Origin of the sequence: Desulfosporosinus sp. FKA, assembly GCF_002196785.1 — a bacterium.
Taxonomy (GTDB): Bacteria; Bacillota; Desulfitobacteriia; order Desulfitobacteriales; family Desulfitobacteriaceae; genus Desulfosporosinus; species Desulfosporosinus acididurans.
In genome coordinates this window covers 1-115343 of the sequence record NZ_NAHZ01000030.1, presented here as the reverse complement: position 1 = coordinate 115343, position 115343 = coordinate 1, and the positions used below count along the sequence as shown (strand labels likewise).

At 42.5% G+C, this 115343-nt stretch carries 112 protein-coding genes and 4 riboswitches (1 of these 116 running past the window's edge); of the genes, 12 read left to right on the top strand and 100 right to left on the bottom strand.

Annotation, left to right across the window (positions count from 1 at the left end):
* The 16 genes from B5771_RS14435 to B5771_RS14370 all read right to left on the bottom strand — a co-directional run.
* Positions 1 to 39 carry the beginning of a hypothetical protein gene (locus tag B5771_RS14435; protein ID WP_088188153.1) on the bottom strand. It extends 249 nt beyond the left edge of the window, so 39 of the gene's 288 nt are visible here — the first part of the coding sequence; its start codon is at positions 37 to 39; its stop codon lies off the left edge, out of view.
* A 164-nt stretch (positions 40 to 203) separates the two neighbouring features.
* Complete coding sequence (gene hisIE, locus B5771_RS14430; RefSeq protein ID WP_088188152.1) at positions 204 to 875, bottom strand: bifunctional phosphoribosyl-AMP cyclohydrolase/phosphoribosyl-ATP diphosphatase HisIE; 672 nt, start codon at positions 873 to 875, stop codon at positions 204 to 206.
* A 169-nt stretch (positions 876 to 1044) separates the two neighbouring features.
* On the bottom strand, positions 1045 to 1299 hold the full coding sequence (locus B5771_RS23900) for a hypothetical protein (protein ID WP_140417739.1): 255 nt from the start codon (positions 1297 to 1299) through the stop codon (positions 1045 to 1047).
* Between the two features lie 9 nt (positions 1300 to 1308).
* Positions 1309 to 2073 (bottom strand): imidazole glycerol phosphate synthase subunit HisF, encoded by a 765-nt coding sequence (gene hisF / locus B5771_RS14425; RefSeq protein ID WP_088188151.1) that lies wholly within the window; start codon positions 2071 to 2073, stop codon positions 1309 to 1311.
* A gap of 1 nt (position 2074) precedes the next feature.
* A complete protein-coding gene (hisA, locus tag B5771_RS14420; protein WP_088188150.1) occupies positions 2075 to 2842 on the bottom strand; it encodes a 1-(5-phosphoribosyl)-5-[(5-phosphoribosylamino)methylideneamino]imidazole-4-carboxamide isomerase in 768 nt (255 codons plus the stop codon).
* Positions 2820 to 3449 (bottom strand): imidazole glycerol phosphate synthase subunit HisH, encoded by a 630-nt coding sequence (gene hisH, locus B5771_RS14415; RefSeq protein ID WP_088188149.1) that lies wholly within the window; start codon positions 3447 to 3449, stop codon positions 2820 to 2822. Before hisH ends, hisA begins: the two co-directional genes overlap by 23 nt.
* A 32-nt stretch (positions 3450 to 3481) precedes the next feature.
* Positions 3482 to 4066 carry an imidazoleglycerol-phosphate dehydratase HisB gene (gene hisB, locus B5771_RS14410; protein WP_088188148.1) on the bottom strand — a complete coding sequence of 195 codons (585 nt, stop codon included), beginning with the start codon at positions 4064 to 4066 and terminating at the stop codon, positions 3482 to 3484.
* Between the two features lie 90 nt (positions 4067 to 4156).
* On the bottom strand, positions 4157 to 5221 hold the full coding sequence (hisC, locus tag B5771_RS14405) for a histidinol-phosphate transaminase (protein WP_088188273.1): 1065 nt from the start codon (positions 5219 to 5221) through the stop codon (positions 4157 to 4159).
* Entirely contained in the window at positions 5211 to 6521 is a 1311-nt protein-coding gene (gene hisD / locus B5771_RS14400; RefSeq protein ID WP_088188147.1) for a histidinol dehydrogenase, read from the bottom strand. The genes hisC and hisD overlap by 11 nt, the downstream gene beginning before the upstream one ends.
* Before the next feature lie 77 nt (positions 6522 to 6598).
* The gene (hisG, locus tag B5771_RS14395; protein ID WP_047810395.1) at positions 6599 to 7288 is read right to left on the bottom strand and encodes an ATP phosphoribosyltransferase; all 690 of its coding nucleotides are present in this window, start codon (positions 7286 to 7288) and stop codon (positions 6599 to 6601) included.
* A gap of 241 nt (positions 7289 to 7529) precedes the next feature.
* The gene (locus tag B5771_RS14390) at positions 7530 to 8609 is read right to left on the bottom strand and encodes a 6-phosphofructokinase (protein ID WP_088188146.1); all 1080 of its coding nucleotides are present in this window, start codon (positions 8607 to 8609) and stop codon (positions 7530 to 7532) included.
* Entirely contained in the window at positions 8602 to 9774 is a 1173-nt protein-coding gene (gene hisZ / locus B5771_RS14385; protein ID WP_088188145.1) for an ATP phosphoribosyltransferase regulatory subunit, read from the bottom strand. The genes B5771_RS14390 and hisZ overlap by 8 nt, the downstream gene beginning before the upstream one ends.
* A 98-nt stretch (positions 9775 to 9872) precedes the next feature.
* On the bottom strand, positions 9873 to 10175 hold the full coding sequence (locus B5771_RS14380; RefSeq protein WP_047810392.1) for a YerC/YecD family TrpR-related protein: 303 nt from the start codon (positions 10173 to 10175) through the stop codon (positions 9873 to 9875).
* Positions 10176 to 10286: 111 nt separating this feature from the next.
* Positions 10287 to 10469 (bottom strand): ATP-binding protein, encoded by a 183-nt coding sequence (locus B5771_RS24835; protein WP_242966850.1) that lies wholly within the window; start codon positions 10467 to 10469, stop codon positions 10287 to 10289.
* Complete coding sequence (locus tag B5771_RS14375) at positions 10439 to 11788, bottom strand: histidine kinase dimerization/phospho-acceptor domain-containing protein (RefSeq protein WP_242966849.1); 1350 nt, start codon at positions 11786 to 11788, stop codon at positions 10439 to 10441. Before B5771_RS14375 ends, B5771_RS24835 begins: the two co-directional genes overlap by 31 nt.
* 360 nt (positions 11789 to 12148) lie before the next feature.
* Positions 12149 to 12916 (bottom strand): acyl-ACP thioesterase domain-containing protein, encoded by a 768-nt coding sequence (locus tag B5771_RS14370; RefSeq protein WP_242966848.1) that lies wholly within the window; start codon positions 12914 to 12916, stop codon positions 12149 to 12151.
* 270 nt (positions 12917 to 13186) lie between these two features.
* Here B5771_RS14370 and B5771_RS14365 point away from each other — a divergent pair, with 270 nt between their 5' ends.
* Positions 13187 to 13891 (top strand): hypothetical protein, encoded by a 705-nt coding sequence (locus tag B5771_RS14365; protein ID WP_088188144.1) that lies wholly within the window; start codon positions 13187 to 13189, stop codon positions 13889 to 13891.
* Here the strand turns inward: B5771_RS14365 and B5771_RS14360 are convergent, their stop codons facing one another.
* The 17 genes from B5771_RS14360 to B5771_RS14280 all read right to left on the bottom strand — a co-directional run bounded on the left by B5771_RS14360 (position 13892) and on the right by B5771_RS14280 (position 30258).
* The gene (locus tag B5771_RS14360) at positions 13892 to 14824 is read right to left on the bottom strand and encodes an HD domain-containing protein (protein WP_088188143.1); all 933 of its coding nucleotides are present in this window, start codon (positions 14822 to 14824) and stop codon (positions 13892 to 13894) included.
* Positions 14825 to 14895: 71 nt separating this feature from the next.
* Positions 14896 to 15861: a WYL domain-containing protein gene (locus B5771_RS14355; protein ID WP_088188142.1), complete on the bottom strand. Its 966-nt coding sequence runs from the start codon at positions 15859 to 15861 to the stop codon at positions 14896 to 14898.
* Positions 15848 to 17044 (bottom strand): WYL domain-containing protein, encoded by a 1197-nt coding sequence (locus B5771_RS14350; RefSeq protein WP_088188271.1) that lies wholly within the window; start codon positions 17042 to 17044, stop codon positions 15848 to 15850. The genes B5771_RS14355 and B5771_RS14350 overlap by 14 nt, the downstream gene beginning before the upstream one ends.
* 438 nt (positions 17045 to 17482) lie before the next feature.
* Positions 17483 to 18928 (bottom strand): NADH-quinone oxidoreductase subunit N, encoded by a 1446-nt coding sequence (locus B5771_RS14345; protein WP_088188141.1) that lies wholly within the window; start codon positions 18926 to 18928, stop codon positions 17483 to 17485.
* Positions 18928 to 20472: an NADH-quinone oxidoreductase subunit M gene (locus B5771_RS14340; RefSeq protein WP_047810385.1), complete on the bottom strand. Its 1545-nt coding sequence runs from the start codon at positions 20470 to 20472 to the stop codon at positions 18928 to 18930. Before B5771_RS14340 ends, B5771_RS14345 begins: the two co-directional genes overlap by 1 nt.
* A complete protein-coding gene (gene nuoL, locus B5771_RS14335; RefSeq protein ID WP_088188140.1) occupies positions 20472 to 22415 on the bottom strand; it encodes an NADH-quinone oxidoreductase subunit L in 1944 nt (647 codons plus the stop codon). The genes B5771_RS14340 and nuoL overlap by 1 nt, the downstream gene beginning before the upstream one ends.
* Positions 22416 to 22436: 21 nt before the next feature.
* Complete coding sequence (gene nuoK, locus B5771_RS14330; RefSeq protein ID WP_088188139.1) at positions 22437 to 22781, bottom strand: NADH-quinone oxidoreductase subunit NuoK; 345 nt, start codon at positions 22779 to 22781, stop codon at positions 22437 to 22439.
* Complete coding sequence (locus tag B5771_RS14325; protein ID WP_242847151.1) at positions 22778 to 23281, bottom strand: NADH-quinone oxidoreductase subunit J; 504 nt, start codon at positions 23279 to 23281, stop codon at positions 22778 to 22780. Before B5771_RS14325 ends, nuoK begins: the two co-directional genes overlap by 4 nt.
* Positions 23282 to 23283: 2 nt before the next feature.
* Positions 23284 to 23697 carry an NADH-quinone oxidoreductase subunit I gene (locus B5771_RS14320; RefSeq protein ID WP_088188270.1) on the bottom strand — a complete coding sequence of 138 codons (414 nt, stop codon included), beginning with the start codon at positions 23695 to 23697 and terminating at the stop codon, positions 23284 to 23286.
* Between the two features lie 4 nt (positions 23698 to 23701).
* Positions 23702 to 24757, bottom strand: coding sequence for an NADH-quinone oxidoreductase subunit NuoH (nuoH, locus tag B5771_RS14315; RefSeq protein WP_088188137.1), 1056 nt, complete (start codon positions 24755 to 24757; stop codon positions 23702 to 23704).
* Positions 24758 to 24782: 25 nt separating this feature from the next.
* Complete coding sequence (locus tag B5771_RS14310; RefSeq protein ID WP_088188136.1) at positions 24783 to 25886, bottom strand: NADH-quinone oxidoreductase subunit D; 1104 nt, start codon at positions 25884 to 25886, stop codon at positions 24783 to 24785.
* 11 nt (positions 25887 to 25897) lie between these two features.
* The gene (locus B5771_RS14305) at positions 25898 to 26386 is read right to left on the bottom strand and encodes an NADH-quinone oxidoreductase subunit C (protein WP_047810379.1); all 489 of its coding nucleotides are present in this window, start codon (positions 26384 to 26386) and stop codon (positions 25898 to 25900) included.
* Positions 26376 to 26897 carry an NADH-quinone oxidoreductase subunit B gene (locus B5771_RS14300; protein WP_088188135.1) on the bottom strand — a complete coding sequence of 174 codons (522 nt, stop codon included), beginning with the start codon at positions 26895 to 26897 and terminating at the stop codon, positions 26376 to 26378. Before B5771_RS14300 ends, B5771_RS14305 begins: the two co-directional genes overlap by 11 nt.
* Complete coding sequence (locus B5771_RS14295) at positions 26888 to 27244, bottom strand: NADH-quinone oxidoreductase subunit A (protein WP_088188134.1); 357 nt, start codon at positions 27242 to 27244, stop codon at positions 26888 to 26890. Before B5771_RS14295 ends, B5771_RS14300 begins: the two co-directional genes overlap by 10 nt.
* A 527-nt stretch (positions 27245 to 27771) precedes the next feature.
* Complete coding sequence (locus tag B5771_RS14290; protein WP_088188133.1) at positions 27772 to 28635, bottom strand: GGDEF domain-containing protein; 864 nt, start codon at positions 28633 to 28635, stop codon at positions 27772 to 27774.
* Entirely contained in the window at positions 28632 to 28979 is a 348-nt protein-coding gene (locus tag B5771_RS14285) for a hypothetical protein (protein WP_172408281.1), read from the bottom strand. Before B5771_RS14285 ends, B5771_RS14290 begins: the two co-directional genes overlap by 4 nt.
* Before the next feature lie 187 nt (positions 28980 to 29166).
* On the bottom strand, positions 29167 to 30258 hold the full coding sequence (locus B5771_RS14280) for an HD-GYP domain-containing protein (protein ID WP_088188131.1): 1092 nt from the start codon (positions 30256 to 30258) through the stop codon (positions 29167 to 29169).
* A 314-nt stretch (positions 30259 to 30572) separates the two neighbouring features.
* On the opposite strand from B5771_RS14280, the gene B5771_RS14275 reads away from it, so the two are divergent.
* The gene (locus B5771_RS14275; protein WP_088188130.1) at positions 30573 to 30914 is read left to right on the top strand and encodes a helix-turn-helix transcriptional regulator; all 342 of its coding nucleotides are present in this window, start codon (positions 30573 to 30575) and stop codon (positions 30912 to 30914) included.
* Between the two features lie 432 nt (positions 30915 to 31346).
* A complete protein-coding gene (locus B5771_RS14270) occupies positions 31347 to 32351 on the top strand; it encodes a cell wall-binding repeat-containing protein (RefSeq protein WP_088188129.1) in 1005 nt (334 codons plus the stop codon).
* Positions 32352 to 32649: 298 nt separating this feature from the next.
* On the opposite strand, the gene B5771_RS14265 is transcribed toward B5771_RS14270, so the two are convergent.
* The 14 genes from B5771_RS14265 to B5771_RS14200 form a co-directional block, all read right to left on the bottom strand.
* Positions 32650 to 33204: a manganese catalase family protein gene (locus B5771_RS14265; protein ID WP_088188128.1), complete on the bottom strand. Its 555-nt coding sequence runs from the start codon at positions 33202 to 33204 to the stop codon at positions 32650 to 32652.
* Between the two features lie 96 nt (positions 33205 to 33300).
* Complete coding sequence (locus B5771_RS14260) at positions 33301 to 34272, bottom strand: glycosyltransferase family 2 protein (RefSeq protein WP_088188127.1); 972 nt, start codon at positions 34270 to 34272, stop codon at positions 33301 to 33303.
* 134 nt (positions 34273 to 34406) lie between these two features.
* The gene (locus B5771_RS14255) at positions 34407 to 36398 is read right to left on the bottom strand and encodes a glycosyltransferase 87 family protein (RefSeq protein WP_088188126.1); all 1992 of its coding nucleotides are present in this window, start codon (positions 36396 to 36398) and stop codon (positions 34407 to 34409) included.
* 364 nt (positions 36399 to 36762) lie between these two features.
* A complete protein-coding gene (gene purD, locus B5771_RS14250) occupies positions 36763 to 38049 on the bottom strand; it encodes a phosphoribosylamine--glycine ligase (RefSeq protein ID WP_088188125.1) in 1287 nt (428 codons plus the stop codon).
* A gap of 38 nt (positions 38050 to 38087) precedes the next feature.
* A complete protein-coding gene (purH, locus tag B5771_RS14245) occupies positions 38088 to 39632 on the bottom strand; it encodes a bifunctional phosphoribosylaminoimidazolecarboxamide formyltransferase/IMP cyclohydrolase (RefSeq protein WP_088188124.1) in 1545 nt (514 codons plus the stop codon).
* Positions 39629 to 40246, bottom strand: coding sequence for a phosphoribosylglycinamide formyltransferase (purN, locus tag B5771_RS14240; protein ID WP_047810374.1), 618 nt, complete (start codon positions 40244 to 40246; stop codon positions 39629 to 39631). The genes purH and purN overlap by 4 nt, the downstream gene beginning before the upstream one ends.
* On the bottom strand, positions 40243 to 41256 hold the full coding sequence (purM, locus tag B5771_RS14235) for a phosphoribosylformylglycinamidine cyclo-ligase (RefSeq protein ID WP_088188123.1): 1014 nt from the start codon (positions 41254 to 41256) through the stop codon (positions 40243 to 40245). Before purM ends, purN begins: the two co-directional genes overlap by 4 nt.
* A 31-nt stretch (positions 41257 to 41287) precedes the next feature.
* Positions 41288 to 42688, bottom strand: a complete 1401-nt coding sequence (gene purF / locus B5771_RS14230; protein WP_083996138.1) for an amidophosphoribosyltransferase — start codon at positions 42686 to 42688, stop codon at positions 41288 to 41290.
* 143 nt (positions 42689 to 42831) lie between these two features.
* The gene (gene purC / locus B5771_RS14225) at positions 42832 to 43551 is read right to left on the bottom strand and encodes a phosphoribosylaminoimidazolesuccinocarboxamide synthase (protein WP_088188122.1); all 720 of its coding nucleotides are present in this window, start codon (positions 43549 to 43551) and stop codon (positions 42832 to 42834) included.
* 117 nt (positions 43552 to 43668) lie between these two features.
* The gene (gene purB / locus B5771_RS14220) at positions 43669 to 44964 is read right to left on the bottom strand and encodes an adenylosuccinate lyase (protein ID WP_088188121.1); all 1296 of its coding nucleotides are present in this window, start codon (positions 44962 to 44964) and stop codon (positions 43669 to 43671) included.
* A gap of 28 nt (positions 44965 to 44992) precedes the next feature.
* Positions 44993 to 45490: a 5-(carboxyamino)imidazole ribonucleotide mutase gene (gene purE, locus B5771_RS14215; protein WP_088188120.1), complete on the bottom strand. Its 498-nt coding sequence runs from the start codon at positions 45488 to 45490 to the stop codon at positions 44993 to 44995.
* 146 nt (positions 45491 to 45636) lie between these two features.
* Positions 45637 to 45738: riboswitch (purine riboswitch) on the bottom strand.
* 179 nt (positions 45739 to 45917) lie between these two features.
* Positions 45918 to 46736: a 3'-5' exonuclease gene (locus B5771_RS14210; protein ID WP_088188119.1), complete on the bottom strand. Its 819-nt coding sequence runs from the start codon at positions 46734 to 46736 to the stop codon at positions 45918 to 45920.
* Positions 46737 to 47022: 286 nt separating this feature from the next.
* Complete coding sequence (locus tag B5771_RS14205; RefSeq protein WP_047810367.1) at positions 47023 to 47193, bottom strand: aspartyl-phosphate phosphatase Spo0E family protein; 171 nt, start codon at positions 47191 to 47193, stop codon at positions 47023 to 47025.
* A gap of 225 nt (positions 47194 to 47418) precedes the next feature.
* Entirely contained in the window at positions 47419 to 48003 is a 585-nt protein-coding gene (locus tag B5771_RS14200) for a hypothetical protein (RefSeq protein ID WP_088188118.1), read from the bottom strand.
* Positions 48004 to 48561: 558 nt separating this feature from the next.
* Between B5771_RS14200 and B5771_RS14195 the strand changes: the two genes are divergently transcribed.
* Complete coding sequence (locus tag B5771_RS14195) at positions 48562 to 49077, top strand: CBO0543 family protein (RefSeq protein ID WP_088188117.1); 516 nt, start codon at positions 48562 to 48564, stop codon at positions 49075 to 49077.
* A 74-nt stretch (positions 49078 to 49151) separates the two neighbouring features.
* On the opposite strand, the gene guaA is transcribed toward B5771_RS14195, so the two are convergent.
* From guaA to nudC, 13 genes are all read right to left on the bottom strand, one after another.
* Positions 49152 to 50684, bottom strand: coding sequence for a glutamine-hydrolyzing GMP synthase (gene guaA, locus B5771_RS14190; protein ID WP_088188116.1), 1533 nt, complete (start codon positions 50682 to 50684; stop codon positions 49152 to 49154).
* Between the two features lie 23 nt (positions 50685 to 50707).
* Positions 50708 to 51250 carry a hypoxanthine phosphoribosyltransferase gene (gene hpt / locus B5771_RS14185; protein WP_047810363.1) on the bottom strand — a complete coding sequence of 181 codons (543 nt, stop codon included), beginning with the start codon at positions 51248 to 51250 and terminating at the stop codon, positions 50708 to 50710.
* Between the two features lie 154 nt (positions 51251 to 51404).
* Positions 51405 to 52067 carry a hypothetical protein gene (locus B5771_RS14180; RefSeq protein ID WP_088188115.1) on the bottom strand — a complete coding sequence of 221 codons (663 nt, stop codon included), beginning with the start codon at positions 52065 to 52067 and terminating at the stop codon, positions 51405 to 51407.
* Positions 52068 to 52144: 77 nt separating this feature from the next.
* Entirely contained in the window at positions 52145 to 53533 is a 1389-nt protein-coding gene (locus B5771_RS14175; protein WP_088188114.1) for an MFS transporter, read from the bottom strand.
* A gap of 361 nt (positions 53534 to 53894) precedes the next feature.
* Positions 53895 to 54674, bottom strand: coding sequence for a tryptophan synthase subunit alpha (gene trpA, locus B5771_RS14170; protein ID WP_088188113.1), 780 nt, complete (start codon positions 54672 to 54674; stop codon positions 53895 to 53897).
* The gene (trpB, locus tag B5771_RS14165; RefSeq protein WP_088188112.1) at positions 54667 to 55851 is read right to left on the bottom strand and encodes a tryptophan synthase subunit beta; all 1185 of its coding nucleotides are present in this window, start codon (positions 55849 to 55851) and stop codon (positions 54667 to 54669) included. The genes trpA and trpB overlap by 8 nt, the downstream gene beginning before the upstream one ends.
* The gene (locus tag B5771_RS14160) at positions 55844 to 56440 is read right to left on the bottom strand and encodes a phosphoribosylanthranilate isomerase (RefSeq protein WP_088188111.1); all 597 of its coding nucleotides are present in this window, start codon (positions 56438 to 56440) and stop codon (positions 55844 to 55846) included. The genes trpB and B5771_RS14160 overlap by 8 nt, the downstream gene beginning before the upstream one ends.
* 3 nt (positions 56441 to 56443) lie before the next feature.
* Positions 56444 to 57226: an indole-3-glycerol phosphate synthase TrpC gene (gene trpC / locus B5771_RS14155; protein ID WP_088188110.1), complete on the bottom strand. Its 783-nt coding sequence runs from the start codon at positions 57224 to 57226 to the stop codon at positions 56444 to 56446.
* Positions 57223 to 58245, bottom strand: a complete 1023-nt coding sequence (trpD, locus tag B5771_RS14150; RefSeq protein ID WP_088188109.1) for an anthranilate phosphoribosyltransferase — start codon at positions 58243 to 58245, stop codon at positions 57223 to 57225. Before trpD ends, trpC begins: the two co-directional genes overlap by 4 nt.
* Entirely contained in the window at positions 58214 to 58816 is a 603-nt protein-coding gene (locus tag B5771_RS14145; protein WP_088188108.1) for an aminodeoxychorismate/anthranilate synthase component II, read from the bottom strand. Before B5771_RS14145 ends, trpD begins: the two co-directional genes overlap by 32 nt.
* Complete coding sequence (gene trpE / locus B5771_RS14140; protein WP_088188107.1) at positions 58816 to 60285, bottom strand: anthranilate synthase component I; 1470 nt, start codon at positions 60283 to 60285, stop codon at positions 58816 to 58818. The genes B5771_RS14145 and trpE overlap by 1 nt, the downstream gene beginning before the upstream one ends.
* 737 nt (positions 60286 to 61022) lie before the next feature.
* Positions 61023 to 61346, bottom strand: coding sequence for a hypothetical protein (locus B5771_RS14135; RefSeq protein WP_088188106.1), 324 nt, complete (start codon positions 61344 to 61346; stop codon positions 61023 to 61025).
* A gap of 85 nt (positions 61347 to 61431) precedes the next feature.
* Positions 61432 to 62259, bottom strand: a complete 828-nt coding sequence (gene nudC, locus B5771_RS14130; RefSeq protein WP_088188105.1) for an NAD(+) diphosphatase — start codon at positions 62257 to 62259, stop codon at positions 61432 to 61434.
* Between the two features lie 279 nt (positions 62260 to 62538).
* Here nudC and B5771_RS14125 point away from each other — a divergent pair, with 279 nt between their 5' ends.
* Positions 62539 to 63129, top strand: coding sequence for a hypothetical protein (locus B5771_RS14125; protein WP_088188104.1), 591 nt, complete (start codon positions 62539 to 62541; stop codon positions 63127 to 63129).
* A 67-nt stretch (positions 63130 to 63196) separates the two neighbouring features.
* Here the strand turns inward: B5771_RS14125 and B5771_RS24350 are convergent, their stop codons facing one another.
* From B5771_RS24350 to B5771_RS14095, 7 genes are all read right to left on the bottom strand, one after another.
* Entirely contained in the window at positions 63197 to 63358 is a 162-nt protein-coding gene (locus B5771_RS24350) for a hypothetical protein (RefSeq protein WP_172408280.1), read from the bottom strand.
* Positions 63359 to 63719: 361 nt separating this feature from the next.
* On the bottom strand, positions 63720 to 64127 hold the full coding sequence (locus B5771_RS14120) for a response regulator (RefSeq protein ID WP_088188103.1): 408 nt from the start codon (positions 64125 to 64127) through the stop codon (positions 63720 to 63722).
* 205 nt (positions 64128 to 64332) lie between these two features.
* Positions 64333 to 66861 (bottom strand): methyl-accepting chemotaxis protein, encoded by a 2529-nt coding sequence (locus B5771_RS14115; protein ID WP_088188102.1) that lies wholly within the window; start codon positions 66859 to 66861, stop codon positions 64333 to 64335.
* Positions 66862 to 66881: 20 nt separating this feature from the next.
* Positions 66882 to 67370, bottom strand: a complete 489-nt coding sequence (locus B5771_RS14110; protein WP_047810349.1) for a chemotaxis protein CheW — start codon at positions 67368 to 67370, stop codon at positions 66882 to 66884.
* A 47-nt stretch (positions 67371 to 67417) separates the two neighbouring features.
* Positions 67418 to 69502 carry a chemotaxis protein CheA gene (locus B5771_RS14105; RefSeq protein WP_172408279.1) on the bottom strand — a complete coding sequence of 695 codons (2085 nt, stop codon included), beginning with the start codon at positions 69500 to 69502 and terminating at the stop codon, positions 67418 to 67420.
* 421 nt (positions 69503 to 69923) lie between these two features.
* Complete coding sequence (locus B5771_RS14100) at positions 69924 to 70115, bottom strand: ferredoxin (RefSeq protein ID WP_088188101.1); 192 nt, start codon at positions 70113 to 70115, stop codon at positions 69924 to 69926.
* An 86-nt stretch (positions 70116 to 70201) separates the two neighbouring features.
* Positions 70202 to 70558: a NifB/NifX family molybdenum-iron cluster-binding protein gene (locus tag B5771_RS14095; RefSeq protein WP_242966847.1), complete on the bottom strand. Its 357-nt coding sequence runs from the start codon at positions 70556 to 70558 to the stop codon at positions 70202 to 70204.
* A gap of 643 nt (positions 70559 to 71201) precedes the next feature.
* On the opposite strand from B5771_RS14095, the gene B5771_RS14090 reads away from it, so the two are divergent.
* Positions 71202 to 72128, top strand: coding sequence for a 1,4-dihydroxy-2-naphthoate polyprenyltransferase (locus tag B5771_RS14090; protein WP_088188267.1), 927 nt, complete (start codon positions 71202 to 71204; stop codon positions 72126 to 72128).
* On the opposite strand, the gene B5771_RS14085 is transcribed toward B5771_RS14090, so the two are convergent.
* From B5771_RS14085 to B5771_RS14075, 3 genes are all read right to left on the bottom strand, one after another.
* Positions 72121 to 73413: a PAS domain-containing sensor histidine kinase gene (locus B5771_RS14085; protein WP_242966846.1), complete on the bottom strand. Its 1293-nt coding sequence runs from the start codon at positions 73411 to 73413 to the stop codon at positions 72121 to 72123. The two genes, B5771_RS14090 and B5771_RS14085, sit on opposite strands and share 8 nt — an antisense overlap.
* Positions 73414 to 73529: 116 nt before the next feature.
* A riboswitch (cyclic di-GMP riboswitch) is annotated at positions 73530 to 73616 on the bottom strand.
* A gap of 134 nt (positions 73617 to 73750) precedes the next feature.
* Positions 73751 to 74956: a multidrug efflux MFS transporter gene (locus tag B5771_RS14080; RefSeq protein WP_088188100.1), complete on the bottom strand. Its 1206-nt coding sequence runs from the start codon at positions 74954 to 74956 to the stop codon at positions 73751 to 73753.
* 92 nt (positions 74957 to 75048) lie between these two features.
* Positions 75049 to 75942: a LysR family transcriptional regulator gene (locus B5771_RS14075; RefSeq protein WP_088188099.1), complete on the bottom strand. Its 894-nt coding sequence runs from the start codon at positions 75940 to 75942 to the stop codon at positions 75049 to 75051.
* Positions 75943 to 76175: 233 nt separating this feature from the next.
* Here B5771_RS14075 and B5771_RS14070 point away from each other — a divergent pair, with 233 nt between their 5' ends.
* Both B5771_RS14070 and B5771_RS14065 read left to right on the top strand, forming a co-directional pair.
* Complete coding sequence (locus tag B5771_RS14070; protein WP_088188098.1) at positions 76176 to 77192, top strand: putative sulfate exporter family transporter; 1017 nt, start codon at positions 76176 to 76178, stop codon at positions 77190 to 77192.
* Positions 77193 to 77624: 432 nt separating this feature from the next.
* A riboswitch (cyclic di-GMP riboswitch) is annotated at positions 77625 to 77709 on the top strand.
* 212 nt (positions 77710 to 77921) lie between these two features.
* The gene (locus B5771_RS14065; RefSeq protein WP_088188097.1) at positions 77922 to 78176 is read left to right on the top strand and encodes a hypothetical protein; all 255 of its coding nucleotides are present in this window, start codon (positions 77922 to 77924) and stop codon (positions 78174 to 78176) included.
* A 59-nt stretch (positions 78177 to 78235) separates the two neighbouring features.
* Here B5771_RS14065 and B5771_RS14060 read toward each other — a convergent pair whose 3' ends face one another.
* The 11 genes from B5771_RS14060 to moaA form a co-directional block, all read right to left on the bottom strand.
* Entirely contained in the window at positions 78236 to 78799 is a 564-nt protein-coding gene (locus B5771_RS14060; RefSeq protein WP_088188096.1) for an Imm70 family immunity protein, read from the bottom strand.
* Positions 78800 to 79002: 203 nt separating this feature from the next.
* The gene (locus B5771_RS14055; protein WP_088188095.1) at positions 79003 to 81393 is read right to left on the bottom strand and encodes a transglycosylase domain-containing protein; all 2391 of its coding nucleotides are present in this window, start codon (positions 81391 to 81393) and stop codon (positions 79003 to 79005) included.
* Between the two features lie 317 nt (positions 81394 to 81710).
* Complete coding sequence (locus B5771_RS14050) at positions 81711 to 81896, bottom strand: hypothetical protein (protein WP_088188094.1); 186 nt, start codon at positions 81894 to 81896, stop codon at positions 81711 to 81713.
* Between the two features lie 209 nt (positions 81897 to 82105).
* Complete coding sequence (locus tag B5771_RS14045; protein ID WP_172408278.1) at positions 82106 to 82792, bottom strand: metal-dependent hydrolase; 687 nt, start codon at positions 82790 to 82792, stop codon at positions 82106 to 82108.
* A gap of 263 nt (positions 82793 to 83055) precedes the next feature.
* Complete coding sequence (groL, locus tag B5771_RS14035; protein WP_088188092.1) at positions 83056 to 84699, bottom strand: chaperonin GroEL; 1644 nt, start codon at positions 84697 to 84699, stop codon at positions 83056 to 83058.
* Between the two features lie 31 nt (positions 84700 to 84730).
* The gene (gene groES, locus B5771_RS14030) at positions 84731 to 85015 is read right to left on the bottom strand and encodes a co-chaperone GroES (protein WP_047810912.1); all 285 of its coding nucleotides are present in this window, start codon (positions 85013 to 85015) and stop codon (positions 84731 to 84733) included.
* A 268-nt stretch (positions 85016 to 85283) separates the two neighbouring features.
* On the bottom strand, positions 85284 to 86123 hold the full coding sequence (locus B5771_RS14025) for an NYN domain-containing protein (RefSeq protein WP_242966855.1): 840 nt from the start codon (positions 86121 to 86123) through the stop codon (positions 85284 to 85286).
* Positions 86124 to 86303: 180 nt separating this feature from the next.
* On the bottom strand, positions 86304 to 86810 hold the full coding sequence (mog, locus tag B5771_RS14020; RefSeq protein WP_088188091.1) for a molybdopterin adenylyltransferase: 507 nt from the start codon (positions 86808 to 86810) through the stop codon (positions 86304 to 86306).
* A complete protein-coding gene (locus tag B5771_RS14015) occupies positions 86810 to 87244 on the bottom strand; it encodes an MOSC domain-containing protein (RefSeq protein ID WP_088188264.1) in 435 nt (144 codons plus the stop codon). Before B5771_RS14015 ends, mog begins: the two co-directional genes overlap by 1 nt.
* Positions 87245 to 87410: 166 nt before the next feature.
* A complete protein-coding gene (moaC, locus tag B5771_RS14010; protein ID WP_047810910.1) occupies positions 87411 to 87881 on the bottom strand; it encodes a cyclic pyranopterin monophosphate synthase MoaC in 471 nt (156 codons plus the stop codon).
* A gap of 3 nt (positions 87882 to 87884) precedes the next feature.
* Positions 87885 to 88856, bottom strand: a complete 972-nt coding sequence (moaA, locus tag B5771_RS14005; protein ID WP_088188090.1) for a GTP 3',8-cyclase MoaA — start codon at positions 88854 to 88856, stop codon at positions 87885 to 87887.
* Positions 88857 to 88920: 64 nt separating this feature from the next.
* Positions 88921 to 89051: riboswitch (molybdenum cofactor riboswitch) on the bottom strand.
* A 263-nt stretch (positions 89052 to 89314) separates the two neighbouring features.
* Between moaA and fdhD the strand changes: the two genes are divergently transcribed.
* The gene (gene fdhD / locus B5771_RS14000) at positions 89315 to 90100 is read left to right on the top strand and encodes a formate dehydrogenase accessory sulfurtransferase FdhD (protein WP_088188089.1); all 786 of its coding nucleotides are present in this window, start codon (positions 89315 to 89317) and stop codon (positions 90098 to 90100) included.
* Here fdhD and B5771_RS13995 read toward each other — a convergent pair.
* The 18 genes from B5771_RS13995 to B5771_RS13910 form a co-directional block, all read right to left on the bottom strand.
* On the bottom strand, positions 90090 to 90707 hold the full coding sequence (locus B5771_RS13995; RefSeq protein ID WP_242966845.1) for a molybdenum cofactor guanylyltransferase: 618 nt from the start codon (positions 90705 to 90707) through the stop codon (positions 90090 to 90092). The genes fdhD and B5771_RS13995 overlap by 11 nt on opposite strands.
* A gap of 75 nt (positions 90708 to 90782) precedes the next feature.
* Positions 90783 to 93461: a formate dehydrogenase subunit alpha gene (fdhF, locus tag B5771_RS13990; protein WP_088188088.1), complete on the bottom strand. Its 2679-nt coding sequence runs from the start codon at positions 93459 to 93461 to the stop codon at positions 90783 to 90785.
* A gap of 60 nt (positions 93462 to 93521) precedes the next feature.
* Complete coding sequence (gene nuoF / locus B5771_RS13985; RefSeq protein WP_047810905.1) at positions 93522 to 95312, bottom strand: NADH-quinone oxidoreductase subunit NuoF; 1791 nt, start codon at positions 95310 to 95312, stop codon at positions 93522 to 93524.
* 11 nt (positions 95313 to 95323) lie between these two features.
* On the bottom strand, positions 95324 to 95806 hold the full coding sequence (gene nuoE, locus B5771_RS13980; RefSeq protein WP_088188087.1) for an NADH-quinone oxidoreductase subunit NuoE: 483 nt from the start codon (positions 95804 to 95806) through the stop codon (positions 95324 to 95326).
* Positions 95807 to 95817: 11 nt separating this feature from the next.
* Positions 95818 to 96414: a 5-formyltetrahydrofolate cyclo-ligase gene (locus tag B5771_RS13975; RefSeq protein ID WP_088188086.1), complete on the bottom strand. Its 597-nt coding sequence runs from the start codon at positions 96412 to 96414 to the stop codon at positions 95818 to 95820.
* Between the two features lie 629 nt (positions 96415 to 97043).
* Positions 97044 to 98078 (bottom strand): tRNA (adenosine(37)-N6)-threonylcarbamoyltransferase complex transferase subunit TsaD, encoded by a 1035-nt coding sequence (gene tsaD / locus B5771_RS13970; RefSeq protein ID WP_088188085.1) that lies wholly within the window; start codon positions 98076 to 98078, stop codon positions 97044 to 97046.
* On the bottom strand, positions 98075 to 98539 hold the full coding sequence (gene rimI / locus B5771_RS13965; protein ID WP_088188084.1) for a ribosomal protein S18-alanine N-acetyltransferase: 465 nt from the start codon (positions 98537 to 98539) through the stop codon (positions 98075 to 98077). The genes tsaD and rimI overlap by 4 nt, the downstream gene beginning before the upstream one ends.
* Positions 98532 to 99257, bottom strand: coding sequence for a tRNA (adenosine(37)-N6)-threonylcarbamoyltransferase complex dimerization subunit type 1 TsaB (gene tsaB, locus B5771_RS13960; protein WP_088188083.1), 726 nt, complete (start codon positions 99255 to 99257; stop codon positions 98532 to 98534). The genes rimI and tsaB overlap by 8 nt, the downstream gene beginning before the upstream one ends.
* Entirely contained in the window at positions 99257 to 99757 is a 501-nt protein-coding gene (gene tsaE, locus B5771_RS13955; protein WP_088188082.1) for a tRNA (adenosine(37)-N6)-threonylcarbamoyltransferase complex ATPase subunit type 1 TsaE, read from the bottom strand. The genes tsaB and tsaE overlap by 1 nt, the downstream gene beginning before the upstream one ends.
* On the bottom strand, positions 99747 to 100931 hold the full coding sequence (locus B5771_RS13950) for an amidohydrolase (RefSeq protein WP_088188081.1): 1185 nt from the start codon (positions 100929 to 100931) through the stop codon (positions 99747 to 99749). Before B5771_RS13950 ends, tsaE begins: the two co-directional genes overlap by 11 nt.
* A complete protein-coding gene (locus B5771_RS13945; protein ID WP_088188080.1) occupies positions 100879 to 101820 on the bottom strand; it encodes a DMT family transporter in 942 nt (313 codons plus the stop codon). The genes B5771_RS13950 and B5771_RS13945 overlap by 53 nt, the downstream gene beginning before the upstream one ends.
* Before the next feature lie 82 nt (positions 101821 to 101902).
* Positions 101903 to 104077 (bottom strand): Tex family protein, encoded by a 2175-nt coding sequence (locus B5771_RS13940; RefSeq protein WP_088188079.1) that lies wholly within the window; start codon positions 104075 to 104077, stop codon positions 101903 to 101905.
* Positions 104078 to 104179: 102 nt separating this feature from the next.
* Positions 104180 to 105355, bottom strand: a complete 1176-nt coding sequence (locus tag B5771_RS13935; protein ID WP_088188078.1) for an aminotransferase class I/II-fold pyridoxal phosphate-dependent enzyme — start codon at positions 105353 to 105355, stop codon at positions 104180 to 104182.
* Positions 105356 to 105560: 205 nt separating this feature from the next.
* A complete protein-coding gene (locus tag B5771_RS13930; protein ID WP_088188077.1) occupies positions 105561 to 106256 on the bottom strand; it encodes a peptidylprolyl isomerase in 696 nt (231 codons plus the stop codon).
* Positions 106257 to 106443: 187 nt separating this feature from the next.
* Positions 106444 to 107583, bottom strand: a complete 1140-nt coding sequence (locus B5771_RS13925; protein ID WP_088188076.1) for an ABC transporter permease — start codon at positions 107581 to 107583, stop codon at positions 106444 to 106446.
* The gene (locus B5771_RS13920; protein ID WP_088188075.1) at positions 107583 to 108356 is read right to left on the bottom strand and encodes an ABC transporter ATP-binding protein; all 774 of its coding nucleotides are present in this window, start codon (positions 108354 to 108356) and stop codon (positions 107583 to 107585) included. The genes B5771_RS13925 and B5771_RS13920 overlap by 1 nt, the downstream gene beginning before the upstream one ends.
* 14 nt (positions 108357 to 108370) lie before the next feature.
* Positions 108371 to 109387, bottom strand: coding sequence for an HlyD family efflux transporter periplasmic adaptor subunit (locus B5771_RS13915; RefSeq protein ID WP_088188074.1), 1017 nt, complete (start codon positions 109385 to 109387; stop codon positions 108371 to 108373).
* A gap of 125 nt (positions 109388 to 109512) precedes the next feature.
* Complete coding sequence (locus B5771_RS13910; RefSeq protein ID WP_088188073.1) at positions 109513 to 110133, bottom strand: TetR/AcrR family transcriptional regulator; 621 nt, start codon at positions 110131 to 110133, stop codon at positions 109513 to 109515.
* A gap of 456 nt (positions 110134 to 110589) precedes the next feature.
* On the opposite strand from B5771_RS13910, the gene B5771_RS13905 reads away from it, so the two are divergent.
* From B5771_RS13905 to B5771_RS13895, 3 genes are read left to right on the top strand one after another with little or no spacing between them, the layout of a single operon-like run.
* Positions 110590 to 111519, top strand: a complete 930-nt coding sequence (locus B5771_RS13905) for an aliphatic sulfonate ABC transporter substrate-binding protein (RefSeq protein WP_242966844.1) — start codon at positions 110590 to 110592, stop codon at positions 111517 to 111519.
* A gap of 39 nt (positions 111520 to 111558) precedes the next feature.
* Complete coding sequence (locus tag B5771_RS13900; protein WP_088188071.1) at positions 111559 to 112353, top strand: ABC transporter permease; 795 nt, start codon at positions 111559 to 111561, stop codon at positions 112351 to 112353.
* A complete protein-coding gene (locus tag B5771_RS13895; RefSeq protein ID WP_088188070.1) occupies positions 112338 to 113093 on the top strand; it encodes an ABC transporter ATP-binding protein in 756 nt (251 codons plus the stop codon). Before B5771_RS13900 ends, B5771_RS13895 begins: the two co-directional genes overlap by 16 nt.
* Before the next feature lie 205 nt (positions 113094 to 113298).
* Here the strand turns inward: B5771_RS13895 and ilvD are convergent, their stop codons facing one another.
* Positions 113299 to 114960, bottom strand: coding sequence for a dihydroxy-acid dehydratase (gene ilvD, locus B5771_RS13890; protein ID WP_088188069.1), 1662 nt, complete (start codon positions 114958 to 114960; stop codon positions 113299 to 113301).
* Positions 114961 to 115343 lie beyond the last annotated feature (383 nt).

Here is a 115343-nt window from a genome sequence, read left to right as displayed (position 1 = left end):
TTTCTTATTTTCGACACAGTCTTCTGTAATCTTAAACACAACAGCCACCTACACTTTTTCTTCAAGTATTAGGTCAATTTTTTTTGCATGATTTGCGAGTTCTTTGGCGTTTTCATTTTACTATATAATACTACATTATTCTCTAAATCCCAATCCCTAAATAATCTTTCATTGTTGTACTCCGCTTTATCTTTAGAATGAGTTCACTTTCGTCTCTTGTAAAGCTCCTTGCTGATCTCTTCAACACTAACCCCGCGCTCTTCCAGCATTACCAAAACATGATAAAACAAATCTGAAACCTCATAACGAATCTCATCCGGGCTCGCATTCTTAGCCGCAATAATTACCTCAGCACATTCTTCCCCGACTTTTTTTAGAATTTTATCAATCCCTTTTTCGAAGAGGTATGTGGTATACGCACCTTCCGGCCGTTCAAGATTTCGCGCATGAATTACCTCTGTCAATAATTCCAAGGTTCTTCCCAAAGGCACATCGGGTTTTACTTCAGGTTCCCCAACCTTCTTAAAGCCACCCTTTTCCAAATCATAGTGAAAGCAGGAAAAATAATTCTCATGACACGCCATCCCTGTCTGTCTTACCGTCAAAAGCAGAGCATCTTGATCACAATCGAATTTAATATCCACGACTTCTTGAAAATGTCCCGAAGTTTCCCCTTTCAACCAGAGAGCTTGCCTGCTCCTGCTATAATAACAAGCCTTTCTCTCCTTCAACGTCCTTCTCAAGGATTCCTCATTCATATAGGCAAGCATAAGAACTTCTTTTGTCTCCACATCTTGAGCGATCGCAGGCACAAGCCCTTGAGCATCCCAACGAATTCCTGATAAATCGAGAAGTTCCGTTTGATTTTCTTCCATTTCACATCTCTACCTTCCAATTTTAGGTTGTGTCAGGGGTAGGTTGTGTCAGGGGGACGGTCCTTCTGACACGCTTGCACCCTTGTGACGTACCCTATGTGTAAAAAGTGTGTTAAAAGGACCGTCCCTGCGACACATGCCCGTTTGTGTAGATCCAGACGGCGCACATTTATGTGCCGTCTCCCAAGCAACCGTTCCCCCGTCCCCAGACCAGGGACGCAGTGTGACAACAACCCGGCGTCTTTACGTAAGCAGTCAGCAAACTCCGTGAAAGCGACCGACCCCAGATACGGGGCAGTGAACAGGGATGTTCACTGCCGCCATAGCGCCATGGACGGCGCTTATGGCGGGAACCCCGCTCCCCAAAGCCAGTCGCTTGAACGGCTAGTTTGCTCTGCGAGCGTAGGACAGAGGGCTGTGTCACACAAGTTCCCTACCCAAGTCCCCTCACTAAAATTCCCCGTTCCGCCAAATACCTTTTTGCCTCGTTGATGCTGTATTCTTTGTAATGAAAAATAGAAGCCGCTAAGACAGCATCAGCCTCTCCCAAAGTAAGCCCCTCAGCCAAATGTTCCAGAGTTCCCACACCGCCGCTGGCAATTACAGGAAGAGAAACTGCTCTGCTGACGGCTCTTGTCAAGTCTAACTCATAACCGGCCTTTGTTCCATCCCGGTCCATGGAAGTTAAAAGGATTTCCCCGGCGCCAAGTTTCTCGGCTTCCTCGGCCCACTCTAAAACGTCCTTGCCCGTTGGTGTTCTTCCCCCGTGAATGTATACTTCCCATTTTCCCGGAGCAGTGCTGCGGGCATCAATAGCAACAACAATACACTGGCTTCCAAAAGCATAGGCGCCCTCTTCGATTAATCTGGGATTCTGAACAGCAGAGGTATTCAAGGATACTTTATCCGCTCCGGCCCGCAGCATCTTGCGTATATCCTCAATAGTCCGCAGCCCGCCTCCGATGGTAAAAGGAATGAAAACTTCTTCAGCCGTTCGCCGGACAACGTCCACCATAGTCTCTCTTTTGTCAGAGGAAGCCGTAATATCCAGAAAAACCAGCTCATCTGCTCCTTCTTGATCATAGAGAGCGGCAAGCTCCACCGGATCACCGGCATCCCTTAATTGCACAAAATTAGTTCCTTTAACAACACGTCCGTCATGAACATCTAAACAGGGAATAATTCGTTTGCTTAACATTTTATTCCCCCCTGCTTTCCGTAATTTTTATCTGCGGCTTATAAGTTGCTGCCTCTAAAGCTTCTTTCAAAGAAAAAGCACCGCTATAGAGAGCCTTTCCCGTTATTGCCCCCTCAATAGTAACTCCTCTTAAGTGTTCGGCCTGTAGACGCCGTACATCCTCTAAGGTTGAAATCCCCCCTGAAGCAATAATGTTAATGCCTGTCTCTTGAGCCAAACGAACCGTGCTTTCAATGTTGGGCCCGCTAAGCATTCCATCCCGGGCAATATCTGTAAAAACAATATGTTTAACCCCTACATCCTTCATGGCTTGTGCCAACTCAACAGCGTACATCTCTGTGGCTTCGGCCCAACCCTGTACGGCAACTCGTCCCCCTAAGGCATCAATTCCTACAATGATGCGTTCACCATAGCGGCGGGCAGCCTCAGCAACCAGTTCCGGATCTTTAACAGCAATAGTCCCTAAAATTACCCGTTCAACTCCTAACTCTAAAAGTTCGGTAATTCGTTCCATCGTACGTATGCCGCCACCAACTTGTACCTTCAGGGAGACACTCCCGACAATCTTCCGAATCACTTCATCATTGACCGGTTTGCCGCTAAATGCCCCGTTTAAATCAACGACATGCAAGTGGGACGCGCTTTGACCTTCGAAATTCTTAGCCACCCCTACAGGGTCATCAGCGTAAACTGTGGAATCTTCCATACGTCCCTGCAATAAGCGCACAGCTTTTCCCTCTTTAAGATCAATCGCCGGAAAGAGCAGCATACTCGTTCACCAACTTTCCAAAATTAGTCAGTAACTGAAGCCCCCAAGGGCTAGACTTTTCCGGGTGGAACTGGGCTCCCCAAACATTATCTTTGCCTACAATAGCCGGAAAGACAACTCCGTAATCGCTTGTACCAAGAATATTCTTTGAATTCTCGGGCAGAGCATAATACGAATGGACAAAATAAAAGAACGATTCATTCGGAATTCCTTCTACTAAACGTGAAGGTTGAAGAAAACTCACACTGTTCCAGCCCATATGAGGGATTTTTCTTCCCGTCGGAAATTTTATCACCCGTCCAGACAAGAGCCCTAAACCAGCGTGTTCGCCATATTCTTCCCCAACCTCAAAAAGCACCTGCATCCCAAGACAAATTCCCAAGAACGGGCGGCCGGAACGGGCAAACTCGATGATCGGCTCGATCCACTCCCCGCGCTTCAATGCATTCATAGCATCGGCAAAGGCTCCTACTCCCGGCAGGATAACACCATCAACGTTCTGCAAATCTTGCGGGGCAGTCATGATCATGGCTTCAAAGCCTACTTTTTCCAACGCCTTTTCCACACTTCTCAAGTTTCCCCGTCCATAATCCACAATCCCTATCATTTCAAACCTCCTGGAACGCGATTTGGGTCTCTCTAGAGAACCCCTTTTGTTGAAAGGATCCCACTAAAGCGTGGATTTTCACGTAAAGCCAAACCTAGGGCTCTCCCTACACCTTTAAATACTGCTTCAAGGATATGATGAAGATTTTTTCCGGAAATTTGCCGGATATGCAGCGTTAAGCCACTATGTACAGCGAAAGCCCTAAAAAACTCCTCTGCCATTTCAAAGGGAAACTGGCCGACTGTTCCTTCAGAAGCCCTTATATCCCATACTAAGTAAGGCCTGTTGGAGAGATCAAGAGCAACCTGAACCAAAGCCTCGTCCATGGGAAGAAGTGTCTCACCAATCCGTTCAATCCCCGCCTTGCTGCCGCTGGCTTCTTTTAAAGCCTGCCCCAGTACGATTCCGCAATCTTCGATAGTGTGGTGGGCATCCACTTCCAAATCTCCAACGGCTTTCATTCCAAGATCAAAATAAGCAAATCTGGCGAAGGCTGTGAGCATATGATCAAAGAAACCTATCCCTGTCTCTATCTGAGACTCTCCCGCCCCATCCAGGTTCAAACGGACGCGAATCTCAGTTTCTTTTGTTTTTCGTTCAATATACGCTTCCCTCATAATGTTCTCCTCTCGAAGTTCCAGGTTAAACATGACCTATAATTTTATTAACAACTTTTATTTTATTTCTCAAGCCTCTTACCCTGCAACTTAGAAACGTTTAATTTCTGCAATGGCCTTTAACAATTCCACATTTTCTTCAGGCAAACCGGCACTGATGCGCAAACACCTGCCAAGGACCGGAAGTTCCCCCATATTGCGCACAAGAAAACCCCTCTGTAAAAGTTCCTGAGTCCAACGGTCAGCATCCTCTGGTTTAAAAAGGATAAAATTAGCCTTTGTCGGATATACCTTAACCCCGGGAACTGCCGACAATCCCTGATAGAGTTTTTGTGTTTCCGACTTAATGCTCTGAATCTGCTTTTGATATTCTGTAAGATATTGTAAAGCAAGAATCCCGGCTTTCTGGCTGAGAGAGTTGACGTTAAAGGGTGCCCGGACACGATTTACTAAGTCTATTGTTCCAGGTTGACCGAGCAAGTAACCTAAACGAAGGCCAGCCATGCCAAAAGCCTTGGAGAAGGTCCTCAAAATTACTAAGTTCTGGAAATTTGCCAGTTCCGGAATCAAAGTTTCCCCTGAAAACTCAGCGTAAGCTTCATCAACCACCACAATTTTGCCGCTTTCCTTGACAAGCCTCAGTATGTCCTGGCGTGGGAACAAAGAACCTGTCGGATTGTTCGGATTACAAATAATCAGCACATGAACATCGGGAGACTGAGCCGCTTGTAACATTTTCTCCACATCTAAATAGAGGCCCTCAAGCAGAGGAACTTCTAAAACCGCTGTACTTGTCAAACGAGCAGCGATTTGATACATGCTGAAGGTCGGCGGATGAATGACTAATGATTTTCCGCCCCCTCCGAAGGTCAGAAGGAGGAGCTGGATTAATTCGTCAGAACCATTGCCAACCAGGATTCCCTCGGGAGATAGCTGGACATACTCAGCGATAGCCTGTTTCAGATCTTGTGCCATTCCGTCGGGATAACGGTTAAAAGGTATGTTAGCCGCAAATAATTTTTCCCGCATCCCTTCCGGCCAGGGAAAAGGGTTCTCATTGGCATCAAGAGTAATACACTGGGGCATATGATTCGCTTTATAAGGAATAAGCTTCCTCACTTCCGGACGCAAAAGTTCCTCGATTTCATTTATCATCATTCCCATTGGATTGTTCTCCTTCCTTAACTCGAACTTCAACAGCTCTGGCATGGGCTTCCAAACCCTCACGGCGGGCAAGCAGAGCTATCTGTTGAGCATCTCGTTTAAGAGCTTCCTCCGAGTAGCCGATAACACTTACCTTTTTCATGAAGGTATCAACATTGAGGGGAGAATAAAATCTGGCCGTTCCGCCGGTGGGTAATACATGATTAGGCCCAGCAAAATAATCTCCTACCGGTTCCGGGGAATACCTGCCCAAAAAGACGGCCCCGACATTTTTGACCCGTCCTAACCAAGAGTAAGGATCTTTGACCACCAGTTCAAAATGCTCAGGAGCAATTTCGTTCGCTAAAACCATACCTTCACTCAGATCATTAACCAAGATGGCCGCACCATAGGTTTCCCAGGATGCACGGGCGATCTCTCTGCGCGGTAATTCATCCAGCTGTCTCTCTACCTCTTTCACAGTCTCTTCAAGAAGATTCCGTGAAGGCGATACTAAAATTGCGGAAGCAAGACGGTCATGCTCGGCCTGGGACAACAGGTCGGCAGCCAGCTCTTCTGCATTCCCGCTTTCATCAGCTAATATCAGTATTTCACTGGGTCCCGCCAGCATATCAATATCCACACAGCCAAAGACCTGTTTTTTAGCTAATGTTACATAAATATTACCCGGTCCGGTAATTTTATCAACCCGTAAAATGCTCTCTGTGCCGTAGGCCAGAGCAGCGATTCCTTGAGCCCCCCCGACTTTATAGATTTCAGTCACCCCGGCCTCAGCGGCTGCCACTAATACCTCGGGTAACAGCGAACCATCCGGACGAGGCGGACTGACCATTACAATTTCTTTAACACCCGCAACGACCGCCGGCAACGCATTCATCAAGACAGACGATGGATACGAGGCTGTGCCGCCGGGCACATAAATCCCAACTCGCTGGAGAGGAAGCAGGAGCTGTCCTAAAATACTCCCATCGGATTCCGGGTCCAGCCAGGAAACTCGCTTCTGTTTCTCATGGTAGCCCAGGATGTTCCCCTTTGCCCTGCGCAAAGCCTGGATAAAATCGTCACCGACTTCTTGATAAGCTCCTTGAAGTTCCTCTTCGGTAACCTTTAACCCCTTTTGACGCAAATTGACGCGATCAAATTTCTCCGTCATCTCATAGAGTGCCTCATCTCCCTTTTCATGAACGCGCTCTAAAATCTCGGCAACACGTTGTTCAAGGGCCTTATCATCTCCATAAGATTTTCGTGTGAGACGTTTTAAATCAATATCCTTTAAGTTCTCAACTTTCATGTCCTGCTCCCTCCTCATAATCATCGAACAATATTACAAATTCAAAAAATCCAATGTCTTATTGCCTCACCTTCACGTTATAGTGACTGAACGTCTAAAACTTCTTCATTCATATCATTGCGCAGTTTTCCTGTAATATCTTTAATCCTTTCGTATTTCATTCGATAAGCCACTCGATTAGCGATTAAACGAGAGGTTGCCTCAAGGATGGGAGCGACCTCAAGCAAATGGTTTTCACGCAATGTTTTCCCGGTCGATACAATATCGACAATCATTTCTGCCAAGCCTACACACGGTGCAAGTTCAATGTTGCCATGAAGTTTGATGGGATTAACCTGCATTCCTAACTCACTGAAAAACGTTTCCGCCACTCTCGGGAACTTCGTTGCCACTCGTTGATGATTCAGTCCGCTTAAATCGTATTCCCCATTGGAATGTTTCGGTGGAACACTCCCCTCCGGCATGGCAACAACAAAACGGCAATACCCAAATTTTAAATCCAGCAATTCTATGACATCTTTATTTTCTTCTAAGAGAGTATCTTTACCAACAATCCCCAAATCAGCAGCTCCATATTCAACATAAGTCGGTATATCTGTTGCTCGACAAATAATGATCTTCACTTTACTCTGCGGGAGATCATAGAAAAGCTTTCTTGAATCTTCATTAACATGTTGGCATTCTATCCCAATACGACTCAATCGTTGAATAGAGTCGATAAGCAACTTCCCTTTAGGCAAGGCAATGGTTAAAAAATCGTTGTCCACTGAGCTTCCCCTTTCTTCAGCCACATTTCTTTAACGCTTTAGTTTGTTAAAGTGCTAAAATATAATAGTATTATACCAACCATCCTCATCTCTGGCAACACTTTTTAGGAAATTTTGCATAATCTTTTAAGATGCCGACGGTCTGCTCCCGACGTAAGGTGTACAGGGTAATACTATGAAAATAAGTATGAGACAAGACAACCAAATGCCTCACCTCATACTTTTGTGAATTTTGGAGATCTTAGTCCCCCATTTCAATTCCCATAGCACGTGCTGTGATTAATAACGGATCATTTAGCGACACAAGTTTTAATTGGTCAACAGCTTGGTGAAGGGGAACTTGAACGATCTCTCTTCCCTGAAGGGCAACCATTATTCCAAATTTACCTTCAAGTACAGCATCTACAGCTGCCACACCATAGCGGGAAGCTAACACTCTATCGTAAGAGTTAGGTGAGCCTCCGCGCTGAAGATGCCCAAGCACCGTTACTCGGGTTTCCAAACCGAAATGTTTTTCCAAGTCGTCACCCAATTTGCTGCCAATCCCCCCCAATTTGACAGGATCTGACCGGTCCGAAAATAATCGTTCAACCACCATCTCACCGCCTGAAGGTTTTGCTCCCTCAGCCACAACAATAATGCTGAACTTTTTTCCTTGTTTTGCCCGTTGCTGTACAGAGTAGGCAATCCTGCTGAGATTATAGGGAATTTCGGGAATTAATATAACGTCGGCACCTCCTGCCACACCTGCATAAAGGGCAATCCAACCGGCATACCGTCCCATAACTTCCAAAATCATTACCCTATGATGGGATTCGGCGGTAGTATGCAAACGATCTAAGGCTTCCTGCGCCGTTTCCACGGCCGTTTGAAAGCCAAAGGTCTGATCTGTAGCCATGAGGTCATTGTCAATAGTTTTGGGAATCCCAATAACCGGAAAACCTTTATTCGCAAATTTTAAGGAGATGTTCAAGCTTCCATCCCCACCAATGGCTAATAAAGCATCAACTCCGGCTTCCTTTAAATTTTTCAAGACATCCTCGGAACGATCAAGTGGCTGGTTTACCCCATTAACTTTTGTTATGTATTGAAAGGGGTTATCCCGGTTAGTTGTCCCAAGAATCGTACCGCCCCGGGGCAGAATCCCAGAAACATCTGCCAGGGACAAAGGTATAAAGTCCCCTTCCACGGCTCCATGAAAGCCGTCCTTAATTCCCAGGACTTCAAGGCCATACTGGTTTGCGCTCCTCACAACAGCGCGGATTACCGCATTAAGCCCCGGGCAATCTCCTCCCCCTGTAAGAACTGCAATTTTATTCATTTTCTGGAACCTCCTCACCAGCTAACCTAACTTCCGAGATACTCTTTAGTCTGGCCATAGTCTCGGCGGCATCCCTGTCTATAGTTTCCAGGGCCATTTCAACCTTTTTGCCCTGAAGCCTCAAGGCTCGAGACAGCCGAATTATTTCTTGGGGATCAGAGCCGTAGACCAAAATATCTGCTCCTGCGATTGACGGCAAGGGGAAAAGTTCTAACATACTGCCTAAGTGAATAGCAAACCCTGTAGCAGGTTGAGGAACTCCAAAATCGGCATATAAGGAATCATACCGTCCTCCCTCAAGTACAGGGAAACCAATCCCGGCGACATAGCCTTCAAACACCGCCCCAGTATAGTAAGAAAAACCTCTTAATATGCCTAAATCGAGAGAGACATACTCTTGAACTCCAAAATAATTCAAATAACGATAAATGCGTCGTAAACTCTCGACAGCTTCACGAATAGTTGGCAGGGAACTCCAATCCAGAACTTCGTCCAGAATTTCTTCACCCCCATGAAAATGAGGTAAACGCAGCAGCAGTTCCTGAACTCGTTCAGGCAAACCGCTTTGTTGCACTAACCGTTCTACGCCAACCATATCTTTCCTGGCCAGAGCCTCTTCTAATTTTTGCCGAAATCCTTCCTCTACTCCAGCTTCCAGCAAAAGGCCCGAAAAAATCCCCATATGCCCAAGGTTAAATTGAAAATTTTTGAGGCCGAGGCAGGCTATGGCTTCAACAGCAAGGGCGATTACTTCCGCATCCGCTAATTCCTGGTCAGCACCTATTAGTTCAACCCCCACCTGGCGAAACTCACGATACCGAACAGAAGAATTGCGAAAAACATCAGCACCATAACACAAACGAAGCGGTAAATTTGCTCCTCGCATACGCGTACTGACAAGGCGGGCAATAGGAGTCGTCAATTCGGGACGTAACGCTAATATTCGTCCATCACGATCAAAGAACTTATAGAGTGAATCAACTTGTTCAACATCAGGTTGAACACAAGCCGTAAATTCCAACGTAGGGGATAAAACTTTTTGGTAAGACCACTGCTGAAAAAGAACAAGAACCTCACGTTCCAGGTTCTCTTGTAAAGCAATTTCCTCGGGCAGTAAATCACGCATACCTTCAGGGATTCGTTGTCCTAAATTTGTTCTAAGCATTCTTATAATTCTCCTTCGCTAAGCTGCTAGGTCTAAAACTATTTGACCCTTTTGATTTTTGTTTCGCTTTACTATAGTTCAAAAACAAAGTCTTAATTTTAGTCATTTTGTTCTTGTAGACGGCTTAGAATTAATTGATAGCCATCTGCACCGAAATTCAGGCAGCGCTTGACTCGACTGATTGTAGCAGTACTTACTCCAGTTACTTTTTCAATGGCAGTATACGTCTCATTTCGCTTTAACATCTTTGCCACTTCCAAACGCTGGGCCAGAGCCTTAATTTCAGCGATAGTTGCAATATCTTCAAAAAAACGATAACACTCTTCTTTAGTTCGCAGAAGCAAAATAGCCTCGAACAAGGCGTCCGTTAAAGGATTTTGCAAACGCTCATCGCTTGACATGATATGTCCTCCCCTAATTACTTTCTTCCTTTAATTTATTAAAGCATTGGAGCCTTGTCAAGCCTCTTTCTTAATTCTTATTAAAAACATGCTTAAATCTTTTTTAAATAGCTATTTAACAGAAGAAAACAAACCCTTGAGCGGAAATTTAACACTTACCCTTGTTCCCGAGGTATCTGTAGCAAATTCCATAACAGCATCATGTTTTAGCGCAATGTTTTGGCATATTGCCAAACCCAGTCCAGTTCCGCGTTCCTTTGTCGTTAGAAACGGGGTTCCGATTCTTTCAAGCACCAGTGGATAATACCTCCACCTTGATCAGCAACTTGAAGAACTACATAGTTACCGACTTCAAAGATCTTGACCGTAAGAACCCCGCCGCTTTGCATAGCTTCGAACCCATTTCTGACCAAGTTTAAAAGAAGTTGGCGAAGTTCATTTTCATCTCCTTTGATATCAGGGACTGATTCTAATTCCAAGTTAATATCTTTGTCTTGGTTAAGGGCATCTGCTCCTAAGAGAGGCATTAATGATTTCGCGATTTTCCCTAAATTCACGCTAGTAAAATCGACTGCTTTTTCTCTTGCCAGGCTTAAAAAGTCCGTAATAATTAGATTTGCTCGATCCAATTCTTCGATCATAATTTTAAAATAATCACTATATTGCTGGACACTGTCCTTGGAAGAAAGCAACTGCAAAAATCCTCTTACAGTAGTTAAAGGGTTCCTAACTTCATGAGCAATCCCAGCAGCCATTTCGCCTACTAGATTCAATCTTTCCAAACGGAAATATTCCCGATCAGCATTTTTACGATCCGTTATGTCAATGAGCACTTTAAAATATAACTTCGTTCCGTCAACATCCGTATATGGTTGGGTAAAAACATCATATAATCTGTGATTATATATACATCCATTTCCAGTCTGAGTAGTATCATTTTCTATTAATGGGATTTCACAGTTACTGCAGGGATAATTTAAACCCGCAACAACGCTATAACAGAGTTGTCCTTCACACTCACCAAATTGCTCTTTAAACTTGTAATTGGCAAAACGTATTTTATACCTTTCCTCAATAACATAAATCAAACCTGGAAAAGCGTTAAAAAGTGTGTAAAGGCGAAGATGTTCTTCCTCTACAACTTTTTGCAGTTTTTCTCGTTCATCAAGGCTGCGTTTTTCAAGCGCCCGTTCGAACCCCGAAATGTTACAAACAGAAACGGAGATCAAACGTCTCCCCTCGAATAAAAATTCAAAGCTGTCCGTATGGACAGGAAACCGACTCCCATCTTTTTTAAGATGAACAGTTTTATAAGCGCTATGTCCATTGTCATGGATTCTTGCCAAGATATCGGGCACATCTTTTCGACATTCCGGGGCGAGAAGATCATAGACCGTTCTGCCAAGCAGCTCCGCAGACTCATAACCATGCATTTGCCCATAACCAGGATTTATTTTGAGAAGTTCTAAGCTTACAGCATCGCATATCATCATGCCCCAATAGCTTTCGGTAAAAATCCTATCCCAGATTTTGTTGTCGTTCTGTACTTTCTCTAAAGCGGCCTCAAGATCGGCAACCTTTTGTTCGAGCTCAATAACTTTATCCCTTAGCATTATTTGATCACTCTTCTCAAAGGAAACTTGACGTCGATTACAATCAGTAATTCCTATTCTAACATCTCAGAACTCTATTCTATATTAAAGTGTATTATCCCTTTAAAAGAGTTCTTGGAAATCATACAATTATGCACAAAAAAATAACATTGCACCATTGTTCATATTGTTTAATCTCAATTCAATAAAAACTGGCATGTAACGACAGATTACTTAGTCAACTTTTAAAGATGCTAATCATAAATGTTTAAATTTAATTTTAAACTTTAATGTTAGATTTAACAGAGTTACACATTTTTATAAATTTATATGTTATTTATAACTAGAAGCAATTATATTAGATAATCTTTCGTTTCAATCTTATTTAGGCCTAGATTCCCAGACCGTTTTAGCCAAAGCAAGTTCCAGACCCGATTCCTCTCCAAGTATGATGTGATTTCCTAGATAGTTTAATGCTCCTGCAGGATCGCATTTACAATATGATCGTATCTTTGATCCATAGGTCGTTTCTTTCTTATACTGTATTTCTAATGAAGAAAGATAACAGTCTTGATAAATATGATCAGGAACAGCCTCCAGAATCCATTGGAGATAATTGGCGTTATTGACATGTCCATTCGTATCAATATCGCTCCTGCGAACAGAAAAAGCAACCTCTTCCCCATTGCCGTCGAGTGAGCTCTCAAGAGAAGTAAAAGGATTTTCAATAGCTCTGGCTATATTCAATCCGTAAGCTTCTTGAAATTCCGGACGCACTCTTAAGGGACGTTTCGTTAAGATATTGTAAAATATCCACAGGGAGGAGGCTCTGCCAATAACACTTTGTTTGGAATCTCTTATAAAAAACTCCCTTGTTGCATAAAATCGTTCGAACTTTGAAGGCCATGTCTCGATGGCAACCGTTTCACCTAACTTAGGGTAATGGTCCATTTGAAGATGCCAGCGGTTAAGAATCCAGGCCAAGCCTTCTTCTTTTAATTGTCTCACCCCAAAACCTACAGCTTGAGAATGGGCTATAGCTGTGTCCTCTAAAAAATGAAGTATTGTCAGAGGGGCAGCCTCTTCTTGAGGATTGACTTCATGAAAGTGAATTTCAAAGTCTGCCCTAAAATTTTGGTTTATCATCATTTTCACCTCTCGTTTTCTCAGTTTAAGTCCATCTCTATTCTGAACCTGTTCAGCTATAGCTGAACCCATAACAAATGCGATCGCGCTGAAGGATATATTCTACCCCCACCAAAGCAAAGTATGGGAACCACTCCCGCTTGTAGAAGTAGAGGGGCGGCACTAAATAGAATGATTGGTTAGAAAGGATAGAACCAGGTTAACTACATATACTACATTAACAGGTTATCTTTTTTCTTCTAAGGTATTTGATTATCAAGGGAGGCTCATTTAATGAATCGCCCAGAAAATAAACTTTCCTCTATTGCCGTCCACCCTGAATTCCGGCGAGTTCTGCTTGCAAATCCGACTTGTAAAACTCTGAGAACGATCATTGAATACCAACTCTTAAATCAAATCTTTGACTGCCCTGAGCAATCTCTGACAGATGAAGTTTGCAGGCTTTTACCCTATTGGGAACAACAAGCTTGTCAAGGCAACGAATTAATATCAACACTAATCCATTATCTGTCCATCTACTTTCCTTGTCTGTTTACCAGCAATACCTTCCTGAAATCCAATTTGCTGCGTATTCGCATTCTCGCTGAAACTCCAGGAATATTTTCTTTTCCGCCCAGTGAAATCCAAGAAAATCTAATTAATTTTTTGCAAGCTGCGGACGTCTTGGCAGATTTACCTCAATTTGAAGTCATATCCTTTTCCCTTGATGAAATCAGACCTTTAGCCGCCGATTTAGCAAGATTTAACCTGTCCAGACACAGCCGACGTTACATTCAAAATTTATATCATCCTGAGCGCTGTGAGGCCATCCTTTCCGTTCTGGCTTACATCGCCAAAGATTACCCTCTGCTCCGCATATGCCGTCAAGCCTATGCCTTAATGATTTCTCTTGATGACTTTGCTGCCTGGGGAAATCATCCGTTTTGCCTGCGTCTGGTAGCTAATCGTTTCTGGGAATATCAAGCAAGAAAATCTTGATTATTTTAAATAGAGGTAACGTTCCATACTAGGGATATACGGGGACCATTCATCCCCAGGATGGTCATTTCTGGCCTGTTCGAACTGGTAAAGTTCTGCATCCATAATATCGGCATAGTGGATAACTAAAGCTTCCATGATCTTGGGCCGCTTCGGCGACTGCCATTCGTATTTTCCATGATGACTGGACACTATATGAAGAATTTTAGAACGCAGTTCTTGAGGAAACTCCGGGATCTTGGAAATTTCCGTTGAAATAAGCTCCAAGCCCAGAATAATATGGCCTAGGAGCCTTCCTTCTGTCGTAAATTTAATGCCCCGCTCATAGGAATACTCCCCGATTTTTCCGACATCATGCAAAAGTGCGCCCGTAATAATTAGATCTTGATTAATACTTGGAAAATGTCCCCCAATCCCCTCCGCTAATTCCGCAACTCTCACACTATGCTCCCAAAGGCCCCGCAGATAAGCTTGATGGATTTTCACCGCTGCAGGGGCTTGCCGATAGGCTTGGCCCCATTGAGGATGTTCCAAAAAATGGTTTAGCAGCATCTGGAGAAATGGACTATGAATTTTAGTCTGGAGAGTTTGCAAACGGCTTTCTAACTCCTTCTCGGAAACAGGTGAACTTGGCAGCAAGGTGGTTAAATCAATCTCTTCCTTGGGAATCAGCTGAATCTCTTCGATGGATAAATCAAGAGTACCTCGATATTCAGAGGCTACCCCTCGGATATTAAAGATATCATGGCCTTCTTTTAGCCAACCAAGGACCTGAGGGGGATATTCCCACATCTTTCCCTGCAGAACACCCGAACGGTCTTGGCAAGTTAACGTGAGAAAAGCACCTGGCTTTTGGCGAAAAGGAACCTCTTTCCACTCATTTACTAGAACAGTTCCTGAAAACCGCTCCCCATTCTTGCATTCTTTCAGCATTAAATTCATCCTCTCTATTACAGTCCTTGTTATATCAATTGTACCAGAGGACTAGGACACGAGATTGTTGCTTAGTAATTCTCTAATGTCTCACAAATCTGGTCAAAAATTAATTTGCGCAGTTCATTGGGCTCCAAAATCTCGGCCGCTGATCCGAAGCCAAGGATCCAGTTAATAAATTCATTAGTGCCGATGATCATATCTTCGAAAATTAAAGAGCCATCGTCCTTAGGAATCAGCTTACACTTACGGTGGGCAACGTCTTTGCGCACTTTGGCCAAAGTTTGCGAACGATTCAGAAATCGCACTTTGACCCGAATCAACTCACCATATTCCACTCCCCAGCGGGGGCCAAACCAGGTCTTTAGGGAAAAGCCTTCCGGATAGGTATAGACTTGATCCGTTTCACTGACCTCTATGATATTATTTAGATTATAATTTTTGATGGTGTCTCCCTGCCGCGCAACAAAATACCATTTTCTTAGTCGAGAATAGTAAACAATCCCCAAAGGGTCCACGGTTATAGACCGGCCTTTAAAAATAATGTTTAATTTTCGGTTTGTCTGAACTGCGTTCTCGATAGAGGCGAAAATTTCACCCTTAATAGGTTCTAAAGGAGTATAATCCCCTTTAATATAGCGATAAGCCTCTTCATCAGTACCCAGATCGAAACCCGATAGAATTTTCTGTTTGAGACTTTCAATTAAGAAGTTTTCTTCCTGAAGAACTTCTAAAGCTTTCAAAACGCCTAAGGCTTCTCTAACGTTGAGGTGTACCGGAGTAAATCGTTTCTCTGCTGTTCTCATAAACCACTTAACATCTGGACTCAGCAAATCTTCTCCACTCTCATCATTGCTCTCATCATGATCCGTATACAGGGGAATTGAATGCTCTGGTGAAAAAAGCAAGGCCCTTAAATTTTGCTTCATAGTCCCCCAAGGAACGCCGCAGGCTTCCGATAGAGCTTTTCCCGTTAGTCCCTCCGGATGGGCCTCGATCAAAGCCATTATCTTCTCAAGACGTTCAATCATGTCCATCCGAATTACCTCCATACAAATGCAAGAGTTGAGTAAACTGATCCTTGAGCTTATCCCTAAGTTCGAGGGGCTCAAGTACTTCTGCAGCTGCACCGAACCCGCGCAGCCATACAGCCAATTCATCCAACCCTTCAACCTGATCAACCAGCAAGAGACTTCCCTCTTCCTCAATTAATTGACAGGTTTGGCGTTGAGCAACTTCCATTCTAACTCGATTTAACGTTGAATAATAATCATAGAATCGAATCTTCACAAATCTGGGATTCTGATCCCGATAAACTCCCCAAGCGTACTGAAACCATTTTTGCAAGCTAAATCCTTCCACCGGTGAAAAGTTATCTTCAAGCCTCTCCACATCCAAGATGCGGTTGATTTGATACGTTTTTATCCTTTGACTTTTTTCGTCTTGCGCTACGAGATACCAATTGTCCAATACCCAGTAATAGACAATTCCCAAAGGATTTAGTCTGATTTCACGAGCAGGCTCCTCTCCTTTGCGATAAAGGATCGTAACGCTGTTCCTGCATCGTGCAGCATCCTCAAGTTCCATACAGTACTTACTCCGGTGAATATCCTGGCTGGGAGTCCTGCCATGAACAAATAAAGTTTCCTGGGCCTTTGTTGTATCCCCTATGCGAAGTTTGAGTTTAGCTTCAAGAGACTCCATTTCTTCAGAGATAGGAGCTAAGGCACGTTCCAGTTGTAAAGCCTCAAAGAGAAGAATCTTTTCCTTCTCTGAAAGCTGAAGAGGGAGAAGCATAGACTCTGAATAGACCATGTAAGCTTCACTTTCACGCTTAACGAGGTTCCTCTTCTCCAAATCTTTTACAGCTCGTTCCAAGGTCTTGCTGCTCACCTCTTCTTCGTCTTGCCGATTAAATCTCTGATAAAGTTCGGTAAGCGTTAATCCTTTAGGGTTTGCCGTCAAAAGTCGTAAAATTTCCATTTGCCGGAGAGTCGCTTTATTAACCGGAGGCACCCCGTTCCATCCCCCCGTCTCCAAATAGTGAGCCCCTGCTTGGTTCTGCTTAAAGATATAGCCATTATCCCTTAAATCTTCCAGATCTCGATGAATGGTAATCAGGTTAACTCCAAGTTTCTTGGCCAAACTCGAACATGTAAAAAGCCATGGCTCCAGGGCAATATGTCTGATTATATCCTTTTGCCGTTTTAACTTATCCAAGAGCAAGATACCCCCAGTTCCTTGAAACATAAAATTTGACTAGTAAAATACAAGCTTCCCTACCATTGGAAGAGGCCACTTATGCAAGATAAAATTAAGTTTAAAATAAATTTATATAATTATACAAATGACATTGAAATTCCTTTAAAATTCAGTTCTAGAATGCTAAGCATGAGGCAGAAACCTGGATAATCCAGTTTTTATAGGTTCTCCATAAACCATCTAAATGAACCCCTCTGAGTTTTGAACTTGAGTTTTTTCTATTCTATAAATAAAGACTTAGGCACTTCAACTGCGAAGTGCCTGAGTCTTAAAAGCCGGGCCGCCTATTCCAGAACATACAAGCTCATCTTGTAATCTTGAACATACCAATTTGCATGTTCGAGCGATGATTTAAGTACTGAATCGACAATGATATTTCGCTATCTTTTACAATGATTATGGAACTAAACTTTGAGCCGCTGCAATTGCCATTTGAGCCAACGGAGTCGGATATAGTCCAATCGCTATCGTGATGATAAAAGAAAATAGCATAGTGAACTTTGTAGCCCCGTGAACAGGAACATCTGGCAATTCCTCTCCCTCGCCGAGGAACATAACTTTGACGACCAAAAGATAATAATACACAGACACCATGCTCATTACAAAACCGATGTAGGCAATGGCAGTATATCCTTTACCCATAACCGCTGAGAAAAGATAAAACTTCCCCACAAATCCCGCAAGAGGCGGAATCCCAGCTAAGGACAGCAAGGACGCTGTCATAACCACTGCTGCCAAAGGTGAGCGTCTCGCCAAAGCGGCAAAGTCCCTAATCTCATCACTGCCTTGTTTTTCAGAGACATGAGTTGCAACCGCAAACGCGCCCATATTTGCAAAGACATAAATCATAGCATAGAACAAAACACCTTTAACTCCTGCGGCACTCTCTGCGATGATGCCTACCATTAAATATCCCGCTTGAGCAACACTCGAATAGGCAAGAAGCCGCTTAATATTGGTTTGAGGAATTGCTATTAAGTTACCAAGAATCATCGTGAGCGAAGCTAATACAACTAACAAGGTTTGACCAGTTGCTGAAAAGGCTTGACTGTTCATCGTTAAGAGATAAACTCGAATCAGAGCCGCAAAGGCAGCGGCCTTAGAAGCAATCGCCAAAAAGGCTGTAACGGGTGTTGGTGCCCCTTCATAGATATCCGGAGCCCAGAGGTGAAAAGGCACAAGGGAAATCTTAAAGCCCAATCCCGCTAAAATAAAGACCGTCGCCAGAAATGAGGCAGGCGAAAGTGTTGCGCCGATTCCGCTGGCAACCTCGGAAAGCTGAGTCGATCCGGTCAGCCCGTAAATCAGGCTGATACCATATAGCAAGATTGCTGATGATGTCGCACCCAGCACGAGATACTTAATACCCGCTTCGGATGAGCGAGGATTATCAGACAAGTAGGCAACGAGGATATAGAACGATATCGTCATTAATTCCAGGCCGATATACATCGCGATGAATTCACCGGCACCAGCCATAAGCATCATACCCAATGTCGCCGTTAGAATCAGTGAGTAAAATTCCCCACGGTATTTGGGTATTTTCTGGATATACCCTCCAGACGAGAGTACAACCAACAACGCCGCTGCTAAGAAAAGAATTTTAAAATAAACCGCAAATTGATCATGCCAGTAAAGACCGTTTAAAAATGATGTTTTTGGGTTATAGAAAAAGTCGTAAAGAGTATAACTGAGGACGCCAATCAGCGAGAAAGCAGTGAGTGGCATCATGCCTTTTCGCGCACTGGGTGGAATCAGGAGGCCAATGGCCAAGAGAATCAAGGCCAGTGCGGCAAGCGCAACTTCGGGTGTGAGTACTGCAGCAATATTGAAATCTGCCATTAGAACAGCCCCCCCATCTTCGCCTGACTCACCGTCTCAAGAACCTTCTGAAGGCCTGAGGAGGTAACACCAGAATTAACTAAGCCAAATAAGATGTTCGGGAAAATTCCCGCGGCAAAAATGACCAATCCCAAGACAATTAACGGAACCAATTCAGGACCGCGGATGTCTTTAAGCTGATCCCACTCCGGGCGGCGTGGTCCGAACATAACATTGGCAATGATTCTCAACGTATAAACCGCCGTAAAGATAATCCCGGCAATACCCAGGATTGCTTGTACTGGAAGAACTCTTATACTTCCCATAAAAATGGTAAATTCCGAGATAAAATTGACTGTACTTGGTAGCCCCAGAGAAGCCATACCTCCAATAATAAACCCAATAGCAAGGCGCGGCATTTGATGGGCTAATCCGCCTAAATCAGGGATATTACGAGTATGAGTTTTCTCATAAATGAACCCGATCATTGAGAAGATTAAAGCAGACATCACACCATGGGCAAACATCATAGCGACTGCACCATTGATCGACGTCGGATTTAAGGCAGCAATTGCGATCAGTACGTACCCCATATGGCTTACTGAAGAATATCCAATAACATATTTGAGATCCTTCTGAGCCAAAGCGATAAAGGCAGCATAGAGGACGTTGGCAATTGCCAGAGCTGCTATTACAGGCGCCCAATATTTCGCGCCCAGAGGAAGGACATAGACACCAAGTCGGATTAACCCGTAACCACCGATTTTCTTTAAGACCCCTGCGTGAATCATGCTAACAGCGGTTGGAGCTCCGGCGTATCCATCGGGTGACCAGGAGTGGAAAGGAAACATTGAAATCAGTGATCCAAAACCAAAAAGCATTAGCCCAAACGCAGCCTTTTGGAATGGAGCGCTGTACAAATTTTGCCTCGCCGCCAACTGATCAAACATAAAGGTCGGATTGCCTTGTTTTGCAGCGGCTAAATAAAGAGCAACCATCCCTACGAGTAAAAATGCTGATCCGATGAGGAGGTAAATGGTCAGTTTCATCCCGGCGTATTCCTTGGAAACGCGTTTGGTACTTCCCCAAATGATGACCATGATATAGATCGGAATGACCACAATCTCGTAAAAGAGGAAGAAGATGAACAAGTCACGAGCAATAAACGTTCCCATGACACCGGTAATAAGAATAAGCAGCAGGACAAAGAATTCCTTGGCTCGATTCTCCATATTCCAAGAAGCATAGATTGATGAGAACCCAATTAAATTTGTTAAGAGAAGCATGGGTAAACTCAACCCATCGACGCCAAAGGCCAAATTAACGCCAAGGTCCGGAACCCAAGGGATCGTAAGGGTAAACTGCATTCCGCCTAACGACCGATCATAGGCGAAGAACGCAAAAAGTGAAAGTGCCATGGCCACGAAGGTACCCATCGCAGCAATAATTTTAATCATTTTTGTTTCGTCTTTAGGCATGAATACGATAACGAACATAGCTAATAATGGTGCACCTAAAATGAAAGGGAGTAAAAATGATCCCCCTGATGGCAGCGCAGATGACATTATTTCACACCTCCTAGCATCGCTAAGGGGTTAAGGGATGAAAGCTGACCTTCCCCAAATGCGAAGGCCATGAAAATGACAACAACTGCGAAAAAGAAAACCATAGCATACGTTTGAAGCTGCCCCGTGCCCGTCCTGCGCAATACCTTCGCACTCCCACGTGTCAATAAAGCGATCCCGTTGATAATTCCATCAACAATATAAATGTCGATAAAATAAAGAACTTTACCGAGCCCATCCATGATGTGATGAATCAACCAGAGATACACTTCATCAATATAGTATTTGTTGTTAAGAATTCTATAGACGATCGGGAAGCGGGCTGCAATACTCTCTGCCTTAATTGCTTCTTTGACATAGATATAGTAGGCAAACCCAATTCCCAGCAGACCGGCAACAACCGAAATTCCTGCCAATCCCCAGTTCATAGCTTCAGGCTCAAATTCACCAAAATGAATAAAGAAGGAAAAGTTATGTTCCGGCAATGCTGCCAAACCACCTATAGCACTGAAGCAAGCCAGAATAACGAGGGGGATGGTCATGCTTAAAGGAGATTCATGGGGATGATTTTGCGGTTTCTCCGGTCCCATAAAAGCCACAAAGAACAGCCGGCTCATATAAAAAGCGGTTAAAAACGCGGTAAACAGTCCAACCGCATAAATAATCGGATGCCCATTTTGAAAAGCTCCCGCCAAAATCTCGTCTTTTGACCAGAACCCAGCAAACGGCGGAACGCCTGAGATCGCTAAAACGCCAATAAAGAAGGTCGTACCGGTAATCGGCATTTTCCTCCACAATCCACCCATGTCCCAAATGTTCTGCTTTTCATGCAGAGCATGGATGACTGAACCGGCACCCAGGAACATTAAGGCTTTGAAGAAAGCATGGGTCATAAGATGAAACAACGACGCTGAATAAGCGCCTACTCCGAGAGCAAAGACCATATACCCTAATTGACTTAAGGTTGAATACGCCAAGATTCTCTTAATATCATCCTGGGCAATGGCAATTGAAGCCGCAAAGATCGCTGTAAAAGCACCAATTCCGGCTACAAATTGCAGCGCAACGGGTGAAGCCTCAAATAAGAAATACATCTTAGCAACCAGATAAACCCCGGCAACAACCATGGTTGCCGCATGGATCAGGGCACTGACCGGCGTCGGCCCCTCCATGGCATCAGGCAGCCAAACGTGCAAGGGAAACTGTCCTGATTTTCCCATAGGTCCCATAAAAATCAGGAAGGCCATAACGGTCACATAACCCACAGTCCCAACCACCGCAACGTTTTGCAGATTCGTGCTCAAAGCAGCGGACAAAGCTGTAAAATCAAGAGTTTCAAATTTGTTATATAAGAATAAAATTCCGAGAAGCAAGCCAAAGTCTCCAACGCGTGTTGTGATAAAGGCCTTCTTAGCAGCTTCACGGGCCGAAACTTTGAAATACCAGAATCCAATCAACAAATAGGAACAAAGACCAACAAGTTCCCAGAAAATGAAGAGCTGCAACAAGTTTGTCGCTAGTACCATGCCCAGCATCGAGAACGCGAACAGTGACTGATACGCATAGTAACGTGACCAACCCTTATCTCCTTGCATGTATCCTAAGGAATAGATCTGCACCATAGAAGCCACTAAGGCAACGACAAACAACATCATCCCACTCAAAGGATCAACAACCGTACCAATATCGATCTTCAACCCCCAAATATTTAGCCAGTTCGCGCTGACAATCACCGGATGTTCCACTAGTTCAGCCCCAGACTGAATAATGCCTAAGCCAATTGCGATAGCTAAACCCAATGCAGTTAGGATCGCAAGGATTGACACCGTGGAAGACAGTCCTTTGGATCGTTTCGTGACAAAGGCGATGAGTAGAAACGACAGGAAGGGCAAAGCGGGAATTAACCATGCCCACTGAAAGAGATCATGCATTTCCTTGAACACCTACCTTCTCCATAGTCTCTCTTACCACTTCAACCAATTAAATTCATCAACATTTGTTGAATGACGATTACGATAAATTGTAATCACGAGGGCCAGGCCCACTGCAATTTCTGCTGCAGCCACCACAATGACGAAAAGTGCAGCTACATTTCCTGTTAAGATGTAGTGAATATCAATTTTTTGATTCCATAGAAACCGGTTAAAGGCCACAAAATTGATGTTAACTGCATTGAGCATCAGCTCAAGGGACATGAGTATGGCGATAATGTTCCTCTTAGCAAAGACGCCGTAAAGTCCAAGGCAAAACAACATCGCTCCTACTAAAAGATAGGTTGAAAGTCCAACACTTAAATTACCTAAATTCATTGGTTTTCCTTCACTCCCTTCGCCAAAATTACAGCTCCGGCTAAAGCCACAGTCAGCAATACCGCAGCAGCCTCAAAGGGAATCATAAACTGTGAAAGCAGCAGGAGTGACATATCCTCGGCTGAACCGCCGCTGGTCCAAGCCGACGGTAATACACGCCAGTCCGAATTCGTAAGAACCACTAGGGCGATCACCGCGAAGAGCAGTACAGAAATAAAGGCTCCCCATCCCCATTTGCGGTTCTCCGGATTACTGTCACTGACCTCTCCGCGCAGAGTCAGCATCACTGCAAAAACGACCATAATCGATACGGCACCGGTATAAACGAGCAATTGAACAGCTGCGAGAAAATCTGCGTTCATCAGGACATAAAGCACGGCTACTCCCGAAAAGGAAAGTGCCAGATAGAATGCGCTATGAACGATATTCCTGGAAGTGACAACCCCCGAAGCTGCAGCTATTGCCAAGATAGCAAAGATAAAGAAAACGATAGTGCCCACGTTTACCCCTCCTTTCCACTTGGCTTGTTCGATCGCTTGGACCGCGCAATCATGTCCCATAGTAATTCTTCACGATGGTAGACCGCATTTTCAAACTCTTGGGAGAGTCTAAGAGCACCAGTCGGGCAGCTTTGCGTACATAACCCACAAAGAAGGCAGCGACCAATGTTCATATGGTAAGTCTTTAATACTCTCTTATTGTTTCCATCCTTTTCGCTCGTTAGATTGATGACTTGATTCGGACAAATATTTACACAAAGCCCACAAGAAATACACTTCTCAGGTTCTAGAGCCATGGAACTCCGTGTACGGGGAGGAAGGTTAGGCTTTACTTCAGGATAATACTCTGTAAGATTAGGTCCATAGAAGCGTTTAAGCGTAATGCGCAAGCCCTTTATTAAACCATTACCAAACACTTTTTCACCCTCCTATCTGCGGAATGAATAGCTGGTAAATATAAATACCCAGACCTGTTAAAAAGATGTTTGCCAGCGATAAAGGAAGCAAGATCTTCCATGCAAAATGCATAAGATGATCGACTCTCATCCGGACAAAGGTCCAACGGACCCACATCATTATGAAAATTACGAGCCAGATTTTAAGAATAAACCACAACCATCCAGGCAGAAATCCCGGGCCGTACCAGCCACCCAAAAACATCGAAACTGCAATGGCAGATGTTGCGACCACGTTGCCGTATTCAGCAAGCATAAACAGCCCCCACCTGAGTCCGGAATACTCCGTAAAAGGTCCGGCTACAATCTCCTGCTCCCCTTGAACTTGATCAAACGGAGCCCTGTTAGTTTCGGCTATACCGGCTATTAAATAAATTAAGAAGGCCAACGGCTGCAGGAATATGAAGGGAATGGTTTTCTGAGCCTCAACAATCGAAGAAAGGTTGAAGGTCTGAGTAATCATGATGACGCCTAGCAAAGAAAAGAGCAAAGGTATTTCATAACTTATCATTTGAGCTACAGCTCGGAATCCGCCGAGTAGAGAAAATTTATTATTTGATGCCCACCCGGCCATCAAAAGTGCCAACGTTGAAATTGAGGAAACTGCCAAAAAGTAGAATATACCTAAGTCAAGATTAATGGCCACCATTCCCTTACCGAAGGGAATAACACCGAATGCCATTAACGTAATGCCTACGAGCATCATTGGAGCAATCTTAAAAAGAAAAAGATCTACATTAGCTGGGTAAATATCTTCCTTACCCAACATTTTCACCGCATCGGCAATAAATTGAAACCATCCGTGTGGCCCGAGACGATTGGGACCTGATCTTTGTGATACCCAGTGGGCAAATTTGCGTTCAACAAGACTGAGAAATAAAGCAGCGACTACCATAATCAAAAAGAGCATGAGAAATACTATAATATTAATCGTTAAATCAGCACTTAAAGAATGGGAATCCGCAAATAGTCCACGGATGTAGGCCGCTATATTCACAAAAACATTGTTTAAAGCGTCCATCTTCTTCTCCCTTCATTGCAAATATCTATTTATCCACTTCTCCTAACACAAGATCCATGGAAGCGAAAATAGTCACAAGGTCTTGAATCTTCCAGCCGGTCACTATAGCTGGGAGCATTTGAACGTTAACAAATGCTCCGGTCCGTATACGTACCCGGGCTGGCTTCGTCGTCCCATTACTGACTATATACCAACCCATCTCTCCCTTTGGATTCTCAACTCGATGATAAACTTTGCCGACTTGTGGTTTAATCACCTTTGGTACCTTTGCCGCCACAGGCCCTTCCGGGATGTCTCTCAGGGCCTGTTGAAGAATTTTCCTGCTCTCTTGAATCTCGAGAAGGCGAATAAAGTGTCGATCATAGGTATCGCAGCCATACAACACTGGGACATTGAAATCAAACCTATTGTATATGCCATAAGGTTCGGCTTTCCGTACATCATACTGTACTCCGGAAGCTCGTAGATTCGCTCCCGTGATGAGTAGATTTTCTGCCAATTCTTTCGGGAGAATACCCACACTTTTCATGCGTGACTGCGCAATTTCATTACCGAAAAAGATACCATAATACTCCTCAATCATTTCAGGCATGTCATCGAGAAAACTCTTAAGTGCAGGCATAAATTCGTCCGGAACATCATGGCTGACTCCACCAATTCGGAAATAATTTAGAGTCATACGATTACCCGCAGTCATTTCAAATAAATCGAGAATACGCTCGCGATCACGGGTACAATAACTCCAAGGAGTCCAACCACAAATATCCAAAGACCCACTTGCAATCATAAACAAGTGACTGGCAACCCTCCCCAATTCCGCAAATATAACGCGGAGGTATTCTGCACGTTCGGGGACTTCTATACCCATCAATTTTTCAACGGCCTGGACGTAACCCAAACTATTATGCGGACCTGCCAGATAATCCAGACGGTCAGTGTAGGGAACAAACTGATTATAAGTACGACTTTCCGCCATTTTTTCCAAGCCACGATGGAGATATCCAATTTTAGGTTCTACATTAGTAACAACTTCTCCATCCAAATGGACCACCATTCGAAACACACCATGCGTACTTGGGTGTTGGGGGCCCATGTTCACAGAATACTCTTGAGTTCCATCAATCATCATTGTTCCCCCACCTATTCCCCTTCTTTTCTTACTCGCATCATCGCACGTCGTTCATGACTGTCTATAACATAATCTTTGCGCAATGGATATCCTTCAAAATCGTCCCACATATAGATACGTTTCAAATTAGGATGCCCTCTGAATTGAATGCCGAACATATCAAAGGCTTCACGCTCTAAAAAGTCTGCCCCCTTCCAAAGGGGAGTAGCCGAGTCAATCACGGGATTTTCCCGTTCAACTGTAGCTATAATACGTAAACGCTGTGGACCGCGCAGGCTGGATAATTGGTAGACAACCTCAAAGTGATCCTCCAGATCCATTCCGGCTAGATCATGCAAAAAATCACACGGGACATCCGGGAAATTCTTAACACACGTCAAAACTTCCAGCACATATGGATAATTAATAGTTAATTCGAGTACGCCAAGGCTCTCTTCAACTTGTCCAGTAACCTTATCTGCCAATTCGGATACTCGCACTCGCAAAATTTCATTTAACATGCTTAATTAACCTCGCCTTAGCAGGATTTTGTATTTTCTGTTTAAGATGCAGCATCCCAAACATCAAGGATTCCGGTCTTGGTGGGCAGCCAGGAATATAGACATCGATCGGAACAATACTATCCGCCCCCGGCACCACAGCGTAAGAATCTGCAAACGGCCCCCCTGAGCAGGCACAATTGCCCATGGCAATGACCCATTTGGGCTCCGGCATTTGATCATAGATACGACGAGCAATAGGGGCCATTTTCCGTGTCAAAGTTCCTGCCACAATCATTAAATCTGCTTGTCTCGGTGACGCCTGAAACACCTCATAGCCGAAACGTGATAAGTCATAACGAGGATCTCCCGATGATGCCATCTCAATAGCACAACAAGCCAGACCGAAAGAGCAAGGCCAGAAGGAATGAACTCGACCCCAATTCAAAAACTTCTCGACACTGGTAAGCAGAATATTCTTCTCAGCCGCAGCCTCAGCATCACGCAGTTCTTTCTCTCTCTTCACATCCACTCCAATGCACCTTCTTTCCAAGCGTACCAAAAACCGACTATGAGAATGGTCATAAAGATAAACATTTCAACAAAAGCAAAGGTTCCTAATTTACGGAACGTCAATGCCCAAGGATACAAAAAAATTGTTTCTACATCGAAGGCGGTAAAGACAATAGCATAAAGAAAGTAGTTGCTCTTGAATCCAATCCACGCCCTGCCAATTGGCTCATTGCCGCATTCATAGGTTGTTAACTTTTCCTTATGCGGCTTATGGGGTGCCAATAGATGGACAACAGCCATGACAACGATAGGCAAACCTATTGCAAACGCAAGCAACAATCCTACCGCAGCAAAATTATCTATCATTTCCTTCCCTCCTTATTTACCAACTGGTAATCTCACCATATTTCCCTTTTATTGTTAATATTTAGCAACAAATAGTTGAAATGCCCTATATCCCGAATCCCATTATCAAGAAACAATTCTAGAAATGTAAAAATTATCTCCTTTCCACTTTATTTTATTAGTTCTTGCATTAAGGGATTTTTCTTAAGAAATTAGTGAGATATTACTCTGGAATGCCCTGACATGGTCCTCCATGTCAGGAAATCCTTAATCTAATCATCTCATAACTTACCCGAAAAGTAAGGGGAAAGCTGTCTAATATAGGTTAGGGACTAGTATAGACCAAAAAATGGTCATAGAGACTTCATCCTCGAAGTCTCTATGACCATTTTCTAGGTATCTTGTTATTCTAAAACCTGCTAGCTCATCTTGTAACCATAAATCAATTTATTAGGTATTAATATTACCTCCAGGGTCTTTCCAGAATTTTTTGCCTTTTACTGCCTTTGTTGTAATATTCACTGATAATTCTTAGTTTTTATTCCTTGCTAGGCAATTTCATCGTCTTCAATGCTTGCCACTGAAAGCGTCGTTTTATTCTTTTTAGCTTCTGTTGACCTAAGGCTTGCAATATTCATCAATTGCTCCATAGTATTCCACGGGTCACTTGCTCGCTCTTCATGCCGCCGTCCCCCGATTACCCCTGCTGAAATACTTATCTCAATCCCGCGAACATAACGATGTCGGCCTATAATATCTGCTAAACGATAGGCTAGGGCAGTCCCTTCATCTAAGTGTGCAGACAGTAAAACTGCGAATTCATCTCCGCCAAAGCGACATAAAAAAGCATTAGAAGGTATATTGGCACGTAACAGTTTGCTCACCTCAGTTAATATGATGTCCCCTACTGTATGACCGTAGGTTTTATCAATAACTCCAAAGTTATTAACGTCAAAAAATACTATACAGATTTCTTGTTGATTTTTCAGGAGTCGTACGCCGTGATAATATATGTAATCACTTTTATAAAGGCCGGTTAGTAAATCAATATGCTGCCCTAAATTTTTTTCTAGTAATGTACGGGATAGGATGCCTGATAAATATCCCTTCTCCTCTACTAAGATAACATCCGATTTGGTTTCTTCAAAAAGTTCCTTGGCTTGCCAAAGCGACATTTCTGCGGAAACAATAACGGGCTCCTCACATGCGACATCTGCAATAATTCGATTAGGATGCGTTCTTAATAAATCTTTGTATGTTATTATACCGATTAAATTACCTTCATTCATCACAGGGCAACAGGAAATGTCCTTATCTAAAAATAAAGCCCGCACCTTAGTGACTCCATCCAAAACATCCACTACGTAAAATTCTTTAGAATAAATATTCGCAACACGCTCAATATTTATCATAAGTCGATAGATTTGCTGACATGCACAGTTATATCGACATGTGCCTTTATAATCGTGCTTTCATCAACAATCTTTTCCCCCTCTTCTAAGATAAACTTGCTTAATTTTTCTTCTGGGATCATATTCATGAGAGCATTTCGTACTACTATAGCCTCAATGACCGGATGATCAACTCTGATGATCTTATATTGGTCCGGACTGAGAACATCAACCATCCTTTTCAATGCCTCTGGACCTATAGGTGCATTACGTCCAACAATAACAACATCTTGCATAGGCGGCATTTCGAATTCAGTCAAGTGCATTTGAATTTCTGCTTTTTTGGCTTCTTTCATAACGCTCATGATTAGGCCTCCAATTCTTTTGATGAGTTGACCAATGTAATCTTTAATTGGTGCAAAAGCACCACCATCTTCTTGCGAAAGATCATAACAATAATCTACCTCTGAAATTATATTAAATTTCTACATTCATTAAAAGTAACTCTACAAGTTAAAATTGCCTCCACCATCATTATTCGGTGAGTCCTTTTTACACCGCCTCATCGAATTCTACGTGATTTATGAAATATGTTAGATTTTTCATCAAATCCACATATATCTCTTCATTAATATATCCACCATTTCTGTCAAATAATAAGCGAATAAGAGGACGGGTGGGAAAATGTAAAGGCACTGCTAAGACTACTCCTATTTCCCCTGTATTGAGAGTAACAACCGCATGTTCAGGATACAAAACAAGAGATTCCTTAAAGGCTTGTACTGCTTTAGGGGCAAAATCTCTGCCAGACCAAGCTAGTATCATTTCCAGTGCATGATAAGGAGGCAAACTTTTACGATATGGCCTATCTGCCGTTAATGCATCATAAACATCGTTTACGGCTACAATTTGAGCGTCAGGATGAATGTTGTCTCCTTGTAATCCATAAGGATAACCTTTTACATTCCATCGTTCATGATGCTCCCCAACGATCGCTGTTATACTTGGTGATAAACGAACATCTCTCAACATTTCTACGCCATACTGTGGGTGTCGTTTCATAATGATAAATTCATCATCTGTTAAACTTCCCGGCTTATTCAAGATTTCCTTCGGGACCCTAAGTTTTCCTATATCATGAAGCAAGGCACCTAATGTCAAATCCTTAAGTTTCTTATCAGCATACCCCAAGCGCTTACCCGTTATTGTTGATAATAACGCGACATTGACGCTATGAACAAATGTTCCATAATCATTTTGCTTAAACTTCTCCAAATCCATTCGTAAAACCTCTAAATCCATATAGATTTCGATTTGCTTTAGCTCATTAAAAATCATCTCTACAAGGGTAACTGTTTTTTCTATCTGCTTTGGTTGAATAAGTTTTGCTTCATGGTAAATCCCCCATAAAGAACCTACTAGTTTTGTATACTTATCTTTGGGAAATGCCTTTGGCCTGACAGTCGAATTTTTATCTATTTTTTTCCATACATAAACTTCACGTTTTTGCAGCAGTTTACTTATATCTTCTGTAATTTGTTTTCCTTTGCGCAATAATAAAACTCCAAAGCCATTAAAAAGATCAATGTTTGCGGTCGTTCCAATAGTTAAGTTTGGTTGCACTCGTTCTAACAACCAATTCATTGTTAACCTCTCCTTCGTTGCGTACATACTCTCTCAAATTGGTGACCATGTTGAAAAGTAAAAAAACGGGCTAATTTTAATTAAAAGTACAGTTTATGTGCGATTATGCGATATAGTTAAATTTCTTATTGTCGCAGATCATTTTGACAAATTAAATATATATTACTTTAAAAATTCCATATTCAAACAATTATCGACATCTATTTCTAATTTTAATACTCCTAGTAATACTTTTCAATATTTTACTATAACTTTTAGTTTATAAGTTTTATTCGAGAATACCCTTACAATTGTTGTAAGGAGCGTGATTAACAATGGAAAACATAATTAAAGATAGAATAAGCAAAAATTTAAAATATTTCAGAAAGCTAAAAGGTTTAACTCAGGAAAAATTAGCAGAAAAAATTAATGTAAGTCCAATGTATATTAGTTACCTGGAGCGTAGTTCAAAAATCCCTTCTTTAGTTATTTTGTTTAAAATTGCAGACGCTCTTAATATTGAGCCAGGCTTATTAATACAAGATAATAATTCCAAAAATCCAGAAATCAATAAGCTTCTGGGAATAATATCTGGTTTAGATAAATCAACCATTGCATTTCTTAGTGAGATAATGATTGCTTTTATTAACTTCAATAATTCAAAGCCTGTATCTTAAGTGGATAGTTTCATTCCCTCGGCTTGGGGAGTAAAACGTAAAACCAACAACATAGAGTTTTAAGTAAACAGCCCCAGAGAAACGCAGATATTCTTCTAGCGTTTAGGTCTAATATTCGCGGACAACTTCGCAGAATTTCAGGCTGGATAAAGGATTTTAGCTACTTGATGTAGAAACAGATTTATGATAGATTTTTTCCTTCGCTAATGCAAAAATTTCCCCGTTCTATCGGATTGGCGGGATAAAAGTTTAGAACCCAGATTACTTCGAGTTCACAGATGTAAGTATCTTGGACAACTTTGGGGATAACTTAATTAAAAACTACAAGAGATCTTATGTTTGTATCGCCTTTTTTTAGGCAGAACCACATAAGACCTCTTTTTTATGTCGATGGCGAGATTCAAACTCAAAAGATAAGAGGAGCGTTATTACATGAAAAAATTTTTAACCTCATTAGTTATTATAGGCATGATAATCACTATTGTATCTTCTAATGCATGTGCAACTGATACAGCCCCACCAACTCGCTTGGCTGGTACAACAGCTGCACAGACTGCAGTGGCAATCGCTGATCAATTAGGTTGGACTGGTACAGCAATAATTGCATCTTCAGCCCCTTATGGCACATCTGATGCCTTAGCTGCCGGCCCACTTGCTACGTTTTTGAAAGCACCCATCCTTTTGCAAGAACCTGGAAACGCTCTTAATGTAGACACCAAAGCCGAACTTATCAAACTAAAGGTTACGAAGGTTTATGTAACGAGTGGGAATACTGTTATTAGTCAAGCGGTACTCGATCAACTGGCAGGAATGGGTATTACTATTGAGTCCCTTGGTGGGGCTGACCGCATCGAAACATCTGTGAATATAGCTAATAAATTGATTTCCCTTGGCGCACCGGTGACAAAAATTGCAGTTGTTAATGGCTGGCAGAACCAAGATGCACTCTCCATCGCATCCATTGCCTCATTTTCTAATGAACCGATTATTCTAACACAAAAAACAGGACTTTCTACCGCTGCCAAAGGATTTCTAGACGCCAACACAGGCATTATTACTTCAGATGTTATTGGCGGTACAGGTGTAATTGATAATCAAGTATTAGCTCAGTTGCCAAATCCTACTCGTCATGCTGGAGTAACTGCCTATGACACAAATTATCAAATCATCCAAGACTTCGTATCTGCCATTGATTTTAATAATGTATTCCTTGCAAATGGTGAAACTGGGATTGATGCTCTTAGCGGAGCACCACTAGCAGCTCAAACAAAGTCTGCCATTATTCTCACTGATGGAACACCTCTTGATTCTGATAATCTCCTGATAAAAATTTCACTTAACAATTTGCGTAACACTAATCTTGTTATTGCTATCGGTGGCAACACTGTTGTACCTGAGGAAATACGGACAAGTATGTATTGGGGAAAAGCCAAATGAAGCTGAAGAATATTCAGGAAAAGCATTTCATGTTTAATTCAGCTAAACCTCCTACATAGTGTTGTCAGCTAATTGTGCAACTTCATTTGAATTGTGATATGCTTTGTTGTTGAGTAATAGGGCCAGACCTTTTACTGCTGATAAAGAGAGGCGTCCCCGTCGGAATTCCAGTGAGTTGGATTAGGTCTTCAACCCTCTTTCTCTAAGTAAAGTTCGAAAATACTGGTACTAGATATTGTAAAAGGGTCATAGAGACTTCATCCACGAAGTTTCTATGACTCTTTTTACCGGTATCTCATTATTCTAAAACCTGCAAGCTCATCTTGTAATCATAAATCAATTCGTTTAATTCTTCCGGAGACCCGTTTTCTCGAATTAACAGCAGTGCTTTTTGAAGCAAACGTTTATGTACTCCTTCTCGAGTAATTAAAAAGTTAATCATTTTTTTCATATTAGGATCTGTCGTTGATTCCAGATGTTGTTGATACAGTAGGGCTGCCCTCGTTTCTGACTGAATATCTACCTGCAGCATAGTAATATGGTCAGCATTTTGATCAATATAATTTAATACCCAGGGAGCACCTTGAGAATTCGCACAAGTAAGCGGCGGCCCCCCTAATTTGCCAATGGCTGCAGCAATCAATTCCATATGCCCTAATTCTTCCGCTGCTATTAATCCCAGTAAATCTCGAACATACCTATTTGGCATGTTCGAACGCTGATTTAAGTACTGAATCGATGATGTGAGTTCACTATTTCGTCCGGCATAATGTTCCAGCAAGAGTTTGGCAAACCCCGGATCTGGCCGTTCAACATGTACCGGATAAAACAAATGCTTTCGATAATGAAACACCTTCATCCCCCCTTTTTATCGAACCTTGCCATTATTATATGAGGGGAGACTCTTAGTGGTCACAACAATGGCCAATAAGGAACCTTGACTTCAAATCTATTGAACAGCCTTTGTTTCTTTCTGATTTAAACTCACAATACCGCATGATTCACTCACAATATATAAGGGGCGATTTTTCGCCTCATCATAGATACGACCAATGTATTCTCCAATAATTCCCAACATGACTAGAAGAATCCCAGTCAATAGCAATTGTAACGCAATAACCAAATTCCACCCGGCAATAACCGCAGAAGTACACGCAGCTGAGATAAACACACAAGCAAAGTCTATTAATCCAAGCAAAAATAACAAAACGCCTATATAATGCGACACTTTAATTGGTTTAAAGGAAAAGGAAATGATACCATCTAAACTTAGCTTGAACATTTTGCTTAGTGAATACTTGCTTTCACCAGCCAACCGCTCATCTCTTTCATATTCAACCGAAGTCTGTCGAAACCCTACCCAACTTACTAAGCCACGAACATAGCGATTTTTCTCCGGTAAATGCTTCAATTCTTCACACACTCTGCGATCAAGTAAGCGAAAATCTCCGGCATCCGTTGGAATATTAATTGTAGAAATAGCACTTAAAATTCTGTAAAATACATGAGCTGTTTGCTTTTTAAAAAACGTTTCTCCTTTGCGCTTAGATCGTTTGGCATAAACTACGGAATAACCTTCTTTCCATTTAGCAATCATTTCCAGAATAAGCTCTGGCGGGTCCTGCAAATCCGCATCAATAACAACAACAGCTGCTCCTTGAGCATAATCAATCCCGGCTGTTATAGCAATTTGATGTCCAAAGTTCCGAGAAAATGTTATGAGCTTTACCGTATCATCCTGGTTTCTAAAACCTTTGATTATCGTATTCGATTGATCGCAGCTGCCATCATTCACAAAGATTAATTCATAAGGCTCCTTGGCAGAATCCATCACCTTTTTTAAACGACAGTATGTTTGGTTAATAACAGCTTCTTCGTTATAAACTGGAATAACTATGGAATATTGAATACTTGCGTTCAAGCTCTTGTCTCCTCATAAACAATTGATTTCAGATAAAGTATGGGAAAGCATTCGTTCCCGCATCTTGCTTAAAAAATGCCTTTCGGCCTCAAGGACCAAAGGCATTTTTGAAATTGAAATACAAGACAATATTTTTAACTAATAATTTTACCGCTTGCACGAGTTTGATTTTGAAATGGTTTATCAAATCCCGCAAATATAATATTTCTTCGAATAACTATATCAATTACCACTTTTATAAGATAAGCAAATAACACTAAATTAATTAAAGACATTAGTTGCGAAGGCAAGATAATAACTTTAAAAATATCGACATCCATGCTTTCATACAAAGTAACACTGAAGCATCCATATAAGAATAATATTCTTTTATCATTACTAAAGATAAATAACATCAAGCCGATTGCTAATGCAGGAAATAGATACCTTTCATGCATCCTGCTTGACAGCATAAATACCCCGGTCATTAAAACGAATGAACTTAGAAAAGGGACAAAATCATTCTCTGATTTCAAGTATAAATATCCGACAAAACAGCTTATCAAAATAATAAAAATGAAACCCCAGGTATTATAACTCAAGATAAATAAAGCTGAAGAATCCGGCTTACCTTCACCGCCAAGCAATCCAAAAAGATTATAAGAACCTTGGGCTGCAGCAGTATATTCTGAAAGAGTGCCAGTATATAACTTTACGATCCAAAGAAAACCATTTCTCAGCAAAAAAGGAAAAGAAACCAACAAAATTGTTGCCAACATACTCAGAAATGAATAGATAAATGTTTTTACTTTTTTATTTTTCACCACTGCAAAAAAGAGAATCGGCAAAAAGATAATACCCTGCGGTTTCGTTAGTACTGCTGCCGCAAATAACGCTGATGAAAGGGCATACTTATTCTGATAGATTAAAACAAGTGCTCCGATAATGATGAGCGTGAAGAGTGAATCCATCTGTCCCCAAGCGCATGTTTCTAAAATTAAGGTTGCAGAAAATAAATATATACTAGTAATAAACAAACTGCCTTTAAAAGTAAATCGTGATTTAGAAGCTTTATAAATAATTATTCCGGTAATAATTTCGGCTAAAATAGAGGGAAGTTTTAATAAGACGTTGTATGCCCAAGGAACTGTATATAAATTGAGCAGACTTGCAATTTTTCCAATAATAAACAAAAAATAAAGATAAAAAGGTGGATAATCAAGAAACATCCCAGTTCTATAGATACTAAATAAATTTTCCGAAGCAGCTGAAGACCACGTTTTAAAACAATAGACATCTAAGATATGCCCATCTATTAATGCCGCCATAACTAAACGCAGAATAATAGCAAGACCGAATATTATGATTAGAGGAATATGTCTGTTGGCATCCTGATTAAGGGTTATCTCGCTTTCCTGTAAATAAACTGCGCCTAAAATAATTATTAATAGAGCAATAATTGCAATCTGCATCATAATCCCTGAGGACGAAAAAATACTAGGGTTAACTTTTTCCACAACTAAGTCCGTAAACCAAGCCTTTCCGGTGTTTAGGCTTTTATCCCTTCCCAATTCAAATGATAAGACAACATTTCCCGATGTTGGTCCTGTAGTTATGTGTAATCGTAAATTTTGCCATATGCTATTCGTACCCGTCAAGTCCGTCGAACAAAGGTAAAGTGGCCCTGGGTTTTGATGAGCTATATTAATATATCTCATTTGTCCGATTCCATTATTAGACAAGGGCTTTATGTAAGCTTCCGGATATGGTGCAATATCGTTGCCGGTAACACTAAGATCAGCACCCGTATTATTGATACCTATATCCTGCGTCTTGACCCAACAGGATATCTCGTATTCCGAATTTGTAGCAAGGGTTAAAGGCAAACTATATTTCGAAAAATTGGGCGAATTATTCGAAATGCTAAGACTTTGATTTTGTGAGTGTTTTGGCGAGTCAGCAAGTGAAATTTTAGTACCATTATTATTTTGTATTTGGGTTGTCCACTTTTGACTTCCAAAAGCCATACTACCGTCTATAATATTCTTTTTATTTGTTTTAACCCAGCTTCCCGCCCATAAAAATATTAAAACTAAAACTAAGATAACCGTTATTAATTTGGGTAAATTATGTCGCTTATCAGCCATTAATACATCTCCATTTCCTTTGAATTTAACTATTTAAGCACAATGTATTAGAAACAGCATAAAACTCCCACTTCTTTAACTCAAAGGAAAAGTCTTTGGGAGGAGTGCATATGAGTAGTCGTACTTTTAATGAAGTCTTGTGAAACACACATTAAATTAATTTCTACATATTCATTCTATCTCCTCCCTAAATTTCAAAAAAATAGTTCAGATTAAACTAAACTATTGACAATTATTTCGAAGTTGAATCTACCGTTAGTAAAACAAAAACCGTCTGAATTTTAATAGCTCCCTTTAGGCAATACAAGGAGGTATCAAAATTCAGACGGCTTATAAAGACAAAAATATTAACAAAACTTTTTGCTCAGTCGTTTAAGATAGAGAACATACTATTCAACCCTTTGACACCAATATCCCGCCGATAATGCGCCTTAGGAAAATCAACGTTTTTCACAAGGGCGTAAGCCTTATCGCGAGCCTCCTGCAGAGTTTCCCCTGAGGCAGTAACGCCTAACACCCGACCGCCGCTGCTTTCAAGCAGTCCATCTTTCATTTTGGTACCGGCATGAAAAATTACTGAATCCTCGTCCCTTGTCTCCGGCAAGTGAATCGGGATTCCTTTCGGATACTTTGCAGGATAACCGGGCGCAGCCATCACAACACAAACTGCAGCTTCGTTTTTCCACTCCAAATCGGCTTCCGGCAACCTGCCCTCAGTGCAAGCCCATAATATCGGTAAAAGATCGCTCTTCAAGCGCTTCATTACCACCTGGGTTTCCGGATCACCGAAACGAACATTGTATTCCAGAAGCTTTGGCCCTTGTTTCGTAAGCATTAGTCCCAGGAAAAGGACTCCTTGAAACGGAGTTCCTAATTCAGCCATAACCTTCAGCGTCGGATTGACGAGATCCCGCATTACCGATCCTTCAAGCTCGGGTGTCCAAATTGGAGGAGGACTGTATGTTCCCATACCTCCGGTATTAAGGCCTTCGTCACCATCTAAAGCACGCTTATGATCCTGTACGGGAACCATCAAGCGGGCTGTAGTTCCGTCCGTAAAACAGAGCAGGCTAACTTCTTGCCCTTCAAGAAACTCTTCAACTAAAAGTTTTTTCCCTGCTGCTCCAAAATTGCCATCCATGATTTCATCAACAGCCTGAAGCGCCGTATCTAAATCCAACGCCACGATGACACCTTTTCCTGCCGCTAAACCGTCCGCTTTGAGAACACAAGGGGCTCCAAGATCCTTAATGTAGGCTTTGGCCTGATCTGCATTTTCAAAGACTTCCCACTTAGCCGTTGGAATTTCAGCGCGTTCCATAATCATTTTCGCGAAAGATTTACTTCCCTCTAATCGAGCGGCGGCCTTGGCAGGCCCAAAAATTCGCAGTCCGGCCTCTTGGAAAGCATCTACGATTCCTAAGCTCAGCGGATCTTCAGGGCCAACCAGAGTCAGATCAATATCTTCTTTTAAAGCAAACTCCACCAGACCTGAAATATCTTGGGCCGAAATAGGGATATTCCAAGGTTCAGTTCCGGCATTACCGGGCGCAACATAAAGACGTTCCAACGCCGGGCTTTGCAGGAGCTTCCAGGCAAGGGCATGTTCACGCCCACCACTTCCTATAAGCAACACTCGAAGTTTATTCATATTTTCACCCGCTTATCCAAACGTTACCTTCCAGAAAATTAATGTTGAAAATGTCTGCGATGTGTAAAGACCATGATAATATTTAAACGATTTGCAGCCTCAATCACTTCGGGATCATGAATAGACCCCCCTGGCTGAATAATTGCTCGGATTCCAGCTTGGGCAGCAGATTCAATCGAATCCGGAAAGGGGAAGAAGGCATCGGAAGCTAAATATGCTCCTTTAGTTTTTTCACCGGCTTGTTCAACGGCAATCTTTACTGATCCTACTCGGTTCATTTGTCCCGCACCGACACCTAATGTTTGCCGGTGATCAGTTATGACGATGGCGTTTGATTTAACGTGTTTAACAACACGCCAAGCAAAATCAAGAGCCTTTAAATCGTTTTCTGTTGGTTTCTGCTGGGTAATAAATTCCCATTCATCAATAGGAGTTGTTCCTCGATCCACCTCTTGAACCAGATACCCGCCGTCAACGCTTTTCAGCATCAAGCGAGGAGTCACTCGGTCATTCTCGCCTCTGCCAACTGCAAAGAGCCGAAGATTTTTCTTGGAACTTAAAATGTCCTGAGACTCCGGACTAAAATCCGGCGCCACAACCACCTCATAGAAACACTCCTTAATTGCCTCAGCAGTAGGGCCGTCAACTACTCGGTTTAAAGCAATAATCCCGCCGTAGGCCGAAACGGGATCTGAAGCCAAAGCACTTTTGTAAGCTTCCAAGGGCGTATTTCCTAAAGCCGCTCCGCAGGGATTGGTGTGCTTAATGATGGCTGCAGCACACGAATCAAACTCACGTGCAAGTTTCCACGCAGCCTCCATATCTACCCAATTGTTATACGAAAGTTCTTTTCCCTGAAGTTGTTTTCCTCTTGCCAAACTGCCTAAGGCGGCCTCAGAATTAATATAAAAAGCGGCCTTTTGCTGAGGATTTTCACCATATCTTAATTCTTGAACCTTTTGGGCAGTTAGACGCAGCGTCCTGGGAAAACCGCCGACTGGTTCAAGCTGTCGTTCTAAATAACCCGCAATTAAACGATCATATTCTGCTGTATGGGCGAAAGCCTCCGCTGCTAATCGTTTGCGCATACCGGCGGAAACAGTCCCTGTTTCACGCAGGACATTTAAGACTTCTTCATAGGATTTAGGATTGACCAGTACTGTAACCCTGCCATGATTTTTAGCAGCGGCGCGAACCATGGTCGGTCCTCCCACATCAATGTTTTCGATAGCTTCCTCAAAGCTCACTCCCGGCTTGGAGATTGTCTCCCGAAACGGATATAAATTCACGACCACCAAATCAATAAACCCTATACCATTTTGCTCCATCTGCTGGCGGTGTTCCACAATATCCCGAGCCAGAATTCCACCATGAATCAGCGGATGGAGAGTTTTAACCCGTCCGCCTAATACTTCCGGAAATCCTGTGACCTCACTGACATATTTCACGGGAATATTGGCTTCATCAAGAACTTTGAAAGTTCCCCCTGTCGATATAAGTTCAAATCCCAGTTCAACAAGTCCTTGAGCAAAAGTGACAATTCCCGTCTTGTCTGAAACGCTGATAATGGCTCTTCGCTTCATCCTAAACCCTCCTGTTGCAATATTTGAACTCGACGTCCTACCCGTTTAACACTTCCAGAAACTAAGAGCCGTACGGCTTTAGGGTAAAGACGATGTTCTGCTTCTAAAATTCTCTGAGATAAACTATCCTCTGTATCTGCCGCTAAGACAGGCACGGCCTCCTGTAAAATAATTGGTCCGCTGTCTAAACCTTCATCGACAAAATGAACCGTACAGCCACTTACTTTGACGCCATATTCCACAGCTTGACGCTGGGCATGAAGTCCAGGGAACGACGGAAGGAGAGATGGATGAATATTCAGAATTGGAAAATTGGCCTGTTGAATAAACTCTGATCCCAAAACCCGCATATAGCCTGCTAAAAGAAGAAGTTCAACTCGATGTTTCCTCATCCAAATCAAGAGCTCCTCTTCTTGGGCTTGACGATGGGGGTAGTCCTTGATCGAAAAGACCTGAGTTGGAATTCCAAATTCCTTAGCCAAGCCAAGGACAGCAGCTCTCGGCTGATCGGAACCAACAGCAACTATTTCAATCGGTAAGCCTTCTTTTTTCGAGGCCTCAAGCAACGCTTTAAAGTTGCTTCCTCTTCCAGAAGCTAACACTGCAGTTCTCAATAGGTGACACCTACTCCATCGACAACACGTCCTATGACATGATTCAATTCACCCATCTCCTTGAGCTGCTGACGTATTGATTCTTCATCTTCCGCACTGACAATAATGACAAATCCTATACCCATGTTAAACGTCCGATACATCTCGGGCCAAGCAACATCCCCTAAACGTTGAAGTAAATCAAAAACAGCCGGCCGTTTCCAAGATGTCGGATCAATCTGAACCCCCAGTCCTGAAGGCAAGATACGGGGGATATTCTCCGTAAGTCCTCCCCCTGTAATATGAACCATACCCTTAATTTTCTGTTTTGCAAGGAGCGGCAGAATAGTCTTAACGTAAATTCGAGTGGGTTTCAGCAGAGTTTCTCCCAAAGGTTCTCCTAATTCCGGCAGAACCTCCTCTAAAGAATAGTTCTCAAACAATTTACGAGCTAAGGAATACCCATTGCTGTGCAATCCAGTGGAAGGCAGACCAATAAGAACATCCCCTGCTTCAATGCTCGACCCATCAATCAGTTGATCACGGTTGACTACCCCGACGGAAAATCCGGCAATATCATACTCATTCTCAGCATAGAAACCTGGCATTTCTGCCGTTTCCCCTCCGATTAAGGCACAACCGGCCATTTCGCAAGCCCGGGCAACACCACCGACAATTTCAGCGACTCTTTCCGGATTAACTTTGCCAACGGCAAGATAATCGAGAAAGAACAACGGCTCCGCACCTTGAACCAAAATATCATTAACACACATAGCCACAGCGTCTTGCCCAATAGTATCATGCCGGTTCATCTGGAAGGCAAGTCGGAGCTTTGTCCCAACGCCATCCGTTCCGGAAACCAGAACCGGATCCGGATACTTTTGTAAATTCAACTGAAAGAGTCCACCAAATCCGCCAAGCCCGCCTAATACTTCCGGACGGAGCGTTCGGGCTACTGCCGGTTTAATACGCTCAACTGCATCATTACCGGCTTGTATATCAACACCAGCATCACGGTAAGAGTATCCCACATTAATTCCTCCTAACTTTTCGCCCAAAATTTTAGCCGCAGGAATTCTTTCCGCGGTTCAAGTCTGAAACAGGAATAGGGTAAGAACCATTAAAACAGGCCAGGCAAACATTTTCTGTACCGAGGGCCCGCAACAAACCTTCTTCTGAAATATAATGCAGCGAATCAGCTCCAACAAACTTGCGAATTCCTTCCATATCCAGACGATTGGCGATCAGCTTTTCCCGTTCAGCTGTGTCTATTCCATAATAACACGGATAGGCCACAGGAGGCGAACTTATCAGAAAGTGAACTTCTTTAGCCCCTGCTTTTCTCACCATCGCCACTAATTTTGAACTTGTAGTACCACGGACAATGGAATCATCAATCATAACAATTCGTTTATCTTTAAGGACGCTCGCATTTGCGTTCAGCTTCAAGCGAACGCCCACTTCTCTCATTTCCTGAGTCGGTTGAATAAAAGTTCTTCCGACATAACGGTTTTTTATCAAGCCTTCACCAAAGGGTAAGCCTAAAGTTGTGGCATATCCCAGAGCTGAAGCTGTTCCTGAATCCGGGACAGCAATGACAAGGTCTGCATCTATTGGACATTCATGAGCTAATTCAATTCCCATTTTCAAGCGGCTTTCCGAGACATTAATCTGATCGATGGTACTGTCCGGACGTGCAAAATAGATATATTCAAAGGCACAAGAAGAACTTCTGTTTTTCCTTAATCCCGGGCGGGAGTGCAGCCCATTTTCATCAATAACAACAATTTCACCGGGTTCTAAATCCCGAACAAATTCGGCGCCGACGGTATCAAGAGCACAACTTTCTGACGCCAGGCAATATCTTTCACCTTTCTTCCCAATACAAAGAGGCCGGACTCCATGGGGATCTCTTAAACCAAAAAGTTTATCCTCTGCTAAAATGACTACCGCATAAGCCCCCCGCAAATCCATCATAGTTTTGACAAGAGCATCCTCCAGAGATTCCCGGCGATAGCGCGTAATCAGATTGATAATGACTTCACTATCTGTCGTTGTCTGAAAGACGGCTCCATTCAGGCCTAATTCTTCCCGCAATTCCGTGGCATTCGTTAAATTTCCATTGTGAGCTAAAGCCATCATGCCCTTTTGATAATGAACGACGAGGGGCTGGGCATTGGCCAGCAAACTAGAGCCTGTAGTTGAGTAGCGGACATGTCCAATGGCCATCTTTCCGTGCAAATTCTTAATAATATGGTTAGAAAACACTTCCGAGACAAGGCCCATTCCTTTATGAACTTCGATTGCACGCCCATCGGAGACGGCAATACCGGCGCTTTCCTGCCCGCGATGCTGCAAAGCATAAAGTCCATAATAAGTTAAACGAGCCACTTCTTGATTGGGCGCATAAATTCCAAAGACCCCGCATTCCTCATGCGGTTTGTCTAGGCTAAAGTCAAACAATTCTGTCCCCCCTTTATTAGTGAGACAAGACGAAAAGCCTCAAACTCGTTAACTATAGGTTAACTGGATTAACAGGCTCTTCGCCGCCCTCCTCAACAAGCAGAATACCTTTGTCGTAACTTTTTAGGTTTTGGAAATTTCCCTTAAACGGATGCCAGGACCTCTTTAACCCTGCGGAAGACTTCTTGGTAGGCCTCTTCAACTTGCCCAAGGTCGCGACGGAAACGATCCTTATCCAGCTTTTCCCGAGTTTTGATGTCCCAATATCGACAGGTATCCGGAGATATCTCATCACCTAAAAAAAGCTGCCCGTTGCTTATCCCAAATTCCAATTTAAAATCAATCAGATCAATGCCTGCTTTAACGAGAATATTACGCAATATTTCGTTGATCTTCAGCCCCCAAGTCTGAATCTCCTTGGCAACCTCCAGCTTTGCCCATCCCATAGCCGCAACATGAGATTCGTTGACCATCGGATCTCCCAAAGCGTCATCTTTATAATATAATTCCACAACAGGTTGAGAGAGGACAAATCCCTCTTCTACTCCGAGACGTTTTGACAAACTTCCCGCCACAATATTGCGGACAACAACTTCGAGGGGAACCATCTCCAAACGTCGTACGAGCATATCCCGCTGCCCAAGCAGGCGAACGAAGTGGGTGGGAATTCCTGCTTTTTCAATTTCCGCAAAGAAAAGAGCTGAGAGCTGGTTGTTAACCTCTCCTTTATCCGCAATCTGTCCCTTTTTTTCACCATTGAACGCTGTGGCATCATCTTTATAAGCCACCCAAAAATAATCCTTTTCATCCGTTTCATAGACTTTCTTAGCTTTTCCCTCATATTTCAGTGCTAACTTTTCCATTGTTGTTACCTCTTTTCAATTTTTTAGCTGACAATAAGTCAACTCTAACTGATACTATCTTGACTGGAATTTCTTCAACTGTACTTTCTTTAATCAAGATCCAATTTATTTCTCTTTCTAAACAAGCCCTAAGCGTGCAAAAATATCACTAACATGCTTAGTGTGATAATCATAGTCAAAGAGGTTGTTAATCTCTTCCTCTCGCAAATATTCCCTGATACTTATGTCTCGGCTGACTAAATTCTTAAATTGTTCCTTCGTGTTCCAAGCTTCAAGAGCATTGCGCTGAACCATTGCGTAGGCATTTTCACGACTTACTCCTTTTTCTACTAAGGCTAGCATCACCCTTTGAGAAAAAATCAATCCCAATCCTTTATCAATATTGATTTTCATCTGCTCAGGAAAGACTTGCAAACGATCGATTAACTGAACCATTTTATGAAGCATGTAATAAAGGGCTAGTGTACTGTCCGGCAAAATCATTCGTTCTGCCGAAGAATGGGAAATATCCCGTTCATGCCACAAGGCGACATTTTCCAGGGCCACTTGAGCATTTGCCCGCACAACTCTGGCCATCCCACAGATCCGTTCCGGAGTAATGGGGTTCTTTTTATGCGGCATGGCTGACGACCCTTTTTGGCCCTTGCCGAAGGCTTCCTCAACCTCATGAACGTCCGTTCTCTGTAAGTTACGAATCTCGGTAGCCATCTTGTCAAGGGAACTGGCAATCCCCGCCAGAGTCGTCATGTAGAAAGCATGGCGGTCACGCTGAAGAATCTGTGTGGAGATCAAGGCAGGTTTTAAATTGAGCGTTTCGCAGACATGGGCTTCAACTTGTGGATCCACATTGGCAAAGGTCCCAACAGCACCCGAGATTTTCCCAACGCGTACTTCTTCACGAGCGATATTCAAGCGGTTTTTTTGACGCCGGATTTCATCATACCAAAGTGCAAACTTCAAGCCTAAGGTAATGGGCTCAGCATGAATTCCATGTGTTCGTCCCATCATCAGAGTGTCCCGGTGTTCGATTGCTCTGCGGCGGAGAACTGTCTCCAAGGCCTCCATCTTAGATAGCAGCAAGTCCGTGGCTTCAACCATCTGCAGGGATAAAGCCGTATCGAGAATATCGGATGAGGTTAAACCCAGATGAATGTACTTGGCTTCATCGCCTACGTTCTCAGCCACATTGGTTAAAAACGCCAAAACATCATGTTGGGTCACTTCTTCCAACGCTTGAACCCGTTCCCATGAGAAGGATGCCTTTGCTCGAATTACCCCAACAGCTTCATTAGGGATCTTACCAAGCTTTGCCCAACCCTCACAGGCGGCAATTTCGATTTTTAACCACAGAGAAAGTCGGTGTTCGTCTGTCCAAATTTCTCCCATTTCAGGAAGTGTATATCGGTCAATCAAAGTGGAATCTCCTTTCTATTTCTCTACTTCAACCTTCGCTTAATTTCTTTTGCAAAGCCTCATCCTTGGCGGCAATATCCGCTGCCATCTTCGCCCGGTAGTCCTTAATCTTTGCTCGCAACACACTATTTTCTGTTGCTAATATTTGAACTGCGAGCAAAGCCGCGTTTCGGGCAGCACCAATTCCAACAGTGGCAACCGGTATTCCGGGAGGCATCTGAACAATGGCATAGAGGGCGTCGACACCATTCAAGGGTCCGCTGTTCATAGGGACTCCAATCACGGGTAAAGTGCTTGAACCGGCAATCACTCCAGGTAAATGAGCCGCCAACCCAGCCCCCGCAATAATGAGTTTCCCTCCTTGATTCTCAAAAGTTTTGACCCAATCAAGGGTTCGTTCTAAGGTTCTATGAGCCGAAGAAATCTTCACTTCAAAGCCCACCTCAAATTGCCTTAGGATTTTAAGCGCATCTTCCATGACCTTGTAGTCTGAATCACTTCCCATAATGACTCCGATCAGATTCAAAGAAATCCCTCACTTCCATAAAAATCAAAGCCCAGACGAGTAAATTTCCTCTTAAAAAGAAAGAGTGAAACCTACCCGCCTGGGCTTTTATCCCTTCGGTGTAATTTGATCCGGCAATCAAATCTGTACCACTCGGACAATCTTGCCCTAGGTACACTTTCGCTCATAGTCAGACCATTTACGGCAGTCTGGTAGAAACTCGCGGACCATATCTCCGCTATTATATGAACTCGTATGAATTTGTTACGTTCATTGTACAAGAAGGAAGTATAAAGGTCAATAACAATTTCGAACATTATTTAACTATTTGTTTATAACGTTCGAATTATAAGCATGAATCGCAAACTAGACTTCAATATGAAAGCAAAAAGGCTGTGACGACTTTAAAAGTCAGTTACAGCCGCATCTAATCTTAAGGTTTATGCCCTTATTGACTATCTCTGGTATAAACACTATCTTTACAACTTATTTTAAATTCTCCGTCATTATTTATAATCCTGGCAACATGTTTTATGGGAATTTTGCATTGATGACAAAAGCCATGAGCAAAATACTTTTTAGATTTACTGGATTCTTTAATTTTTTCCACGATATTTCCACATTCAGGACAGTAAATGACTGTTTGACTTAGTAAGCCTTTTAATTCATTAACCTTTGCTTCGTTTTCCTGCTGTACCTTTTCCCAATTAATAATAGCATCCTGAGAAAAATCATAAACCTTTCTGAAAATATCCACTGTGTAGGCAGCATCACTAAATGCATCATGAAAAGGCAATGTTTTTTCGATTTCTAAGTCGTCCACAGCGCTCTCCAGACTCGGCTGTTGGTGCAAACCTTCAAACTTCATATAGATTTTTTGTATGTCTATATACTTATTAAAAAATTTCGCATCGAAACCAAAAAAGGAGCAATTTTCTCGTAATCCCAAGATATCATCCTGCCCCCAAGAGCATAAGACGGCTTCAGTTCCGGCCCAAACTTCAAAACTTTCTATGGCTTCCATAAAGAGCTTTCTGGGAATAATTTTGCTTGTGTTTATGTTTGTTTTTCTCTTGACATAAGGATTTAATCGTTTATAAACAAAGGGCTTGATTAATAAGTTAAACTCATCAATTTTCTCTAATTGATCGTTCAATTTTAGGGCACCAATCTGTATAATTTCATTTTTCAAAGCAGGGTTTGCTAAATCTCCCTCTTTAAAGCGAAAAAACATATTAAATTCCAAATCAAAAACAATGTAATTCATACGCCCCTCCTGCACTATAACTCTATTATAATCCCTCCTTGCCCTAAACGCACTCATGTAATCTTTCCAAATCTGCAAAAGTTGAATCTTATTCTGACACCTAAATACCATAGATTGCAAGTGAACTCGTTCAGCTAATGCTGAACATCGGGGCTTAAAAACTGGAGCAATGGCCCTAAAAATAAGGCCAAAACAAAAAGCCATCAAAAAATGACAGCTCAACTTTAAACTTATAATACTATAGTTAGACTAATATACAACTATAATTATGACTATAATTATGTATTTACCAGAAACTAAGCTGTTCCACAGAAGTAATCCTTTGGTATTGGTTCAACAATCTATCTAATTGTTGACTAACCTCGACAACTTCGTTATCGATTAATTCCCGATTGAGACCAAATTTGTTGAGCCTTCTGCGTAAAACCTCAATTCTTTTCAAAAGTTTCTTTTCCACTTGGATTCCTCCCGAAAAGTCTTTTCAGTAAGAATTGTATTGTTAATTTGCTGAAATGGCAAGAATAAATTATCCAATATTAGGTAAATTTCTGTCGAACGAATAGCTTAATTTGTTCCTTGCCAACTAATCGTTACATGTTCAATACAAAACCAATGCTCCTTTGCAGTAGGAATGGTTACCTGCTATAAAGGAGCATATTTCAGCGAGAAGGTTATTAAATTACTACTTATTCAAAGAATCTAAAACTTGTTGATAAAATTGCTGTGGATTAAATGTACCTCGCTGCCCGCCGGCTCTGCGTTGGGAATTCGATCCATTAGTATTACCGCTTTGGTTATTTTGAGTTTGGCTTTGACTATTTGTGTTTTGATTGTTCCCTTTAGAAGGTCTTTGCGGAGCCGATTTTAGTTCGGTTTTTTGTTGATCTGTAAATACAGCATTGATAGCATCCGCTTGCTGCTGTAGAAAATCTTGGGTTGGATTTGTAGTCTTAATCAATTCTTGCAGAATGGGTTTAAGTTTAGTCTTCTGGTCACTCGTTAATGGGTTTTGTTGGCTATTTTCTAAACGGCGAATTTCCATAGCGGCCTGTTGAGCAGGATTAATCGTTCTCTTCGTTTGAGTAGCTTGACCTTGACTTGTTTGGCCTTGAGTTGACTGGGACTGTGTCGTTGACTGATCAGAATTTGACGAACTTGCAGTAGTTGAACCGCAGCCGCTCACTCCAATCAGAGTGGCCAAAAGTAAGGCCCCAATTAATAGTGATGGTTTTTTCCAAGCTTTTTGGACTAGGAATCGTTTCTGCATAAACTTAATATCCCCCTATTCAATCAAGTTTTTCTTTTCAGCGTGGTTTATGTTTTACAAAATTCTGTCCGGTCCTATCAACCTTGATATAGCATACATCGAACTTCTAAGGAGATTGTGACGAAGAGTTAAAGATTTTATGAAGATGAAAAAATGTTTAAGATTAGATTTTATGGATAGAGTAACGTTTAGCATTGTTCTATGTAGAGGGGGTTTTAAAATGACTCGCACAGTAGCTGCCTATTGCAGAAAGTGCAAGAAGTCAACAAATTTTAGTTTCAATGGCGGAGGTTGGGAATGTCCTTCTTGTGGTTCTCAAAATCCAGTAAGTGGACACGATAACTCCGAATTTCCCTATAATATTTTCAGAGATTACTAAATCTCTTTTTTTCATCAATCATTATACAAGCTAAAAGACGCCTTGACGGGCGTCTTTCTTTTTGTTCTTTCGAATCATTTCATAAATGACTTTAACCAAGTTCATTAAGCTATGGGAGAATAAATACGAAGCATTTGTAAATAATATTCGAAAAATAATTACTCTCTTTGGAGGTCTTAATGCTATTACGTTTATTTATAGGTATAATTTATATTATGGCGGCCTATAAATTTAATAATTTTAACGATTGGAAAACTTATTACTCCACAATTGAGTTTTGGTTGATAGGTAATTTAATTGCTTTATTTATAACCTATAATTATCCTCTTTGGGAATTAACGTCTCCAGGAGAAAAGATTACTTTTAATGAACTAATTTTTTGCCTTTTTGTCCTTCCTCTCTCAGGATTAATATATTTAGCCAATTATCCCGAAAGGGAAATCTATTTAAAACGAGTTTGTTACATTATCTTTTGGATTCTATATTTTTCTGTACTTGAATTAATTTTAGGCTTTTTCGGTTACTTTAAATATAGTCATGGCTGGAACATCGCCTGGTCTATTATTTTCAATTCTTGGATGTTCCCTTTATTGTGGGTTCATTATAAACATCCGCCTTGGGCATGGGGACTTGCAACAGTAATCGGAGTGAGCATTATCATTTATTTCAGAATCCCAGTCAGTGCCATGAAATAAATGAAAAAAATAAGCACCCAGCAATAAACGGCTGAGTGCCTATTTCTATAATTGCGACTGTAAATCCACGAGCATTATTCCCACTCAATCGTTCCGGGCGGCTTCGAGGTAATATCATAAACGACGCGGTTTACCCCGCGGACTTCATTGACAACCCGTGAGGAGATGTTGTGGAGAAGGTCATAGGGCAGTCTGGCCCAATCAGCGGTCATGGCGTCTTCACTCGTCACCGCTCTTAAGATAATTGGATATTCATAAGTTCGGCCATCTCCCATTACGCCAACGCTTTTGATGGAGGGAAGGACGGCGAAGCTTTGCCACAAATCCCGATATAAGCCTGAACGACGAATTTCCTCAATAATAATGGCATCCGCTTCTCGCAGAATATCCAATTTCTCGCGGGTTACCTCACCGAGAATACGGATTGCCAGACCAGGTCCCGGGAAAGGCTGACGCCAAACGATTTCTTCACTCATGCCCAACTCTGTCCCTAATTCGCGCACTTCGTCTTTAAATAGCATACGCAGCGGTTCAACCAGCTTAAACTGCATGTCCTCCGGCAGACCGCCGACATTATGATGACTCTTGATAGTTTCCGCTGTCTCTGTGCCGCTCTCGACAATGTCCGGATAGAGCGTCCCCTGAACCAAAAAGTCGACTTGACCGAGTTTCGCAGCTTCTGCTTCAAATACTCTTATGAACTCGTTGCCGATCGTCTTACGTTTAACCTCGGGCTCAGATACTCCTTCAAGCTTGGCCATAAATCGCTCGCGAGCATCCACAAATACTAAATTAAGCTGAAACTGCTCCGTAAAAACTTTTCGAACTTGTTCCGCTTCGTTCTTACGCATAAAACCATGATCGACAAAAACGCAGGTCAATTGGTCACCTACAGCTTTATGAACTAAAGCAGCCGCTACTGAAGAATCAACACCGCCGCTCAAGGCGCAAAGAACACGTCCCTTCCCGACTTTAGCCCTGATCTCAGCTACTTGCAGTTCAATGAATGACTCCATTGTCCAATCCCCGGCACAGTGACAGACATCAAACAAAAATTGCTCCAGCATTTTCTGACCATCAGGAGTGTGTTTAACTTCGGGATGAAATTGAACGCCATAAAAATGGCGTGCAGAATCCATCATTGCTGCGATCGGTGTATGGCCAGTATGGGCAGCAATCTCAAAACCTTCAGGCAATGACTTAATAGAATCGCCATGACTCATCCAGCAAGGACGCTCTCCGCCTAAACCGACCCATAACTCGTTTGCTTTGTCCACAGTAAGCATGGCTTTACCGTACTCACTGGCTACAGGACGTTCGACAATCCCCCCCAATTGCAGGGCCATAAGCTGCATCCCGTAGCAAATCCCCAGGATAGGAATTCCCAAGTTGTAAATTTCAGGGTCCACTTTTGGGGCATTCGGCTGATTAACACTGGCAGGCCCCCCGGAAAAGATAATACCTTTAGGCTGCCGCGCCTTTATGTCCTCAATAGACGTTTTATAAGAAATCATCTCAGAATATACATGAGCTTCACGTACTCGTCTCGCAATGAGCTGATTGTATTGTCCTCCAAAATCCAGAACTAAAACGACTTCCTTTGTCACGTTATTTCATCACCATTTCCTTGTTAATTAACTTCGTAAGCTTCTTGTTTCAGAACTCCAACGTAGGGCAAATTCCGATATTCTTCATTAAAATCCAAACCGTAGCCTACAACAAATTCATCTGGAATAGCAAACCCGTTATAATCAGGAACTACTTCCACCTGCCGGCGGGCAGCCTTATCAAGCAGGGTAACTACCTTAACACTCAAAGGGTTACGAGCTTTAAGATTTTCCTTCAAGTACTTCAGGGTTAATCCGGTATCGACAATATCTTCGACCACCAAAATATGAACGTCATCCACACTACGTTCCAAATCTTTAAGAATCCTGACGACTCCTGAAGATTTTGTTGACACACCGTAGCTCGACAAGGCCATAAAGTCATAAGCCAATGGCAGCTTGATCTCACGAATAAGATCCGCCATAAAAGGGACGGCTCCTTTCAAGATTCCTAACACTAAAAGATTTTTGCCTTCATAATCCCGAGTAATCTGTGCTCCCAATTCGGCAACGCGTTTTGCTAATCCCTCCTTGGAAATCAATACCTTTGCGATATATTCTTCCACAATGGACCCCTCCATACAAAAAATCAATTAAAACTTATTTAAAAACTATACCAGAGCCTTGTCATTTCTGCAAATAAAATAATAAGCCAGGAACAACCTTTAGGGTTCCTGGCTTATGTCGTCGACTCTTTCTAAACCTTATTTTTATCGTTCTTTATATAGTAGGGGCCTGTATCGTTATCTTCTTTCCAATATCCCAAAACTCAAGTGTCATTGTCATCGGGTCAGATTTGGCTTTATTTTTGGCTTCGATTGTCGCTTTTACCAACGTTTTATCCGACTTTCGAATATAAAGTGTGTACTGGAAATCGGTCCAAAATTCCTCCATCATTTTATTTTGCACACTGGGCTTTAACTGGCAAACCCAAACTTTTTGTTCGTTGACCTTCCCTTGACCGCTAAGCACCACCTCACCAAGTTCTTTCATTTGTAATGAAGATAGGGGGTCGAGCTCCGCCAGAAAGACTTCTTCTGCAGCCTGCCCATCAGCGAATTTAATCCACTTTTTGCTAATGGGATCTTTGCTGAACGTTGAGTTTCCGATTTTGATCAGCTCAACTTCGCTTCCCGTCAATTCTCCTAAAATCCTGGTGTTTCCTCCGGTTTTTTCCCCCTGTACTCGGGCAAGAATCCGATCTTTTCCTTCAACCCATTGATGCTGAGTCAAACTGAAGCGTAAAGAGGTCGCTGCATTTAACTTTTCCAAGCCGTGTGTTACCAGCTTAGTAGGGTCTGGCGGCCAATTAAGCCATCCTATGATCCCCCCCAAAAACACGATACTGATACCAATGAGAAACCATAATCCCCTTTTCTTCATAACATGCCCCCCTGGCGGAGTTCTTACCTACTAATATGTAACTTCAGCTTGCCTTATTCCTAGGCATTAAGAATTACTTAAGGGGAGTTTATCCTTTTTCCTCTGGCTAAGGAAGCAAAGGTTCCGATCAAACAAAGAAAGCTAAAGACAATGAAACTAGTTTTTGAGCTTTTCAGAAAGCTTGTCACGTAATATGGGGAATCAAGAGTCATATCCTTCATGTCTAAGGAAGTAATTAAGGCCACTATGGTCATACTTAATGTTTGGCCCAGCAATCTCATAGTTCCCAGAGTTGAGGAGGCCACTCCATAAAGAGGCCGTTCAACCGAACTCATGACCGCATTAGTATTAGGCGAGGAAAAGAAGGCAAATCCGAGTCCAATGAAGGCCAGATTAAGAACAATAAGCAAAACAGACGTATTCTTAAGCAAAAAAACGAATAAAAACAAGCCTAAGGTTGTTATACCCATACCTAAAGAAGCGAGGATCTGAGAATTGATTTTGTCCGATAAACGACCAGCCAAAGGAGAAAGAAGAGCCATAATAATAGGCTGAGACAAAAGAATTAAACCTGACTGTGAAATTTCAATATTTTGGACATTTTGCAGATATATTGACATTAAGTAAACCAAAGCAAACGTCGCGCTATAGTTAATAAGGGCAGCAAGGTTGGAAAAGGTAAAGGAACGATTGCTGAGAAACAAGCTCATAGGCAGAAGAGGATATGATAGTTTATTTTCATAGATTACAAAGGCAGCCAAAAGCAGAAGCCCGCAGGCAAAGGCAATCATATAATTGTATCCCGCGGTAATATCAGATAATCCGTAAAGGAAAAGCAAGATGCCAAGTATCCACAGAATACTCCCCCATTTATCCAAGTTTTCATGATCTGCTCCAATCCATTCCCCTGATAGTCTGGCCAAAGTCAAACTAAGAATTACTAAAGAAATCACGAAATTTAAAAGAAATATCCCGCGCCAGCTGATGGTGCTGCAGATAAATCCTCCCAGGACGGGACCTAAGGAGAGGCCGATATAGGTGGCTGCCGCACTTAACCCCATTGCCTTTCCCCGATCTTTTGCCGGGACGACAGATGTTAGGATGGCCATTGAAGTACCAAAAATCATAGCGCTGGCAATTCCTTGGAAAACCCTAAATATAATTAAAACAGGAAAGGAAAAAGCCAATCCACAGCCCAACGATGTTACAGCAAAAGCAATCATTCCCAGGATAAAAATCTTTTTGCGGCCGACAAGATCAGCTAAACGGCCAAAGGGTAATAAAAAGGCTGCCGTGGCCAACAAGTAGCTGGTTACTACCCAGTTCAGCCAAGATTGATCAACCCCATATTCCAAAGCAATCTGGGGAATACCAAGATTTATCGCATTACTCATAAATGGGGTGATAAAGGAGGTTATCATGACGATAACCATAGTCAGCTTTACAATTGATTGATTTTCTTCCATACATAATCCCCCCGAATATTTTTAACTATGAAGCATTATGCAGCTCCAGCGAAAAATATTAATGCAAACCAGCAACGAAATTATGCTCTGACAGATACGTAAAATCAGCTTCAAATTGGTGCCTACCAAATAGAGTTTCAACAAACTTCTGAAAACTCCTACCAATTTAAACAGGGGTTATTATATTTTATAAGAACAATTTGCTAGCCTCTGGCGAAGGCGTCAGGCTAGTTTGCACTGATGCCAGAGGAACGTATACAACCGAATGTAATACTTTCGTACATAACTAGAAAAAACAGCCCTTTCGAGCTGTTTTCATTTTTTTGCCGTTATTTTGGTTACCAGAACAAATATATCTCAATTAAACGATATCTCCCACAGCGTTTTTCATACTCTGAACATAGTCATAAATATAAGGGCCGGCCTCTTCCCCGTACTTCTCAACAATTTTGACAATCGCACTGCCCACAATCACGCCATCTGTAATTTCGGCAAGTTCTTCGGCCTGTTTCGGCGTATTGATGCCAAAACCAACCGCCGTGGGAACAGAGCTTGCTTCCCTGATGACCCCAATAATTGAGCGCAAGTCTGTTTTAATTTCACTTCTCATGCCCGTGACACCCATGGAAGAGACCACATAAATAAAACCTGTCGCCTCTGCGGCAATCTGTTTAATGCGTTGTTCCGACGTGGGGGCAATCAAGGAAATTACGTCGACTCCAAAACCGGCGGCAATTTCAGTCAGCTCACCTTTTTCTTCATAAGGCAGATCAGGGATAATGATGCCATCAACCCCGACTTCAGCACAGCGTTGAAAAAAGCGGGAGTACCCATAATTAAAGACGGGATTTAAATACGTTAGAAAAACGAGAGGCACCTCAGTCTTTTGACGGACAGAAACCACCAGGTCAAAAATTTTGTCCACGGTTGCTCCAGCTGCAAGAGCCCGGATGTTCGCTTCTTGAATAACCGGTCCCTCAGCAATGGGATCAGAAAAAGGAATACCGATTTCCACTAAATCAGCACCACCCTGAACCATTGCCAAAATAAACTCTTCACTCTTCTCTAAAGTAGGATCTCCGCCAGTGACAAATCCGATGAAGGCTTTCCCGTTTTTAAAGGCCTCTGCAATATTACTCATAGATACTTACCCCCTTGTAGCGCGCTATCGCGGCAACATCTTTATCTCCTCGCCCTGACAAACAGATGATAATGATTTGATCCTTACTCAGATTGCCGGCAATTTTCTTAGCCTGAGCCACGGCATGGGCACTTTCAATCGCGCAAATAATTCCTTCTGTTCTGGCCAGATACTCAAAAGCTTCTACGGCCTCGTCATCCGTAATAGGGACATATTCTGCCCTGCCTGAATCATGAAGATTGGCATGTTCCGGCCCTATCCCAGGATAATCGAGGCCGGCGGAAATCGAATAGACCGGGGCAATTTGCCCATATTTATCCTGACAGAAGTAAGACTTCATGCCGTGGAAAACCCCTAATTTTCCTTTGGCAATGGTAGCAGCATGCTTCTCAGTATCAATTCCGTGTCCCGCCGCTTCACAGCCGATCAATTTAACACCTGCGTCAGCGATGAAATTGTAGAACATCCCCATCGCATTACTGCCGCCGCCGACACAAGCAAGCACCACATCGGGAAGTTTGCCTTCAAGTTCCAGAATCTGCTCTCTGGCTTCCTCACTGATCACGCTTTGAAAATCACGAACGATCATGGGGAAGGGATGAGGACCCATCACAGACCCTAAAACATAATGAGTATCATAAACACGAGCGGTCCACTCACGCATTGTTTCGTTTACGGCGTCCTTTAGCGTCATAGTACCGCTGGTTACCGCATGAACCTTAGCTCCCAACAGCTCCATCCGGTAAACGTTAAGCGCTTGCCTGTCCGTATCTTCCTTACCCATAAAAATCTCACACTCTAAGCCAAGCAGGGCTGCCGCCGTAGCAGTGGCAACACCGTGCTGTCCGGCCCCTGTTTCGGCAATAACGCGTGTCTTGCCCATTTTCTGAGCCATCAAAGCCTGCCCTAAAACGTTGTTGATTTTATGAGAACCGGTATGATTTAAGTCTTCACGCTTTAAATAGATCTTGGCGCCCCCTAAGTCTTTGCTCATCTTCTCGGCATAATAGAGCAGCGAAGGTCTTCCCGCATACTCATTCAGCAGCTTTTTAAGCTCTGCTTTAAACTCGGGGTCATTCTTAAAGTGTTCGTAAGCTTTTTCCAGGTTGATGATTTCATTCATCAGAATTTCCGGGATATATTGCCCCCCGTGAATGCCGTATCTGCCTTTACTCATATCGCATTCTCCTAACTATTTCTAAAATTTTGGCCTTGTCTTTCTTCCCATCTGTCTCCACTCCGCTGCTGAGATCAACGGCAAAGGGCTTTGCTGCCCTAATTGCCTGCTCAATATTATCTGCCTTCAGGCCCCCGGCCAGAAAAAAGGGTTTTTTCACTTCTCCGACCAAACTCCAATCAAAGGTCTGACCGGTCCCGCCCGCTCCCTGATCAAGGAGTAAAAAGTCGGCCTCGCTGTCCTGCATCGCCTCAATATCGGCGTGTACTTTCACCTGAACCGCCTTAATTATCGGTTTAGCAGTCAAAGTTTTTAGTTCTCGGATATAGGTTTCACCTTCGTTCCCATGGAGCTGAGCCATTTCAATAATATGATCATTCAAAAGATCAGCGACCTTGGTTATCGATTCGTTAACAAAGACGCCCACTGGCGTGATTTCCGGACTTAAGTTCGACCGCATGGCCTTTGCCCATTCCACAGATACCTGGCGGCGGCTCTTGGCAAAAACAAAACCGATAAAATCAGGCTTAGCCTCATTGACAAAGTCAATGTCACAATTTTGAAAGAGTCCGCAGATTTTAATTTTCATAGCTTAATCGTCCCCCCGCAGCAAGGCAAGCTCTTCTCTTTTATGCCGGCTGCGCATCAAGGTTTCTCCGATCAGAACGGCGTCGGTCTTATTGGCCTTTAAGACAGCCACATCCTCCGGCGATTTAATGCCGCTTTCCGAGACAAAGAGGATGTTCTTGGGGACTAAGGCGCGCAGTCTGATGCTGGTAGTAAGATCAACTTCAAAGGTTTTCAGGTTACGGTTATTGACTCCGATCACTCTGGCCCCAGCCTTTAAAGCCGAGCTGACCTCCTCTGCGGTATGGGCTTCTACAAGGGCACTTAAACCCAAACTATGAGCAATTTCCAGATAGTTTTTGAGAGTATCCGTAGCCAATAAGGCGCAAATGAGCAGGATAGCAGAGGCCCCAATGATCTTCGCTTCGTATATTTGATAGCTGTCCACAATAAAATCCTTGCGCAGAAGGGGAAGCTTTACTTCTTGGCGGATCTCTGTGAGGTAGCGGTCTTGGCCTTGAAACCAATCGGGCTCAGTGAGTACAGAAATCGCTGCGGCGCCTGCCGACTCATAGTCCTTAGCTATTTGTAGATAAGGAAAATCTTGAGCAATAATCCCCTTAGACGGTGATGCCCTTTTTACCTCACAGATAAAGGATAGCCCCTCAGCTCTGAGAGCCTCTTCAAAGGGAAAGCCTGTATTGGGATCTAGAGCCTTAGCTTCAGAAACAACCTGTGCTGCCGCTTTTACTCGTTTCAGTTCAGCGACTCGCTCAACGGTTCGCTGCGCTATTTTTTCTAAAATCAATGTCCCAGCACCTCGTTGGAAAGTCTGGCAAATTCTTTAAGCTTACTGAGAGCTGCGCCGCTGTCGATAAGGTCTTGGGCAAGAGGAACAGCCTCCTGAATCGTCGCTGCCTTGTCAGCCAAGTACAAACAAAGAGCGGCATTGAGAACGACAACATCACGTTTGGCTCCCCGCTCGGAACCGTCTAAGATACTGAGGGTTATCTTAGCATTCTCTTCAGCATCCCCCCCAATAAGCTCCTCCAAATTACAATAATTAAATCCTAATTCCGTAGGGTCCAGATAATAACTTTTAAGATCCCCATCTTCTATTTCACAGACCTTTGTCCTCGTTGTAAGCGTTGCTTCATCCAAACCATCACAACCATGGACCACCATGCCGCGCTTAACCCCAAGGTTGGAAAGTACCCTTGCTAATGGTTCTATAAGTTTCTCGTCATAGACACCCATTAACTGCCGCTTTGCCCCGGCAGGGTTGGCAAGAGGGCCAAGGATATTGAAGATTGTGCGGACACCCATCTCACGCCGTACAGGAGCACAGTGTTTCATTGAGCTATGGTAGGTTTGAGCAAACATAAAACACAAATTAATAGTTTCTAAAATTTTGCGGCTCTGCTCGGCGGAAATAGCGATATTAATACCCAACTTTTCTAAGACATCGGCTGCTCCGCTTTTACTGGACACACTGCGGTTGCCATGTTTGGCTACAGGGACTCCCGCAGCAGCCACAACAAAGGATGTCGTTGTCGAAATATTAAAGGTCCCCACCTCATCGCCGCCTGTGCCTACAATATCCATAACATCGTGAACCTGATCAAGGTGCAGGGCTTTTTCACGCATGGCCTGGGCACTGGCAGTAATTTCATCAATACTTTCGCCCTTCATCCTCAGGGCGGCAAGGAAAGCGCCCATCTGGGCATGGGTAGCGCTCCCATCCATCATTTCCCCCATAACCGTCTTGGCCGTCTCAAAGTCCAGGTCTTGACCTTTAATGACCTTGTATATTGCTTCGGTTATCATGCTTACTCCCCCTCAAAAAATTTTCCATAATGGTTTTCCCCTGTGGTGTCAGGATCGATTCCGGATGAAACTGAACGCCATAGACCTTGTAATCCTTGTGTTTAACGGCCATTATTTCCCCGTCATCCGTTCGGGCAATAACCTTTAGTTCCTTGGGAATGGTTTCTTCCAGAGCGGCTAGCGAATGATAGCGCGCTCCTGCGATCGTTTCCGGCAAGCCTTGGAAAAGCGAACAATCTGTATCTATTTTTATTGTCGATTGTTTGCCGTGCATTAGCTCGCGCGCATAGGACACTGTGGCCCCGAAGGCTTCACAGATCGACTGATGGCCCAGGCAAACCCCAAAGACAGGGATTTTGCCTGCGAAATATCTGGAACTCTCAACACATACTCCGGCATCCGCCGGTTTACCCGGCCCAGGAGAGAGAATAATTGCTTCCGGTTCCAAAGCCTCGATTTCCGATACGCTTAGTTCATCGTTGCGAATGACTTTAATATCAGGATTGATGGAGCCAATAAGTTGATAGAGGTTATAGGAAAAACTATCATAATTATCGATTAAGAGAATCATCAGTCGATAACCTCCTCAGACATTTTCAGAGCTTTCATGACAGCTTGAGCTTTGTTGAGGCATTCTTGATATTCCTTTTCCGGCACACTGTCGGCAACAATACCTGCTCCAGAACGGACAAAGATCTTGCCGTTCTTTTTAAAGACAATACGAATGGCAATACAAGTATCTAAGTTGCCGGTAAAATCGATATAGCCAATGGCTCCCCCGTAAATGCCGCGCTTGTTATTTTCAAGTTCATTGATAATCTCACAAGCTCTTATTTTAGGGGCCCCGGAAAGCGTACCGGCCGGCAGTACGGCATCAACTGCGTCTAAAGCCTTTTTATCCGCTCTTATTTCCCCTTTTACCGTCGATCCGAGGTGCATAACATGTGAGAAGCGCTCAATCGACAGGTATTTTTCAACCCTAACGGTGCCAAATTTGCTGATTCTACCCAAGTCATTTCTGCCCAAATCTACCAGCATATTATGCTCGGCCAATTCTTTAGGATCGGAGAGCAAATCCCTTTCGTTCTGAAAGTCCTCCTCGCCGTTTTTCCCTCTTGGTTTAGTTCCTGCCAAAGGAAACGTGAAGAGTGTCCCATTTTGAAGTTTAACTAAGGTTTCCGGAGAAGCGCCGGCGATTTCCAGATCATTGCTGGAGATATAAAACATATAAGGAGATGGGTTTAAGGTTCTCAGCACACGATAGGCATTAAGAAGACTGCCTGCAAAATCTGCTTCAAAACGGTTTGAGAGCACGACTTGAAAGATATCCCCTTCATGGATATAATGCTTGCCTTTGTTTACCATTTGGCAATATTCGTTTTCCTTAAACAACGGGCGAAATTCGGAAGTGACTTTACCGGGTTGAGTTTCTCGATAAACCCCGTGTTTAATGAGGTCAGCCATAGTTTCAATTTCCTTGACTGCCTTACTATAATTGGAAGAAAGTTCATCAGTTCTTACATTGGCAATAAGAATAATTTTTTGTTTCAAGTTATCAAAAGCAATAACCTTGTCAAAGAGCATTAAATCTACGTCTTTAAAGCCTTCCTGATCTTCCGCATCCAGTTTGAGGGAAGGTTCATTGTATTTGATATAATCATAAGAAAAATACCCTACCAAGCCACCGGTAAAAGGCGGCAGGTACTCAAACCGAGGGCTTTTATTGTTGTCAAGGATCTGTTGAATATACTCCCGAGGGTGTTTCGTAGTCTGAGAACTAGTTTTCGATAATGATTTGGTAGTGATCGTTCCGTTCGTACAAGTTACTTCCAGTTTGGGATCAAAACCTAAAAAGGTGTAACGTCCCCACGTTTCGGCACTCTGAAGACTTTCCAGCAAAAAGCAGTGACTGCTGACGCCTTTCAGGATTTTCAGCACTTCGATGGGAGTCCTGAGATCCGAGTATATTTCACGGCTAATGGGAATCAGGTTGTAGTCTGCTGCAATTTCTCTGGCTTCATCTAAGCTTGGTCTGTACATAATTACCTCCTTTGAACATGCGCGCTTCGTTCATGGACGGGAGGACCTTGTTTTTAAACGTCAAAAAACCCGTCCAACGACTATATAGTCAAGGACGGGTTGAATTCAATACAATACCCGCGGTGCCACCTTGCTTCACGGAAAAAAATTCCGCACGCTTAACAGAATACCATCATATTCCTGGCAACTGACGTATGCCTCCACGTCGCGAAATACTCGGCAATGCCTTTCGTCGCGCCCTCCGTGGTCCATTTAACAATCTGCGTTCTGCCGGTTCACAGCAACTCCGGCTCTCTGGAAGTGCACGATTTGTTTTTATCTCCACTTCAACGGTTTAGGGTGAGTTATTTAATTACTATGTATCATACTCATTTTGTTAGTATTTGTCAACCGCAAATCATCAAGAATTTTACAGAATTTCTCGAGCTTTTTCATGCAAATTTTCAAAGTTATGAACATCTGCTGGACATGCTGAATAGCATGTATTAGGAATCCTCTCGCACTTAAGATTAGCACAAAATAAAGGAGTGAACTGTATGATTATAACGGCATTGATTATTATAATTGTCCTGTTGTCAATAATCATCTGGGAACTATGGGTGTTACGCAAACTATTAAGACCTCATGTTCCACCCCAACCTTTCCATTTTTAGGCGGTTCGGCCTAGGTGCAAAGCGCCTAGGCCTTTTCTTTTTTACCTATTCTTTCGGCAGATGCGAACGCTGAATAACTTCCAATCAATGAGCTATTTTAGCTAATGCTTGTTTACCATAATCTATGCTTTGAGTTAGAGCATTTTGGAAATTTGTTTGAGCTTGCTTATAATTAATGCTTTTAAGTTTCTGGGTCACATTACTGATCCCACTTTGTACTGCGGTTTGTACTTTGCCATTTGTAATGTTTTTCGATGGTGTTTCCTGAGTCAAGTTCAGAAGAAGGAATAGGGCCAAAGCTAACACTGCCAATAAAAATATTCCTTTAACTATAAATCGTATAAATTTTACAACTATAAGTACTCCAATAACGATAGCTGCGATAATCAGGATCATGTTTGTTGTCATCGTTAACCTCCAAAATATAGGTCTCCTTTAATATCGTTGTTTTTGCTCATACACTATATAAAAGGTAATACCACTATCAGTTTCCTTAAGATCCAGCCTGCTTATCTTGACTCTCAACAAACCAATCAATTAATCGCCGGGCTATGCTTCCCGTCTTTGGTATTAGAGGCAGTTTTTCCGAAGTAAACCAGCCGGCATCGATGATTTCTTTATTATCAATGTTTATATCCCCGCTCGCATATTCAGCAGTAAAACCCACCATTAATGAATCGGGGAAGGGCCAAGGCTGACTGCCAAAATACTTGATATTTTTGACCTTAATGCCGACTTCTTCTCCTACTTCCCGTTGCACACACTCCTCAAAGGTTTCCCCCGGCTCCACAAACCCTGCCAAAACACTATAGAAACCGCCTTGAAAACGGCTCCCCTTGGCCAATAAAATGTCATGCCCTTTGATAATCGCCACAATAATTGCCGGAGAAATTCGCGGATAATTGACAAAACCACATGCAGGACAGATTTTAGCTCTTTCATCGTGCTTATACTCTGTTTGACCTCCGCAGCGGCTGCAGAATTGATGGGTATGATCCCAGAACAATAGCTGGGAAGCTTTTCCCGCCAAAAAAAATAATTCATCCGGGACTTTACCCAGTAACTGCCTTAGATTTACACATGTCATTTCCCTCGGTACAATTGTCTCCTGACTCAGCTCCGCAACATTAAGCAAATGCCCATCTAATCCTTCGATTTGTTGGCAGCGAATTATATTTTCTTCAAATTTATAGGCCTTAATTTCTGACGGTGTAAATTGCAGCTTGTCATTAAGGGTAACAATTTTGTTCTCCCGAAATAATAACCAATGAGCTGCTAAGTCTTCATCCGATTTAGAAAAATATCTCGTTTCAAAGTACACTTGCCCATCCTCTTTTCTTTGCACGATTTCCTTAAATTAACTCACGTTGGCTATCTAACAATTTCGTATTATCATGTTAGTATTATCATTTTCCTGCTTTACAAGCCTTAATCATTTTGTTAAACTAGTCACACTTTTTAGACTTGATATTAGAAAATACTCCATTTTTATATAATCATAGTACCGTTATGATGCCTTGTCACGTAAAAGTATAATTGATCTGTTTTAATCAAGTTATTAAGAACTCAACGACAAAGGATTTGAGAGAGGGATTTACGAATGTTAGCAGAATTTAAAATTATTAATGATCCTTTACGCCCAAGTATCTGTACCAATCTCTGTTCAGTTTGCTGCCGAAATGCTGCCAATGATCCGAAAAAATTAGGTTGTTGTTCTTATGAACCAGAATTTTGTCTTTTCGATTTAGTGTTTTTATATCTAAATTATCCTGATATCTATACCTTAATCTTAAGTAAAGGACAAATCATCGAAGGTTATAACGGAATAATGGTCGAAATGAAATCCGGTTTTAATCATTGTCCCTTTGCAAGTAATATAGGCTGTATGTTACCCAAAGACGCCACAACACCACTATGCCGTTTATATGTTTGCCGAGAAGCAGCTAAATTTGGGCCGCCGCAAATCGAAGCGAGATTTGATGAATACTTTTCAAGCAAAGAATATACTTTGAACAATGATTTGAATAGCAAACTGAATTATGAAGATGGAATGAGCAGCTCAAGATTAAATAACTTTATTAAGGAATGCTCTCCAACCATTAAAGCTATGATATCGGGAGTTAATAGGATTGATCCACCAACAGAAACTTTTACGAAGGAAATACCAATTGAAGATTTTAGGTTATTTTAAAAGGGACTACCACTTTTGATAGTGGTAGTCCCTTTTGACTTAACTTTTATAAATTCCCCCAGGGTTCTTATCCATGACTAGGCTTTAATTGATGAGGTTTAATCAAATAATCGCGCTTACTGAAACGCTTGTGAATCAGTTTCGAAAGGTGATAACAAGAAGCAGCAATTACTACAGCGCAGGCCCCAAGAAAAATAGCTAACATTATCATCGAAATCCAAGCGAACATATACAACGCCTCCTTTATAGCTTTAATTCAAGATCTTGAAATACCAATTCTCTAAAAATAACTCTTAAATAGCTAGGGGATTAGTGCGGCCTATTGAATTATTACCTATGAGATAGTTATTACATTCACATTCCTAACTTTAATTAGCTAACTTATCCTCTATTACCTTTATCCTGTTTTTAAGCCCCCCCACTTCTATAAGTGGGGGTGAGTCCCCCATCTGAAGCCCAGATGTTCAGCTTTAGCTGAACGAGTTCACTAACACCTTACTTGCCCTTGATCTTATGTAAAGAATAACATTCTCAAAACCCAAAATCTATAGCCAATCGCTATCTTTACGATTAATATTATTAATAGACACTCATTGTGAAGGGAATTCAAGCAGGCCGAGCTTTTCAAGGACTTCCAAAAGTTTTTGAGTATCAATGGGCTTTGCTGCGTATGCCTCGCATCCGAGCTCAAAGGAATTTTTAACGAAATCAGTTCCTTCCAAGGCTGTTGTCATTATAACCTTAACCCTTTTATCTTGAGGGACACCCCGTTTGGCCTCATAATCTCTGATTGCCTTAAGTACCCTTACCCCATCGACTTTGGGCATCATGATATCCAGGCAGATAAGATCATAAGGATTATTCTCTTTAATTGAAATTAGGTAAGCATCTAACGCTTCTAAGCCATCCACAACCATATCAACGTCGCCGTACTGGGAAAGAAACTTTGACAGAAATTTACGACTAGGCATATCGTCCTCAGCGATAAGTATATTCATTAATTAATTTTCCCCCTTCAAGAAAATGACTTATTATAATAATACCTCATTCCGATCTCAAGATTAAATCATAATGGACTGTGAAACAACATTAATTTCTTCATTATCCACTTTCATGATCAAGCTTCGGCTAATGCAGCCCCCTGTCTGGTTTGGGCAAAAAACTTGAGAAGAGCCCGAAGGCTCTCTCATTTAAGTTAGTTGATTAATACTTGCCAAACTCACTATCGCTTAAAGTAATTTTAGGATTATGTCTCGCAGCGGCAGCTTCACCATAGCCTTGATCCATTGAATTCTCAGTTCCTCTTTTTCTTTGCTTCATGCTCTCGAGCATCTTAATTACTTCGGGATTGAGCTCATCAAAACTTTTGATCATAGAAGCATATCGAGTCTTTTTGAGCTTAAAGCGACTTACTTGTTCTCTCAAAAGCTCTGCTTGACTCGACAATTCCTCGCTGGCAGCCGCGCTTTCTTCAGAAGTAGCAGAGTTCGTTTGAACTACAGCTGAAACTTGTTGAATTCCCTGGTTAATCTGATTAATTCCTAAGGCTTGCTCGTTAGATGCATTTGCAATTTCCCCGACAAGCTCAGCAGCTTCAGCAACACCGTCTACAATCTTACTTAAGGCTGCAGCAGTGTCATTAGCAATCTTCGTTCCGCCTTCAACCTTCTTAATTGAACCTTCAATTAGAAGTGTCGTTTCTTTAGCGGCATTTGCGCTGCGAGTGGCAAGATTGCGAACTTCCTCTGCTACTACCGCGAAACCTTTGCCATGCTGTCCGGCCCGCGCAGCTTCAACTGCGGCATTAAGGGCTAAGGTATTGGTCTGGAAGGCAATTTCATCAATTACTTTAATTATCTTGGAAATATTGCCGGAAGCTTCATTGATAACATCCATTGCTTTAAGCATTTCCTTCATCTGATTATTGCCTTCAATTGCATCGTCTTTGGCAGCGAAGGCTAGTTCGTTAGCCTTATCGGCATTTGAAGCATTAAGTTTCGTCTGCGAGGCAATTTCTTCGAGAGAAGCAGTCAATTCTTCAATGGCACTGGCTTGCTCTGTTGAACCCTGAGAAAGAGATTGAGCAGAGTCGGAAACCTGGCTGGAACCTGCTGCAACTTGAGTTGAAGCATTATTAATATCACTAAAAACGTCGTTGAGGGATTGAATAATGTTATTTAAGGACTTTTTGATTTCAGAAAAGTCTCCCCTGTAGTCCTTACTGATTTCCACATCGAGATTACCATTAGCCATCTGTGTAAGAACATCTGATATCTCACTAACATAAGAGTCCAAGGTACTTAAAGTTTCATTCAGGGCCTGTTTGATTTTTGCATGATCTCCCTTGTAATTTCCTTTAACGTTGACCCGCAAATTTCCTTTGGCCATTTCCTCAAGCACAGCGGCAGCCTCTTGGATCGGTTCAAGAATAGCATCGATTAAGCCATTCAGACCTTGGACCAGATCAGCCCAATCCCCTTTGAACAACTTAGCATTTGCCCGTTCACCTAAGCGTCCTTCTTTAGAGGCCTCAATTAATATGCCAATTTCCGAACTAACTTCCTTTAAATTATGGCGAAGGGCTTCGATGTTTTCATTAATGATTGCTTTCTTTCCAGGAAACTTCTCAATCTCGGCGTTAAAGTTGCCTTTAGCAAACTCAGAAATACAGGCCATTGCTTTCCTTATGACGATAAGATGTCCCTTAACCATATCGTTAACGCCTTGTGCCATAGTTCTATAGGCACCTTGAAAGTTTTCCGCAGGAACAAAGATATCAATCTCGCCCAGATCATGTTCTTTGGACATATGACCCATCTCATCAAGAAAGTTTCGCAGAGTATGCACAACTTGCTCTAAACTTTTCGAGAGCACATCCTTATCAGAACGAACCGGAACCTGTACATTAAGATCACCCGCCGCGATTTTATCGGCCGTCTCGGCCTGGGTGCGGATACTATCGATCATTTTCCCAAAAGACTTTTCAAGTATCCCCAGTTCATCCCTAGTCATCGCTTCAAATTTCAGGTCTATCTCCCCAAGAGCAATCTTCTCAGCTCCTTCAGCAAGTCTTCTTATAGGCTTACTAATAATACGGGAAAGAACAATTCCAAGAACTACAGCCATGAACATACAGAAAACAATAATACCGATCATAAGATTGATTGTGCTTTCAGCGTTTTGTCCATATTGGTTAGATAATCGATTTCCGGTTGTAATATTTTGATTAATCACTTTGTTTATGGCATCATCAACCAATTGGGTAACTTGAGTCCCCTCACTGGTTGAAATAATATAAGCTTGTTGCTCTTGTTGAGATGAAGCTAAGGCTATTTCTTTATCAACAACCGGTAATAACTTATTCCAGGCCTCCTGAAGTTGACTGAAAAGAGCCCGGTCCTCTGAGGTACTAATGTTTTTTTCATAAATGTTCATATTATCTTGAACGTTTTTTTCTAAAGTTTTAATACTATTAATATAGTTTTGCTTATTGCCTTGATTTGTATCGACCATAAGATCTCGCAAATTGACTCTCATACGTTGAAAACCCTCTGCAATATTGGATAAATAGCTCAAAGATACACCATAATTCGTATAAAGACTGGAATATTGAGTATCCGATTGTTTCAAATTAATAATGCCGACAAGACCAACAACGCCGGATAGCAGGGCAACTATAATAAAAGAAACTAGAAGCTTGACACTTATCTTCATATTCAAGAACCACTTCATGGGACAGTCCCTCCTCAAGGTCACATATTTTCTAAACTCTCAAGATCTTTCTCATTGAGCAGTTTATCACAATCCAAGAGGAGCTTGACCTCACTGCCCACTTTACCAATACCTTTAATGTATCCGCTCCCGCCTTTGCCAAGATTAGGAGGATCAACTATTTCTCCTTTGGAGATTGATATCACTTCGGAAACACTATCGACAATAAGACCAACAGAAACTTCCAGAACATCCACCACAATAACACAGGTCCGATCATTATACTCACGAAAAGGTTTCCTAAAACGCAAGCGAACATCCATGACTGGAATAATCTTACCCCTTAAATTTATAATACCTTTGATATAATCCGGAAGGTCTGGGACTTCCGTGATCGGTTGAAAACCGATGATTTCAGTGACAAATTTGATTTCAATGCCGTAAAATTCGTTTCCCAACAAAAAGGTTAGGAATTTCCCCTTTTGGGTGTCTTCTTCCTCAAGAAACTCTTGATCTATTTCGGCCACCATAGACTCTCCTTTCTGTTTCTTTGATTTATGTAATTTCCCCCCTTTATTTAATAGGAAATAAGTCCTGGAATATCTAAAATTAAACTGATACTGCCATCGCCTAACAATGTACATCCCGCAAGCCCCGGAATCTCCTTCAAGGTCTTGATATAGGTTGGTAAAGCTTTAACAACAACTTGCTGTTGACCTACAAGTTCATCTACAAAAAGGCACAAGGTCTTTCCTTCCTGCTCCACCATAACGATCATGCCTTTTATTAGCTCTATTATCTCCGTCTTTACACGATAAAACTGATGGAGCCTGAGTACGGGGTAACAATGGCCGCGTACCATAATCATCTCTCGCTGGTCGGGGTCAACTATGATATCTGATAACTTAGGCTTGAAAGATTCTTTAACAGAAATAGTGGGTATGGTATAACGGGCATTACCTACTTTGACGGTCATCCCATCAATAATCGCTAAAGTAAGGGGAATTTTCAAAGTTATCGACGCGCCCTCTTCAGGGATACTGTCTGCGGTAACCGATCCTCCCACTGCGGAAATATTGCTGGAAACAACATCCATACCGACACCACGCCCGGAAAATTCTGTTACAGATTCATTGGTTGAGAAACCAGGCAGAAAGATCAATTGATAAATCTCTTTATTCGATAACTCCTCGAAATTTGGGGGCAACAAGTTATGTTCAAAAGCTTTGGCGAGAATTTTATCTTTATTAAATCCTTGTCCATCATCCCGTATTGACACGAGAACGTCACTGCCGGCATTTTTAGCTTCCAATACTATAGTTCCCGACCGCGATTTTCCTTTTGCCTCACGAATATGTGGTTCTTCAATACCATGGTCAATGGAATTCCTTATCAGGTGCATTAATGGATCAGCAATATGCTCAATAATATTTTTATCAACCTCGGTTTCTTCCCCAATCAATTTAAGAGAGACTTCCTTATTCAATTTCTTGCACATATCCCGAACAGTACGATTCATCTTTTGAAAAGTACCGGCTAGGGGAACCATGCGAACAGACATCACAATATCCTGAAGCTCAGTTGTAATTTTGTTCAATTGTCGCGCGGCCTTTTGGAAGTTTTGTAAATCAAGTCCCTTAAGATCCGGATTTTGGGTTACCATGGCCTCGGCAATAACCATCTCGCCAACAAGGTCCATGAGTTTATCCAATTTTGCTACACTTACATTAATGATGGATTGATGATTTTGAGCACTTGCTGCTGGTTTTCCGTTAGTAGGGTCTTTCTCCGCTTGGTCTAATGTCATCAGGGAGTTCAAAGAATCCCCCCCCAGAAGTTCAGTCGGTGTAAGCTCATTTCTGAAGGGGCAAAAAGCTGTCTCCAGATCATCAATTCCTTTGAGAGTTAGTTCTTTTAGGAACATAGTTTGCTGGAGTAAATCTCGGACTTCCTCATCAGAATGATTTGTTTTAATAAAAAGCCTGAAGCCCTCTGTTAGAATTTCCGAAATTGATTCATCATCTTCAATGTTTTGCGGTAAATGATAGAACTCTTCGAGTTGTCCCTCTAACTCATTAACAACACCAAAAGCTCTAAGATTCTCCATGCCACAGTTTTCTTCAAAATAAATCGTGGCTTGAAAAGCATTTTCAAACTGATCTTCAGTTCCAGATTGTTTACTTTTACTTATATAGAATTGTTGAGGTATAAAGGAATCAGATTCTGACTGGAGATTTTCTTGAACCAGCTGATCGCCTTTTAATAAAAGTAAGTATCCATGCAGTTGTTCGATAAGACGCGTGGCCTCACCATCCACCTTATCCCCATTCGTAAGCTTCAAAAGTTCTACATTAATAAAGTCTAAACCATTGAAAACCAGATCCATAATTTCTGAGAAATTTACCTCTCGAGGTTTTTCTTCTCTAAGGAAAAAAAACAGATCTTCCAGAGCATGTGCCAAGGCTGCGATGTTATTAAAAAGCATCATGGCGGACGATCCTTTAATCGTATGCATTATCCGGAAGATCTCATTGATTTGTTCAGTTGTAAAGCTTGCGTTTTTCTCTGTGGTTATTAATATTTGTTCAAGTTGTTCAACTAATTGTGTTGTCTCAAAAATAAACAATTCTAACATAAGTTCATTAATCCGCTCATTGGTCACTAAATTCACCTCCTTGTATCACTTGTTTTTTACATAAGAGAACTTATTATCGGCCCGCAATCCCGCTCATATACGTGCATAATCGAAGTAAAAATAACTCCTAAGAGTCAATTTTTGTTGGTAAGTAATCACTCTCTTACCTCTTTTATGATTTACATAATATTCTTCATTATTTCCCTTGTCAATACTATAAAACTATACAATATGACATTTCACAACAAATATCGCTATGGATCTCGCCAAATTTTTACTTGTCTCTGATTAAAAATCTATCCCCCCCTGAAACAAGGTATGGGGAATACTCCCACTTATAGAAGTCGGAGCCTTGAAAACTAAATAAAAAGGAAAGCTGTATTGATGGATGATTCACACCCTCTCTACAGCTTTCCTTTTTCCCTATATACTTAGATACTCGTATATACTACTCTTCAATGGAAATACAGTGGGCAGGACAACCCTGAACGGCTTCTCTAGCAGCTTCCTCACATTCGCTGGGGACTGGAGTTGTATAAACTTCTGCTAATCCGTCATTCGTCATCCTAAATACCTCTGGGCAAAAGGCAGGACAGGATTCACAGCCCATACAGTCCTCTTGATTTACTTCAACGATCATACTATAACCTCCCTAATTTTTCTCTTGAGTAGAAAAAGACATTTACTAATTAGTACTATATTAGAATTGGCGCTTTTTTTCAAATCTTAATGACCACATTCGTTATGATGCAGATGTTCATTACAAACAGCACCGTTAGTTTTGAGAGTACCTTGCAGATACTGTTCAGCAGCGACTTTGGCATGTCCCATGGCGCCTGTTATGACTCGAATTCCCTTTTGATTAAATATTTCTATTGCGCCCCCGCCCATACCGCCCGAAACAATAACTTCTACCCCTAGGTCATTTAAAAAGTTGGGTAAAAAGCTAGGCTTATGTCCAGGGCTTATTAATGATTCGATGTTAACAATTTGATTATTTTCCACAGAAAAAATACTGAAACTATGACAATGGCCAAAATGCTCAGCAACCATACCATTATCACTGGCAACTGCAATTTTCACTTCAGAATTCCCCCTTATTTGCCAAATACAAGACTAGATTCCAAATAAATGTAATGCTAATTGATCTTTTTGCAGCGAAAAGACTCACATTCTCTATAGGTGGTGAGATGAATCGCCGCCCTCAAATTATTAAACCTCTTCTAGTAATTACATTTGTACTTGTAGATATCGAGAACGCGTGATATTCACGGAGCAAAGAACATCTTGAGCAACTACAAATATGGGGAGTTCCAAGAAGTATATGTAGAAGAGCTAAAGTATCTACGGATTGCCTAAGGCAAGACGTAGTGGAAGCCATGAAGCTGACCTGTATGCAGCTAATGCATAGAATTGCCGGCCATACCAAACGATGGACTCACGCCTGTCAGGTGAGGCATTTTAACTGGTATCACCCTCCTTCCTGTTATTGACATATGCCTTTTTTGTCAATTATACTTCATTTTGAACATATGTCAATAAGGTTGCAACAACAAAAATTCAAAGCATGCTGCCCGTTAAATATCTCATAACTAGTTTTCCAGTGCTATAATTTTATTGAGTGAACTCGTGGAATCACCACTCCATCCGCTAAACTAAGATTATTTAGAAACGATCTCAGAAGTTTCACATGAAAGGAAAAAATATGAATACTCTGCCTAATACTATGCCATATTCAAACCCCGAAAAGCCGGGAAAACTAAAAGTTTTATGGAAAATTACTCGTCCTCACACTTTAACTGCATCCTTTATTCCCGTATTTATCGGTACGTCCTTATCCCTAGGTTATACCCCTTGGCATAAACTCCTTTTTGGGGCCATGCTCATAAGCTGCCTGCTCATCCAAATAGCCACAAACTTGTTTAATGAATATTATGATTTTAAACGCGGCCTGGATACGATAGATTCTATCGGCATCGGCGGAGCAATTGTCCGGGAAGGATTCCGCCCCCAGACTGTTCTGCGGCTCGCCTTGGGATGCTACGGCGTTTCAATATTATTTGGCATTTACATTTGTGTTCACAGCAGTTGGTGGTTAGCCTTAATCGGACTTGTGGGAATGCTGATTGGCTATTTATATACCGGAGGGCCGTTACCTATAGCCTATACTCCCCTAGGCGAAATTTTTGCCGGCCTACTAATGGGAACTTTCTTTATTCTTATATCGTTCTTCATCCAAACAGGATATGTCAACGAGAAAAGTATCCTCGTTTCCATACCGACCGGTATTTTAGTCGGTGCAATCAATATGGCCAACAATATTCGCGATCTTGATGGGGATAAGGATTCAGGACGAAAAACAATAGCTATTTTACTTGGGCATGAGCATGCCGCTTTCGTACTCGGAGCTATGTTCGCCACTGCTTATCTTTGGGTCATGGGATTAGTTATTAGAGGGTTGGTCAACCCCTGGCTTCTGATTGTCTTCTTAAGCATTCCCAAAGCCGTACAAGCAACGAAAGGTTTTATCGGCAAAAATCGGCCCTCCCAAATGATGCCCGCAGTTCGCTATACAGCTCAAACTAATACAATGTTTGGACTTTTGTTATGTATAAGTCTATACTTTACGCAAATTTTGCCTTATTTCAACTAGTCATTTTTGCACTATATATTGGGAAACGAACATAAAACGCTGTTCCTCCAGGATTACTCTTGAAGTTGATTGTCGCACTATGACGACTGGCAATATCGTAACAAGTACTCAATCCTAATCCCGTTCCATTCTGTTTGGTAGTAAAAAACGGCGTTCCAATATTGTCTAAGTATTCTATTGGAATGCCGCCCCCTTCATCCTCTATACATAATACCACCTGACTATTCTCGACATAGGTAGAAATACACAATGTTCCTCCCGCTTGCATAGCCTCTAACCCGTTACGACACAAATTAAGCACTAGCTGCGACATTTCATCCGGATTAAGCAAGATCTTAGGTGTATCCCCGACTAGGAACTTTATTTGTTTATCCTGAGTGAGAGAATCTGCTTCAAGTAAAGGATACAAGTGTCTTAAAATCTCATTAATATTTAGGTAATCTTGTTCTTTGGGAGAATTACGTGAAAGAGATAGGAAATCCGAAATAATTTTGTTCGCACGGTCCAGTTCATTAATCATGAGCATAAAGGTATCTCCTTGTAATTGAAACTCTGGCTTGGAGCCGAGCAGCTGGAGGAATCCCCGTACCGTAGTAATTGGATTTCTGATTTCATGGGTTATCCCTGCTGCCATTTGACCAACTAAATTAAAACGTTCCAGATTGATCATTTCTAAATGCAAGCGTGTCAATTCCTGCTCAGCTTTTTTTCGCTCCGTTATATCATAAAGAGTTTTAATAACAAGCCGTGTTCCGTTCACATCAACAAACGGTTGAATTTTAACTTCATAAATTTTATTATTATAAAAAATCTCTTCATCCTTTATGGGCCGCCCAGTACAGAACGCTTCGTTTATTCTGCAATTCTCACATGGGCTATTCCTTTTAAGCATGGCGTAGCAAAACTTGCCTTTTTTATCACCAAATTCCAAAAGATAATTGCGATTGACAAAGTGTACTTCATAATTTTCTCCCACAACAATTACTATTCCTGGGAGACTGTTTAACAAATCAAGCATACGTTGATGATCCTCTTTTATAGTCTCTTCTCTTTTCCTGCGCTCATTATGTATCCGTATAAAAAGGCTGCCGCTAATCCAGCCTAATATTATCCATAACCAAGAAATTCTCAAAGAGTGATTATGGGAATCCAGCCATCGATCAAACAAAAAAAGAATGAATCCAATACTTAATCCTATAAACACATATTTTCTTTCTTTCATCATTACTCCCTCAATATCAAAGGACTCGATTTTTATCCAATCGTAAGACTCCCACTTTTTCAAATGGGGGTGGTTCCCATACCGTGCTTTGGTGGGGATAGTTCAAAATAATATATCTATTAACCTGTATCTTGACTTTTTTCAAAATCATTCCTCCCCAAATAAAAAACCTGGTTTACTTAAAACCAGGCCGGTTGCGCTACTCGTTCCACATGTATAAAGCGCCCAAATTATACAATACATGCTTCAAAACTTCCCAATTATGTATTTAATTATTAAAAAGGTAATAATTGTATTAAAATATTCTTCACGTGTAGTATAACATAGATATACTGTATAATTTGTCACAATTTGTATTTGATGTTAGAAAAAGTTTTTTATATTTTATAACGAAATACCGTTAGCCCGAGCAATTCGGAGATGCTTCATATTGCCCTTTACTCGTTCTGTAAACCCAAAATGCATTGATGAGAAGTAATATACTTGTGGAAAAGAACACATAATGAAAACCCCAGAAAGCTGCCATCTGCCCCCCTAATACAGGGCCAACTACGTTACCTAAATTTTGGGCCGCATTATTATACCCAAATATTCTGCCTGAAATTGTCTCCGGAATGTTACTTTTCAGAAGTGAATTAATTGATGGCAAAAAACCAGCGGTTGCCACTCCCATCATGAAACGTAAAATAATAAGCTGCCAGGCATTTCGGACATATGCTTGAGGAATTATAATTACAGCTGCCCCAAGGAGGCAGACAAATAACACTGAATATGGCCCTACCCTGTCCGATAGCTTGCCCAGGAGGGGAGCAATCAGCACATTAGCCAATCCCACAGCAGAAACGACTGCTCCAGAAATAATTGCTATATGATTAGCGTTATTCATTAGAAGCTTGACGTAAATGGTAACAATAGGTTCAATTGACATACTGGCTAATTGAAGCATAAACGAGGTTATAAACATGGCTATCAGTACTTTAGGCTTGTCAATAGTCTTCCAAAATTCTTGACCGGATAACCGAGCCGAATTGTTCGGTACAAAGTCTTCTTGAATAAACAGCAAAGCGATTAGAAAGGCCAAAAACAAAAATCCCCCGGTGACATAAAAAACATGACGCAAACCGATGAGTTCAGATAATGTACCACCGACAAGAGGACCGATCAAGGAACCTCCGACCGAGCCGGAAGTAAGAGTACCCAAGGCCCAACCAGCATGTTCTTTGGGGGTTTGAGAAGAAACAAGGGTTATCGCTGCCGGTACATAACCAGATATGGCACCCATTAAAAGGCGAAGGCCCACAAGTTCATAAACATTATGAACAAATCCGATTAAAATCATAATTACAGCCATCCCCAGACTTGCTCTCAACAACATCATCTTACGGCCATGTATATCGGCCAGTTTTCCCCAAAGCGGTGAAACAATAGCGGCGGAGAGAGCCGTTGCCCCAAAAGCAACACCGGACCACTGTTCAACGCTGGCAATATTATGAACGCCCAATTGTTGGATATAAACAGGAAGAAAAGGAATTACAAGGTTCATGCCAGCCATCGTGGCGAAGGAGCCGAACCAACAGATAATTAAGTTACGTTTCCACATCGTCATAAGTTTTTAGTTGTTCCTTTCAGATGTTTAAGTTATTATACCTAAATATTTTAGCGCCATTTGTATAAAGAAACAAATTATATAAGGTATACCTACAATTCAAATAATCTTAATTTTTCCAGAAATTCCTCAACTGCTTTAGAACTTGCCGGTTCTTGGCTATGCAAAATGCTTAATTTGCGAGAAAACTGGAGTTTTTCTTTTGTCTTAATCGGTACCGTCTTAATTACCTTAGCCGCTATTTCTTTGTGAACAACAAGACGAGATACAATCGTGATCCCAAGACCATTAATCACCGCTTCTTTAACTCCCTCATTGCTGCTGAAGACAAAAGAACGGTTTATTTTTACTCCTAAGGACTTTAAAAGATCATCGGTGAAAGAACGTGTTCCTGAACCAGATTCTCTTAAAATCCAAACCTGATCTTGAAGATCTTCAGGGGTAACTTTGCTAAGCTTGCTTAAAGGATGTCCGTTCGGAACAATTAAAAGCATGTCATCATGCATAAATGGTTCCTCTTCAATGCCGGGAAGGCTCACTTGACCTTCGACAATCCCAATGTCCAGTTGGTTTTGGTGGAGCAATTGAGCAATTTCCTCTGTATTAGCAATTGTTACTGATACCTCAACGTTTGGGTAATTTTCCGAAACTTCAGCCAAAAAACGGGGCAAGACATATTCACCGATTGTAAAACTTGCGCCAATTTTCAAAGCTCCTGTGACGACATGGCGAAGATCATCAATTTCACTTTTGGCCTGATCATAATGACTGAGAATCTCTCGGGCATGCCGGAATAAAGCTTCTCCGGCCGGAGTAAGACTTAAACGCCTTGAAGAGCGATGCAGAAGTTTGGCACCGAACTCATTTTCCAAGTTGCGGATGTGGAGACTGACGCTTGGCTGGGATAAAAACAGCTCTTCAGCAGCGCGAGAAAAACTGTTTTGCTCGATAACTGTCACAAATACTTTTAGAGATTCCGTAATCAAGACTCATAACCTCCTTAACAATAGGCCTAAAAGTAATGCCCTCGCTTAAAAATGCATGTACGTATTAAATAACCATATGCTTAACATTAGACATCTAGATTGTAAGTCTAAATTACAGCCTTTATATTTAAGTGCAGAAACCTGAAATTAAGGTCTTTAACAATGAACCTGTTCCGGAACAATAGGTTAAAAAGCTTTCAGGAAATTTTGCATGGCATGGAAGGGTTGAAAAAATGTCTCACAACATCGAAATTCCAGCGGTCACTTTACAAAAATCTAATTTATTCAAATTGTACGGGGGTATTTTATTTACCTTTGTTATTGCAGGGATCGGCACAATCGCCTCGGATTTGCCAGTCCTTGACAGAATAGGCGCTATGCTCACCTCAATCTTGATTGCAGTTTTATATCGCAACGTTTTCGGTTATCCGGAAGATATCCGCACCGGAATACAATTTTCTGCCCATAAGATCCTTCGTTTTGCAATTATTCTTTATGGTTTTAAGCTCAACATTGATATTGTTTTAAACCAAGGAGGCCTGCTGCTAATTCATGACACCTTAAGCATCATTGTTGCAATCAGTGTGACATTGCTTTTTGCCAAACTTTTTAAAGGCGAAAAGATGCTCTCCCTTCTTTTAGGCATCGGTACAGGTGTTTGTGGTGCTGCTGCTATTGCTGCCGTTTCTCCGATTGTTAACGCCGATGATGAGGATACAGCCCTCGGAGCAGGTATTATCGCCTTAGTAGGCACTCTGTTCGCGATTGGCTACACTTTGATTCGCCCCATACTCCCAATTACAGCAGTTCAATTTGGCATTTGGAGCGGAATTAGTTTGCACGAGATTGGTCATGTTGCTGCGGCTGCGGCAACGGCAGGACCAACAGCCTTAACGATTGGCTTATTAGCCAAGCTGGGTCGAGTTTTCTTACTCATTCCTCTAAGTCTTATTCTTTCCCTTTGGACACGTAAAAATGGTCAGGAGACTGCCAAAAAAGCGCCATTTCCCTGGTTTTTACTTGGATTTCTCATTACAAGTATTATCGGTACCTATTTTCCTATTCCTAAACATATTTTATCAGTAATTTCAAACGACATTGGTCCGTTTTTATTAGCTGCCGCCATGGTAGGCCTGGGCCTCAATGTTCATTTATCCAATTTACGCAGCCGGGCCTTGCGGCCGGTTTTGGCCATGCTTATTGCCTCAATTGTCCTTTCAGCCTTCTCATATTTTACACTTTGGTTTTAGGCGATTCCAAATCAATCCTTTTTAGCTTAACAAATTCTGAGAAGCTCAAAAATATAAATATTATATGTAATGTATTAGAAATTACTATTCACAATTCATCATTGTCTTTGCCCGTACTTCACCATTAGAAAGGGCGTAGAAACCATTTTGGTCTACGCCCCTTTCCAATACCACCCCACCGTTTATGCTTTTCCCATTAAGGTGATCATGACTCAAAATTACATCCAAATTTCGAACAAAATTGAGCTAGAATCTGCAAATAGGACTATAGGCCCATTGGTTTGGCTAAATGACCTATACTGTCTATAATTGATCACAATTACCATTAGGACTTAACCCGTATATTGTCTATACTTATTGTAAAAGTATCGTCATTATTTTCTTTCAAATGCTGTATTTCGAGATTATTCGAAATCTATTCAGCCCCTTATATTGTGACAAAAGCAAACTTAGTGAAAATTAAGGGCGCAAAGCTATGGGCCTTCCAGGTAATGCTGATGGTCGCCAAGCTTCCGAACCGTCGTCTAACAAAAAGGCAATTATTCTAAGGATAAAGCAGCTTTTTGTTTTAAATGGCAGAAATTGGGGTGAGGTCTTATGAAGAGTATAGAAACCTGGTATTCTAAGCCCATAGGTATCCAGAAGATAGTTTTAATACTATTTATAATAGGCATTTTGCTTTTAGGCCTACTTTCTACGCACACCATTCTCACAAGAGGGTCATCTAGTATGATATCTTCTGCCACTGCCAAAGAAACTATTAAACATACATATTCCTCAGCTTCTTGGTATCCCTTAATTAAAGATATCCAAGTCGACGGAGAAACTGTTACAATTCTGACATATATCTACCCAGATCCAGAAGGCAAACAACTAGCTGAAAACATTTCTCGGAAAATGTTATCCGAAAACAATTTTTTATCTAAAGTGGAGATTTATGGGTTAAACGTTAACAAAATTCTCCTGTTTTCAATGAACAAATAAGAACCACCCCCACTTGAAGAAGTGGGGGTCTTACGTTTGGATAAAAAAAGAAGGGTTTCTTAAGCAATCTCTTTATCAGTTTCAATTAATGAGTTTTCCAAGGTTTTTAACAAAAGATCAAATAAATCCCGGCCATCATTTACAAGAAAACAATTCACTAAATTGGAGTAATTACTGCATTCTCTTTTCCTCAGCGATCCTCTTTCACTTAAATCTTCAATATCTAAAATAATATCTGTTGTTTCTATGTACTTCAATCTTTCACGTATATCTTTAAGCTCACCTATCAGCTTCGGTACGTCAACCCAATCAAGCTTTCCATTATAGAAGTGGATTAGTAAATATGGAAATTCTGTTCCCCAACCTCTAGGTTCAAGATAGTAGCTAATGGTAGAGCAAAATGAATGGAACAAATCGCGATGTTTGGCCTGATAGGACAAAAAATCAATTTTAAAACCGATTGCCATACTAATCACCTCATTAATTTTACTTAAGCTCAAATATTTCCGATTTTCCATAGTCTTTACTATCTTCTTCTCATAAGCAACGAATCTCCTTAACATCCGAATTTGAGCAAGAGGATTAGGTTGATTATAGTTCCGAAGAGCAGTTACAATTGGCATGGTCTGCTTACTTCTTAAATAAGTATATAATACTCGGATATAAAACCTTTAAATAGTGCCTTATGGCACAAAAATTAATGCCAAAAGCACAAATTACTCACTCTAATCATGTTAATATCTCTTGGAGAATAAGAAAGACGCTTATCCAGCGTCATACCAAAAAACTTTTTAAGACATTAAGCGGTAAATTATCAACTCTTTGGTTAATATGAACCCCCAATACCCAATACTCTCTGCACATCACTTATTCTATCTAGATAGGAAGAACGTCTATCCTTATCCTTTATTTTTCCTATCTTATTTTGAGCATCTAAAAAAACAGCTTCCCTATTCTCTGCTGAACTTTGAGGTGTTAATGATTCCAGGGCTGCTAGAGCAGCGTCGGCATCTTGTTCAGCTTTTGTCTCCTGGTCCGTTGGTTGGGGAATTTGATTCTCTTTGGGAATTATTACTCGATTGGTTATATTTGAACCGTCTTTTGCAGACTGCGACACGTTCACGCCGATCTGCCCTCCTAAACCCTTCTCTAAACAAGTTTTAGAAAACATATCTTGAGTTCCTGTGTCAAAGTCGGTAGGATTACCCCGCCAATCAATAGTTTTAAAAACAATTCCCTGTGGTTGGAGAAAATCTGCTTTTGGGAGACCTTCATGTATCTTGGTCATATAGTTCAACCAAATGTGTCCAGGATAGGTAGAGCCGAACAAATTGTCAACTTCCTTGGGGATATCATACCCGCACCATACAACGGTTGTATAATATGATGAATAACCGCAGAACCATCCATCTTTACTGTTTTCCGTAGTACCAGTTTTCCCGGCAACTATTTGGCCATCAATTTTTAAATTGTGCCCAGTGCCATAGTTCGAACTGATAACTCCTTTAAGAATATCGGTCATCATATAGGCAGATTCCGGTGAATAAATCGTTTTCACTTCTCGGCTGTTTTTATAAATCGTTTGCCCCAGATTGTCAATCTTTGTGACACAACTGGGCTGAGCATACCTTCCGCCGTTCGCTAAAGTATAGAAGCCCCCGGCTTGCTCAACAGGTGATACTCCTTCTGTGAACCCTCCAATACTCGCGATGGGGTTGTTATCTTCAGGATGAAGCCCCGCATACCTCATCGCCTCTAAATAGGCCAACCCCGTTTGGGGTTTTATTTTTGCCAATACCTGGTAAGCGACAGTATTAAGAGACATTTCCGTTGCCAATCGAATACTTACAGGCCCATAGTATCGGTTTTCTTCGTTGCGCGGACCATTAGGAATATATTGATCAGTTATCCGAGACAGAGGATGATAACCTAATTCGAAGGCAGGAGCATAATCCAGTAACGGTTTAATTGATGAACCCGGTTGCCGATAACTCAGAAAGGCCCGATTATACACATCCTGATCGCCTCTCCCTCCTACAATTGCTGCTACATAACCCGTTTTATTATCAATTGAAACCGCTGCCCCTTGCATACTAAATTTATTATTTGCAGGATTGATATCCGTAAAATCCTGCAAGCCATTATCCAGAGATGATTGCAATAGGGATTGTTTGGCAGGATCAAGCGAGGTGTAAATTGTGTACCCACCGCTGCGGACTCGTTTATCATATCGGGAGTAAATTTCTTTATATTCAGACTCATAATTATTTCTTTCATCGTCTGTCTTAAATGCATAATTAAATTGGAAGCCATCTTGTTCCATCAACGCCCTCACTGTACAATCAATAGCGTAGCTTGTCATATAATTTTCAGGTGTTGCTACAGGTTTGTGAATTGTGAGAGTTAACTTACTATCCTTTGCTTTATCATACTCAGCTTGTGATATTTTTCCTTGCTCCAGCATGGCATTGAGGACTATATTTCTTCGTTGTGTCGCCTTTTTCGGATTAGTAACAGGGTTAAACAGCGAAGGATTATTAGACATTCCACAAAGAGTTGCTGCTTCTGCCAAAGTTAACTTAGAAGCGGGTTTTGAGAAAAAGTACTGAGCAGCACTTTCTATTCCATAGCACCCTTCACCATAGTAACAATTGTTAATATAAAACTCCATAATTTGCTCTTTCGTATATCGCTTTGTCAAGTCGAACGCTATGAATATTTCAGTTAACTTGCGCGAAACCGTTCTTTCCTGTGTAAGCAATACATTTTTGGCAACTTGCTGAGTGATCGTCGAACCGCCAACTGTTGCTTTACCTCTGTTCAACAAGTACAATATACCGGCCTTTATCGTTTCTTTATAATCTAAAGCTCCTTCTGTAAAGAAGTTCTTATCTTCAACCGCGATATACCCTTGAGGTATATAATTAGATACATCGGTTAGGTCTACATAGTTATAACCGCTTAAACCTAACTTGGCAATTGACTTATTGTCCTTATCCAATATCATAGTGCTGCCAGCTCTCTTAAAGGTTAGTTGGTCTATATTTCTTACTTTAATAATTGCTTGTTCCTTGGCTGAATCTATAGCAGGTTTATATACCACATATAGAACTCCAAGAACACTTGATAAGATGATGGTCAAAGTTAACAGAGCAAATAAGCAATACTTAATAATTCGACCAATTCGACTGCCTTTGGGGTTTTCAATTATAACCATGATTTATGACTTCCTTAACAGATGTATTTTTGAAATTCTGTTTCGTTTGTGTTTGGCAAGTTAACGATTCCAGGGGAATACCAACACAATTTAATCTTTATGCGGCGTTCTTCTTATGTATTACTATATACCAAATCCATGGAAATATTTGGTATAATTTGTAGGACAAACCATTACTTTTATCCAGTTTTTTGAATAAAATTGTCTACTGAGAACAATAAAACAGCAGCCTCTAAGACGCGCTCCCCTTGACGGGAACAGTTCTTTAAGGCTGCTGTTTTATATTTATGCTCATCGCAAAAACTATTATTTAATAGTTATCTTATCTTCTGAAGAAAACTTATAATTGACATACTCGTACCTATCAAAAAGGAAGTTATAGCAATCCACGTCCATATCTTTTTTAACTTTCCAGACTCATTTACAGTGACAAAATAACTGTCGATAGCCAAACGATCGGAGACAGTTTTATCCGGTTCCCCAATGCCCTCAATGTCTTCCATTAAATCACCCACCTTCGGTCTATATCATCTCATATTTTTTCTCGGAAACAAAGGCTTTTTTAAGTGAACTCGTTTCAGCTAAAGCTGAACATCGGGGCTTCAGATACAATAATGTCCAGTGGACATTATTGCCGAGCCGCCTTTCCCAATAGGAATACTTAGCGGCGAAGGATGACTCTACCACCTGAAGTTAACGAAGGACCCACAGATCACCCCTTTCTAACAACGAAAGCCATAAGCTTATTGGACATATTCAACATCCTGACAATCGCCAGGAAAAGCGCCAGATATCGGATCAGCAACTTGTCTAAAATCCCACCGGTTTTAATGGAGACTGGGAACTTGATTCTTTTCTTAACGATAGGATACAAGGGTGCTATTCCGCCGGAAAAGAAATCTGCTCCAATATGGACGATGTATCCGACCATAAACGGCTTAACTAAAGGTATTCCTACATAGTGCTTGTAAATGGTTAGCCCTTGCAATGTGTTAAATGCATACCAAGCGACAATGATTCCAATCAGGGAATGAGTTATGCCACGATGTTTTATAAAAGCCATGATCAATAGAATAATCCCAATTACCATCATGGCTAGATGAAAATCATAGCCGTTGAACTTAAGATTAATTTTATCGCTGATATAGATTGCGGCCGCACCCCCCAGCATTGCGGCAATTCGACTCTTTCCAAAGGGGCCTGCAATTTCTTTGGTCGCAATACTTCCCGGCTGATCAAGGTCCGGCGCGAGACTTCCTAACACCACTGCTCCAGCAGATACAGCAAAAGTTAGTAAACCATTATCGAGCCCTGGCCATCTTAGCATAGGCGCTGTGAATGTTGCAGCTGCCAAACCAATGGCGACATGCGTTTTGCCCATCATAACCTGTCTAATCATCGCCTTTCTCATTATAGAATTTTTGTCCAAAAAGATATTTTTTCAGTCTCCAGAGGCGGATGTAAGTCTTCCTGAAATCATAGAGCGACTTGGTCACAAAGATGGCGAAACAACAAGAGTTGTCTATATGCACACGACAAAGGCCATGAAACACGAAAAAAGAGGCTTCTCAAAAGTTCAGAAAACTCATGAAAAGCCTCTAATTTTCTCAATGAGGACTCAAGCCTTTAAATCGGCTTGTAACAAGGGTTTCAGGCGTTGACTTACATCATGCCGCCCATTCCGCCCATGCCACCCATGCCGCCCATACCAGCCATAGCAGCAGCACCATTGTCTTTAGACGGCAGGTCAGAGACCAGGCACTCAGTGGTGAGCAGCATTGCAGCGATGGAACCGGCGTTTTGCAGAGCTGAACGTGTAACCTTAGCAGGATCCACGATACCGGCTGCGATCATATCTTCATAAACTTCGGTTACAGCGTTGAAACCGGTTCCTCTATTGGAGGAGCGAACTTTCTCAACAACAACCGAACCTTCTTGACCGGCATTGTTAGCGATTTGACGCAGAGGCTCTTCCAAAGCACGGCGAATAATCATAACTCCTGTTGCTTCATCGCCTGTCAGTTCGAGTTTATCTAAAGCGCTGATAGCATCAATCAAGGTTGTACCGCCTCCGGCAACAATACCTTCTTCAACGGCAGCACGCGTAGCAGCTAAAGCATCTTCGATTCGAAGTTTCTTTTCTTTCATTTCAGTTTCAGTAGCTGCACCGACTTGAATTACAGCAACGCCGCCGGATAATTTTGCTAAGCGTTCTTGGAGTTTTTCGCGGTCAAAGTCTGAAGTGGTCTCATCAATTTGTCTCTTGATTGCTTCAACACGTTTCTTAATATCCTCGACGTCACCGGCACCTTCCACGATAGTGGAGTTTTCTTTAGTAACGCGAACTTGACGTGTACGTCCAAGCATCTCGACAGTAGTATTTTCCAGTTTCAGGCCAAGATCTTCAGTAATAACTGTTCCGCCAGTAAGTACGGCGATATCTTCCAGCATAGCTTTGCGGCGGTCACCGAAGCCAGGGGCTTTAACACCAACACAAACGAAAGTGCCTTTTAATTTATTAACAATGAGGGTTGCCAAAGCTTCTCCGTCAATATCTTCTGCAATGATCAACAGTTGGCGGCCTGCTTGTACGACTTTTTCAAGTACAGGCAGAACATCTTGAATTGAGCTGATTTTCTTATCGGTAATCAGGATGTAAGGATCGTTGAGCACCGCTTCCATTTTTTCGGTATCAGTAACCATATAAGCCGAAATGTAGCCGCGGTCAAATTGCATACCCTCAACAACTTCTAACTCAGTCGTCATGCCCTTAGCTTCTTCAACGGTGATAACTCCGTCCTTGCCTACTTTTTCCATAGCTTCAGCAATTAAGCTGCCAATTGTTTTATCACTGGCAGAAATTGAGGCAACTTGGGCAATAGCTTCGCTTGTTTCTACAAGTTTAGCATTGGCTTTAATGTCTGCAACAACAAGCTCAATTGCTTGCTCAATACCACGCTTAATTCCCATAGGATTGGCGCCGGCTGCGACATTCTTTAAACCTTCTCTAATGATGGCTTGGGCTAAAACGGTTGCGGTCGTTGTTCCGTCACCGGCAACGTCGTTAGTTTTTGTAGCGACTTCTTTAACAAGTTGAGCACCCATATTTTCAAACGGATCCTCGAGTTCAATGTCACGGGCGATAGTAACTCCATCATTAGTGATTAAGGGAGATCCGAATTTTTTATCTAATACAACATTACGGCCTTTAGGTCCGAGAGTAACACGAACAGCTTCTGCGAGAGCATTTACACCACGCTCTAAAGCATGTCGAGCATCTTGATTAAAAACTATTTGCTTTGCCACGTTATTCACTCCTTAAGTAAATGTTAATTAATTAACCGAGAACAGCCAGGATATCTGCTTCTTTTAAAATTAGGTAGTCTTCACCATCATACTTAACTTCAGTACCTGCATACTTAGAATAAATGACTCTATCACCTGGTTTAACATCAAGTGCAATGCGAGTCCCTTTTTCCATTTTGCCAGGTCCTACAGCCACAACTTCGCCTTCTTGCGGTTTCTCTTTAGCCGTATCTGGCATAATGATTCCGCTCTTTGTTTTTTCTTCCATCGGGAGCGCTTTAATGACTACCCGATCTGCGAGAGGTTTAATGTTCATGAAGAAAAGACCCTCCTTAATGTTATTTGTTATTTTATAATTTGTTAGCACTCGGCTTTATTGAGTGCTAACAATATCACTATAATAATATGCAAGGGGACAGCGGAAAGCAACCCCCCCAATTAGCCAAATATACTCTTGTACCTAAAATATATCACATTTTCTCCATTTTACTATATAGGCCGTTTGATTATACAGCTTAGAACTTGCTCGAAGGCCTTTAAATCACTAGAAACTATAGTTTCCATATTATTACCATTTTATTCATCTACTCCTCCGAAATTAGTTTTAATTGGCGTTGGCTTACTTCATCAAGCATTGGCCCAAGGGCTTCCCTAACTTTCTTGTGTTTTTGGTTAAGAAGGTAAATCTTAGTTTTACCTATTTTCAAATTACTGTCCAGATGCTCCTTCTCAGAAAGCATATTTTCCTTCAACAAATACCGAATCAACTCTTTGACTTGAGGAATAGAGCGCCCTAAAAGTTCAGCTAAGGCTGCTCTTGCCTTTGTTGAAGCCACATAAGGTAATCGGATTTGCAGCGAGCCAATAATTTGAACCCCCCGCTCTAAATCCGTTTGCGGTTGATACTCTGCTTCCGGGTTCTCATGAAACACCCATTCTAAAAGGTCGTCCTCTTCGCAATATGGCTGCAAAGAATGATGGATACTGCCGCCTACCCCAATAACTTGTACATCTTTACCCCAAGCTCTGATTTTGCGTAAAAGGGAAAGGAAATCTCCATCACCTGTAATTAATAAAAACAAATCGAAGGTCGCTGTTCGTGTGAGCAAAATTTCTTGGGCTTCCAGCATCAGTTCCAAATCAGCAGCATTACGACGCAAGCCGGTACTGGCATAATTATTCTTACTAAATACATGTCTTGTAAAGACATTTGTCTTCTCAAAGGTTGTTTGCGTACGCCAAAATTCTTCACGATCAAAATTAGCGTACAAATAAATAGCTTGTAAATCCAAGGTGTTTTTTTGAGCGTAAGTTTGTAAATATTGAACTAACTGTTCCGGTGTCAATTCATAACCTCGTTCAAGCAAACTTGTCCAGATATTTTCGTAATCAACAAACGCAATGGCTTTTGTCATTGTTATCATCACCTTTCAAGCCACCTCTGTAATATCATACGCTAACCCCTGGACAAGAGTGACAAGCAAAGAGATAAAGATAAAGAGCTTTCACAAAAGTGTGCAAGCCCTTAACTATAAGTCATTATTTATCCAATCGTAAGACTCCCACTTCTTCAAGTGGGAGCGGGTCCCCCGTACTCTAGTTCACTAAGTTATCTTTTTATCGGGAGTGGCACATTCGCTTGCTTCTCCCTTGAGAATTTGAATACCGTGCGGCAAAGCAGAAGAAATCGCTGTAAAACATTCGCGAACAGCTTTAGGACTTCCAGGCATATTAATAATAAGAGTTCTCTTTCTGATTACAGAGACAGCCCTGCTTAACATCGCTTTTGGAGTCGCTTTTAAACTTTCATGGCGCATCACTTCCGCTATGCCCGGTACTAACCGATCAGCGACCGCCATTGTTGCTTCAGGCGTGACATCTCGCAGGGAAAACCCAGTTCCGCCGGTCGTCAATATCAAATCCAAGTTCATTTCATCAGCCCACAAACGCAGGGTTTTTTCAAGGAGCAATTGATCATCAGGAAGCACTGCATATTCAATAACTTCCCAGCCCATTTCTCGAACCAGCTCTTTTAGGACTGGACCTGAATGATCTTCTCGTTCTCCGCGTGATCCTTTATCACTTGCTGTAATTATCCCAACCCTTACCACTATTCTATCACCTCAATTGTATCTCCTACACGAACCGCTCCACCTTCCAGTAAACGAATAAAAATCCCTTCCTTGGGCATGACACAATCTCCCGCTTGATAGTAGATTGCGCATTTAGAGTGACATTCTTTGCCGATTTGGGTTACTTCTCCAACACTTGTTGCACCTATTTTTAACTTTGTGCCGATGGGAAGCGAATATAATTCCAACCCTTCCGTCGTTAAGTTCTCGGCAAAATCTCCTGGGCCAACGTCCAGCCCTTTGTCCTGCATGGTCTTGATACTTTCCATACCTAACAAACTGACCATTCGGTGCCAATTTCCGCCATGAGCATCGCCTTCTAGTCCAAAACCGACCTTTAAAATTCCCTTACCAATATTTTTTTTACGCATTCCTTTTCGCTCACTAACGCAGACTGCAACAATTTTACCCACCTTCATCACCATTCTTTCCCCGAGTTTACCTTTACTTGCTCTTAATAAATAGAAACTGAACCATATGACATTTATTGTTTAGCTTATTATCCAGTTTTCAAGATCCCCACTTCTATAAGTGGGGGTGGGTCCTATTGTTCACTGTATCTCTTATTCTTGCCTTTGATCAGCGCACATAATGACCGCTTTTGCCGCCCTGTTTTTCTACTAAATATATTTCTCCAATCGTCATGGATTTATCAATAGCTTTACACATATCATAAATGGTTAAGGCGGCAATACTCACTGCCGTCAGTGCCTCCATTTCAACTCCTGTTTTTCCTTGAACTTTTACAACCGCTTCAATCTCAACTTCCCCCGGGTCTTTCAAATTGAAACTCAGTTTGGCACCTGTAATTCCCAATGGATGACACATTGGAATCAGCAGAGACGTCTTTTTGGCAGCCATAATCCCTGCAACCTGAGCAACTGCCAAGACATCCCCTTTAGCAATTCCCCCACTGCGAATTCGAGCTAAAGTCTCTTGCTTCATCTGGACATTTCCATGAGCTACAGCAACGCGGAAGGTTTCACTTTTATCGCTGACATCGACCATTCGAGCGCGACCTTGTTCATCAAAATGGGTTAAATCTTCCATTCTCTAACCTCCGATTTGAGACATAATACGCTGACCTTGCAGAGCTTCCTCATTCATATGATGCTCCGCAGGCTTACACCATACTGCTTGGGCAAAGATATCTAACAATTCCTGATCTGTACTGCCATTTCGTAAGGCTTCTCTTAAATCAATTTCCAACTTATTATGCAAACACGGCCTGAGTTTGCCGTCAGGTGTTAAACGGATGCGATTACAGGTACTGCAAAAATGACGGCTCAAAGCGCTAATAAAGCCTACGTTTCCTTTATAGTCACGGAGTTGAAAATATTCTGCCGGCCCTCCGCCTAGAATCTCCTTTGCAGGAACATATTGCTTAAGTCCTAACAATTCTTTCATCTCTTGAATAGGAACAAAATCACTCCGTCTTTCAGAACTTGAGCCAATCGGCATGAGTTCTATGAAACGAATATGAATAGGATACTGTTTGGCTAATGTTAAAAAAGTCGGCAACTCTTGAGTATTAAAATCACGAACAACAACAACATTAACTTTGACCGGCTTCAGCCCGGCTTCAAGGGAGCGAAAAATTCCTTGAATCACCTTCGAAACATCTCCGCCGCGTGTAATCTCAGCAAACCGCTCAGGATTCATTGTATCCAAACTAATATTTACACGCCTTACACCTGCTGCTTTTAAATCGAAGGCTGCTTCAGAAAGTAATATCCCATTGGTGGTAAGCATCAAGTCATCAATCCCGGGAATTTGTGCCGCTTTACGAAGAAAATCTATAATTCCTCTGCGGACAAGCGGTTCTCCCCCGGTAATGCGAAAACGATGAAATCCCAGCTGCGTACTAAGCCTCATCAAGCGAAGAATTTCTTCAAAGCTCAAGATGTCCTCATGGGGCATCCACGGTACGCCTTGACTTGGCATGCAATACTTACAGCGGAGATTACAACGATCAGTTATGGAAATCCTTAGATAATCAATTTGTCTTTGAAATTGATCCTGCATAAAATCCCCCTCTTTTTAGTGCAAATAAAAAAAACCACGGTCTGTAAACAACCGGGGGATTATTTCCTCCTGTCAACAGACTCCTTTCCAATGGGAGATATTACAGTTTCCTGCAATACCCGAGTGTCTCACGACACTTGTCTGGTTACCATAGCATTTGCCTTAGGAAAGCCAGCTTCGGAGCGTTCATAATTTTTTTGAATCTTCATACATAAAAACACACAAGCTAACCGTTATATGATGTTGAACCGGAATAATTATCCAGTAGTGAGACTCCACCGAAGTCCCAATGTTCAACTTTAGCTAAACAAGTGCACTGTATTAAGTATACCTTATTCTTTTCGATATAAGAAAAAAAAATCCTTCATGTATTGCAGTATTAGATTTAAGAAAAAAATATATTTAGATCTGTCTTAAACTATTGTAAACTAAAGTTACCAGGGTACGAGGAGGTATACATGACAAAGGAAATAGTAACTCATACCATTTTAAAAGCCAACGGCCTTCGGCTTGAAGAGGTTGAAGACTGTGTAGTACAAGAAATTCCCTTGACCGTTCACTATAACCGAGAAGAAATCGCCACCCTTTTATGTTCTCCTTCACAGACTGAAGAACTCACCTTAGGCTTTTTACTCAATGAGGGCTTTATCCAAACTCCTAATGATGTCTATGAACTCCGCCAGGACCCCACTGATCATCTAGTTTGGGTAGAAGGTAAGCCTTGCCTTTTGCAAAAAGAACTTATGAGCAAACGATTTGTATCAGCTTGCTGTGGAAAAAGCCGAGCTTCATTTTGCTTCGCTAACGATGTGCTTATGGTTAAGCCACTCGCCTCAACGTATAGTATTTCTCTTGAAGAAGCATACAAATACGCTGGTTTTTTACAGAACCATCTTCCGCTTTTTCAAGCAACCGGAGGAGTCCACAGCGGCGGTGTAGGGTATCAAGGCGAAGTGGTCTTAACAAGTTACGACATCGGCCGCCATAATGTTTTTGACAAATTAAACGGTAGTGCCTTTCGCTCCGGATTACAGCTTGAAAACCATGTTATTTTCTTTAGCGGCCGAGTATCTTCTGAAATTCTTTTAAAAGTTGCTAAAATGAAAGTTCCCATTCTTATCGCTCGTGGCGCCCCAACTGATATGGCGTTATCCCAAGCCGCTGCCTTAAACATTACTGTCATTGGCTTTGCACGGGAACAGCGCTTGAATATATATACCTGTCCCGAACGAGTTATCGTTTAAAGATATTTGACCATTCCTCCGGAGTATTCACATTACAAAAAACATCGTCTAAACCCGAAAAATTCGTCAGTTCATTTTCCTCTACATATTTCACAGAACATGCCGAAAATAAATCGGTAATCTTGAGGCGACCGGCCTCAAGATTTTTTTTTATTGCCGGCAGGCTGTTCCGATGATAAAAAGCATGGAGGGGATGTATTACTGACCGAAATCGAGGAACTACGACCTCATATTCGGGTGCCCAACGAAACAGAAAACGAATGAGCTCTCCTTGCAGAAAAGGCATGTCACAAGCAACAAAAAAAACAGAGGGGTAGCCTGCAGCTTTCAAGCCCTGATAAAGTCCTGCTAATGGTCCTTGATTACGATACTCATCTTGAATAACCGAAAAATTATAGTTCTTATAAAGTTCCGGCTCATTACTGCTAATTAAGACCTCGGAAAAGGTCTTATTCAAAACTTCTAAAGTACGTTCCACAAGAGGCTTACCTTCTAATTCCAAGAAAGCTTTATTCTTCTTCATGCGCGAACTTTTTCCTCCGGCCAGCAAAACTCCGGTCGCCTCGAGCTTAGTAGGAAGCTGTTTTATAGTGTCATAAAGTATCAATTTCTCAAGCCTCCTTGTGCTAATAATAAATTGAAAAGGGGCCTTCGCCAAATACGAAAGCCCCTTTAGTATTTACTAGAGTTTTGAAACTTTTACACCACAGACCTTGTACTCATAGGTCTTAGTGACTTTGTCGTAAGCCCCGTTCGTTAAAACATTGGTCGGTGATCCGGCATAGTGAAGAGTCATAAAGAGCATGCCCGCAGGGACCCGATCAGTTACCTTAACCTTCGTATTAAGTTCTCCGCGGCGAGAGGCTACTTTTACAACGTCACCATCGTCGATTCCCATTTGCTTAGCATCTTCAGGGTTGAGCTCTGCCAATTCTTCCGGAGAGTTCTTAATTAACCCCTCTGAACTTTGCGTAAATACATTGTAATGGGAAAGTTTCCGTCCTGTGTTGAGGAGGAGTGGATATTCTCCGTCAGGTTGTTCATGAGGCAGCTGATTTTCACAAGGAACGAAAAGCCCTTTGCCTCTATTAAACTTTCCTTCATGCAAGAACTTAGTCCCAGGATGATCCGCAGTTGGGACCGGCCATTGCAGGCCTTGAGTTCCCAGACGCTGATGGGATATTCCGGCAAATTGAGGTGTCAACTGGGCAATCTCTTCCATAACTTCTGCGGACGATGCGTAGGGGAAAGGATAACCCATTCGATTTGCCAGTTCGCAGATAATTTCGCCATCAGTCTTAGCATTCCCTAAGGGTTTTATGGCCTGATTTACCATCTGAACCCGCCGCTCGGTGTTAGTAACGGTTCCTGTTTTTTCAGCAAAACTAGCGCCTGGCAGGACAACATCAGCCAGCAATGCTGTTTCCGAGAGGAAAATTTCCTGCACAACGAGGAAGTCCAGAGCTTTTAAGCCTTTACGGACATGATTGGCATCCGCATCTGTCATTACAGGATCTTCGCCCATGATATACAAAGCACGCAGTTGTTTATTCACCGCAGCATCAAACATATCAGGAATCATAAAGCCCGGATTCGGATCAAGGGGAACTCCCCAAGCAGCTTCAAACTTTGCTCTCACCTCTGGGTTGCTAACCTGTTGGTAACCGGAATAAACATTAGGCAGAGCTCCCATGTCGCAGGCACCCTGAACGTTATTTTGCCCGCGCAGCGGATTAACTCCTGTTGATTCCTTACCCATATGCCCGGTAAGCATGGCAAGGTTGGCCAGACTCAAAACATTATCTGTTCCGCAGGAGTGCTCAGTAATCCCTAAGGTATAGAAAATCTGTGCCCGTTCAGCGGTTGCATAAATCCTTGCTGCTTCCTCAAGTTGTTCTGCCGGTACACCGGTAATCTGACTGGTGAACTCGGGGGTATATTTTTCAACGGTTTCTTTGAGTTTTTCAAAACCTTCCGTACGTTCTGCAATGAACTTACGATCTTCCCATCCCTTGGCAAGAATAATGTGCATAATCCCGTTAACCAGCGCAATATCCGTCCCTGGACGAAGTCTTAACCAAACATCTGCCTGTTCAGCCAAGTCAATGCAGCGTGGGTCTATTACAATTAGTTTTGCGCCTTTAGCTAACGCTTGCCTCATCTTCGTCCCAATAACCGGATGAGCCTCCGTTGTATTGGAACCAATGACAAACATAACCTCAGCATTTGGAATTTCGTTGATAGAATTCGTCATAGCACCTGAGCCAAATGAGGTGGCCAGACCGGCCACTGTGGGAGCGTGTCAGGTCCTGGCGCAGTGATCAACATTATTGGTTCCGATCACCGCGCGCATAAATTTTTGCATTAAATAATTTTCTTCATTAGTACAGTGTGCTGAACTTAAAGCTGCAAGAGCATTAGCCCCATAAGCATCCTTAATTTCACGAAATTTCGAGGCCACTAAATCTAAAGCCTCATCCCATTCCGCTGGAACTAAAACACCATCCTTGCGAATAAGCGGGGTCGTTATGCGTCTGGAACTATAAATCATATCCATGCCAAAACGACCTTTTACACAAAGGGCCTTGCCATTTACAGGAGCTTGCGGATTCGATGTCACACCAATGACCTTACCATCTTTAACATTCAGGTCAAAGTTACATCCCACACCACAAAACGGACAAGTCGTTTGAACCTTAGTGACTTCCCAAGGACGTCCTTTCCCAGCCATTTGTTTTTCTGTCAGTGCACCCACAGGGCATACTGAAACACAAGAACCGCAAAAATCACAATCCGATTCGTTGAGGGGTATATTATAGGCGGGACCTACCTGAGTGTTAAAGCCGCGGAAGGAAAAGTCTAACCTGCTTTTTCCTTGGATTTCTGTACAAGCCTTGATACATTTCCCGCACAAGATACATTTATTAGGATCTCTAATTATGAAAGGATTTGCATCATCCACGGGAAGGTCGCGTTTTTCTCCTGCGAAAACGTCACCTTTTACTCCATACTCATAAGCATATTCTGCTAAAGAACAATTCCCCATTTTTTCACAGGTCATACAATCTAAAGGATGATTGGCAACTAATAATTCTAAAATGGTTTTACGTGCAGCGCGAACCTTCGGATTTTGCGTCTCAATTTTCATGCCTTGCGCCACTTGGGTGACACAAGAGGGAGGGAGATTTCTCATTCCTTCAATTTGAACCACACATAAACGGCAGGCACCAGAAGGGGTAAGTTCAGGATCATGACACAACGTAGGAATTGGGATATTGTTCATGCGGCAGGCTTCCAGCACAGTCGTTCCTTTGGGAACGCTTACTTCACGGCCGTCAATAGTTATTGTAAACCACTCCAAAGTGTTTCACTCCTCTCAGTATATCTATAACCATAGCAATATTGTCAACGCAAACTCAACCTACGAACGGGTGACTGCTCCGAACTTACATTTATCCAGACAAGTACCGCACTTAATACATTCATCTTGGTTAATAACATATGGAGTATTTTTATCGCCTTTGATGCAGTTAGCCGGACAGTTTTTAGCACAAAGGCCGCATTTTTTACACTTATCGGCATCAATAGCATAGCTCAGTAACGCTGAACAGACATGTGCGGGGCATTTATGCTCTAAAATATGGGCTTCAAACTCATGTCTGAAATATTTAAGGGTTGCCAAAACAGGATTTGGGGCATTCTGGCCTAAGCCGCAGAGGGATGTTTCTTTGATCGTCAAGGCTAGATTTTCTAAGGTGTCGAGATCTTCGATTTTCCCTTCGCCTTTCGTGATTTTGTCCAGAATATCGTACATCCGCTTATTGCCTTCGCGGCAGGGGGTACATTTACCACAAGATTCTTTCTGGGAAAAGTTTACGAAGAAACGGGCAATGTCGACCATACACGTCGTCTCATCCATAATCACGAGTCCGCCCGAACCGACCATCGCCCCGGCATTAGTCAAGGTTTCATAATCAACGGATAGATCGAGCATGTTCTCAGGCAAGCATCCGCCTGAGGGCCCACCAATCTGCACAGCCTTGAAGGCTTTGCCGTTCTGAATTCCGCCCCCAATATCAAAGATAATCTCCCGTAAGGTTGTTCCCATTGGAACTTCAACCAAACCTGTATTGTTTACTTTTCCGGTCAGAGCGAAAATTTTCGTCCCTTTACTCTTTTCCGTTCCAAATTGAGCATACCACTCTGCTCCATGGCGAATGATGTGCGGAATATTTGACCAGGTTTCAACGTTATTAATATTTGTCGGTTTCCCCCACAAACCACTCACAGCCGGAAAGGGCGGACGAACACGCGGCATTCCTCGCTTGCCCTCGATGGAAGCCATCAGCGCAGTCTCTTCACCGCAGACAAAGGCTCCTGCACCGGCGAATACTTTTAAGCGAAAATTGAAGCCGGAATTAAGAATATTGTCTCCCAAAAAACCTGCTTCTTCAGCCTGCTTAATGGCTATACTGAGATGTTTAATAGCTAAAGGGTATTCCGCACGGCAATAAACATATCCTTCATCAACACCCATTGCAAAAGCTCCGATGAGCATTCCTTCAATAACGGAATGCGGATCTCCTTCAAGAACGCTGCGATCCATGAAGGCCCCCGGATCTCCTTCATCGGCATTACAAATAATATATTTTTTGTCACTCGGCGTTTGTTGACAGAAACTCCATTTTAAACCTGTCGGGAATCCTGCACCGCCTCGTCCACGCAATCCCGATTTTTTAACTTCTTCAATGACTTCGTTCGGTTTCATCTCTTTAAGCACCTTTTCAAGGGCTTTATAACCGTCGCGAGCCGTATAATCTTGAATACGCTGGGGATCAATAACCCCGCAGTTTTTCAGGACAATTCGATGTTGTTTGGCGAAAAATCGGATGTCGGACATTTTAGTCACAGGTTTTTGAGTTTCTGTATCTAATAATAATAAACGTTCAACCCTTTCACCTTTCATAACATCCGAAGCAACGATTTCTGCAATATCTTCTCCTTGAACCCGAGTATAAAGGACATGTTGAGGTTCGATTACAATAGTTGGTCCTTTTTCACAGAATCCTTGGCATCCTGTCCCGACAATAGTTACGGTCTCTTCCAGTCCTTGACGCTTTATTTCCTCTTTTAAAATATCAATGATCGGAAGTGCTCCTGAAGAAGCACAACCTGTCCCTGCACACACTAGAATCTTTTGATTCTCAGCCATCCCTTAACCCCCTACTCGTATTTGGCCAATATCCCGGCTATCTTCTCCGGCAGCAATCGTCCATGAACCTCATTATTGATGGATATTACCGGGGCAAGTCCACAGGCTCCAATACAGGCTACAATTTCCAACGTAAAACGTCCGTCTTCCGTTGTAGCGCCATCTTTAATTTTTAATTCCTTTTCCAAAGTTTCTAATACTTTGGCTCCCCCGCGAACATGACAGGCCGTTCCCATACAAACATTAATCAAGTTGCGTCCTACGGGAGTTAAGCGGAACTGGGCATAAAATGTTACCACACCATAGATTCTGGATAACGGTATGTGGGTCGCTTTGCTAATGTGTTTAAGAACGTGAGCAGGCAAGTATCCATAGACCTCTTGGGCTTCTTGTAAAATCGGAATCAAAGGCCCCTTTTCGTTTTGATACTTGGCAATGATTTCATCCAATTTGATCTCTTTAGGATCGACGAGATCCTCACACGCAGTGCACAAATAAATACCCCCTATTGTTTCCTAGATTCAAAATGGTAAACATTCTTTTCAGTTATCAACATGGTCATTTTAACATCATGATCATCCACAGGGATTTGATCAATGATTTGACATTCAAAACCTATGGCAATTCTAGGTACGTCCGGCCTGATCCGCATAAAAAACCGATCATAATAGCCCCCTCCGTATCCCAGACGTTTCCCCTGCAGATCAAAACCTGCACCGGGCACAAGGATCAAATCAATCTCAGAAGGCTCTATTTCACCAAGGTTCAATTTAGGTTCACGAATTCCCCAAAGTCCCGGTTCAACATCCTCTCTAAGATTGCGTACTTCAATTGGCAGAAGTATCCCTTGAGGCGCACAGCGAGGCAAGATAAGTCGCTTTTTCATGGCCAGGGCAGCCTCGGCTAAACCTGTCGTCTCTACCTCATCGCGAAAGTTAAGAAACAGCATAACAGTCTGAGCTTGTTTATATTCTGGTAAGGCCATAACCTTCTCCTGAATCAAATAACTCTTGTTATCTCTTTCTTTCTCCCCCAAACTTGCGCGCTGAGCTAAACAGGATTTACGTGTTATACCCTTTTGCAACGATATCTCCTTACTCATCTCTTGCACTGCCTTTCGGTGAAATCACATGTTTATTAGAAATATTCGATCAATAGCGGCAAACTCCTTCTTCCAAATTTTAATTTTTATTGTGTATAGTTAGAATTTTCGAACACCTCTTGTGCCAAAAAATTGAGCTCTTGAATTCAGGGGACGTTTGGTGATATATAGCATAATGCGATAATTTTCTACATTAATTAGACAATTGCGCTAATTAATTCTAGAATTAAAGTTTTACTATAAATGTATTATTGAGTTTGCATTATTTCGAAGTTGTTCACATTTTTTCAATCTATACGGACATGTTTAGGAAAAGTCTTAACGTTTTTTAACACACATTTTTATCCACAGCCTAATACCCGATTTAACTGCCTTCCTGGAAAGTTATCAACATTATCCACAGGTCCTGTGGGTAACTTTATCCCAACTATCCACTCTTATCTTAAAACCCTCAACCCGCTGTCTATACTTATCTACAGACTTATCCACATTATCCACAGTTTTACCTTATCCACAGTGCCTTAATGTCAAAGAGATTTTTCTTTCAAGAGAATACGAAACAAAGCGAGGAAATCTAACGTCCTCGCTTTGTTTCGTCGAATTCATTTTCATTTAAACCACAATAATAACTATTGCGACTTTAAATTTAACCCTGGAACAGCATTCAATGTCCAAGGTGCCGAGTCTCCGGCGAGAAAATGATAGTATCCTGCCGCAGCAATCATTGCCCCATTGTCCGTGCAAAACACCGGTGAGGGATAAACTAAACGCACGTTTTGACGAGCTAACTCATACTCAAGAGTTTCCCTTAATAAACGATTTGCTGCAACTCCACCCGCTAAGAGAAGCGTTTTAACCCCAGTCTGTTGAAGAGCAAGAAGTGCTTTGTGAACTAGAACGTCAACAACTGCTTGCTGAAAAGAAGCAGCTAAATCAGGGACATTTAAGGTTTCACCCCGCATGCGGGCAGAATTCAAGGCATTCAAAACAGCTGACTTCATTCCGCTGAAACTAAAATCCAAACTTCCAGGCTCTAACATGGCGCGCGGAAATTTAAAAGCCTGCTCATTACCTTCTTGAGCAGCTTTTTGAATCTGGGGTCCTCCCGGATAACCCAAGCCCAAAGCTCTGGCCACTTTGTCCAGAGCCTCCCCAGCCGCATCATCCCGAGTATATCCCAAAACTTCGTATCTTCCATGATCTTTAAAGACGATAAGATGCGTATGTCCTCCAGAAACTAAAAGGGCCAAAAGAGGAAATTCCAGATCTTGATGTTCCAGAAAATTGGCATAAATATGCCCTTCCAAGTGATTTATCCCCAACAGCGGAATTCCGGCAGCATAAGCCATAGCTTTGGCACCGGAAACGCCCACCAGCAGTGACCCCACGAGTCCCGGTCCATAAGTTACCGCAATTGCTGAAAGGTCTTTAAACCCAACGTTGGCCTCGGCTAATGATTGTTCCACCACCGGACGAATATGAAGACTATGCTCGCGAGAAGCTATTTCCGGTACCACACCTCCATATTTCTGATGAGTCATAATTTGGGAAGAAATAATATGGCTGCGCAGGTTAACTCCATTAACTAAAACAGCGGCAGAGGTTTCATCACAGCTCGTTTCAATGCCTAAAATAGTAATCTGCTTCTCCTGACTCCCCGTCATCTGTCATCACCCCTCCCCAATTCCGCCCACATAATCAAAGCATCCTCCCCCGTATCTGCGTAATAGCCTTTGCGGACCCCGGCTGTACTGAAACCCATGCGCCTGTACAAATCTTGGGCTGGATAATTAGAGACACGTACTTCAAGGGTCATTCGATCCATGCCTAAATTAACCATCTCGTTCATCACAGAACGCATCAAAAATTCTCCCCAGCGCTGCCCCCGATAGTCAGGAGAAATAGCAATATTCGTGATATGTCCTTCGTCAAGAATAAACCACAGCCCCATATACCCGATCACTCGGCCATCCAGCTCCAGACAACGATATTGAGCATATTCGTTGTCTTTAAGTTCTGCCACAAAGGCTTGTAACGACCAGGGAGTTGAAAAGGAAGTATGCTCGATTTCCATAATGGCCTCAAGATCTTCCGTACGCATAGGACGCACCAATCCTTTATTCATGGTTCTCTCCTTTGCGTGCCCGCTCTTTTTTGGCCCAATTGACCTCGGCCTCCGAAAAACGTATATAATAGGGCTCAACCTTTTCAGCTGCACCAATCTCTTGCCAGCGTCTCCATACCTCTTGGGCCGCATAAGCCCCCCTTGGTAAGCTTAAATAATCCGGCAAAACAATAGCTCTGTCTCCAAGAGCAGCTTCAATTTCTTGTTTAGCTTTTCCGGCAGCATCTCCAACAAAACAAATCCGCTGCTCAAGTTCCTTTAGCTGCTCTAAACATTCGCTGATTGAAAGGGCTTGTGGAGTCATTAGGCACTCTGCAAAAGTACTTTCCGCTGTCCAACGATAGCGGGCTGTATACCATTCATTCTTGCGCGCATCCAATATAGGGACTATATCTTCGTTTCTCCCCCAACCGGCCCAGGCGAGAGCATCAAGGGAGAGTATCCCTGTCAACGGCAAATTCAAGACCTGTGCCAGCCCTTGAGCTGTGGCGATGCCAATCCTTATCCCGGTAAATGAACCCGGTCCTCTCACAACCCCTATTAACTCCAGTTCAGACAATGTCCAAGCAGCAGCAGCAAAAAGCTGGTCCAGCATTGGCATAATTCGTTCCGAATGTGTCTTTGAAGTATGCAAGAAACCTTCTGCAACGACCTTTCCATCTTCGGCTAAGGCAATAGCACTCACTTTTGTTGTTGTATCTATGGTTAAATATTTCATTAGGATCCCCCAAGCTTTTCTTCCTTAGAGTGAATCATGGCTGTAATCCGTTGTTCCCAATTCCCTTCATTGCCATGAAAGACAATTTCCCTAGGCTGTTCTCCGCTCCCAAGAATCTCAACGTCCAGACGATTTTCCGGCAAATAATCCTCTGCAATTTCCGGCCATTCAATTAAACAAATAGAATCCTCTGAAAACGATTCCTCAACACCGATGACTTCAACCTCGTGAGGATGCTGCAACCGGTACAAATCCATATGAACTAAGTGAATCTCAGTTCCTTGGCATTGCCCTTCGTATTCATGAATCAAGGTAAAGGTCGGACTGGCCATCGGTCTCGTAACCCCTAAACCTTCGCCGATACCTTGAGCAAAGGCAGTTTTTCCGGCGCCCAAATCCCCAATTAAAGCAAGGACGTCGCCGGGCTGCAAGTACGCCGCTAAATATTTTCCCCAGTTGCGAGTTTGTTCAGCCGTTACACTCGTTACTTTATAATCCATTACCAGCTTTCCTCACTTCCGGACAAACCATCTTCCCGTCGATAATGACATAAAGAGGACGCGCACCCAATTGAAAGGGATGTTCACGCCAAACAACAATATCAGCGTCTTTACCAGCCTCTAAAGAACCGATACGATCAGCAACACCGAGAATTTCCGCCGCATTGATGGTGATGGAACGGAGAGCATCTTCCTTATCCATTCCTGCTTTGTAAGCCAGAGCAGCACACAAAGGAAGCTGTTCTATGGGAGTAACCGAGTGATCAGTCATAATAGCTACTTTAACGCCTGCTTTAGCCAAGATACTCGGGGTTTGGAAAGATTTGTCCTTTAATTCTACTTTCGAGCGGTTTGTCAAAAGCGGGCCAACCACCGCGGGATATCCCAACTCAGCCAGTTCTTCAGCAATTTTGTGACCTTCCGTACAATGTTCAATAACTAAATCAACGTCAAATTCCCGGGCAATACGAATTGCCGTCATAATGTCATCTGCGCGATGGGCATGAGCGCGCAAGGGAATTTCCCGCTGAATGACCTTCACAAGCACTTCCAGGCCCAAATCTCTCTCAGGAAGTTTATCCGGATCGTTTTTTCCATCCTCAAGCTTACCTTTATAAACCTGAGCATCAACTAAAGCTTGACGCAGGAGTGCTGCCGTTCCCATTCGGGTCATCGGCATTTTCTTTTGTTCACCATAAACCATTTTGGGGTTCTCACCAAAAGCAATTTTTAAACCGGCAGGATCTCGTACGACCATTTTATCGACAATTTTTCCCGCTGTCTTCATGACAACTCCCGTTCCGCCAATGACATTACCACTGCCGGGGCCGGTAAAGACAGCCGTTATCCCTCCTAAGCGGGCATCGCGAAAACCTTCATCCTCAGGATTAATACCATCAATGGCCCGCATATCCGGTGTCACCGGATCAGTCATTTCATTAAAGTCTTCTCCCTCCCAACGGTAGATCTCCTCCCCAATACCTACATGACAATGAGCATCAATCATACCGGGTAAAACGAGACATCCGGAAGCATCGATCACCTCAGCATCCCCCGGAACTTCCAATGTTTCTCCAAGAGCCGCGATTTTCGATCCCTCGATTAAAAGATCTCCCACGAAATCACGCCCTGCCATCGTATAAATTTGACCGTTCTTTATTAGAAGTTTCCTCATTCTTTTTGCTCCTCCAATTTAATAATAAAATTCCTGCTAAAACAAATCCCCCGCCAATCCACTGGATCATGGTGGGAAATTCTTTTAAAAAAATTGCAGCTAAGACAAACGTCATAGGCAATTCAAAAGTGCTCAAAATAGCCGCTTGATCAGAGCCAAGACGTTCAATGCCCAACAAAGTCATATAAAAAGGAATAATTGAGGCAATAGTAGCCAGCAAAAGTCCTGTTTCCCAGATGTGTACATTCTGCCAAGGGATGCTCATAATTTCTCCCTTTGAGACAATGAGCAGAGAAACAGCACATACCCACTGGCTAAAACACATGGCCGCCAAGGGCGACACTTCAGCCAGCACAACTTCTCCCACAAGATTGAAAACCGCGTAACCTATTGCCGCCGCCAAACCCAAGAGAATACCGGCCCAAGCTACTCCACTGACACCTGAAAATATCCCGCTGGCCAACGTTGTCCCGCCTAAGGTCAAGAAGAGAGCTGCCAATTCCTTATGACCGATTCGCTTGTGCCACAAAAAGACTCTCGCCGCAAGAACTAAGGCCGGATATAGATAAAGAAGAAGTATAGCTACGGAAACGGGCAGGAATATAAGCGCGTAAGCATACAACAAGCTTGTTCCCATTGTTCCCACGACACCCTGGAGCAGCAGCCAGCCAAACATCCGTCCTGAAATTTTGAAAATCTCCCGTTTAAAGATAACTGTATAACTAAAGAGGAGAATAGATGCTACCCAAGACTGTAACGCAATAACTTGGATTGGGCCAAGTCCAAGGCTGTAAGCCCCTTTCAAGAGAATAGACATACAGGCATATCCAGTTCCCGCTGTTAGGACAGCACCTACTCCCTGCCAACGCTGCATTTGAACCTTTTGCACTGAAAACGGCCCTCATTTCTATCAAAAGTTAACCTGCTGCCACCTTAGCATAAGATACTTTGGTGGGATAAAGCTCAAGATGTTAGGCTAGGGACGCATTAGGCAAAAGTTCCTTCATGGAAAGGCTCACCCGTTCCCTCTCCTTATCAATCCCCAGGACACGAACTTTGACAATATCTCCTACAGCTACAACCTCCATCGGATGTTTAATATAGTTATCACTCAACTGAGAAATATGAACAAGTCCATCGTGTTTAACTCCTATATCCACAAAAGCGCCAAAATCCACCACATTGCGAACGGTTCCTTCTAAGATCATGCCTTCCTTGAGGTCCTCTAAGTGAGTGACATCCCGCCGCAGCAGCGGCCGGGGCAAATCTTCGCGGGGATCTCGTCCCGGCCTTTGCAGAGCGTCTAAAATATCACGAACTGTCGGTACCCCAGCGCCAAATTCTTCGGCCAATTCCTCAACTGTTAGTTCGGCGAGTTTCTGACGAACTTCTCTAAGCTGATCCTTTAAATCCTGCGGCGTATGACCAACCTTTTTTAAAATATTTTCCGCCAGCTGGTACGATTCCGGGTGAACCGGCGTATTTTCCAGAGGATTGTCCCCATCGGGCAGACGAATAAACCCGGCACATTGGATAAATGTTTGGGCACCAAGACGAGGTATTTTTTTCAATTGGGCTCGTGACTTAAATTTCCCGTTCTCATCACGCCAGGCAACAATGTTTTTCGCCACTGCCGGTTTCAGCCCGGCTACGTATTGAAGCAGGGAAGCCGAAGCAGTATTGAGATCAACACCAACGACATTCACACAGGTTTCCACAACTCCATGGAGGGATTCCTCCAACCGTTTGGGCTGAACATCATGCTGATACTGACCCACACCAACGGCTTTGGGTTCAATCTTAACCAGCTCAGCTAAAGGATCTTGAAGCCGTCTGGCAATGGAGACCGCACTCCGCAGAGAAAGATCAAAATCCGGAAATTCCTCGCCGGCCAATTTCGAAGCTGAATAGACAGAAGCCCCTGCCTCGCTGACTAAAATAAATTCGGCGGTTATTCCCTCTTCCTGAATCATTTCCGCTACAACTTCTTCAGTTTCCCTCGAAGCTGTGCCATTGCCTATAGCAATGATATCGACTGCAAATTCTGTGATTGCCTTTTTTAAAGCAACTTTTGATTCTTCACGCTGCTTTTTCCCGGTATGGGGGTAAATTACTCCCACCTTCATAAGTTTTCCCGTCTCATCAACAACAGCCCACTTACATCCGGTCCGGAATCCCGGATCAAGACCTAAAACTATTCTGCTGCGTACGGGAGGCTGAAGCAGCAACTGCCGCAGGTTGGCGGCAAACACTTTTATCGCTTGCTCTTCCGCCTGGGAGGAGAGCTCCGCGCGTATCTCCCTTTCAATAGAAGGTTCTATTAAGCGTTTATAAGAATCTGCGGCCGCCCTGCGAACATAGTCGGCGCAAGGCCCGGTTTTTACATAACGCATATCAATAAGCCGTTGGATCGTTTCCAAGGGAGCTTCAATTTTGACGGTTAAAAACTCTTCAATCTCGCCCCGATTGAGGGCTAAAATCCGATGGGGAGGAATCTTACGAACTGGTTCACGGTATTCATAGTACATTTCGTAGGCAGAGCGTTCCTTACCCTTTTTAGCCGACGCTGCAGCAACCACGTCAGCGATTCGCCAGGTCTCTTCACGTATCTGTTTACGCAAAGCAGCATCATCGGCAATAAGCTCGGCGATAATATCCATGGCACCATTCAAAGCATCTTCGGCCGTCGTGACATCTAATTCAGCATTCAGATACTTCGCAGCCTCTCCCTGAGGGTCAACGCGAACTCCCGGATATTGAAGAAGCAGCCATGAAGCTAAAGGTTCTAAACCCTTCTCTTTGGCCACAGTAGCCCGTGTCCGACGTTTCTGCTTGTAGGGCCGATAGAGATCTTCAACGTCCTGAAGTACTGTCGCGGCTGTAATTTGAGCCGACAGTTCATCGCTGAGTTTCCCTTGTTCATCAATAAGCCGCAGGACCTCAGCTTTCCGTTGTTCCAAGCGTCGTAAATAATCTAATCGTTCAACAATATCGCGCAATACATTTTCATCAAGTTCCCCGGTAACCTCTTTACGGTAACGGGCTATAAAGGGAATTGTATTTCCGCTATCCAATAAGTTGACTGCTTCCTGCACTTGTGCCTGCTTTAATCCAAGTTCTTTAGCAATAACTTGACTAAAATTCAAAATCCTACTTCCTCCCTAAATCTGCTAATCATCATTGATGTTAATGGTTTTAATTATATTATTATATCATTATAATCCATATAATGGAAAGAAGAGAGAGTCTTACGATTGGATCAACCTATCCTGTAAATAGTTTTGAATACGCCGAACTGCCTCTTTCAGAACGCCTTCGTCTTGAACCATGGCTATACGCACATACCCTTCGCCATAATCTCCGAAGGCCACTCCCGGAACCACGATGACCCCCGCTTCTCGGGCTAACTCCCTGGCAAAGGATCTTGAATCCTGCTTCGTCGGAACCTGAGCCCAAATAAACATGGAACCCCGAGGCAGCGGCATCTTCCAACCCGCGCGAGCGCAGCCCTCTACCAAAAGATCTCTTCGTCTCTGATAAGCCCGTCGATTTTCGTCTATAGAACTTTGAGGCAAACTGAGTGCGGCCGCCCCCATTCTCAAGATTGGGCCAAATACTCCGTAATCAATATTGGATTTCAGTTGTGAAAGAGTACCAATAACGTCTGCCTTTCCCACTGCAAAGCCCAAACGAACTCCCGCCAGATTATAAGTTTTAGAAACAGAATGAAATTCTATACCTACATCTTTAGCACCGCGCGCTTGTAAAAAGCTCACCGGTCGATAGCCTTCAAAGGCCAATTCAGAATAAGCGGCATCGTGACAAATAAGAAGATCATAGGTTTTGGCGAACTCTACTACATCTTCGAAGAAGGAAAGGGGAGCCACCGCGGCCGTGGGATTATTAGGGTAATTTAAAAACATAAGTTTAGCTCTTCGCGCCAATTCGGGATTGATTGCTTGGAGATCCGGCAGGTAGTTATTCTTCTCTTCCAGCGGCAGAGGAACCTTCTCTCCGCCCGCCAGCAACAAACCTGCTGAATAAATAGGATAACCGGGATCTGGTATGAACGCTAAATCACCGGGGTTAATATAGGCTAAAAAAATATGAGCCAAACCATCCTGAGAACCCATTAAGGGCAATACTTCAGAGTCTGGGTCTAAAGAAACCTCAAACCGTTCTTGATACCATCGGGCACAAGCTTGGCGAAATTCTCCGGTTCCGCGGGTTAAAGTATAACCATATTGAGTTTCCTCAAGAACCGCCTGACTGAGAATCTGGCGTAGTTCCGCCGCCGGAGCCCGATCCGGGCTTCCAATACTCAAATTGATTAATGATTTGCCCTCTTGCTCTAATGTCTTCTTTAAATTATCCATTTCCGTAAAAACTGAAGCACTAAGCCCTGCCAAACGTTTTGCAGGCATACTATCACTCCATTCTCGTTTATAAAACCATTGTTTTTTAATAAATCCCCCTAAGGCTGCTGCAAAACCGTTAAGTGGAGATAGATTTGGCCTCTAAATATTGTATCATGTTTATTTGTCATTAATTGACCAAATTTGTAACTAATTTGTCTAAAAAGCCCCTGCTGACAGACAGCGGGGGCTAAAAGTATAGTTGCCAGGAATTTTACTTCTTAATAACTTCAGGATCACCGTAGTTCACACCGAAGGTATCCACTGTTACACTTTTCATCACTTGCTTTTGCAGCGGTTTATCCGCTTGATCCCTCGGCGTATTAACGATTTTATCGACTTCATCCATCCCGCTCGTCACCTTCCCAAAAGCAGCGTAATCACCGTCTAAACTCGGCGCCGCAGCGACCATGATAAAGAATTGTGAACCGGCCGAATTAGGATCATCAGTCCTGGCCATGGACAGAACTCCCCGCGTATGTTTCAAGTCGTTTTTGAAGCCATTATTGGTAAACTCCCCTTTAATAGTATACCCCGGACCGCCGCTTCCATTACCGCTCGGATCCCCGCCTTGAATCATAAACCCTGGAATAACCCTATGAAAAGTCAGACCATTATAAAAACCTTTTTTGGCCAAAGAAATAAAGTTTTTCACCGTGTTGGGCGCAATGTCCGGATAGAGTTCAGCTTTAATCACTCCTCCGTCAGCCATTGTTATGGTCACGACAGGATTGTTCTTATTATTTGTTGTTGGCGCAGGTGCGGTAGAAGACGTTGAATTAGGGGCAGTTTGGTTGTTTTTTGTCGACCCTTGTGATGCAGAGTTGTTTGTCTGTATCCCGCATCCAAGGATTACAAAAATTACTGTGAGTAAACATAACAACATGCTTAGTTTTTGAACCTTTTTCATGCGAAATCGTCCTCCAATAATTATTAGGTATCTTTGCCCACCTTTTAAGCTGCCCAAGCTCGATGAGGCAACTCCCTCATAATCCTAGCATATCCTCGGTTGAAATACCAAATCAGGCTTCTAATGTCTGCATAAAGCAGCAGTAATGCACTGCTTTATAATAAGCAAGAAAAGGAACCATTGCTTCTTAGTCTAAATTCTTTTTAAACTTTTTCGAAGCCACTGCCAGCAAAATCACAGCGAATAAACATAAGGCCAAAGTATCTTGCCAAAGAAACTGGAGTCCCACTCCTTTGAGAAAGATCCCTCTGACAATCTCTAAAAAATACGTTAAAGGAAGTAATCCGCCCATTAATTGCAGCAATTTAGGCATTGTCTCCCTTGGAAAAACGAACCCTGACAGAAGAATAGACGGCAAGATTAAGATAAAGGTCATTTGCATAGCCTGAAGCTGTGTCTTGGCAATACTGGAGATAAGGAGTCCAATCGCTAAAATGGTGAATAAAAATATTGTCGACAATAGGACCAACAAAGGAATACTTCCCATAGGCATAACTCCGAACCAAAAAATACCGGTTACCAAAATTAAGGAAAGAGAAACGAATCCGATCAAGACGAAAGGCAAGAGTTTGCCCAAAAGAAGTTCCAGCGAACGTATCGGCGTTACAATTAATTGCTCCATAGTACCACGTTCTTTCTCACGGACAATAGAGAAGGAAGTTAACATTGCAATCACATTTTGCAGGATCAAACCAATCAAAGCTGGGATATTAAAATTCCTCGACTTCATATCAGGGTTATACCAGACTCTCGTTTCAATATCAAGGGGTAACGTCGTTCCTCCGGAAATCCCCATGGACGCCAAACGTTGACTTTGTAATTTCAGAGATTTATCGAAGCCTAACATTTGTACTGCCGAGGTAACTGCCCGAGCGATCGTAGGATCGGAACCATCGACCAAAACCTGAACCGATGCCTGCTGCTCTTGCAACTGTTTACCAAAATCCGGAGGAATAATCACGGCGGCCCGTGCTTTACCGCTGTCTAAATAACTTTCAATCTGCTTATATCCGGAAACATAATAATCGGGATCCATATATTGAGTATTGCGCACAGAAGACACGAAATCCCTGCTTTCCTGAGTTTGAGATTGGTCCCAAACCACTGTCGGAAGGTGCTCGACATCAGTATTGACAGCATACCCAAACAAAAGCAGCATTCCGAGGGGCATAGCAACAGCCATAATTAAACTGGCTCGATCACGCCGGATATGAATAAATTCTTTTTTTAAAACCGCTAAAAAGCGGGTCCATGAAAATCGCAGCATCAGCCTGCCCCTCCACTTCCAGCCTTTGTATTACGGGGATCCTCCGAAGCCTCACGTTCAACATAATAGATAAAGAGGTCATCCAAGGTCTCTTTTCCTTCTCGTTGTTTCATCTCCTCAGGTGTGCCAAAGGCAATTAATCGTCCATAAAATACAAAGCCCAAATAATCACAGGAAGCCGCTTCATCCATATAATGGGTGCTGACTAAAATTGTCATGCCTTCTTTGGCCAGCTGATGGATAATATCCCAAAAAATTCGACGTGAAACAGGATCTACACCGGCGGTCGGCTCATCCAAAACTAATAATTGGGGACTATGCAGCAACGCGCAGGCCAAAGCTACCCGCTGCTTCCAGCCGCCGGAGAGAGAGGAAACTAACTGAGAAGTTCGTTCACCCAGACCAATTCGTTCGATAACCCGATCTTTCTGAGCAGCGGCCTCTTTTCCCCGCAAATTGTACACTCCGGCATAAAAAGAAAGATTTTCAGCAACGGTTAAATCATCGTAGAGACTAAATTTCTGGGACATATAGCCGATGCGCTGCTTAATATCCTCAGGCTGGCTCTTGACATCAAAACCCAAGACCGTAGCCTTCCCGTCGGAAGGCACCAGAACTCCGCACAACATGCGGATCGTGGTCGTCTTACCCGCCCCATTAGGCCCCACGAAACCCATGATGGCTCCTTGAGGAATTTGAAACGTGACATCCTGAACAGCCGTATACGTGCCAAATCGTTTAATTAAACCTTGGCAATCTATTGCCAGACTCATTATCTCTCACTCCTCTAATCCAGGGTCACATCAGCAGGCATACCTGCTTTTAGCTGGTCTTGACCTTGGGTGATGCTGATTTTGACTGCATAGACCGTTGTCGTCCGTTCTTCCTTAGTCTGAACATCTTTGGGCGTAAACTCAGCCTGGGTACTGATATATTGAATCTGTCCTTTGAAGGTTTTATTAGGGTAGGAATCCACTGAAATACTAGCTGCGCTTCCTACTTTTACCTTGTTAAGTTTTGCTTCAGGAACATAGATTTTAATCCACAGGTCATTTGGATCGAGTATGGTAATTAACGTCGAGCCTGCATTGACCACTTGCCCAAGCTCAACCTGTTTATAGAGCACCTGCCCGTCGATCGGGCTCGTAATCATAAATTTGCTGAGATTCAATTCCGCCGCTGCAACGGATTGGGCTGCCATATCTACAGCCGCTTTTTGAGCCTGAATGGTCGGCTGAGTATACCCAGCCTGAGCTTGATCCAGGCTTGCTTGAGCTGCATTTACATTGGCTTGGGCAGCTTCATACTGAGCCTTGATAGTATCGTGTTTGTTTTGTTGAGTATCCAGGTCCTGTTTGCTTATAGCCCCGTTTTGATAAAGTTTTTGATCATTCGCCAGGTTATTTTCTTCCAATTGAAGACTCGGAGCCAAAGCCGCAGCATTATCCTTGGCTTGTGCCAGTACAGATTCCAATCGGCGCAGTTCTTCTGCCCTGGTCCCTCCCAGCAGGTCATTGAGTTTCGCCTGAGCCTGAGTTTGTTGACTCTTAGCGGTCTCCAAGGAAATCTTAGCCTGACTGTCATCAAGCTTGGCAATGACATCTCCCTTTTTAACCATTTGCCCTTCTTGTACCTTCAGCTCAACAATCTTGCCTCCCAGCTCCGGCTGAACCGGAATTTCCGTCCCTTCAATCGTTCCTGAAAAAGTATTTTGTTCCTGAGGATGATTAAAATAGGAACTCCCCCAGATTGAAACGGCTATTACGCCTAAGCCAACGATGACAGCCAGCAACTTTTTCTTCATAGCTTCTCCTCCTGACTCTAGTTAACTCTTCTCTTCCTAAAACGTTTAGTGAACTCGTTCAGCTAAAGCTGAACATCGGGGCTTCGCCACTTGTAGAAGTGGATGTCTTACGCTTGGATAAACGATTAGCTGTCTGATCGCACTAACCCATGCAGAAAAAGCTCTGCAATATTGTCGGCTGCCTCCTCAATAGTTTTTTCAGGAGATAGATTAGGAAACAAAAAACCAAAGAGCCCATAAAACATAGCCATCCCCATAAAACTTCGCATCGTAGGTATAAGGGGCAGGGGCTTAAACACCCCTTGAGCAATTCCTTTGTCAAACCAGGGCTTAATTCGACCTATCCCCGGACCCAAAATCCCATGAAACAGTGCTTCTCGAACTTCAGAATGGTACTGGGCCTCGGCAAACATCAAGCGAAACAGCCCGGCATTTTCTTGCATCAGCTCCAAGCGATTCTTAAGAAAGCAGCGAAAAAATTCTTCCGGACTGCTCTCCCGTTTCTCTTGGTCTAAAACGATTAAACCTTCAACAATTTTTGGTTCTAAAACCGCCGTCAGCAATTCCTTCTTCGTGGCAAAATGCCGAAAGATAGTTCCTTCAGCTACCCCTGCTTGACGGGCAATTTCGGCAGTGGTAGCCCCTTTATAACCATTTTCCGAAAACACTTTAAGAGCCGCTTCTAAAATATCTTGTCGCCTTTCTTCTACAGTTTTTTTAGTTCGAACTCTTTGATTTTTGCTCATATCCGCTGCTTACTCCTTCTATTAAAATCAAAAGTTAGTTAAATTTAAAAGTTACACTCGTTTCTTATATATTGTTTCGTATATTCAAATGAGTGATTACTCACTTATTTTTTATAATATCATAAGTTTTGGTTTTGTCAATCTCAAAGTTTCAAAAGTCAAACCACATCCCCGATGCGAACCGCTAGCCATGTCATTACACATAACCCTTGGCAAAGTGTCTCTGAAGCCATGGACGGTAAGAGTAAAATACCCCTAAATATAGATGTTTATCCAAATTTTATCTGGATTATCGACGAATAAATGCTATTATTGAATTAGTGCCTTTAAGAACAAGACACAAAAACAAACGAAGTCAGGATGGTGATTACCACGGTTCGGTCTAAATCTATAGTTATAATTCTCTTAAGCTTTCTCTTTCTTGTAAGCACAACAATTCTCAGCGGCTGTTCTGCTGTGAAACAAACGACAAGCAATACCCCCGCGAAAAAGCCCCAAGTAATCAATGCCTCTTATGTCAGTCGGCCTATTAATGTTCCATCTATTGTCGCCAAAAATAAACAGCTTTTTGAACAAGAGTTTTCTAAAGACGGCATTAAGTTTCAGTGGCATGATCTTTCAGACCCGAGCAATCAACTCGAAGCCCTGGCCTCCAAGTCTCTTGATTTTGCCAATAGCCTTAACTATGTCTCAGTAATTTTAGCAAAAGCTCACGGGAATGACCTTAAAATAATTTCTGCCTATTCCCGCTTTCCCAAAGGAATTAGTCTTGTCGTCAATCCTCAGGAAAACATTAAAACCATTCAAGACCTCAAAGGGAAAAAAATTGCACTGCAAAAAGGCACCATGCTGCATGAGATGTTAATTAGAGCCCTAGCACAGGCAAATTTAACAGCTCAAGATTTGGAAATCGTCGACATGGATTCCACTGCGGGAGCCGCTGCCTTAGCCTCAGGACAGGTCGATGCCACCATACTTCCGGAACCCCTGCTCTCCAAGGCTGTTGCCGCCGGCAAGGCAAAGAAATTAATATCTGCTGAAGGACTAATCCCCGGCTTATCCGTTATTGCCGTACGCAGTGATTTTGCAGCAGCCTATCCAGACATCGTTAAACGCTATTTAGCCGTCCATCAATCCTCGCTTAATTGGACCCAATCCCATCTTAACGAGGCCTTAACTCTTACCGCCAGCGAAAATAAAATGCCCCTTCCTGCTGTTAAGGCTCTATACCCCGAATTTTCCTTTTCTATGAGTCTTGATCAGGTAAAAGGTGACTTGTTAAAATCCGCAACGTTTTTGCAAAGCCAGGGTATGCTTCAGCCGAATGTTGATCTCAATAAACTTGTCAACGATTTAGTAGATCCAAACTTCCTGCCTGCCAAGTAATGAATCTTCATTCCTTCATCCAGAGGAGACCGATTTGCTATGACTAACGTCTTAAAAAAAACAATGATGGCTTTACTGCTCCCCTTTGCCCTTGTTCTTGTTTGGCAATTATTCAGTCAGATGGGCTGGCTCAATAATTACCTTCTTCCCCCTCCTTCGGGAATTATAGACCAGCTTTTTGCCCTTGCCCATCATGGGACTTTGTTAAAACATTTAAGCGCTAGCCTCTACCGCGTTGGCTGCGGTTTTGGTCTGGCGTTTTGTCTTGCCCTTCCCTTAGGCTTCTTGTTAGGTCTGGTACCTAGAGCCCAAGATTACTTATCTCCCTTCTTAAACTTCTTGCAGCAGATTCCAGCTATCGCCTGGATACCCATGTTCATTCTTTGGCTGGGAATTGATGAAACATCTAAAATCTCCATTATCACCTATTCTGGTTTTTTCCCCATATTTCTGAACACTATGCACGGTATATCCAACACAGACTCGAAGCTGAAAGAAGTAGCTTCAACCTTCGGTCTCTCACCCTGGCAAATTATTGTCAGAGTCTATCTTCCCTCTGCAGCTCCTTCTGTCTTTGTAGGAATGAGACTTGGGCTGAGCTTTTGTTGGCGTTCACTCGTTGCTGCTGAACTTCTTGGAGCCTCCAAGGGAATTGGTTACCTCATTCAGGAAGGACGAGAATTAGCTCAACCCGATCTAATGCTTGCGGGAGTCTTGATGATTGGACTCACCGGCTTATTTTTGGATTTTCTATTTCTACGGCTGGAAAAAACGCTCTTACCCTGGCGGGATACACAAGAGAGACTCGAGGTACCTAAATGGCAGCTTTTTTAGAACTCAAAGAAATCAGCAAGAATTATACAATAGGTTCCAAGCAGATCTGGGCCTTAAGGGACCTTAGCTTTGAAGTAGCCTCCGGTGAATTGATTTGCATTATTGGCAAAAGCGGCTGTGGAAAAACAACCCTTCTCAGAATTATTGCCGGACTGGAAAAACAAACTTCAGGAGAGATCATTCTTAATGGCCAGGCTCTTAAGGATACAGGAAGAGAACGAGGAATGGTGTTCCAAGAACCCCGCCTATTTCCATGGCTGACCTTAGAGGAGAATATTGCCTTCGGCATAAAAGGGCGTATGTCTAGAGAATTAAACTATAAAACCGTTGCAGACCTCATGGAAATGGTTGGTCTTACAGGTTTTGCCAGGGCTTGGCCCAGCCAATTATCAGGCGGCATGGCTCAAAGAGCCGCTATTGCCCGCGCCCTGGCTGTAGATCCCGCCATCTTGCTCTTAGATGAACCCTTCTCAGCCCTTGATGCCCTGACCCGTACTAAACTACAGACAGACTTCCTTCACTTGTGGCAAAGGACCCATAAGACCTGTATCCATGTTACCCATGATGTCGATGAGGCGTTAACTCTCGGCCAGAAAATCATTATTCTGCCTTCAAATCCAGGCAGAATCGGAGACGTCATTTCTTTGCCTTTTCCATATCCCCGCTCTCTGGAAAACCCGGAACTCAGAGCCATAAAAGAACGCGTATTATCCCAGTTTTTTGCTGATTTTACTGATTAACAAAAAAGTTTTCTGATCAACTCGGTAAAAGGATATTAAAAAGCAACCAACAAGTCGCTTAAAGCGATTTGTTGGTTGCTTTTTATCTAGTTTTTAAGACCTCCACTTCTTAGGGAGGGGGGTTCTTCGTTAACTTCAGGTGAGGAATAGTCCTCCTTCACCGCCAATCCGATCTTCAGCTTTTGCTGAACGAGTTCACTTGTGCTTATTGCTTAGGAAGTTCTAAAACTGCACCTCTGTTGCCGGACGTAACCATTCCGGCATAGCGGGCCAGGAATCCAGTCGTAATTTTTGGCTGTCTCGGCACCCATTTAGCTCTGCGCTTTGCCAGTTCATCCTCGCTGAGGTTAACGTTGATTTTATTGGCCATAATGTCAATTTGGATAATGTCTCCGTCCTCGATTAAAGCGATATTCCCTCCAACTGCTGCTTCAGGAGAAACGTGACCGATGGCTGCCCCTCGCGTTGCACCACTGAAACGTCCATCAGTAATCAGAGCAACACTTTCGCCGAGTCCGCTTCCCATAATAGCAGAGGTGGGATTTAACATTTCCCGCATTCCCGGACCGCCCTTCGGTCCTTCGTAACGAATGACAACCACATCACCGGCAACAATCTTACCCGTTGTAATGGCGAGCATTGCGTCCTCTTCGCAATCAAAGACTTTAGCCGGCCCTTCATGTTTCAACATATCAGGAGCCACTGCGGAACGTTTGACAACACAAGAATCCGGAGCCAGATTACCTTTTAAGACAGCAATCCCTCCCGTTTTGCTATAGGGATTTTCAGCAGGCCTAATGACCTCTGTATTCTTGTTAATGCAGCCATCAATATTCTCGCCAACAGTCTTGCCAGTACAGGTGATCAAATCTGTTTTGAGCAAACCGAGTTTGTTAACTTCATTCATTACCGCATAAATACCGCCTGCCTCATGAAGTTCTTCAATGTAGGTATGACCGGCAGGTGCAAGATGGCAGAGATTCGGAGTTCGATCACTAATTTCATTAGCGATATCTACGTTTAATTTAATGTCACATTCATGAGCAATGGCCGGAAGATGCAGCATACTATTCGTACTGCAGCCCAGAGCCATATCAAGAGTCAAGGCGTTTCTAAAAGCATCTTCGGTCATAATGTCTCTCGGCCGAATATTCTTTTTTAGGAGCTCCATAATCTGCATCCCGGCATATTTAGCAAGCTGAATCCTCTCAGAATAAACCGCCGGGATCGTCCCATTGCCTCGAAGTCCCATCCCTAATACTTCTGTTAAACAGTTCATGCTGTTAGCGGTATACATGCCAGAACAGGAACCACAAGTCGGACAAGCTTTATTTTCATATTCCAGTAATTTTTCCTTGGAAATTTTCCCAGCTTGAAATTCACTGACGGCTTCCGAAACACTGGAAAAACTTGTTTTCTGCCCATCAACAATTCCTGCCAGCATTGGCCCGCCGCTGACAAAGATGGTTGGTATATTCAGCCGCGCTGCAGCCATTAACAATCCGGGAACATTCTTATCACAGTTTGGAACCATAACCAAGGCATCAAAAGCATGAGCCAGGGTCATCGCTTCCGTAGAATCAGCGATTAATTCTCGAGTCACGAGGGAATACTTCATTCCTTGGTGTCCCATGGCGAGCCCGTCGCAGACAGCAATTGCCGGGAAAACAAGAGGAGTACCTCCGGCCATAGCGACACCCAGCTTGACCGCATCTACAATCTTGTCCAGATTCATATGCCCCGGAACGATATCATTCTTCGAACTGACAATACCAATTAACGGCCTTTCCATTTCCTCATTGGTTAAACCTAGGGCATGAAACAAGGCACGATGAGGCACAGTCTTTGTTACTGCATCACTATTCATTTTGAACACCTCTCTCTTTTAGGTTGTGTAATATCATTATATCTTGCATGATGTCTAATGTCTATTGCCGAAATAATACTTCTTAAAAATTCTTTTTGTCTGACATTAAAACAAGGTATGAGAACAACTCCCACTTACAAGGAGGCCACTGAAAAACTTATGTTTTTTCTTCCTGGTAGTTAAGTCGATCAAATAATAGAGACGGTCTTCATTCTATATACGAATGAAGACCGTCTCTACCTAACCCTTTGAACTGTGTGTAGTCTTTTTTTATTCCATTAGTTTTAATATCCTTTTTAGATTTACGCTGAATATGGCCATCGCCCCCTGTAACTCCATGCCAACAAGACCCGAGGATGATGCCACATCATACCCGTGCCTGT

Bases quoted from the DNA above. Each gene is read 5' to 3' on its own strand.
- B5771_RS13900 (WP_088188071.1), top strand. From the start codon at position 111,559: ATGACTAACGTCTTAAAAAAAACAATGATGGCTTTACTGCTCCCCTTT.
- hisH (WP_088188149.1), bottom strand. From the start codon at position 3,449: ATGATAGGGATTGTGGATTATGGACGGGGAAACTTGAGAAGTGTGGAA.
- B5771_RS14115 (WP_088188102.1), bottom strand. From the start codon at position 66,861: ATGAAGTGGTTCTTGAATATGAAGATAAGTGTCAAGCTTCTAGTTTCT.
- B5771_RS13935 (WP_088188078.1), bottom strand. From the start codon at position 105,355: ATGCCTGCAAAACGTTTGGCAGGGCTTAGTGCTTCAGTTTTTACGGAA.
- B5771_RS14290 (WP_088188133.1), bottom strand. From the start codon at position 28,635: ATGATAAATATTGAGCGTGTTGCGAATATTTATTCTAAAGAATTTTAC.
- B5771_RS14050 (WP_088188094.1), bottom strand. From the start codon at position 81,896: ATGGAAGACATTGAGGGCATTGGGGAACCGGATAAAACTGTCTCCGAT.
- hisC (WP_088188273.1), bottom strand. From the start codon at position 5,221: ATGATAAATGAAATCGAGGAACTTTTGCGTCCGGAAGTGAGGAAGCTT.
- B5771_RS14200 (WP_088188118.1), bottom strand. From the start codon at position 48,003: ATGCAGAAACGATTCCTAGTCCAAAAAGCTTGGAAAAAACCATCACTA.
- B5771_RS14310 (WP_088188136.1), bottom strand. From the start codon at position 25,886: ATGATGATTGATGGAACTCAAGAGTATTCTGTGAACATGGGCCCCCAA.
- purC (WP_088188122.1), bottom strand. From the start codon at position 43,551: ATGGAAAAGTTAGCACTGAAATATGAGGGAAAAGCTAAGAAAGTCTAT.
- B5771_RS13975 (WP_088188086.1), bottom strand. From the start codon at position 96,414: ATGAGTAAGGAGATATCGTTGCAAAAGGGTATAACACGTAAATCCTGT.
- B5771_RS14270 (WP_088188129.1), top strand. From the start codon at position 31,347: ATGAAAAAATTTTTAACCTCATTAGTTATTATAGGCATGATAATCACT.
- B5771_RS24350 (WP_172408280.1), bottom strand. From the start codon at position 63,358: ATGTTCGCTTGGATTTCGATGATAATGTTAGCTATTTTTCTTGGGGCC.
- B5771_RS14305 (WP_047810379.1), bottom strand. From the start codon at position 26,386: ATGTTAAATGAAATTTTGCGAGTGCGAGTATCCGAATTGGCAGATAAG.
- B5771_RS14125 (WP_088188104.1), top strand. From the start codon at position 62,539: ATGTTAGCAGAATTTAAAATTATTAATGATCCTTTACGCCCAAGTATC.
- B5771_RS14070 (WP_088188098.1), top strand. From the start codon at position 76,176: ATGTCTCACAACATCGAAATTCCAGCGGTCACTTTACAAAAATCTAAT.
- purH (WP_088188124.1), bottom strand. From the start codon at position 39,632: ATGAAGCGAAGAGCCATTATCAGCGTTTCAGACAAGACGGGAATTGTC.
- B5771_RS13920 (WP_088188075.1), bottom strand. From the start codon at position 108,356: ATGAGTCTGGCAATAGATTGCCAAGGTTTAATTAAACGATTTGGCACG.
- hisIE (WP_088188152.1), bottom strand. From the start codon at position 875: ATGGAAGAAAATCAAACGGAACTTCTCGATTTATCAGGAATTCGTTGG.
- B5771_RS13925 (WP_088188076.1), bottom strand. From the start codon at position 107,583: ATGCTGCGATTTTCATGGACCCGCTTTTTAGCGGTTTTAAAAAAAGAA.
- B5771_RS14275 (WP_088188130.1), top strand. From the start codon at position 30,573: ATGGAAAACATAATTAAAGATAGAATAAGCAAAAATTTAAAATATTTC.
- fdhD (WP_088188089.1), top strand. From the start codon at position 89,315: ATGACAAAGGAAATAGTAACTCATACCATTTTAAAAGCCAACGGCCTT.
- B5771_RS14285 (WP_172408281.1), bottom strand. From the start codon at position 28,979: ATGAGCGTTATGAAAGAAGCCAAAAAAGCAGAAATTCAAATGCACTTG.
- B5771_RS14365 (WP_088188144.1), top strand. From the start codon at position 13,187: ATGAATCGCCCAGAAAATAAACTTTCCTCTATTGCCGTCCACCCTGAA.
- hisF (WP_088188151.1), bottom strand. From the start codon at position 2,073: ATGTTAAGCAAACGAATTATTCCCTGTTTAGATGTTCATGACGGACGT.
- B5771_RS13930 (WP_088188077.1), bottom strand. From the start codon at position 106,256: ATGAAAAAGGTTCAAAAACTAAGCATGTTGTTATGTTTACTCACAGTA.
- B5771_RS14065 (WP_088188097.1), top strand. From the start codon at position 77,922: ATGATATCTTCTGCCACTGCCAAAGAAACTATTAAACATACATATTCC.
- B5771_RS13915 (WP_088188074.1), bottom strand. From the start codon at position 109,387: ATGAAGAAAAAGTTGCTGGCTGTCATCGTTGGCTTAGGCGTAATAGCC.
- B5771_RS14380 (WP_047810392.1), bottom strand. From the start codon at position 10,175: ATGTCAAGCGATGAGCGTTTGCAAAATCCTTTAACGGACGCCTTGTTC.
- B5771_RS13950 (WP_088188081.1), bottom strand. From the start codon at position 100,931: ATGAGGAAACTTCTAATAAAGAACGGTCAAATTTATACGATGGCAGGG.
- B5771_RS14160 (WP_088188111.1), bottom strand. From the start codon at position 56,440: ATGAAAATTAAAATCTGCGGACTCTTTCAAAATTGTGACATTGACTTT.
- B5771_RS14180 (WP_088188115.1), bottom strand. From the start codon at position 52,067: ATGAAGAAAAGGGGATTATGGTTTCTCATTGGTATCAGTATCGTGTTT.
- hisA (WP_088188150.1), bottom strand. From the start codon at position 2,842: ATGCTGCTCTTTCCGGCGATTGATCTTAAAGAGGGAAAAGCTGTGCGC.
- trpB (WP_088188112.1), bottom strand. From the start codon at position 55,851: ATGAGTAAAGGCAGATACGGCATTCACGGGGGGCAATATATCCCGGAA.
- tsaD (WP_088188085.1), bottom strand. From the start codon at position 98,078: ATGACGGGGAGTCAGGAGAAGCAGATTACTATTTTAGGCATTGAAACG.
- B5771_RS14110 (WP_047810349.1), bottom strand. From the start codon at position 67,370: ATGGTGGCCGAAATAGATCAAGAGTTTCTTGAGGAAGAAGACACCCAA.
- hisB (WP_088188148.1), bottom strand. From the start codon at position 4,066: ATGAGGGAAGCGTATATTGAACGAAAAACAAAAGAAACTGAGATTCGC.
- B5771_RS14375 (WP_242966849.1), bottom strand. From the start codon at position 11,788: ATGCTAAGGGATAAAGTTATTGAGCTCGAACAAAAGGTTGCCGATCTT.
- B5771_RS14100 (WP_088188101.1), bottom strand. From the start codon at position 70,115: ATGATCGTTGAAGTAAATCAAGAGGACTGTATGGGCTGTGAATCCTGT.
- purD (WP_088188125.1), bottom strand. From the start codon at position 38,049: ATGAATAAACTTCGAGTGTTGCTTATAGGAAGTGGTGGGCGTGAACAT.
- B5771_RS13910 (WP_088188073.1), bottom strand. From the start codon at position 110,133: ATGAGCAAAAATCAAAGAGTTCGAACTAAAAAAACTGTAGAAGAAAGG.
- B5771_RS14135 (WP_088188106.1), bottom strand. From the start codon at position 61,346: ATGACAACAAACATGATCCTGATTATCGCAGCTATCGTTATTGGAGTA.
- hisZ (WP_088188145.1), bottom strand. From the start codon at position 9,774: ATGCTTAGAACAAATTTAGGACAACGAATCCCTGAAGGTATGCGTGAT.
- B5771_RS14345 (WP_088188141.1), bottom strand. From the start codon at position 18,928: ATGGCAGATTTCAATATTGCTGCAGTACTCACACCCGAAGTTGCGCTT.
- B5771_RS14080 (WP_088188100.1), bottom strand. From the start codon at position 74,956: ATGACGATGTGGAAACGTAACTTAATTATCTGTTGGTTCGGCTCCTTC.
- groES (WP_047810912.1), bottom strand. From the start codon at position 85,015: ATGAACATTAAACCTCTCGCAGATCGGGTAGTCATTAAAGCGCTCCCG.
- B5771_RS14120 (WP_088188103.1), bottom strand. From the start codon at position 64,127: ATGAATATACTTATCGCTGAGGACGATATGCCTAGTCGTAAATTTCTG.
- trpD (WP_088188109.1), bottom strand. From the start codon at position 58,245: ATGATAACCGAAGCAATATACAAGGTCATTAAAGGTCAAGACCTGGAC.
- trpE (WP_088188107.1), bottom strand. From the start codon at position 60,285: ATGTACAGACCAAGCTTAGATGAAGCCAGAGAAATTGCAGCAGACTAC.
- B5771_RS14055 (WP_088188095.1), bottom strand. From the start codon at position 81,393: ATGGTTATAATTGAAAACCCCAAAGGCAGTCGAATTGGTCGAATTATT.
- B5771_RS14175 (WP_088188114.1), bottom strand. From the start codon at position 53,533: ATGGAAGAAAATCAATCAATTGTAAAGCTGACTATGGTTATCGTCATG.
- B5771_RS14090 (WP_088188267.1), top strand. From the start codon at position 71,202: ATGCCATATTCAAACCCCGAAAAGCCGGGAAAACTAAAAGTTTTATGG.
- nuoF (WP_047810905.1), bottom strand. From the start codon at position 95,312: ATGGCTGAGAATCAAAAGATTCTAGTGTGTGCAGGGACAGGTTGTGCT.
- B5771_RS14370 (WP_242966848.1), bottom strand. From the start codon at position 12,916: ATGATGATAAACCAAAATTTTAGGGCAGACTTTGAAATTCACTTTCAT.
- B5771_RS14295 (WP_088188134.1), bottom strand. From the start codon at position 27,244: ATGATAGATAATTTTGCTGCGGTAGGATTGTTGCTTGCGTTTGCAATA.
- B5771_RS14025 (WP_242966855.1), bottom strand. From the start codon at position 86,123: ATGATAACAATGACAAAAGCCATTGCGTTTGTTGATTACGAAAATATC.
- B5771_RS14255 (WP_088188126.1), bottom strand. From the start codon at position 36,398: ATGGCTGATAAGCGACATAATTTACCCAAATTAATAACGGTTATCTTA.
- nuoH (WP_088188137.1), bottom strand. From the start codon at position 24,757: ATGGACGCTTTAAACAATGTTTTTGTGAATATAGCGGCCTACATCCGT.
- moaA (WP_088188090.1), bottom strand. From the start codon at position 88,856: ATGCAGGATCAATTTCAAAGACAAATTGATTATCTAAGGATTTCCATA.
- moaC (WP_047810910.1), bottom strand. From the start codon at position 87,881: ATGGAAGATTTAACCCATTTTGATGAACAAGGTCGCGCTCGAATGGTC.
- hisD (WP_088188147.1), bottom strand. From the start codon at position 6,521: ATGAAAGTTGAGAACTTAAAGGATATTGATTTAAAACGTCTCACACGA.
- tsaE (WP_088188082.1), bottom strand. From the start codon at position 99,757: ATGGATTATAAAGTAACGAGTGTAACGGCTGAACAAACTCGCAACTGG.
- B5771_RS14210 (WP_088188119.1), bottom strand. From the start codon at position 46,736: ATGAATTACATTGTTTTTGATTTGGAATTTAATATGTTTTTTCGCTTT.
- tsaB (WP_088188083.1), bottom strand. From the start codon at position 99,257: ATGAAATATTTAACCATAGATACAACAACAAAAGTGAGTGCTATTGCC.
- B5771_RS14045 (WP_172408278.1), bottom strand. From the start codon at position 82,792: ATGATTAGACAGGTTATGATGGGCAAAACGCATGTCGCCATTGGTTTG.
- B5771_RS14195 (WP_088188117.1), top strand. From the start codon at position 48,562: ATGCTATTACGTTTATTTATAGGTATAATTTATATTATGGCGGCCTAT.
- ilvD (WP_088188069.1), bottom strand. From the start codon at position 114,960: ATGAATAGTGATGCAGTAACAAAGACTGTGCCTCATCGTGCCTTGTTT.
- B5771_RS13895 (WP_088188070.1), top strand. From the start codon at position 112,338: ATGGCAGCTTTTTTAGAACTCAAAGAAATCAGCAAGAATTATACAATA.
- B5771_RS14360 (WP_088188143.1), bottom strand. From the start codon at position 14,824: ATGCTGAAAGAATGCAAGAATGGGGAGCGGTTTTCAGGAACTGTTCTA.
- rimI (WP_088188084.1), bottom strand. From the start codon at position 98,539: ATGAATAAAGGATTGGTGCGTCCTATGCGTACGGAAGATCTTGAGGCC.
- B5771_RS14145 (WP_088188108.1), bottom strand. From the start codon at position 58,816: ATGATTCTCTTAATCGATAATTATGATAGTTTTTCCTATAACCTCTAT.
- B5771_RS14060 (WP_088188096.1), bottom strand. From the start codon at position 78,799: ATGCCAATTGTAACTGCTCTTCGGAACTATAATCAACCTAATCCTCTT.
- B5771_RS14340 (WP_047810385.1), bottom strand. From the start codon at position 20,472: ATGTCATCTGCGCTGCCATCAGGGGGATCATTTTTACTCCCTTTCATT.
- B5771_RS14355 (WP_088188142.1), bottom strand. From the start codon at position 15,861: ATGGACATGATTGAACGTCTTGAGAAGATAATGGCTTTGATCGAGGCC.
- B5771_RS14390 (WP_088188146.1), bottom strand. From the start codon at position 8,609: ATGAATAAAATTGCAGTTCTTACAGGGGGAGGAGATTGCCCGGGGCTT.
- trpA (WP_088188113.1), bottom strand. From the start codon at position 54,674: ATGAGTAATATTGCAGAGGCCTTTAAAAACGGGAAAGCCTTCATCGGA.
- B5771_RS14280 (WP_088188131.1), bottom strand. From the start codon at position 30,258: ATGAATTGGTTGTTAGAACGAGTGCAACCAAACTTAACTATTGGAACG.
- nuoK (WP_088188139.1), bottom strand. From the start codon at position 22,781: ATGAATTTAGGTAATTTAAGTGTTGGACTTTCAACCTATCTTTTAGTA.